The organism is Bacillus sp. FSL L8-0528, from assembly GCF_038593085.1.
GTDB classification, from domain to species: Bacteria; Bacillota; Bacilli; order Bacillales; family Bacillaceae; genus Bacillus; species Bacillus paralicheniformis.
Genome location: NZ_CP151961.1, coordinates 3,232,501 through 3,347,093, shown reverse-complemented (window position 1 = coordinate 3,347,093; position 114,593 = coordinate 3,232,501). Strand labels below are relative to the sequence as shown.

The 114,593-nt window shown below is 45.5% G+C and carries 116 protein-coding genes, 1 tRNA gene, 2 rRNA genes, 2 pseudogenes and 1 riboswitch (2 of these 122 only partly in view); of the genes and pseudogenes, 73 read left to right on the top strand and 48 right to left on the bottom strand.

Going from position 1 to position 114,593, the window contains the following annotated elements; translation table 11 throughout:
- Window positions 1–141, bottom strand: the start of a protein-coding gene (locus MHI30_RS17120) for a biotin transporter BioY (protein ID WP_075751299.1). It extends 456 nt beyond the left edge of the window; 141 of the gene's 597 nt are visible here — the first part of the coding sequence; its start codon is at window positions 139–141; its stop codon lies off the left edge, out of view.
- 103 nt (window positions 142–244) lie between these two features.
- On the opposite strand from MHI30_RS17120, the gene MHI30_RS17115 reads away from it, so the two are divergent.
- Together MHI30_RS17115 and MHI30_RS17110 are read left to right on the top strand one after the other, a co-directional pair.
- On the top strand, window positions 245–838 hold the full coding sequence (locus tag MHI30_RS17115; RefSeq protein WP_048350245.1) for a sulfite oxidase-like oxidoreductase: 594 nt from the start codon (window positions 245–247) through the stop codon (window positions 836–838).
- 14 nt (window positions 839–852) lie between these two features.
- A complete protein-coding gene (locus tag MHI30_RS17110) occupies window positions 853–1,095 on the top strand; it encodes a hypothetical protein (RefSeq protein ID WP_075751298.1) in 243 nt (80 codons plus the stop codon).
- A 52-nt stretch (window positions 1,096–1,147) separates the two neighbouring features.
- On the opposite strand, the gene ald is transcribed toward MHI30_RS17110, so the two are convergent.
- Together ald and MHI30_RS17100 are read right to left on the bottom strand one after the other, a co-directional pair.
- A complete protein-coding gene (gene ald, locus MHI30_RS17105) occupies window positions 1,148–2,287 on the bottom strand; it encodes an alanine dehydrogenase (RefSeq protein ID WP_050820796.1) in 1,140 nt (379 codons plus the stop codon).
- 110 nt (window positions 2,288–2,397) lie between these two features.
- Window positions 2,398–3,636 carry a PucR family transcriptional regulator gene (locus MHI30_RS17100; protein WP_048350244.1) on the bottom strand — a complete coding sequence of 413 codons (1,239 nt, stop codon included), beginning with the start codon at window positions 3,634–3,636 and terminating at the stop codon, window positions 2,398–2,400.
- A gap of 182 nt (window positions 3,637–3,818) precedes the next feature.
- Here MHI30_RS17100 and MHI30_RS17095 point away from each other — a divergent pair, with 182 nt between their 5' ends.
- The 10 genes from MHI30_RS17095 (at window position 3,819) to MHI30_RS17050 (ending at window position 17,450) form a co-directional block, all read left to right on the top strand.
- Window positions 3,819–5,228: a sodium:alanine symporter family protein gene (locus MHI30_RS17095; RefSeq protein ID WP_075751296.1), complete on the top strand. Its 1,410-nt coding sequence runs from the start codon at window positions 3,819–3,821 to the stop codon at window positions 5,226–5,228.
- 332 nt (window positions 5,229–5,560) lie between these two features.
- Entirely contained in the window at window positions 5,561–5,857 is a 297-nt protein-coding gene (locus MHI30_RS17090; protein ID WP_003184900.1) for a WXG100 family type VII secretion target, read from the top strand.
- An 80-nt stretch (window positions 5,858–5,937) separates the two neighbouring features.
- Complete coding sequence (locus MHI30_RS17085) at window positions 5,938–6,177, top strand: EsaB/YukD family protein (RefSeq protein WP_020452810.1); 240 nt, start codon at window positions 5,938–5,940, stop codon at window positions 6,175–6,177.
- A gap of 14 nt (window positions 6,178–6,191) precedes the next feature.
- The gene (essB, locus tag MHI30_RS17080) at window positions 6,192–7,508 is read left to right on the top strand and encodes a type VII secretion protein EssB (protein ID WP_075751295.1); all 1,317 of its coding nucleotides are present in this window, start codon (window positions 6,192–6,194) and stop codon (window positions 7,506–7,508) included.
- Window positions 7,509–7,544: 36 nt separating this feature from the next.
- Window positions 7,545–12,029: a type VII secretion protein EssC gene (gene essC / locus MHI30_RS17075; RefSeq protein ID WP_075751294.1), complete on the top strand. Its 4,485-nt coding sequence runs from the start codon at window positions 7,545–7,547 to the stop codon at window positions 12,027–12,029.
- Window positions 12,026–15,064 (top strand): type VII secretion protein EsaA, encoded by a 3,039-nt coding sequence (gene esaA / locus MHI30_RS17070; protein WP_075751293.1) that lies wholly within the window; start codon window positions 12,026–12,028, stop codon window positions 15,062–15,064. Before essC ends, esaA begins: the two co-directional genes overlap by 4 nt.
- A complete protein-coding gene (gene essA, locus MHI30_RS17065) occupies window positions 15,054–15,542 on the top strand; it encodes a type VII secretion protein EssA (protein WP_075751292.1) in 489 nt (162 codons plus the stop codon). Before esaA ends, essA begins: the two co-directional genes overlap by 11 nt.
- Window positions 15,543–15,554: 12 nt before the next feature.
- Entirely contained in the window at window positions 15,555–16,010 is a 456-nt protein-coding gene (locus tag MHI30_RS17060; RefSeq protein ID WP_154495514.1) for a hypothetical protein, read from the top strand.
- Between the two features lie 20 nt (window positions 16,011–16,030).
- Entirely contained in the window at window positions 16,031–16,762 is a 732-nt protein-coding gene (locus tag MHI30_RS17055) for a (S)-benzoin forming benzil reductase (RefSeq protein WP_075751290.1), read from the top strand.
- A gap of 157 nt (window positions 16,763–16,919) precedes the next feature.
- Window positions 16,920–17,450, top strand: a complete 531-nt coding sequence (locus tag MHI30_RS17050; protein WP_020452803.1) for an HD domain-containing protein — start codon at window positions 16,920–16,922, stop codon at window positions 17,448–17,450.
- Here MHI30_RS17050 and MHI30_RS17045 read toward each other — a convergent pair.
- Window positions 17,447–18,910: a hypothetical protein gene (locus MHI30_RS17045; RefSeq protein ID WP_075751289.1), complete on the bottom strand. Its 1,464-nt coding sequence runs from the start codon at window positions 18,908–18,910 to the stop codon at window positions 17,447–17,449. The genes MHI30_RS17050 and MHI30_RS17045 overlap by 4 nt on opposite strands.
- A 301-nt stretch (window positions 18,911–19,211) precedes the next feature.
- Here MHI30_RS17045 and MHI30_RS17040 point away from each other — a divergent pair, with 301 nt between their 5' ends.
- The 7 genes from MHI30_RS17040 to MHI30_RS17010 all read left to right on the top strand — a co-directional run bounded on the left by MHI30_RS17040 (window position 19,212) and on the right by MHI30_RS17010 (window position 25,031).
- Window positions 19,212–20,321 carry an AI-2E family transporter gene (locus tag MHI30_RS17040; RefSeq protein WP_075751288.1) on the top strand — a complete coding sequence of 370 codons (1,110 nt, stop codon included), beginning with the start codon at window positions 19,212–19,214 and terminating at the stop codon, window positions 20,319–20,321.
- A 55-nt stretch (window positions 20,322–20,376) separates the two neighbouring features.
- Window positions 20,377–20,598 (top strand): spore germination protein, encoded by a 222-nt coding sequence (locus MHI30_RS17035; protein WP_075751287.1) that lies wholly within the window; start codon window positions 20,377–20,379, stop codon window positions 20,596–20,598.
- Between the two features lie 73 nt (window positions 20,599–20,671).
- Complete coding sequence (locus tag MHI30_RS17030) at window positions 20,672–20,920, top strand: YueH family protein (RefSeq protein WP_075751286.1); 249 nt, start codon at window positions 20,672–20,674, stop codon at window positions 20,918–20,920.
- Between the two features lie 93 nt (window positions 20,921–21,013).
- Complete coding sequence (locus tag MHI30_RS17025) at window positions 21,014–21,415, top strand: YueI family protein (protein WP_075751285.1); 402 nt, start codon at window positions 21,014–21,016, stop codon at window positions 21,413–21,415.
- 182 nt (window positions 21,416–21,597) lie between these two features.
- The gene (locus tag MHI30_RS17020) at window positions 21,598–22,149 is read left to right on the top strand and encodes an isochorismatase family cysteine hydrolase (protein WP_026580053.1); all 552 of its coding nucleotides are present in this window, start codon (window positions 21,598–21,600) and stop codon (window positions 22,147–22,149) included.
- Between the two features lie 17 nt (window positions 22,150–22,166).
- Window positions 22,167–23,636 (top strand): nicotinate phosphoribosyltransferase, encoded by a 1,470-nt coding sequence (locus tag MHI30_RS17015; RefSeq protein WP_023856157.1) that lies wholly within the window; start codon window positions 22,167–22,169, stop codon window positions 23,634–23,636.
- A 174-nt stretch (window positions 23,637–23,810) separates the two neighbouring features.
- A complete protein-coding gene (locus tag MHI30_RS17010) occupies window positions 23,811–25,031 on the top strand; it encodes an HDOD domain-containing protein (RefSeq protein WP_075751284.1) in 1,221 nt (406 codons plus the stop codon).
- 41 nt (window positions 25,032–25,072) lie between these two features.
- Here the strand turns inward: MHI30_RS17010 and MHI30_RS17005 are convergent, their stop codons facing one another.
- Window positions 25,073–25,420, bottom strand: coding sequence for a hypothetical protein (locus tag MHI30_RS17005; RefSeq protein ID WP_256700590.1), 348 nt, complete (start codon window positions 25,418–25,420; stop codon window positions 25,073–25,075).
- A gap of 485 nt (window positions 25,421–25,905) precedes the next feature.
- Between MHI30_RS17005 and degQ the strand changes: the two genes are divergently transcribed.
- The 6 genes from degQ to MHI30_RS16975 all read left to right on the top strand — a co-directional run bounded on the left by degQ (window position 25,906) and on the right by MHI30_RS16975 (window position 30,755).
- On the top strand, window positions 25,906–26,046 hold the full coding sequence (degQ, locus tag MHI30_RS17000; RefSeq protein ID WP_003184860.1) for a degradation enzyme regulation protein DegQ: 141 nt from the start codon (window positions 25,906–25,908) through the stop codon (window positions 26,044–26,046).
- Window positions 26,047–26,234: 188 nt separating this feature from the next.
- Window positions 26,235–27,134, top strand: a complete 900-nt coding sequence (locus MHI30_RS16995; RefSeq protein ID WP_075751282.1) for a polyprenyl synthetase family protein — start codon at window positions 26,235–26,237, stop codon at window positions 27,132–27,134.
- Window positions 27,118–27,288, top strand: a complete 171-nt coding sequence (gene comX, locus MHI30_RS16990) for a competence pheromone ComX (RefSeq protein ID WP_075751281.1) — start codon at window positions 27,118–27,120, stop codon at window positions 27,286–27,288. The genes MHI30_RS16995 and comX overlap by 17 nt, the downstream gene beginning before the upstream one ends.
- A 20-nt stretch (window positions 27,289–27,308) precedes the next feature.
- A complete protein-coding gene (locus MHI30_RS16985; protein WP_075751280.1) occupies window positions 27,309–29,624 on the top strand; it encodes a sensor histidine kinase in 2,316 nt (771 codons plus the stop codon).
- Window positions 29,625–29,710: 86 nt separating this feature from the next.
- Complete coding sequence (locus tag MHI30_RS16980) at window positions 29,711–30,349, top strand: response regulator transcription factor (protein ID WP_075751279.1); 639 nt, start codon at window positions 29,711–29,713, stop codon at window positions 30,347–30,349.
- Window positions 30,350–30,365: 16 nt separating this feature from the next.
- Entirely contained in the window at window positions 30,366–30,755 is a 390-nt protein-coding gene (locus tag MHI30_RS16975) for a hotdog fold thioesterase (protein WP_075751278.1), read from the top strand.
- A gap of 39 nt (window positions 30,756–30,794) precedes the next feature.
- Here the strand turns inward: MHI30_RS16975 and mnhG are convergent, their stop codons facing one another.
- The 7 genes from mnhG to MHI30_RS16940 are packed head-to-tail and all read right to left on the bottom strand — an operon-like array spanning window position 30,795 to window position 36,561.
- The gene (mnhG, locus tag MHI30_RS16970) at window positions 30,795–31,169 is read right to left on the bottom strand and encodes a monovalent cation/H(+) antiporter subunit G (RefSeq protein WP_075751277.1); all 375 of its coding nucleotides are present in this window, start codon (window positions 31,167–31,169) and stop codon (window positions 30,795–30,797) included.
- On the bottom strand, window positions 31,153–31,437 hold the full coding sequence (locus MHI30_RS16965) for a Na(+)/H(+) antiporter subunit F1 (protein WP_075751276.1): 285 nt from the start codon (window positions 31,435–31,437) through the stop codon (window positions 31,153–31,155). The genes mnhG and MHI30_RS16965 overlap by 17 nt, the downstream gene beginning before the upstream one ends.
- The gene (locus MHI30_RS16960; protein WP_075751275.1) at window positions 31,437–31,913 is read right to left on the bottom strand and encodes a Na+/H+ antiporter subunit E; all 477 of its coding nucleotides are present in this window, start codon (window positions 31,911–31,913) and stop codon (window positions 31,437–31,439) included. Before MHI30_RS16960 ends, MHI30_RS16965 begins: the two co-directional genes overlap by 1 nt.
- Before the next feature lie 5 nt (window positions 31,914–31,918).
- Window positions 31,919–33,397, bottom strand: a complete 1,479-nt coding sequence (locus tag MHI30_RS16955) for a Na+/H+ antiporter subunit D (protein WP_075751274.1) — start codon at window positions 33,395–33,397, stop codon at window positions 31,919–31,921.
- Entirely contained in the window at window positions 33,390–33,731 is a 342-nt protein-coding gene (locus MHI30_RS16950; protein WP_043929148.1) for a Na(+)/H(+) antiporter subunit C, read from the bottom strand. The genes MHI30_RS16955 and MHI30_RS16950 overlap by 8 nt, the downstream gene beginning before the upstream one ends.
- A complete protein-coding gene (locus MHI30_RS16945) occupies window positions 33,731–34,162 on the bottom strand; it encodes a Na(+)/H(+) antiporter subunit B (protein ID WP_003184834.1) in 432 nt (143 codons plus the stop codon). Before MHI30_RS16945 ends, MHI30_RS16950 begins: the two co-directional genes overlap by 1 nt.
- Complete coding sequence (locus MHI30_RS16940) at window positions 34,159–36,561, bottom strand: Na+/H+ antiporter subunit A (protein WP_075751273.1); 2,403 nt, start codon at window positions 36,559–36,561, stop codon at window positions 34,159–34,161. Before MHI30_RS16940 ends, MHI30_RS16945 begins: the two co-directional genes overlap by 4 nt.
- 244 nt (window positions 36,562–36,805) lie before the next feature.
- Between MHI30_RS16940 and MHI30_RS16935 the strand changes: the two genes are divergently transcribed.
- Window positions 36,806–37,039: a hypothetical protein gene (locus MHI30_RS16935; RefSeq protein ID WP_041817304.1), complete on the top strand. Its 234-nt coding sequence runs from the start codon at window positions 36,806–36,808 to the stop codon at window positions 37,037–37,039.
- A 59-nt stretch (window positions 37,040–37,098) separates the two neighbouring features.
- Here MHI30_RS16935 and MHI30_RS16930 read toward each other — a convergent pair whose 3' ends face one another.
- The 7 genes and pseudogenes from MHI30_RS16930 to malK all read right to left on the bottom strand — a co-directional run bounded on the left by MHI30_RS16930 (window position 37,099) and on the right by malK (window position 43,408).
- The gene (locus MHI30_RS16930) at window positions 37,099–38,439 is read right to left on the bottom strand and encodes a 2-hydroxycarboxylate transporter family protein (protein WP_075751272.1); all 1,341 of its coding nucleotides are present in this window, start codon (window positions 38,437–38,439) and stop codon (window positions 37,099–37,101) included.
- A 273-nt stretch (window positions 38,440–38,712) separates the two neighbouring features.
- Window positions 38,713–39,504 carry a phosphatidylserine decarboxylase gene (locus MHI30_RS16925; RefSeq protein ID WP_075751270.1) on the bottom strand — a complete coding sequence of 264 codons (792 nt, stop codon included), beginning with the start codon at window positions 39,502–39,504 and terminating at the stop codon, window positions 38,713–38,715.
- A 42-nt stretch (window positions 39,505–39,546) separates the two neighbouring features.
- Window positions 39,547–40,029, bottom strand: coding sequence for a DedA family protein (locus MHI30_RS16920; RefSeq protein ID WP_075751269.1), 483 nt, complete (start codon window positions 40,027–40,029; stop codon window positions 39,547–39,549).
- A gap of 6 nt (window positions 40,030–40,035) precedes the next feature.
- On the bottom strand, window positions 40,036–40,572 hold the full coding sequence (gene pssA, locus MHI30_RS16915; protein WP_020452780.1) for a CDP-diacylglycerol--serine O-phosphatidyltransferase: 537 nt from the start codon (window positions 40,570–40,572) through the stop codon (window positions 40,036–40,038).
- A 283-nt stretch (window positions 40,573–40,855) separates the two neighbouring features.
- Window positions 40,856–41,054, bottom strand: a pseudogene (locus MHI30_RS16910) (ABC transporter permease); the annotation flags it as partial.
- A 52-nt stretch (window positions 41,055–41,106) separates the two neighbouring features.
- The gene (locus MHI30_RS16905; RefSeq protein ID WP_075751267.1) at window positions 41,107–41,814 is read right to left on the bottom strand and encodes a response regulator; all 708 of its coding nucleotides are present in this window, start codon (window positions 41,812–41,814) and stop codon (window positions 41,107–41,109) included.
- The gene (gene malK, locus MHI30_RS16900; RefSeq protein ID WP_075751266.1) at window positions 41,807–43,408 is read right to left on the bottom strand and encodes a malate sensor histidine kinase MalK; all 1,602 of its coding nucleotides are present in this window, start codon (window positions 43,406–43,408) and stop codon (window positions 41,807–41,809) included. Before malK ends, MHI30_RS16905 begins: the two co-directional genes overlap by 8 nt.
- Before the next feature lie 185 nt (window positions 43,409–43,593).
- On the opposite strand from malK, the gene MHI30_RS16895 reads away from it, so the two are divergent.
- Window positions 43,594–44,151 carry a YufK family protein gene (locus MHI30_RS16895; protein ID WP_075751265.1) on the top strand — a complete coding sequence of 186 codons (558 nt, stop codon included), beginning with the start codon at window positions 43,594–43,596 and terminating at the stop codon, window positions 44,149–44,151.
- Window positions 44,152–44,202: 51 nt separating this feature from the next.
- Here MHI30_RS16895 and MHI30_RS16890 read toward each other — a convergent pair whose 3' ends face one another.
- From MHI30_RS16890 to MHI30_RS16880, 3 genes are all read right to left on the bottom strand, one after another.
- Window positions 44,203–44,601: a thiol-disulfide oxidoreductase DCC family protein gene (locus MHI30_RS16890; protein WP_075751822.1), complete on the bottom strand. Its 399-nt coding sequence runs from the start codon at window positions 44,599–44,601 to the stop codon at window positions 44,203–44,205.
- 31 nt (window positions 44,602–44,632) lie between these two features.
- Window positions 44,633–46,468 carry a transglycosylase domain-containing protein gene (locus tag MHI30_RS16885; RefSeq protein WP_075751821.1) on the bottom strand — a complete coding sequence of 612 codons (1,836 nt, stop codon included), beginning with the start codon at window positions 46,466–46,468 and terminating at the stop codon, window positions 44,633–44,635.
- Between the two features lie 132 nt (window positions 46,469–46,600).
- On the bottom strand, window positions 46,601–47,779 hold the full coding sequence (locus MHI30_RS16880) for an MFS transporter (protein ID WP_041817464.1): 1,179 nt from the start codon (window positions 47,777–47,779) through the stop codon (window positions 46,601–46,603).
- 310 nt (window positions 47,780–48,089) lie between these two features.
- Between MHI30_RS16880 and kapD the strand changes: the two genes are divergently transcribed.
- Window positions 48,090–48,707, top strand: coding sequence for a 3'-5' exonuclease KapD (kapD, locus tag MHI30_RS16875; RefSeq protein WP_003184808.1), 618 nt, complete (start codon window positions 48,090–48,092; stop codon window positions 48,705–48,707).
- Window positions 48,708–48,734: 27 nt separating this feature from the next.
- On the opposite strand, the gene MHI30_RS16870 is transcribed toward kapD, so the two are convergent.
- Entirely contained in the window at window positions 48,735–49,124 is a 390-nt protein-coding gene (locus MHI30_RS16870) for a kinase-associated lipoprotein B (RefSeq protein ID WP_020452773.1), read from the bottom strand.
- Window positions 49,125–49,191: 67 nt separating this feature from the next.
- Between MHI30_RS16870 and MHI30_RS16865 the strand changes: the two genes are divergently transcribed.
- Entirely contained in the window at window positions 49,192–49,392 is a 201-nt protein-coding gene (locus MHI30_RS16865) for a hypothetical protein (RefSeq protein ID WP_020452772.1), read from the top strand.
- Window positions 49,393–49,408: 16 nt separating this feature from the next.
- Here MHI30_RS16865 and MHI30_RS16860 read toward each other — a convergent pair whose 3' ends face one another.
- Entirely contained in the window at window positions 49,409–50,572 is a 1,164-nt protein-coding gene (locus MHI30_RS16860; protein ID WP_075751264.1) for a MalY/PatB family protein, read from the bottom strand.
- A gap of 158 nt (window positions 50,573–50,730) precedes the next feature.
- On the opposite strand from MHI30_RS16860, the gene MHI30_RS16855 reads away from it, so the two are divergent.
- Both MHI30_RS16855 and MHI30_RS16850 read left to right on the top strand, forming a co-directional pair.
- Window positions 50,731–51,177, top strand: coding sequence for a hypothetical protein (locus tag MHI30_RS16855; RefSeq protein WP_142238570.1), 447 nt, complete (start codon window positions 50,731–50,733; stop codon window positions 51,175–51,177).
- Window positions 51,178–51,256: 79 nt separating this feature from the next.
- On the top strand, window positions 51,257–51,511 hold the full coding sequence (locus tag MHI30_RS16850; RefSeq protein ID WP_020452769.1) for a DUF1871 family protein: 255 nt from the start codon (window positions 51,257–51,259) through the stop codon (window positions 51,509–51,511).
- A gap of 40 nt (window positions 51,512–51,551) precedes the next feature.
- On the opposite strand, the gene MHI30_RS16845 is transcribed toward MHI30_RS16850, so the two are convergent.
- Window positions 51,552–52,373 (bottom strand): alpha/beta hydrolase, encoded by an 822-nt coding sequence (locus MHI30_RS16845; protein ID WP_075751820.1) that lies wholly within the window; start codon window positions 52,371–52,373, stop codon window positions 51,552–51,554.
- A gap of 204 nt (window positions 52,374–52,577) precedes the next feature.
- Here MHI30_RS16845 and MHI30_RS16840 point away from each other — a divergent pair, with 204 nt between their 5' ends.
- The 3 genes from MHI30_RS16840 (at window position 52,578) to yugI (ending at window position 54,844) form a co-directional block, all read left to right on the top strand.
- Window positions 52,578–53,078, top strand: coding sequence for an Lrp/AsnC family transcriptional regulator (locus tag MHI30_RS16840; protein WP_003184796.1), 501 nt, complete (start codon window positions 52,578–52,580; stop codon window positions 53,076–53,078).
- Complete coding sequence (locus MHI30_RS16835; RefSeq protein ID WP_075751262.1) at window positions 53,079–54,251, top strand: aminotransferase; 1,173 nt, start codon at window positions 53,079–53,081, stop codon at window positions 54,249–54,251.
- Window positions 54,252–54,454: 203 nt separating this feature from the next.
- Window positions 54,455–54,844 (top strand): S1 domain-containing post-transcriptional regulator GSP13, encoded by a 390-nt coding sequence (gene yugI, locus MHI30_RS16830; protein WP_020452765.1) that lies wholly within the window; start codon window positions 54,455–54,457, stop codon window positions 54,842–54,844.
- Between the two features lie 33 nt (window positions 54,845–54,877).
- On the opposite strand, the gene MHI30_RS16825 is transcribed toward yugI, so the two are convergent.
- Complete coding sequence (locus MHI30_RS16825) at window positions 54,878–55,114, bottom strand: DUF378 domain-containing protein (RefSeq protein WP_003184789.1); 237 nt, start codon at window positions 55,112–55,114, stop codon at window positions 54,878–54,880.
- Between the two features lie 140 nt (window positions 55,115–55,254).
- On the opposite strand from MHI30_RS16825, the gene MHI30_RS16820 reads away from it, so the two are divergent.
- The gene (locus MHI30_RS16820) at window positions 55,255–56,418 is read left to right on the top strand and encodes an iron-containing alcohol dehydrogenase (protein ID WP_075751261.1); all 1,164 of its coding nucleotides are present in this window, start codon (window positions 55,255–55,257) and stop codon (window positions 56,416–56,418) included.
- Window positions 56,419–56,707: 289 nt separating this feature from the next.
- The gene (locus tag MHI30_RS16815) at window positions 56,708–58,060 is read left to right on the top strand and encodes a glucose-6-phosphate isomerase (protein ID WP_020452762.1); all 1,353 of its coding nucleotides are present in this window, start codon (window positions 56,708–56,710) and stop codon (window positions 58,058–58,060) included.
- Here the strand turns inward: MHI30_RS16815 and MHI30_RS16810 are convergent.
- Both MHI30_RS16810 and MHI30_RS16805 read right to left on the bottom strand, forming a co-directional pair.
- Entirely contained in the window at window positions 57,984–58,610 is a 627-nt protein-coding gene (locus tag MHI30_RS16810; protein ID WP_237562638.1) for a GNAT family N-acetyltransferase, read from the bottom strand. The two genes, MHI30_RS16815 and MHI30_RS16810, sit on opposite strands and share 77 nt — an antisense overlap.
- 72 nt (window positions 58,611–58,682) lie before the next feature.
- A complete protein-coding gene (locus MHI30_RS16805; protein WP_075751260.1) occupies window positions 58,683–59,159 on the bottom strand; it encodes a tryptophan-rich sensory protein in 477 nt (158 codons plus the stop codon).
- Between the two features lie 118 nt (window positions 59,160–59,277).
- Here MHI30_RS16805 and MHI30_RS16800 point away from each other — a divergent pair.
- Window positions 59,278–59,843, top strand: a pseudogene (locus tag MHI30_RS16800) (DUF421 domain-containing protein).
- Window positions 59,844–59,881: 38 nt separating this feature from the next.
- Window positions 59,882–60,286, top strand: a complete 405-nt coding sequence (locus MHI30_RS16795) for a YugN-like family protein (RefSeq protein WP_075751259.1) — start codon at window positions 59,882–59,884, stop codon at window positions 60,284–60,286.
- On the opposite strand, the gene MHI30_RS16790 is transcribed toward MHI30_RS16795, so the two are convergent.
- Both MHI30_RS16790 and MHI30_RS16785 read right to left on the bottom strand, forming a co-directional pair.
- Window positions 60,283–61,266 (bottom strand): potassium channel family protein, encoded by a 984-nt coding sequence (locus tag MHI30_RS16790; protein WP_075751258.1) that lies wholly within the window; start codon window positions 61,264–61,266, stop codon window positions 60,283–60,285. The two genes, MHI30_RS16795 and MHI30_RS16790, sit on opposite strands and share 4 nt — an antisense overlap.
- Window positions 61,263–61,517: a membrane-integrating protein MstX gene (locus tag MHI30_RS16785; protein ID WP_020452756.1), complete on the bottom strand. Its 255-nt coding sequence runs from the start codon at window positions 61,515–61,517 to the stop codon at window positions 61,263–61,265. Before MHI30_RS16785 ends, MHI30_RS16790 begins: the two co-directional genes overlap by 4 nt.
- A gap of 182 nt (window positions 61,518–61,699) precedes the next feature.
- Here MHI30_RS16785 and MHI30_RS16780 point away from each other — a divergent pair, with 182 nt between their 5' ends.
- From MHI30_RS16780 to MHI30_RS16765, 4 genes are all read left to right on the top strand, one after another.
- On the top strand, window positions 61,700–61,924 hold the full coding sequence (locus MHI30_RS16780; protein WP_075751257.1) for a hypothetical protein: 225 nt from the start codon (window positions 61,700–61,702) through the stop codon (window positions 61,922–61,924).
- A gap of 99 nt (window positions 61,925–62,023) precedes the next feature.
- Window positions 62,024–62,698 carry a zinc metallopeptidase gene (locus MHI30_RS16775; RefSeq protein WP_025805900.1) on the top strand — a complete coding sequence of 225 codons (675 nt, stop codon included), beginning with the start codon at window positions 62,024–62,026 and terminating at the stop codon, window positions 62,696–62,698.
- A gap of 50 nt (window positions 62,699–62,748) precedes the next feature.
- Window positions 62,749–64,038: a hemolysin family protein gene (locus MHI30_RS16770; RefSeq protein WP_075751256.1), complete on the top strand. Its 1,290-nt coding sequence runs from the start codon at window positions 62,749–62,751 to the stop codon at window positions 64,036–64,038.
- Between the two features lie 182 nt (window positions 64,039–64,220).
- On the top strand, window positions 64,221–65,006 hold the full coding sequence (locus tag MHI30_RS16765; RefSeq protein WP_075751255.1) for a glycoside hydrolase: 786 nt from the start codon (window positions 64,221–64,223) through the stop codon (window positions 65,004–65,006).
- 82 nt (window positions 65,007–65,088) lie between these two features.
- Here MHI30_RS16765 and MHI30_RS16760 read toward each other — a convergent pair whose 3' ends face one another.
- Both MHI30_RS16760 and MHI30_RS16755 read right to left on the bottom strand, forming a co-directional pair.
- Complete coding sequence (locus MHI30_RS16760; RefSeq protein WP_075751254.1) at window positions 65,089–65,763, bottom strand: 50S ribosomal protein L29; 675 nt, start codon at window positions 65,761–65,763, stop codon at window positions 65,089–65,091.
- Window positions 65,760–66,350 (bottom strand): TetR/AcrR family transcriptional regulator, encoded by a 591-nt coding sequence (locus MHI30_RS16755; protein WP_075751253.1) that lies wholly within the window; start codon window positions 66,348–66,350, stop codon window positions 65,760–65,762. The genes MHI30_RS16760 and MHI30_RS16755 overlap by 4 nt, the downstream gene beginning before the upstream one ends.
- Window positions 66,351–66,652: 302 nt before the next feature.
- Here MHI30_RS16755 and MHI30_RS16750 point away from each other — a divergent pair, with 302 nt between their 5' ends.
- Genes MHI30_RS16750 through MHI30_RS16740 form a run of 3 tightly spaced genes read left to right on the top strand, consistent with a single transcriptional unit; the run spans window position 66,653 to window position 69,846 of the window.
- Window positions 66,653–68,335, top strand: coding sequence for an alpha-glucosidase (locus tag MHI30_RS16750; RefSeq protein WP_075751252.1), 1,683 nt, complete (start codon window positions 66,653–66,655; stop codon window positions 68,333–68,335).
- Between the two features lie 38 nt (window positions 68,336–68,373).
- Window positions 68,374–68,775 carry a secondary thiamine-phosphate synthase enzyme YjbQ gene (locus MHI30_RS16745; protein WP_075751251.1) on the top strand — a complete coding sequence of 134 codons (402 nt, stop codon included), beginning with the start codon at window positions 68,374–68,376 and terminating at the stop codon, window positions 68,773–68,775.
- A 15-nt stretch (window positions 68,776–68,790) separates the two neighbouring features.
- On the top strand, window positions 68,791–69,846 hold the full coding sequence (locus MHI30_RS16740) for a nitronate monooxygenase (RefSeq protein ID WP_075751250.1): 1,056 nt from the start codon (window positions 68,791–68,793) through the stop codon (window positions 69,844–69,846).
- Here the strand turns inward: MHI30_RS16740 and MHI30_RS16735 are convergent.
- Window positions 69,826–70,563, bottom strand: a complete 738-nt coding sequence (locus MHI30_RS16735; protein ID WP_075751249.1) for a protein-glutamine gamma-glutamyltransferase — start codon at window positions 70,561–70,563, stop codon at window positions 69,826–69,828. The genes MHI30_RS16740 and MHI30_RS16735 overlap by 21 nt on opposite strands.
- A 130-nt stretch (window positions 70,564–70,693) precedes the next feature.
- Between MHI30_RS16735 and MHI30_RS16730 the strand changes: the two genes are divergently transcribed.
- The 4 genes from MHI30_RS16730 to MHI30_RS16715 all read left to right on the top strand — a co-directional run bounded on the left by MHI30_RS16730 (window position 70,694) and on the right by MHI30_RS16715 (window position 77,580).
- Window positions 70,694–72,676, top strand: coding sequence for a methyl-accepting chemotaxis protein (locus MHI30_RS16730; RefSeq protein ID WP_075751248.1), 1,983 nt, complete (start codon window positions 70,694–70,696; stop codon window positions 72,674–72,676).
- Window positions 72,677–72,821: 145 nt separating this feature from the next.
- A complete protein-coding gene (locus MHI30_RS16725; protein ID WP_075751247.1) occupies window positions 72,822–74,807 on the top strand; it encodes a methyl-accepting chemotaxis protein in 1,986 nt (661 codons plus the stop codon).
- 133 nt (window positions 74,808–74,940) lie between these two features.
- Window positions 74,941–76,923: a methyl-accepting chemotaxis protein gene (locus MHI30_RS16720; RefSeq protein ID WP_145699655.1), complete on the top strand. Its 1,983-nt coding sequence runs from the start codon at window positions 74,941–74,943 to the stop codon at window positions 76,921–76,923.
- A gap of 132 nt (window positions 76,924–77,055) precedes the next feature.
- Window positions 77,056–77,580, top strand: a complete 525-nt coding sequence (locus tag MHI30_RS16715; protein WP_065643711.1) for a type 1 glutamine amidotransferase domain-containing protein — start codon at window positions 77,056–77,058, stop codon at window positions 77,578–77,580.
- Window positions 77,581–77,624: 44 nt separating this feature from the next.
- Here MHI30_RS16715 and MHI30_RS16710 read toward each other — a convergent pair whose 3' ends face one another.
- Entirely contained in the window at window positions 77,625–78,611 is a 987-nt protein-coding gene (locus tag MHI30_RS16710; RefSeq protein WP_075751246.1) for a Gfo/Idh/MocA family oxidoreductase, read from the bottom strand.
- Window positions 78,612–78,823: 212 nt separating this feature from the next.
- On the opposite strand from MHI30_RS16710, the gene MHI30_RS16705 reads away from it, so the two are divergent.
- The 3 genes from MHI30_RS16705 to MHI30_RS16695 all read left to right on the top strand — a co-directional run bounded on the left by MHI30_RS16705 (window position 78,824) and on the right by MHI30_RS16695 (window position 81,824).
- Window positions 78,824–79,969, top strand: a complete 1,146-nt coding sequence (locus MHI30_RS16705) for an AI-2E family transporter (protein ID WP_075751245.1) — start codon at window positions 78,824–78,826, stop codon at window positions 79,967–79,969.
- 82 nt (window positions 79,970–80,051) lie between these two features.
- Window positions 80,052–80,882, top strand: coding sequence for an undecaprenyl-diphosphate phosphatase (locus MHI30_RS16700; protein ID WP_075751244.1), 831 nt, complete (start codon window positions 80,052–80,054; stop codon window positions 80,880–80,882).
- Between the two features lie 126 nt (window positions 80,883–81,008).
- Entirely contained in the window at window positions 81,009–81,824 is an 816-nt protein-coding gene (locus tag MHI30_RS16695) for a metallophosphoesterase (protein ID WP_154495516.1), read from the top strand.
- Window positions 81,825–81,869: 45 nt separating this feature from the next.
- On the opposite strand, the gene MHI30_RS16690 is transcribed toward MHI30_RS16695, so the two are convergent.
- Window positions 81,870–82,418: a hypothetical protein gene (locus tag MHI30_RS16690; RefSeq protein WP_075751243.1), complete on the bottom strand. Its 549-nt coding sequence runs from the start codon at window positions 82,416–82,418 to the stop codon at window positions 81,870–81,872.
- Between the two features lie 99 nt (window positions 82,419–82,517).
- Here MHI30_RS16690 and MHI30_RS16685 point away from each other — a divergent pair, with 99 nt between their 5' ends.
- Complete coding sequence (locus MHI30_RS16685; protein WP_075751242.1) at window positions 82,518–83,651, top strand: glycosyltransferase; 1,134 nt, start codon at window positions 82,518–82,520, stop codon at window positions 83,649–83,651.
- Between the two features lie 16 nt (window positions 83,652–83,667).
- Window positions 83,668–85,149 carry an alkaline phosphatase family protein gene (locus MHI30_RS16680; protein WP_075751241.1) on the top strand — a complete coding sequence of 494 codons (1,482 nt, stop codon included), beginning with the start codon at window positions 83,668–83,670 and terminating at the stop codon, window positions 85,147–85,149.
- A gap of 19 nt (window positions 85,150–85,168) precedes the next feature.
- On the opposite strand, the gene MHI30_RS16675 is transcribed toward MHI30_RS16680, so the two are convergent.
- Window positions 85,169–85,342 (bottom strand): hypothetical protein, encoded by a 174-nt coding sequence (locus tag MHI30_RS16675; protein WP_020452736.1) that lies wholly within the window; start codon window positions 85,340–85,342, stop codon window positions 85,169–85,171.
- Window positions 85,343–85,364: 22 nt separating this feature from the next.
- Window positions 85,365–85,574 (bottom strand): zinc ribbon domain-containing protein, encoded by a 210-nt coding sequence (locus MHI30_RS16670; RefSeq protein WP_075751240.1) that lies wholly within the window; start codon window positions 85,572–85,574, stop codon window positions 85,365–85,367.
- Window positions 85,575–85,868: 294 nt separating this feature from the next.
- Here MHI30_RS16670 and MHI30_RS16665 point away from each other — a divergent pair, with 294 nt between their 5' ends.
- The 8 genes from MHI30_RS16665 (at window position 85,869) to MHI30_RS16630 (ending at window position 91,387) form a co-directional block, all read left to right on the top strand.
- On the top strand, window positions 85,869–86,228 hold the full coding sequence (locus MHI30_RS16665) for a hypothetical protein (RefSeq protein WP_075751819.1): 360 nt from the start codon (window positions 85,869–85,871) through the stop codon (window positions 86,226–86,228).
- A gap of 18 nt (window positions 86,229–86,246) precedes the next feature.
- Window positions 86,247–86,597: a WXG100 family type VII secretion target gene (locus MHI30_RS16660; RefSeq protein WP_075751239.1), complete on the top strand. Its 351-nt coding sequence runs from the start codon at window positions 86,247–86,249 to the stop codon at window positions 86,595–86,597.
- A 17-nt stretch (window positions 86,598–86,614) separates the two neighbouring features.
- Window positions 86,615–87,322, top strand: coding sequence for a DUF5081 family protein (locus MHI30_RS16655; protein ID WP_003184719.1), 708 nt, complete (start codon window positions 86,615–86,617; stop codon window positions 87,320–87,322).
- A complete protein-coding gene (locus tag MHI30_RS16650) occupies window positions 87,319–87,642 on the top strand; it encodes a hypothetical protein (RefSeq protein WP_003184717.1) in 324 nt (107 codons plus the stop codon). The genes MHI30_RS16655 and MHI30_RS16650 overlap by 4 nt, the downstream gene beginning before the upstream one ends.
- Before the next feature lie 19 nt (window positions 87,643–87,661).
- Window positions 87,662–89,335, top strand: coding sequence for a glycohydrolase toxin TNT-related protein (locus tag MHI30_RS16645; protein ID WP_017474932.1), 1,674 nt, complete (start codon window positions 87,662–87,664; stop codon window positions 89,333–89,335).
- 16 nt (window positions 89,336–89,351) lie between these two features.
- Window positions 89,352–89,987, top strand: a complete 636-nt coding sequence (locus MHI30_RS16640; protein WP_025807450.1) for a hypothetical protein — start codon at window positions 89,352–89,354, stop codon at window positions 89,985–89,987.
- A gap of 226 nt (window positions 89,988–90,213) precedes the next feature.
- A complete protein-coding gene (locus tag MHI30_RS16635; protein ID WP_003184713.1) occupies window positions 90,214–91,200 on the top strand; it encodes an ADP-ribosylglycohydrolase family protein in 987 nt (328 codons plus the stop codon).
- Between the two features lie 114 nt (window positions 91,201–91,314).
- A tRNA-Ala gene (locus MHI30_RS16630) sits at window positions 91,315–91,387 on the top strand.
- A 73-nt stretch (window positions 91,388–91,460) separates the two neighbouring features.
- Here MHI30_RS16630 and MHI30_RS16625 read toward each other — a convergent pair.
- The gene (locus tag MHI30_RS16625) at window positions 91,461–92,642 is read right to left on the bottom strand and encodes an oxalate decarboxylase family bicupin (protein WP_075751238.1); all 1,182 of its coding nucleotides are present in this window, start codon (window positions 92,640–92,642) and stop codon (window positions 91,461–91,463) included.
- 344 nt (window positions 92,643–92,986) lie between these two features.
- On the opposite strand from MHI30_RS16625, the gene alr reads away from it, so the two are divergent.
- Entirely contained in the window at window positions 92,987–94,168 is a 1,182-nt protein-coding gene (alr, locus tag MHI30_RS16620) for an alanine racemase (protein WP_075751237.1), read from the top strand.
- Window positions 94,169–94,345: 177 nt separating this feature from the next.
- Window positions 94,346–95,263: a class I SAM-dependent methyltransferase gene (locus MHI30_RS16615; protein ID WP_075751236.1), complete on the top strand. Its 918-nt coding sequence runs from the start codon at window positions 94,346–94,348 to the stop codon at window positions 95,261–95,263.
- A 45-nt stretch (window positions 95,264–95,308) separates the two neighbouring features.
- On the opposite strand, the gene MHI30_RS16610 is transcribed toward MHI30_RS16615, so the two are convergent.
- Together MHI30_RS16610 and MHI30_RS16605 are read right to left on the bottom strand one after the other, a co-directional pair.
- Window positions 95,309–96,937 (bottom strand): sodium:solute symporter family protein, encoded by a 1,629-nt coding sequence (locus MHI30_RS16610; protein WP_075751235.1) that lies wholly within the window; start codon window positions 96,935–96,937, stop codon window positions 95,309–95,311.
- A gap of 120 nt (window positions 96,938–97,057) precedes the next feature.
- Complete coding sequence (locus MHI30_RS16605; RefSeq protein ID WP_075751234.1) at window positions 97,058–97,612, bottom strand: GbsR/MarR family transcriptional regulator; 555 nt, start codon at window positions 97,610–97,612, stop codon at window positions 97,058–97,060.
- A 322-nt stretch (window positions 97,613–97,934) separates the two neighbouring features.
- Between MHI30_RS16605 and betB the strand changes: the two genes are divergently transcribed.
- From betB to MHI30_RS16590, 3 genes are all read left to right on the top strand, one after another.
- Entirely contained in the window at window positions 97,935–99,407 is a 1,473-nt protein-coding gene (betB, locus tag MHI30_RS16600; protein WP_075751233.1) for a betaine-aldehyde dehydrogenase, read from the top strand.
- Window positions 99,408–99,424: 17 nt separating this feature from the next.
- Window positions 99,425–100,633, top strand: coding sequence for an iron-containing alcohol dehydrogenase (locus MHI30_RS16595; protein ID WP_020452714.1), 1,209 nt, complete (start codon window positions 99,425–99,427; stop codon window positions 100,631–100,633).
- Window positions 100,634–100,742: 109 nt separating this feature from the next.
- Window positions 100,743–101,324, top strand: coding sequence for an MOSC domain-containing protein (locus tag MHI30_RS16590; RefSeq protein WP_075751232.1), 582 nt, complete (start codon window positions 100,743–100,745; stop codon window positions 101,322–101,324).
- 41 nt (window positions 101,325–101,365) lie between these two features.
- Here the strand turns inward: MHI30_RS16590 and MHI30_RS16585 are convergent, their stop codons facing one another.
- Window positions 101,366–101,854, bottom strand: a complete 489-nt coding sequence (locus MHI30_RS16585) for a DinB family protein (protein ID WP_075751231.1) — start codon at window positions 101,852–101,854, stop codon at window positions 101,366–101,368.
- 116 nt (window positions 101,855–101,970) lie between these two features.
- On the opposite strand from MHI30_RS16585, the gene MHI30_RS16580 reads away from it, so the two are divergent.
- Window positions 101,971–102,885 (top strand): DMT family transporter, encoded by a 915-nt coding sequence (locus tag MHI30_RS16580; protein WP_075751230.1) that lies wholly within the window; start codon window positions 101,971–101,973, stop codon window positions 102,883–102,885.
- 10 nt (window positions 102,886–102,895) lie between these two features.
- On the opposite strand, the gene MHI30_RS16575 is transcribed toward MHI30_RS16580, so the two are convergent.
- The 6 genes from MHI30_RS16575 to MHI30_RS16550 all read right to left on the bottom strand — a co-directional run bounded on the left by MHI30_RS16575 (window position 102,896) and on the right by MHI30_RS16550 (window position 107,281).
- Window positions 102,896–104,215 (bottom strand): TrkH family potassium uptake protein, encoded by a 1,320-nt coding sequence (locus MHI30_RS16575; RefSeq protein ID WP_075751229.1) that lies wholly within the window; start codon window positions 104,213–104,215, stop codon window positions 102,896–102,898.
- Between the two features lie 2 nt (window positions 104,216–104,217).
- Complete coding sequence (locus MHI30_RS16570) at window positions 104,218–104,874, bottom strand: TrkA family potassium uptake protein (RefSeq protein WP_075751228.1); 657 nt, start codon at window positions 104,872–104,874, stop codon at window positions 104,218–104,220.
- A gap of 123 nt (window positions 104,875–104,997) precedes the next feature.
- The gene (pcp, locus tag MHI30_RS16565; protein WP_075751227.1) at window positions 104,998–105,645 is read right to left on the bottom strand and encodes a pyroglutamyl-peptidase I; all 648 of its coding nucleotides are present in this window, start codon (window positions 105,643–105,645) and stop codon (window positions 104,998–105,000) included.
- Window positions 105,646–105,724: 79 nt separating this feature from the next.
- Entirely contained in the window at window positions 105,725–105,853 is a 129-nt protein-coding gene (locus tag MHI30_RS16560; RefSeq protein WP_003184681.1) for a hypothetical protein, read from the bottom strand.
- A gap of 1 nt (window position 105,854) precedes the next feature.
- A complete protein-coding gene (locus tag MHI30_RS16555) occupies window positions 105,855–106,967 on the bottom strand; it encodes a tetratricopeptide repeat protein (protein ID WP_003184679.1) in 1,113 nt (370 codons plus the stop codon).
- Window positions 106,968–107,092: 125 nt separating this feature from the next.
- Window positions 107,093–107,281: a hypothetical protein gene (locus tag MHI30_RS16550; protein ID WP_003184678.1), complete on the bottom strand. Its 189-nt coding sequence runs from the start codon at window positions 107,279–107,281 to the stop codon at window positions 107,093–107,095.
- 179 nt (window positions 107,282–107,460) lie between these two features.
- On the opposite strand from MHI30_RS16550, the gene MHI30_RS16545 reads away from it, so the two are divergent.
- Together MHI30_RS16545 and MHI30_RS16540 are read left to right on the top strand one after the other, a co-directional pair.
- Window positions 107,461–108,459, top strand: coding sequence for a processed acidic surface protein (locus MHI30_RS16545; RefSeq protein WP_075751226.1), 999 nt, complete (start codon window positions 107,461–107,463; stop codon window positions 108,457–108,459).
- Window positions 108,460–108,565: 106 nt separating this feature from the next.
- Window positions 108,566–109,123: a class D sortase gene (locus MHI30_RS16540; protein ID WP_075751225.1), complete on the top strand. Its 558-nt coding sequence runs from the start codon at window positions 108,566–108,568 to the stop codon at window positions 109,121–109,123.
- Window positions 109,124–109,163: 40 nt separating this feature from the next.
- On the opposite strand, the gene thiT is transcribed toward MHI30_RS16540, so the two are convergent.
- Window positions 109,164–109,748: an energy-coupled thiamine transporter ThiT gene (thiT, locus tag MHI30_RS16535; RefSeq protein ID WP_075751224.1), complete on the bottom strand. Its 585-nt coding sequence runs from the start codon at window positions 109,746–109,748 to the stop codon at window positions 109,164–109,166.
- Between the two features lie 111 nt (window positions 109,749–109,859).
- Window positions 109,860–109,959, bottom strand: a riboswitch (TPP riboswitch).
- A 161-nt stretch (window positions 109,960–110,120) separates the two neighbouring features.
- On the opposite strand from thiT, the gene MHI30_RS16530 reads away from it, so the two are divergent.
- From MHI30_RS16530 to MHI30_RS16520, 3 genes are all read left to right on the top strand, one after another.
- Window positions 110,121–111,221, top strand: a complete 1,101-nt coding sequence (locus tag MHI30_RS16530) for a GntR family transcriptional regulator (RefSeq protein WP_075751223.1) — start codon at window positions 110,121–110,123, stop codon at window positions 111,219–111,221.
- Between the two features lie 528 nt (window positions 111,222–111,749).
- Window positions 111,750–113,299: ribosomal RNA gene (locus MHI30_RS16525) — 16S ribosomal RNA — on the top strand.
- Window positions 113,300–113,470: 171 nt separating this feature from the next.
- Window positions 113,471–114,593: ribosomal RNA gene (locus tag MHI30_RS16520) — 23S ribosomal RNA — on the top strand; it runs 1,807 nt beyond the window's last position.
- Together the 16S and 23S rRNA genes form the textbook arrangement of a ribosomal RNA operon.

The window sequence follows — 114,593 nt, the reverse complement described above, 5'->3', positions numbered from 1 at the left end:
AAAGAAAGGCTGCATCGTAAGCGGAATACCGCCGATTTGCAGAAACGGGGCAAACGAAGTGATATTAGCGCCGATCCCCATCAGGGCGGCAAACATTCCGACAAGCGCCATATCAGCGGCGCGAAGTTTCTTTTTATTCATGAGCTTTGTTCCTCCTCAGTGATTCACCACAACCTTATCGTAAGAGATCGTAAAATAGTTTGTCAACCACTTTTTAACCAAAGTTAACAAAGGAGGTTCTTTCGTGTTTTTTGGAAAAACAAAAGCGCACAAGTCCGACAGGGTGCCTCCAAACCAAAATGTCACGACATCTTTTCCTGTTCTTCATGCAGGCGATGTTCCGGAATACGAAGACCTGTCAAAATGGAATTTGCAAGTTTACGGACTTGTCGAACAGCCGCTCCTGCTGACTTTGAATGATCTGCATGACATGCCGCAAAGCGAAGTGTCCAATGACATTCATTGTGTAACAGGCTGGTCCAGGCTCGATAATGTCTGGGAAGGGATCAAAACAAGGGAGATCGCTGAAAGAGTAAAGCCGCTTCCGGAAGCCAAATTTGTCATTTTGCATGCAGAGGAAGGCTGGACGACGAATGTTCCGCTCGAAGACTTCTTAAAGGACTCGTCTCTTTTGGCCCATTCCCACAACGGCGCCCCGCTCACGCCGGAGCACGGTTTTCCGCTCAGAGCGGTCATGCCGCATCTGTATTTTTGGAAAAGCGCCAAATGGCTGAGGGGCATTCAGTTTACAAAGGAAAACCATCCGGGCTTTTGGGAGAAAAACGGCTACCATATGAGGGGAAATCCTTGGAAAGAAGAAAGGTACAGCTTTGATTAGCGGGGGAGAATGAAATGTTTTTCGTACAGCTGCTCATATTTTTCATGCTGACCGTCTGTTTTTGGCTTTTTATCGCATCATTCAAGAAAAAGGCTTTTGCTGTTTTATTAGCGCTGACAGCTGCGGCGGTTTTGCTGCTGTTTGCCGCAGCCTGCGATTCCTCAAACAGGACGCTGTGGGGAATCGTTCTGTTTGCGGCGATCCCTGTTTCTGCAATCGCGGCAAAGTTGTTTCAGGATTGGCGGAAAACGGAATAATAGGAAAAGACAGAGTCTCGGAGATATTTCCTGAGGCTCTGTCTTTTTGATGCTAGGCGCCGGCAGCTGACGACGAATTTTCGATCGCAAGCTCTGCCGGAACGTAATCATAGTTTAAGTCCCTGGCTACGGCTTCATAAGTGATATGGCCGTTTGCTGTGTTTACGCCGGCTTTTAGCGCTCGGTTTTCAAGTATCGCTTTTTCCGCGCCCTTATTTGCGATTTCAAGCGCGTACGGAACCGTTACATTCGTCAGTGCGACTGTGGATGTCCGCGGAACGGCGCCCGGCATGTTGGCAACGGCGTAATGGACGATTCCGTGTTTGACATAGGTCGGATTGTCGTGGGTTGTGATGTGATCCACCGTCTCGACGATGCCGCCTTGATCGATTGCGACGTCAACGATCACAGAGCCCGGTTTCATCTGTTTGACCATCTCTTCCGTCACTAAAGTCGGCGCTTTGGCACCCGGGATCAGAACCGCGCAGATGAGGAGGTCGGCTTCCGCTACGGCATCGGCGATGTTGACCGGATTGGACATCAATGTTTTGATTTGGTTGCCGAATTGATCATCAAGCTGGCGCAGACGTTCCGCGCTTAAATCGATCATCGTCACATCGGCTCCGAGGCCCGCCGCGATTTTTGCCGCATTTGTGCCGACAACGCCTCCGCCGATGATCGTCACTTTCCCGCGCGCGACTCCGGGTACACCGGCCAGTAGTATGCCTTTTCCGCCTTTCGGCTTTTCAAGGAACTGCGCGCCGATTTGAGCGGCCATCCGCCCGGCTACCTCTGACATCGGCGTCAGCAAAGGAAGGGAGCGGCCGTCGCTGACCGTTTCATAGGCAATGGCTGTCACGCCTTTTTGCTTTAATGCTTCAGCCAGGGAAGGCTCTGCGGCCAGATGCAGATAGGTGAACAAGATGAGACCTTCTCTAAAATACGGGTATTCTTCAGGGAGCGGCTCTTTGACTTTCATCACCATATCAGCCGCTTCCCAGACGGCTTTCGCCTGTTCGGAGATCTCCGCTCCGACTGAGACGTAATCCTCATTTTCAAACCCGCTTCCAGTCCCCGCGTCTTTTTCCATGATGACGCGGTGTCCTGCCGCGATCAATTGAGAAGCCGCACCGGGAGTCAAGGCAACACGGTTTTCATTGTTTTTGATTTCTTTCGGTACGCCGATAATCATCCGATCATTCCTCCTTTTTCTGTAAAAATGCTGTTGCTTTAGTTTATACTGACTTTTTAGAATTTTCTTTGTTTGAATCGAAAAATAAAAAAACATGCATTTGTGGAATTTCACAAATGCATGTTGCGAAGCTTGATTTCAAGATAAATCGTAAATTTTTCATTGATGTTCTTTAAATCGATTTCGGCGATTTTGCTGATGCGTTTCAGCCTGTAATTCAGCGTGTTGACGTGAATGTTCAGCTTTTTTGCGGCGGTGTTGACGTTGCTGTCGCATTCGATGAACTGTTCAAGCGTCTCGACAAGATTGGAGTGGTGCTCTTTATCATATGCTTCAAGCTGCATTAAAGAATAGTTTGGATAGCTTGCATGTTTCCGTTTTTCGCTTAGCACGTCGAGATACTGATAGATGCCGAGCTCTGAAAAGCTGACGAGCTGCCTTGTCTCATCGGGAAAACGCTCCTTGACCTTCAGCGCCGAGAGCGCTTCCTGATAAGACTGGTGCACAAGGGTGATCAAGCTGTACATTCCGCCGATCGCGATCGTGCAGTTATTCAGTTTATAGCGCTCTTCAAGCTGCTTTTGTATATTTGCGGCAAATTGCTTTAAATCATTGAACGGCTGCCCTTTTTGCCCCGTTTTTGGCGAAGCGAGGACAATCAGCTCATTATAGTCGATAGTAGCCAGAAGGATTTGCACCTGCTGCGTCGTTTCCAGCAAGTAATGGAGCTGCTTTTCGGTTTTTTCTTCGATTTCGTCTTTCAGCCGGATGATGATGACCGAATAAGTTGAAGGAACTCCGATACCAAGCTGGTGAAAGCCGTCGGAGATTTCCTGATCTTCCGAAATGTGCCCGGTCAAAAGCTTCCAGAAAAATTCCTGACTGCGCTGTTCATTTTTTCTTTTTCGGACTTGATAAGGCAGCAGCTTGTTCTTTACGGAATCCGCGGCCAGCTTCAAAAGGTGAAGCTCGTCTTCCGACAGCGTTTTTTGGCTTTCCAGCGCCCAGATAAAACCGATAACCTCGCTGTTTTTCCAGATTGATATCGCCACGCGGCTCGACAAGCCGACTTCATCGATTTGCTCGACCCTGATCGGTTCGTCGGTTTTCATCAAGGCGGGAATCGTTCCATCCTTCCAAAGCTTGTTGATGACTTTTTCCGGCACGCGCCTTCCGATGATTGTTGACGTTCTCGCCGGGTCCGTGTAGTCGCTGTGGGTGCTGTAAGCAAGGAGGCGGTGATTGATGTCTTCTATCGTAATCGGACAATCCAGCACCTCGCTGATATGATCTGCCACATCTTCTAAACGGTCATATTGATATTTAAAAGGATTGTTTCGATTGTTCATAAAAAACCCCTACTTTTTATGTTTGCATGAAAAAATTTTGACATATACCCATCTTACTTTTATTATGAATATAGTTGTTTGTTAAAATCAACAAAAAAGTCGCTGATGATTTATTATTTTTCATAAACACGGCGATGTATTAAACCAAATTTAATTATTCTGAAATAAGAGGAGTAGGAACATTGGCGATTCTAGAGAAAATCAACGGCTTTTTATGGGGAGTCCCGGGCATCATACTGCTTGTGGGAACCGGTTTATTTCTGACGTTCATCCTGCGGGGACTTCAATTTAAAAGATTGATATATGCATTCAAACTTGCATTCGGGAAAGAGAAAGAATCAGCCGGAGCAGACGGTGATGTCAGCAATTTCAAGGCGCTGATGACGACGCTTGCCGGAACGATCGGAAACGGGAATATTGCCGGTGTAGCCACGGCGATTACGGTTGGAGGTCCGGGGGCTTTGTTTTGGATGTGGCTCGTCGGTCTTTTAGGGATGGCTACGAAATACAGCGAAGCATTGCTCGCCACGAAATACCGCGTCAAAAATGAGCGGGGCGAATATTCGGGCGGGCCGATGTACTATGTCGAAAAAGGGCTCGGGAAGAAGTGGAAGCCGCTTGCCGTTTTATTTGCATTGTCAGGTGTGCTTGCCTCTTTTGGAATCGGGGATTCCGTCCAGTCCAACACGATTTCGGAAGTCGTTACACACAGCTTCGGGATTCCCGGCTGGATCATCGGCCTTGTGCTCGCAGTATTGACGGCTGCGATCATCTTCGGCGGTTTTCAGCGTGTCAGCACGGTTGCGAGCATTTTTGTGCCGGTCATGGCGATACTTTATATCGGCGGCTCACTGATCATTATTTTCCTTCATTATGATCAAATCATTCCGGCGTTCCAGCTGATTTTTTATCACGCCTTCAACCCGGTGTCAGCCGCGGGGGGCTTTACTGGTGTGGTCGTGTCTGAGGCGATCAGAAACGGAATGTCGAAAGGAATCTTTTCAAATGAAGCGGGTCTTGGTACCGCTGCTTTAATCGCAGGAAACGCGAAATCCGATCACCCCGTCAAGGCCGCTTTGGTTGCGATGACGGGAACTTTCATCGTTACATTGATCGTATGTACAATGACCGGACTCGTCCTCATTATCACGGGATTCTGGGATCCTTCAGGCGGTCTGCTTTCTGGTGTTGCCCATGATACATCGCTTGATGCCGGCGCGCTGACAAACGCCGCGTTTGCTTCTTCGCTGGGAGCCGCGGGCAAATACATCGTTACGTTTTCGGTGATTTTCTTTGGCTACTCAACCATTGTCGGTTGGTATGTATATGGAGAAAAATGTCTGGAATATTTAGTTGGTTTAAAATGGGTGCCGGTTTACCGTGTCGTTTATGTCATTGCTGCATATTACGGTGCAGTCGCAAGCCTGAATACTGTATGGGCTTTTGCCGACGCGGCAAACGCATTAATGATGATCCCGAACTTGATCGCCCTTGTGCTCTTATGGAAAGTCATTCGGGCGGAAACTGACGATTTCTTTTTGCACCATTATAATAAGGAAAAACAAAAGTCAGCCGGCTTGAAAGCGGGCTGATCGAGACAAGCCTGCCTCTCTTAGAGGCGGGCTTTTTTGCGCTTATGCAATCCTTCCTTTATCCTATGGAAACACTTCAGACTCAAGTGGGTATACAGAACCATGCCATTTGATTCAAATGTTCCGAAAGAAGAAAATTGAGATATTTTTACTAGATTTCTATAATTTTTGCTGGGTGGAAATAGAGGAATGATAAACCTTTAGACTCATTTTGTAAAATAACAACAGATTTGTTTGACTGTGCCTCAATCTTGTTTTTATAATAAAAGCGTTCAAAAAAATAAGTTATTTAGCCCATATCTAGGGCGAATAGCGCAGGAGGTATAAGGAATATGTCAGGAATCATTCGTGTTACGCCGGCTGAATTGCGGCAAATGGCTGACAGATATCAAAAAGAAAGCGGAGATGTGACTGAACAGGTCAATCAGCGTCTTGATCAAATGATCAACCAGCTTCAAGATATGTGGGAAGGTGAATCAAGCCGTGCGTTCTCAGAGCAATATCAAGAGCTAAGACCTTCTTTTATTAAAATGGCTGAACTTCTAAGCGACGTTTCTAAACAGCTTCATCAGACTGCTAACACTCTTGAAAGCACTGACCAAGACATCGCTAGCCAAATCCGCGGCTAATTTACAGATTAGAAGAATGAGAGAAGCGCCTAATTCAAAAGAAGATGACGGCGCTTTTTCTATTGAGAGGTGATGAACTGGTGTATGTTGACATTACCATCGATTTAAAACATTACGACGGCAGCGCCTTTGACCTCAGACTGTCGGATTACCATTCTGTTAAAAAGGTAATCGACATCGCGTGGCAAGCCAAAAGCATACCGGTACCTCCCCGGGAAGGCTACTGGGTAAGGGTGACAAATAAAGATGCCGTTTTTTCAGGCGAATATACATTATCGCAATGCGGAATTACGACAGGTGATCGCCTGGAAATTTTATGAAAGGATCTGGATGAATGGCAGAGAAAAAGAAAACGTATCTCGAAGACCAATTAGAGGCCGTCATGACGAAAGAAGACGGTGCATATATCTTTCGTTTTCAAAGAGAAAAGATCAATCTTGTGAACGGCTTGGAAGCAAACGTCATTAAAGAAGTCGATCCTTCCTTTAATAAAGAAACCGTCATGACCGATGATGAAGTCCAAATTTTGATTCAGCCTCCTTCCGAATATAAAGAATTTCGTTATATAAAAGGAAAAAATAAAAAAAGCAAATGGCTTTTTGCGTACCAGCTCGTGAAAGCCGTTGAAGAACATTCAATTAAAAGGCTGCACCTGATCGCTGCGCCTGAAAACATTGTTTTTGATAAAGGGTTAACACCTAAATTTTTACATTATGGAGTGAAAGAAAGCATTCCGCCATATGAACACGACGAAGAAAGACTTTTCAATGAAGTGAAAGCGGCCGCTGCGCTTGCTGTCGACGGGCAGTTTACTTTTGAAGAGTATTTAAAATACAGCGAAACCATCAAGTTTTCAGATCAGGTAAAAGACATCATCACAAGCGGGACGTACGGCGATTTGAAAGCCGTCATTCAAAAGAGGATCGATGAACTGGATGCCGAAGAAAAAACGCTTGTCCATCTTCCGAAGAAGAAATGGAAGATTCAAAGGTACATAGGGTTAGGACTTATTTTATGCTTAATACCGGCTGTTTTATTTTCCTTCTACTCATTATTCTTTGCACAACCGAAACAGCAGGCGTTTATCGAAAGCAACCGCTACTTCTTAAATAAACAGTACAGCAAAGTCATCAGTACGCTTGATAAATATGATGCCGGCGAGATGCCTGATTCTGTTCAATATCAGCTTGCTTATTCGTATATCATCGTTGACAATGTACTGAAGGAAGCGGATTTACAGGAAGATGCTATGAAGAGCCTGACGCTTCAAGTCGATCCGAATAACTTCCTTTACTGGATTCAGATCGGACGCGGCGCCAATAAAGAAGCGCTTGAGACGGCCCGTAAGCTGGAAAACAATGCACAGATTATGTTGGCACTTATGAAATATACAGATGACATTAAAGCTGATGATAAATTGTCCAGTGATGAGAGGCAGAAACAGCTGGAACCGCTCGAAAAAGAACTTGAAGAATTGAAGCGGACAGCAGATGAACAGAAAGCTAAAACTGATGAAAACCAGCAGGCAAACACCGAGCAAAGCCAGGCGGACGTAGAGGCCGCAAAGGCTGAAAAGGAGAAGGCCGAGCAAGAGCAGGCGAAAAAAGAAAATAAAGAAAAGGAAGACAAAAAGAAAAAAGATGATAAATAAAAGCGAAAACACCTGTTGTTGGCAGGAGGCGGAGAAATGAGTCTGTTATGGATTTTTTATCATAAAAACTATCAAAAAATAAAACTGGATGATCAGAACAGCCGCACGCTCACAATCGGGCCGGATTTGAAACATTCTGTCACGATCAAGCATTTTTCGTTTGAAAAAGGCCCGGTGGTACTGGAAAAGCAGAAGGACTCAGACGCTTTCAACGTGCAGCTGGGAGGGGAGACTGTTTCTTCTTTAAAGCTTGGCGGAAAGGCGTCCGTCCAAAGCGGCGCTGAACAGCTGACGCTTTTTTTAGCCGAAGAATCCGACAGCGTTCCCGCCCACTATTTGGGAGAGAGGCAGGAAGTCGTCATTTCTTCCCTCGATCAAGAAGCGGATGTTTATTTCCATGAAACGGATTCATTCTTTGGAGAAAAAGGTACATTCTCCTTCATCCGCCTCGACGGGCGATGGAATGTCCTGCCGAATGGCGCCAAAATTTATTTGAACGGAGAAGAAGTGTCCGCTTCGGTCTCCGTGCAAAATGGAGACGAAATCGCATTTGGACTGAATATTCTTCGCATCGTTGAAGATGATCTCTTGGAAATCGAGGGGTTCGGGCAGTATGATACGTCTTTGGAGAACATTCTCAAGCCGAGCTCCGAGACAAAAAATAAATATCCGCAATACCGCAGGCCGCCGAGAATGATTTACGACCTGCCGGATGAAAAGATATCCTTCAGCTTCCCGGCACAGGAAAGCGACGGAGACAACAGAGGCTTATGGCTGATGATTCTGCCTCCGATCGTCATGCTGCTCGTCATGGGGATCGTGGCGCTCATTCAGCCGCGGGGAATCTTTATCATCGTCTCCCTTGCGATGTTTATGATGACGCTGATTACGTCAACCGTGCAGTACTTCCGCGATAAAAATCAGCGTAAAAAAAGAGAAGAAAAAAGAGAGCGGGTCTACACCCTTTACCTTGAAAACAAAAAGAAAGAGCTGCATGAACTTGCAGAAAGGCAAAAGTTCGTCCTTGATTTCCATTTTCCTACATTTGAGAGAATGAAATATTTAACAAAGGAGATCAGCGGACGGATTTGGGAAAAATCGATTGAAAGCGCCGATTTTCTGCAAATCCGCCTTGGAACGGGAAATGTTGCATCTTCATACCAAATCAATTTGAACGGCGGAGATTTGGCCAATCGCGATACAGACCATCTCCTCGAACAAACGCAAAAAATGGAAGAGGTCTACAGAGAGCTGAAAAATGCGCCGATCACCGTGAATCTCGCCGAAGGCCCGATGGGCGTCGTCGGAAAATTGTCCGTCGTCAAAAATGAAATTCATCAGCTTGTCGGCCAGCTCGCATTTTTCCACAGCTATCATGATTTGCGCTTTGTCTTTATTTTTGACGAAGCCGAGTATCAAGAATGGGAATGGATGAAGTGGCTCCCGCATTTTCAGATGCCTCATATTTATGCGAAAGGGTTTATTTACAACGAACAGACGAGAGATCAGCTCCTTTCAAGCATATATGAGATATTGAGAGAACGGGATTTAGATGAAAATAAAAAGAAAACATTGTACAAGCCGCACTTTGTGTTTATCATCACAAATCAGCAGCTCATCGCAGAACACGTCATTTTAGAATATTTGGAAGGCAAGCAGAAAAACCTCGGAGTGTCGACAATCGTGGCGGCAGAGACGAAAGAAAGCCTGTCCGAAAACATTCATACCCTTGTTCGTTATATTACTGAACAGGAAGGCGACATTTTGATCAAGCAAAAGAAAGCCGTCCAGATCCCGTTTCAGCTGGATCACCACAACAGGGAAGACAATGAACTGTTTTCCCGGACGCTGAGAACGCTTGACCACCAGACGGGCATGACGAATTCGATTCCTGATACCGTATCATTTCTCGAACTGTTCCAAGTGAAGGAAGTCGATGACATCGGAATCGGCCAAAAATGGCTGACAAGCGAATCGGCCAAATCTTTGGCCGTACCGATCGGCTATAAAGGAAAAGACGACATTGTCTATTTGAACCTTCACGAAAAAGCACACGGCCCCCACGGGCTGCTTGCCGGAACGACCGGTTCGGGTAAAAGTGAATTTTTGCAGACTTATATTTTGTCTTTGGCCGTTCACTTTCACCCGCATGAAGTCGCATTTTTGTTAATCGACTACAAAGGGGGCGGAATGGCGCAGCCGTTCCGGAACATTCCGCATCTGCTCGGAACGATTACTAACATTGAAGGCAGCAAGAACTTCAGCAACCGGGCGCTGGCGTCCATTAAGAGCGAGCTGAAGAAAAGGCAGCGGCTCTTTGACCAGTACAAAGTCAACCATATCAATGACTATACAAAGCTTTACAAACAGAAAAAAGCGAAAACGGCGATGCCGCACCTTTTCTTAATTTCAGACGAATTTGCCGAGCTGAAAAGCGAAGAACCGGAATTTATCCGCGAGCTTGTCAGCGCGGCAAGGATCGGCCGAAGCCTTGGGGTGCACTTAATCTTGGCGACGCAAAAGCCGGGCGGCATCATCGACGACCAGATTTGGAGCAACTCCAGATTCAAGGTCGCCTTGAAGGTTCAGGATGCGAATGACAGTAAAGAAATCCTTAAAAACGGGGATGCGTCTACCATCACGGTAACGGGCCGCGGTTATTTGCAAGTCGGCAACAATGAGGTGTATGAACTGTTCCAGTCTGCATGGAGCGGCGCCCCTTACATGGAGGACGGCTACGGCACAGAGGATGAAGTGGCGATCGTCACAGACACCGGGTTAATTCCTTTGTCAGATGTTGATGCCGATCATACGGCGAAAAAAGAGGCCGTGACGGAAATTTCCGCCGTCGTCGAACAAATTGAACGGATTCAAGCGGAAATGGGAATCGAGAAGCTTCCGAGCCCTTGGCTGCCGCCGCTTGAAGAGCGCATACCTAAAACGCGCTACCCGTCTGAGGAAGCGGATGCCTTTAACTTTGCTTATATCGATGAACCTGAAAAGCAAAGCCAGGAGCCGATCAGCTATCGCATGATGGATGACGGCAATATCGGCATCGTCGGTTCGTCAGGCTACGGAAAATCCCTGACCGCCACGACGTTCATGATGAGCTTTGCCGAACAATATACACCGGAAGAATTGCATTACTACATTTTCGACTTTGGCAACGGAACACTGCTTCCGCTTGCAAGGCTTCCGCATACCGCGGATTATTTCCTGATGGACCAAACGAGAAAAATCGAGAAATTCATGGTCCGGATCAAGGCGGAAATCGAGCACCGGAAAAATCTCTTCCGTGCAAAAGAAATCAGCCATATCAAGATGTACAATGCGCTGAATGAGGAAAAGCTGCCGTTTATTTTCATAACGGTCGACAACTTTGACATCATTAAAGACGAAATGCATGAACTTGAAAGCGAATTTATCCAGTTTTCACGCGACGGCCAGTCGCTTGGAATTTATTTAATCCTGACCGCGACAAGGGTCAATGCGATCAGACAGTCGCTCTTGAACAACCTGAAAACGAGGGTTGTTCACTACCTGATGGATCAGTCTGAAGCATATTCGATCATCGGAAGGCCGGAATTCAGCCTTGAACCGATCCCTGGACGCGTCATTATCAATAAAGAAAACCAATACTTCGCACAAATGTTTATGCCTGTGAAAGCGGACAACGATATCGAGCTGTTTGAAGGGATCAAAGCCGACATTCAGGCGATCGCAGAACGCTCGGAAGGCATGAGAAAGCCGGCGCCTGTGCCGATGCTGCCGCTCGAGCTTTCCGTCACGCAGTTTGTGAGAGATTATCCGCTGCAGCCTGAAAGAGGCCTTATTCCAATGGGGCTCGATGAAGAATCTGTCGAACCCGTATACTTTAACCTTGAGAAAAATAAGCACTGCCTCATCATGGGTCAGACGCAGCGCGGAAAAACAAACGTCATCAAGATCATGCTCGAGCACCTGCTTGACCATGACACGAAAAAAATTGCCGTGTTTGATTCGATAGACAGAGGGCTTTCTCAATATGCGACAGAGGATCAAATCAGCTATCTTGAAACAAAAGACGACATTATGCTCTGGCTGGCTGAGACGGAAGAAATTTGCCGGACAAGAGAAGCGATGTATTTGGAAGCCGTTAAACAAGGCGAAATCGCCAACCTTGATTTTTCACCGATGGTCTTTATCGTCGACGGACTTTCACGGTTCCAGCAGACGATCGACGCATCGATTCAGGACAAAATGGCGATGTTTATGAAGTCATACGCCCATTTAGGCTTCCACTTTATACCTGCAGGAAACCACAGCGAGTTCACAAAAGGCTATGATTCGCTGACAAGCGAAGTCAAGCAGGTCAGACACGCCATGCTATTGATGAAAAAATCCGAGCAGAACTTGATTCAGCTCCCATATGAACGCCAGGAGCCGGAAATTCTCCCGGGCTTTGGCTATATCGTTGAAAACGGCAAAGAGAGGAAAATTCAAATTCCTTTATGTGCCGTAGAAAGGAAGAAAACGAAATGACGGAACAACAAAAAAGCACGCTGAAAATTATCAGCGCCATCGTCACGGTCATCTTGCTGCCCGTCTTGTTCTTTCATTTCATCGGTGAGAACCCGACGAAAAAGGTATCGAACGCGACAAGGGAAATCGCTGTCGTCAATGAAGATACCGGCATTTTGAAAGATGACGGAACCGTTGATGAAGATGCGCTGCTGGGGAACGAAATCTCGGCTTCCCTGGTTGACCGTCCGGACTATAAATGGACGGTCGTCAACCGGAGCGCAGCAGAAAGCGGACTTTCGGAGAAGCAATACGATGCGATTGTCTACATTCCGTCGGACTTTTCGCAAAACATTTTAAGCTACAACCATGAGCGTCCGCAAAAAGCGGAGCTAGAATTTAAAATCCAGGACCAGCTTGACGCCGTCAACAAGGAAAAAGTCCAGCGCGAACTTCAAGACGCGCAAAAAACGGTGAGCAAAAAAATGTCTTCCCTGTACTGGCGCTTTGTCAAACAGGGAGTCAAAAAGGTCAGAAAAGAGTTTGACAGCATCGTAAACAAAGAATCAGAGTTCCAAAACGCGATGTACAATTTTTATAAGCCGAGCTCCAACAATTTAGCGGGCGAAGTAGAGAGACAAAAAGAGATGATCGACAGACTGAAAGAGTCGATCAATGAAACAGAAGGCACATCAAAAGAGCGCAACGCAAGCGTCGAAGAATCCAAAAAACAATTGGACAGCTTCGTCGACAACGTCAATCAGTACAAACAATATCAAGAAAAGCAGTCGGAACTGCTGATGGCTGCACAAGCGGACAGTGAAGGCCAGATCCAAGACGGCCTTACGGTCATTAAGGAAAAGCAGTCCAGCGCCACGAGCCGTTTCAATGAACAAATGAGCGGCATGGCCGCTTCATTCAACGGTTTGCAAAATCAATTCGGCCTGACCGCGAACTCTTTTAAGTACCTGCAAACGACGCGGGAAGAACAGGTACCGATCCAAATAGACGGTATTAAGACTATCGAGAGTGAGTTGATCGATGAGTATCAGGCCCAAACGAGAAGCTATAATCTGAGCGTGCTGCAACCTAAATTAATAGAGAGGCGCTCAGTGTTAACCGTTCCACAGGAAGATCCAGGAACCACAAATCCTGGTGATGATCAAGATAACGATGATGAAGATCAAAATGACGACGAAGAACAGCCGAAAGATTTAAAAATTGATCTTCAAGAACAGCAAGATGAATTGAAGAGCATTGCGGCTGATCTAAAAGAATTATCGGACGGGCTAAAGGATTCCTCAGGGAATGATGGCGACAATTCAGGAGATAAAGACCCATCTGCCGGAGAGCCGAATCAAGGTCAAGAACCTTCTCCTGAAACCGGGGAAAACGGTCAGCAGGACGGAACAACTTCTGCTGCTGATGATGGCGATAAGGGAACGGGCGAAGACGGCCAAACGGAGAACCCGGGAGACGAGCCTGATGACGAAATTGCCAAGTTAAAAGCACAGCTCAATGAAGCCGCCGCTAGAATTGAAAAGGTGGAAACAGATCTTCGCGAAAAACAGGAAACGCATAATGAAGAGTTGAAAAAACAGCTAGAAAAATTTGATGATAAAGTCGCTGAATTAACGAATACGATTAAAGACTTAAATCAAAATATCGAAAAGCTGAACGGGCGAATTACAAAGCTTGAAGAGAGCCAGAATGAAGACTTTAAGACGATTTACAGCCAAATCGAAACGCTTGAAAACGAGATATTAAGCTACCCGATGGGTGCTGAGAGAAAAGAAGCATTAAAAGAGGCTTTTGCTTCTAAAATCAATACAAGAGATGTCCGCGACCTTCTTAGATATCATAATACGTTGTCTGTATATAGAACAACGCTATACGGATCAGTAGATTATTCAATTAAGAACAATGTCATCTCCGCGAAAAAAGACAGTGTGGATACCGTCCTTAAAATCGGTGAAACCGAAGCGGAAAAATGGAGCAATTTAAAAAATAACATGCTGTCTACAAATGAAGACATTGAAAATTACACAACAGACATGACCGATTTCGTCAAAAGCTACGGCGATTTCATTAATGAGAAGCAGACCGACGTGCTGAATGAGCTCAGCAACATTTCAGAACGAGCAAATGCCGTATCTGAACAGCTGCGCAATCCGGAAGGCGCCGGAACGGCGGTCATGCAGGGAGACGCGACAGATGGAACGATGGTCATCAGCATGCAGGATACGCTTGGAAATGACATTTTGCAGCTGTCTAACATGCTCGGTTCCTTGTCGGAAACGCAATCAGGCGTCATCGAGTACACGGGCAATATTCAGGAAAGTGTAAACGATGTTCAGAAAAAAGCGGATACCCTGAATTCAAACTGGGGTCAAAATGTCGCGACGACAAAACTGATCCGCGGAGACGTGTACGGCATTCTCGGCAATGCGTTCGGAGGAAACGACGGATATGTATACGATCATCTGGCAAGTCCGGTGAAAATCAGCGGGGATGTTCCAGAGTCGAAAGCGCAAAACGTACCGCCGGTCGTCATTCTCGTGATTGTGATGCTTTCCAGCTTGCTGATCGGATATTTCAGCCACCATTATCAAAATGCTCCGCTCTTAGTCAGAGGCGCGCTGTTTGGCATTTTGAATATTATTGTCGGACTGATGATCAGCCTGTTCGGTTTGAACATTTACTCACTCGCAGACGATCAGGCCGTCATGTGGTCGGTCTTTACGATCTTGCTGCTGGTCGCAAGTTCAGCCATCATCCGGACGGCGTTTATGCTGGGATCGATTGCAGGCGGAATCGCAACAGCCGCTATGGTGCTGTTCTATGTAGCGCCGCTGCTTGACTTGGCGATGCCGAATTTCAGCTTTAACAATCCGGTATCAGCCGTATATATGTCGATTCAGTACGGAACTGGAAGCCAGTTTGCACTCGGAATCGGAGCATTAATTTTAATCACGATCATCGCGATTGCTGTTCCTTTTATTATCGATTTTGCAAAATCAAGAACAGAAGAAAGCGAGACTGACCATGATGCTTAATGCGAAATGGGGAAAGAAGGGGATCATGGCAGTCATGCTCTCCTTCTTTCTTTTCACTCCGATCGTGAAGGCGGAGGAAACCGATAAAGTCGATGTAAAGCCAAACGAGTATGAAAAGCAGGATATTAAAATCGAGACGGACTATCTTCAGGAAGAAGAGACGGAATACAAAGAAAAAATATCAATTCCAGAAGAACTGAAGGAATTCTCATTTACAGATTCGAAAAAAGAAGATGCCATCGAAAAGCTGAAAAGCCTGTCCGGAAGCTTCACGAATGAGAGCAATTCCGTGGCGTCAAAGCTGAAGCAGCTTGACCTGTCATTCTCGGCAAATCCGTCCTTATCAGGACGGGAAGATGACGCTGCTGAAAGCCGGCAATCCATCTTCCTGCCCATCTTGTACGGTCTGCTGATCCTCTTATGCATCGCCGGTCTGTTCTTTTTGATTCCGAAAGTCAGCGGTCAGCAGAAAAAATAGGAGCGCTCAACAATGAAAAATCCGAGGTTCTATAAGGTGCTGTCTGCATGGTTAGCTTTTGCATTGGCGGCGATTTGGTTATTAATGCTTGTGGCAGTACACGGGCTGCTAATATTAGAATCCATTTTCTATTACATTGTGGTCATCGGCACATTAGGCATCATTTTACTGATATACCCATCGCTGAGGGAGGAACACGATCAGGCAATGGTGGACTTTTTCCACTACGGTTATGGCTTGCTAGGCTCGAGTGTGGCACTTGCCATCATGATCTTTGCTTTGATTCGCGTTTTAAAAGGGAAATGCGGTTCATGGACGCAAGGTTTGCTTGTTTTTGGGGCCGCTCTTCAGCTGGTTGTGTTCGAATGGTTCAGTTTACTGACGGCGGTTTTTTACGTGCTCGCCGCATTTCTTCCGGAACAGAAAACCGCTGCACTTGAGAAGCAGGCTGATGAATCAGTACAATAATGGATAAGGAGGGACGCCGTATGCATTTATCCATTGTTACCGGAGCGTCAAAAGGGCTTGGCGCCGCGATTGCCGAAGGACTTTTGCAAAAAGGCCATATTGTTCACGCTGTCTCAAGGACCAAGTCTGAAGTCAGTCATGACAGGCTGATCCAGCATGAGGCCGATCTGACACAGCTCGCTGAAACAGAAAAATGGTTTCGGCAATTGACAGAATCTGTCCAAGCCCGCGATTTTGCTTCGATCACTTTAATCAACAATGCGGGCATGGTGACGCCGATCAAGCGCGCCGTTGAAGCTGAACCGGAAGAGCTGAGGCTGCATTATGACTTGAATTTGTTAGCGCCGGTGATTCTCAGCCAGCTGTTTACCAAATGGCTCAAGCCATACAAAGGCAAGAAATCGATTGTCAATATATCATCAGGCGCAGCCAAAAACCCTTATAAAGGATGGAGCGCCTACTGCAGTTCAAAAGCGGGGCTCGATATGTTCACAAAAACATTCGGCTTTGAACAGGAAGATGAGTCTGATCCGGTGAAGATGATTTCTTTCTCACCGGGGATCATGGATACCGGTATGCAAGAGGTTATCCGTTCATCATCGAAAAAGGACTTTCATGAAATTGAACGATTCAAAACCTATCAAACAGAAGGAAAGCTGAGAAGCACGCCTTATGTCGCCGGCGTTCTGCTCGACCTGCTTGAGACCGACTTTGAAAACGGCAGAGTGTATGACATTAAAGAGTTTTTGTGAAAAATAAAAAAACAAGCACATCAAATCGATTGTGCTTGTTTTTATTTTATTATTGCGCCAGCTCATATAGCGGAATTTTGAATATGATGTGTCAGATCAATTGAGATTTGCATGAAAATATGTTAGGATTCTAAAAATATATAAAGGAGGGGTTTACATGAGAAACGTAACATTAGTGGATGTATTCACCCATCCAATCGCACAAAAATATTTAACACGCTCCGGTGTAGCTCATGCCGTAGCCTGCGCTTACCACGCATACCGCCTGGCGGTGCGGGCGGGAGTAGACCCTGATATTGCGACAAAAGCGGCTTTGCTGCACGATATCGGCCATTATGAATGGTATACCGACGGGGAATGGGATTATGAAAAATACAAGCAAAACGACATTCACGCGATAAAGGGAGCCGAGCGCGCCCACAAGCTTCTGATCCGCCTCGGCGAAGATCGGAAAGCGGCAAAAGAGATTGCTTTGGCAATTTTGCTTCATACGGATTCCTATTTGCCAGAAGGGGACCTCGATAAAAACAAGCTGCAGGAAATCGTCAAAAAAGCGGATGAGCTGGACGAAGAGCCGGGCGGAAACCACCATTACCGCAAAATCGATCATAAGCTGGCGCTTGAAAAGATCAGAAAGCTTGACCGCATGGTCGATGAATCTTTATCTCCCATGAAAAGAACGGTTTAATCGGACAAAGGGCTGTTTTCAAACTTCTCCCCTTTGTCATTTACATAAATAGAGCGGATGATCGTCCTGTTAAACGGCGAGTTGTCTGCCGTTTTTCCTGAAAGGTCGATCGTCACCGAATACATGCCCGCTTTTTTGAATGACAGGCTGTTTTGCAGCGCATTGATGGAAGCTGTTTTCAGCGACTTTTTCTCGGCCTGTTTTCCGTTTTCGTAGCGGATAGAACGAACGGACGCCTTAACATTCGCAAGCTTTGACGATTCTCTGGTGACTGCGTTTTTAATTTGCTCGTTCAAAGGAGAATCGTACGTCACAATGAACAAAAACGCCTCTTTTTGTTTGACGGATGATGCGATCTTCCATGTGCCTGCAGCCGGATTTTTAATGGCAGCGGAATGGACGAATCCCCCTTCAAAAACATCCGCCGTCTTTGCTATTGAAAAGTCTTTGAGCGGCTTGCCGTGCGGATCTGTCAATTTGATATTTCCCGAGGAATGATTGCTCAGCCAGTGAACGGTTATTTCCTTGACACCTTTTTCAACGGCGAACTCCTCTTCTCTCAACCCATGATTTTCCCCTCCTCTGATAAAAGGGTACGATAGGTTTTCCTTGATGTTAGCTGTTTCATTTGCATATGCCTGAACCGTCAATAAAGGCATAAATACAGGAAATGTGAGGTTTCCTTTAATAATCGAGAAGTGATCCCACTTCCCTGTATTCAGATTTGTGGCGTAAGGGAGTCTCGCGTTTTTTTCGGTGACGGCTCCGTCATTTTCGCCAAACATGTTTAAATAGACGCCCCCAAAAAATAAAACGCTGCCGAACCCGCCGATTTTATTGCCTGCCAAGGTGAAATATTTGGTTTTCGATCGATTGGGATGATTGTCGGTCTGATCGCGGAACGATTTCATAAACCCTGTTTGGAGCGAGTAAACGGCGTCATTTTTTTGGCCTAAAATATCGGCGAGCCATCCTGCCCAGCTGCTGTAGGCAAGGTCTGCCAGTTGTGAGCCGTGATGGGGGGTTCCGAGCGTAATCACGCGCTCGACATAATGGTATGCGTTGTGATGAATCAGCGCCGACTGACTGTCAATTCCGCCTTTGCTGTAGGAAACGAGAATGACCTTGCGGCCGAAATGCTGGTAGATTTCGCGCAGTTTGGCGGCCAGCATCGCTCCGTTATCCTGCATGTCTTTATCGGGGTGGAGATCGATAAAAGCCGCATCATATCCGTTTTTCCACGCCTGCTCCGCCATGTCATTTCCGTCAAACCAAGCGCTTGAAGAGCCGTTTAATCCATGGACAAATACAATCGGCGGTTTTGCTGGATCAGGATGTTCAACAGGGTCTCCCGCGAACCAGTGGCCCGGATCGCCGCCGCCTCCTTTAAATCCTCCCGCTTTCGATACATGCGGATACACGAGCAGCAAAACAAGCATGAGCAGCACCAGTTTTTTCATCGTTGTTCACCTCATGGTTTTTGTTGTAAGCGTTTTCATCATATTTTCTTGAGGTGAACTTTATACCATCGGACTGAAAAAATTTAGAAAATCTTCATAAACGGGAGGAATATTTACAGTGAAGACCGAAACCGGTATTCAATATGAGGATATATTCCAACCTTCGGCATAACCGCGCGTTTTTTCATGGAAATGAAACTCTTTTCCCCGCCGTCCGTATTGATGATGTAAAAACAGTTGACAGACGATGGTGTCAATAGTAGTTTTTAGAGTAATGAAAACAACCGGGAGGAAACAAAGCTTGTTAAAATCAAAAACCCATTTTTGGACGCTGCAAATTTTATTGGTTCTTCTTATTATTTATGTATCGACAAAAGTGTCTTTTCTTTTCGAACCGATCATTGTATTTGCATCGACTTTATTTACTCCGATTTTAATTGCGGGAATCTTGTATTTTATATTCAATCCGATCGTGCGGTTTCTTGAGAAAAAGCTGCCGAGAACGCTGTCCATTCTGCTGATCTATTTGGCGTTTGTGGCATTGATCGTGTTTGTGTTGTCATCTGTCGGTCCCGTGTTTACAAAGCAGGTGACCGATCTGTTTAACAGCATCCCGTCCTACGTGAAACAGATCCAGATTTTCATTAAGCAAATGTCGAATTCGCAGTGGTTCACTTGGATAATGAATCAGGACTTCGTATCGGTTGCCAAAATCGAAAGCTCAATCGGTGAATACCTGACGAGCCTGCCTGAGAATATTACAGGGAGCCTGTCTTCTGTATTCGGCGTTGTGACCAACATTGCGCTCACGGCTGTTACCGTGCCGTTCATCCTGTTTTATATGCTGAAGGACGGCCACCGTTTCCCGAATTTGGCTGTCAAGATTCTGCCTGACAAGTACAAAAATGAAGGGCTGAAAATTTTTAAGGATTTGTATGAAACGCTGGCGGCTTACATTCAAGGACAGCTTATTGTTTGTATGTTTGTCGGAACGGCGTGCTTCATCGGTTTTTGGATCGCCGGTGTGAAATACGCGCTGATTCTCGGCTTGATCATTGCCGTGACGAATATTATTCCATATGTCGGACCGTTTCTTGGAGCGACACCGGCTGTCATTATCGCTTTTCTCGACTCGCCGACGAAAGCATTGATCGCGCTGATCATCGTCGTTGCCGTTCAGCAGACAGACGGAAATCTGCTGTCGCCGCTGATTATCGGCCGCCGTTTGAATACGCATCCGCTGACGATCATCCTTTTATTAATCGGCGCCGGAAGCTTCGGGGGCATTCTCGGCATGATCCTGGCCGTTCCGGCTTATGCCCTGCTCAAGGCTTTTACATTGAATATCGTCCGCCTTGTCCGTTTAAGGCAGAGGTATAAAAAAGAAACGGCAGAAAATGCTGAAGTCTGAACGTTTTGCCCATTTTCACATATGATGCTATAAATTGAATGGCGGAGGTGTGAAGATGCCGGCGATCGTCGGACCGATTTTTATCAGGCAAGTCGTTGATGACAGCGCAGCCTTCTTTGGAGATGTGTTTGCCATTTCCCCGAAGTGCACGGATGTTTCCGGAGGAGGAGCGGGTGCATTTTTAACAGGGGACTACGGTTTGATTCAAAACAATAGCAGTAAAACATCCTTCACAGATGCGGATGTGATGGACGGTTCCCAGTCATTGAACCTGTAACAGCCTCTTTTAAAGAGGCTGTTTCTTTTTTATAGTATAATGGGAAAAAAGATAGATAAGGCAGGTGACAAAGATGAAAATCAGGAAGGCAAACATCTTGAACAAAGATCAGATGATCACAGACGTTTACCTCCATGAAAATAAAAAGGAATTTCATACGCTTGTGGCTGTGCCGCAACTGGAGTGGAGTAAGCTGATTTCCTATGAGGAAGAAAAAGCAGAGCTCGCCGAAAAGCTTGACCGGTCATTGTCGAAAGTGGCTGAAGCGGATGCGGCCGGGGAGCTGTCCAAAAAGATTGTACAATGGGTGACTGAAATGTAACCCGGGCTCATGCCCGCTGTTTTCATGGGCATACTGATAAAAAAACGCAGCTTAAAACAAGCTGCCAGCAAGATAAACTGGAGGGTCTAAGACGTGAGCGACCAATCAATGGATCAATATTTACAGCAGGGAATGTATGGACCACGCGAAACGAAGACGGATGAACGCAGACTGTTTTTAGGCTCGCTGAGGGAACGGGTCATCATCGCATTGACTAAAGGACAAGTGCTGCGTCCGCAGGCATACCGCGAAGTCATCGATGCGCTTGGCTCAAAAGCGGATGCGACATTATTGCTGAACGGTGAAATCGACTACTCTCATTTATCTCCTTACATCAAGGAGTCCAATAAACAAGGCGTTCCTTTTTCCATCGTGTCCGACCAGCAATCGGATACTCCCCTTGGACTTGTCCTCGCGGCGCGCGAGGCCGTAGAGAAAGAATCGATTTATGTTCAGGACGACATCTTTGAGCAGTCGGTTTTAAACAAGAGATGAGGCACGGGTTTTCGCACGCGTCTTCCACAGGGCGTGTGAACCCGCGGTTTTTGTTTTTTTCTGAAAAAGAAAAAACCGCTGCTGGCGCGGCTTGGCAGCCATATCCGCTTGATTCGCCATTCACTTGTCCGTTTAGATAAGTTATAATGTTACCTATCATACAAAAGGCGGGGAGGGCGGCAATGAAAAAAGCTCTTATATGTATAGATTATACAAATGACTTTGTCGCAGCTGACGGAAAGCTGACGTGCGGAGAACCAGGCCGGAAAATCGAAGACGCCGTGACGCGTCTCGCGGAAACGTTTATTCAAAACGGCGATTACGTCGTATTTGCAGTCGATTCACACGAGGCCGGCGATTCGCATCATCCGGAAACCCGTTTGTTTCCTCCACATAATATAAAAGGTACATCAGGACAGGATTTATACGGAAAGCTTGAAGCGCTTTATCGAAAACACGAACATGATCAGAATGTCTATTACATGGAAAAAACAAGGTACTCTGCTTTTGCCGGGACAAACCTCGAGCTGAAGCTTCGTGAAAGGGATATTAAAGAACTGCACCTCGTTGGCGTATGCACAGATATATGCGTGCTCCATACCGCAGTAGACGCTTATAATAAAGGGTTTAATCTTGTCATTCATCAAAACGCAGTGGCTAGCTTTAACCCGGACGGGCACGACTGGGCTCTTTCTCATTTTGCAAACACCCTGGGAGCCTCAGTGTCAGATTGAGGAAGGAGAAATGAAGGTTGGAACACCGTTTTACAGACGACAGTCTAGCACTACACACAGACCTATATCAAATTAATATGGCGGAAACGTATTGGCGCGACGGCATTGATCAAAAGAAAGCCGTATTTGAACTGTTTTTCAGAAAGCTCCCTTTTGACAGCGGTTTTGCCGTTTTTGCCGGTCTTGAAAAAGCGATTGAATTTTTGCGGGATTTCAGATTCACTGAAAGCGATTTAGTTTATTTAAAAGAAGAGCTGGGCTTCAAAGATGACTTTCTCAGCTTTTTAAAAGATATGAGATTCACCGGTTCGCTTTATTCCATGCAGGAAGGCGAAATCGTGTTTGGAAACGAACCGATCATGAGGATCGAAGCGCCATTGGCCGAAGCGCAGCTGATTGAGACGGCTCTGCTCAACATTGTGAATTACCAAACATTGATCGCGACTAAAGCCGCGAGAATCAAAAGTGTGATCGGAGATGAGACGGCGCTCGAATTTGGAACAAGGCGCGCGCATGAAATGGACGCGGCGATGTGGGGAGCAAGGGCCGCGATTATCGGCGGATTCGACGCGACAAGCAATGTCCGCGCCGGCAAGCGGTTTGACATTCCGGTATCGGGCACGCACGCCCATGCGCTTGTTCAAGCCTACCGCGACGAATACACGGCATTTAAAAAATATGCGGAAACCCATAAAAAATGTGTCTTTTTGGTCGATACATATGATACGGTGCGTTCCGGCATTCCAAATGCAATCAAAGTGGCGAAGGAATTCGGTGATCAAATTGAATTTTCGGGAATCCGCCTGGACAGCGGAGACCTCGCCTATTTGTCGAAGAAAGCGAGAGCCATGCTGGATGAAGCCGGATTTACAGATACAAAAGTCGTCGCATCAAGCGATCTTGATGAGTATACGATTATGAACCTGAAAGCCCAGGGCGCAAAAATCGACGTCTGGGGCGTCGGCACAAAGCTGATTACCGCTTATGATCAGCCGGCTCTCGGCGCGGTTTACAAACTCGTTTCCATCGAAGAAGACGGAAAGATGGCAGACACGATTAAAATTTCTTCGAATCCGGAAAAAGTGACGACTCCAGGCTTGAAAAAGGTGTACAGAATCATCAATCAGCTGAACCACCATTCAGAAGGCGATTATATCGCTTTGGACTATGAAAAGGTCAATGAACAGGAGCGGCTGAAGATGTTTCACCCCGTTCATACGTTTATCAGCAAGTTTGTGACGAATTTTGATGCGAAAGACCTTCACCAGCCGATCTTTGAAAAAGGCGAGCTTGTTTATGAGAATCCGAGCATTCAGGATATTAAGCGGTATGTTCAAGAAAATCTCAGTTTGCTTTGGGAAGAGTATAAGCGGATCAGCAAGCCCGAAGAATATCCTGTCGATTTAAGCGAAGCTTGCTGGAACAACAAGATGCAGCAAATTCACGAAGCGAAAATCAAGGCGAAAAAAGGTCTGGATCAAGGTTGACTCTGTAAACGATAGTTTTTAATATAACTGGGGATTGAAACAGATAATTTCTTCGGGGATTATCTGTTTTTATTTAAGTTCAATATTTGGGCGGATTTTTTAAGCAGACGGGATTTGCTCATTTATTTGATATACTTAAAAGCGAAGGCACCTCAGTCGCTAGGGGGAAGAAGAATGAGGGTATTCGTTGCCAGACAGCCAATATTCAACAGAAAAGAACAAGTTGTCGCATACGAGCTTTTATACAGGGAAAGCGAGAAAAACTTTTTTTCCGGTATTGACGGTGATCAAGCGACAACAGAATTGATGATTAACAGCTTTTTAAACATTGGAATCGATAAATTGACAGAAGGCAAAAGGTATTACGTGAATTTTACCGAAGGTCTTTTGGCATCAGGGCTGCCGACTTATTTTGATCCGGACCAGCTCGTTGTAGAAATCCTTGAAGATGTGCCGATCACCCCTGAGCTTATCGAAAGGTGCAGGCATTTGAAAAGCCTCGGCTACACGATTGCCCTTGATGATTTTTGTTTAAAGCATCGAGTGGAGAGGGACTTGCTCCATCAGCTTTTGGCATCCATTGATATTTTGAAGATCGATTTTTTCAAAACGACGCGGCAGGAAAGACAGAGCATCCTTCGATCATGCCGGAACCACCGTCTGACGTTCCTCGCTGAAAAAGTGGAGACGCGAAAGGATTATGAGCAGGCTGCAAAAGACGGATTTCAACTGTTTCAAGGCTATTTCTTCAGCGAGCCCGCTGTGATTGACGGTCAGGACATTACATATCATTTCCATGCTTATTATGAGCTGCTGCATGAATTAAGCGAAGATCAGCCTGATATTGAAAACGTCACAAATATTATAGAACGCGATTTGTCGCTTTCCTACCAGCTGCTGAAGCTGTTGAACTCTCCGGCCAACCGGCCGATTCAAAAGATTAAAAGCATCCGCCAGGCTATCGTGCTTCTCGGATTTAAAGAAATCAAAAGGTGGATCTTCATCCTCTCATTTAAGGATTTAACGAAAAAGCAAAACTCCAGCAAGAACGAAGTCGTCAAGATTTCGCTGATCCGCGCGAAGCTTTGCGAATTGCTGGCGAAAAAAACGAATCGCCCTCAGCCGGCTTCTTATATGCTGACAGGCATGTTTTCATTTATCGATACACTGCTGCACAAAGAACTGGCGGAAGTCATCAGCGAACTGCCGCTGACGGACGAAGTAGGACAAGCACTGCTCGGCAAAGAAAACGATTATCGAAAAATCTTGCGGCTTGCAAAATCGATCGAACGAAACGAATGGGAAGACAACACGCCAGAAGCAGAAGGCTTAACAAAAGATGGAGCGTATCAATGCTATCTTGAAGCCGTTGATTGGTGTCAAAAACTTTTATAAAAAATTCCGGCTCCTTTTTTAGGGGCCGGAATTTTTTTGCGCTAAGACCAACGCAATAGCAGGAATATTCTGCTGCGGGGGCTGATGAGTATGATGCGGATGCCGTCGGGATCGAAAGAGGCATCAAGCTGGCTGCGGACGCCGGTTTGCCTGAGCAGGGCAAGGACGGTATTTTTTTGGTTGCTTTGGGCAGCCGTCATGATTTGGTGAGCTAAAGCACGCGAGGCTGAAAGCCGGCTTAAAATTCTCTGTCCGTCAGCCATCAAGCCCTCCGCTTCCTTTGCCGAACGTGAAAAGGCGCTGGCTTCAACTTCGGGATAGACCTGCCGGCGGTGGACATGTTGATATGGATACATCCAAAAGCAATAAGGCGGAAGCAATATGAACACCTCTTTTCAATTATTACGGGTCAAATTGCGGTTTTTGCGGTGTAAGGCGAAGGGATGGTTTTTTTAAAGGGCCGAAATGCGTGTCGGTCTATTGCGTGTTTTTCGGTGGTGCATACCCGATCTGCGTTCCGTGAACAATCAAGTTTTTCTATTCCCGGCTAGTTATTACTTTAGACTCAAGGTCAAAAAACGAACAAAAAACAGCTGAACTTGTGATGTTAAAGGGGTTTATAAGTGATCTTTATTTGACTCCTTGAAAAACAAACTAAAATTTTATGTTTCATTAGGAATTGTGAACTAATCGCAAATCGTGTAAAATGGGTGTTATGGTCTATTTGAAGTTTGCGGTGTAACGCATGAATTTATATGCAACTTTTCGGTGAAAAATAGACCAATTCCCTTTAAACTTGTATTAACAGATCAAATACCTATGACTCGTTCACTATACACAAATTGATTGATCTTCCAAAAGGAGTGTGGAACCGGTGGAAAAGCAACAAATTGAAGAATTAAAACAACTGCTTTGGCGGCTTGAAAATGAAATCAGAGAAACAAAGGACTCCTTGCGCAAGATTAACAAAAGCATTGATCAATACGATAAGTACACATATCTAAAAACCTCGTAAAAAGACTTGTTTCAGACAAGTCTTTTTTTTTTGTGCAAACGAATCCAAAAAAAGGATAAATTATTATATAATTGTTAAATAAAAAAATTGCTCTGTCAATCGGGAATTTGATTTAGTAAAATATTAAGAAAGGAGGGAGCACCATCTCTAAGCTTTTTTGTCTAGATCACAGTAAAATCAAGCAAAGAATGAATCATTTTATAGACATTGAGATTCCCAACGCGGACTTAAATCGGACGCTGCACGCTTTTCTAGATGCAAAGGACCAGTTGCATTTCAGCGAGCTTGCTTTTTATCATTACCAAAGTTTCGGCGGCACGGACACTGATGCGGCGGAAACGCTTGGAGCGGGCATAGAACTCTTGATTCTTGCGTTTGATATATTCGATGATTTAGAGGATGAAGACAGCCCCGATGAACCTTGGATGAAAATCAACCGTTCAGTCGCAATGAATGCGGCGACTGCGCTTTATACAATAAGCATTAAAGTGATCAGTTCGGTGTCGAAAGAACCGGTGTTTTTTGAAAAATTGATGGAATATATACTTCAATCGATGCAGGGACAGCATGACGATCTCAGCAACCGCCCTGCCACTGAAGATGAGTGTCTTGACATGATCAAGCGTAAATCCGGGTCGCTGACAGCCTTGCCATGCGTGCTGGGAGCGATGCTTGCTACGGGTAAATTTGACCCGGCGGTTGAAAAGTACGCCTACCAGCTGGGCATTGCTTCACAAATTGAAAATGATTATAAAGCACTTTTTTATGATTCAAAAAGCGATATTGCCAAGAAAAAGCGGACGCTTGCGTACTTATATTTGTCAAGAAAATTTAACCAGCCGTCGATTGATTTGTTAAAAACATTTGAAACTGAGGATAAAATTGCCGATAAAGAAATAAAATGCTATAAAGAGAAATTGAAAGCAGCAGGCGTCACTCAGTATATGTATGTTATGAATCAGCTCGCTATTCAGAAATTTAAGAAGGGAATCGAGGAGCTGAAGTTGGGAAATATGGAGAAAGAACGTTTGATGGCTTCGCTTTTAAACGAGTCTATACGAGGAGAGTCTTATGCAGGAGATCGTTAGTTTTTTGGTTGAACACCCAGAAGTGTTGGAACAGGTTATTGCTGGTAAAGCCAGTCTTATAGGTGTTGATAAAGACCAAATTTTCGGTTTAATTGAAGGTTTTAAAAGAATTGAAGCAGGTTGGGGTCCTTACCCTAATTTATGGTTCAAATAATGAATAGTAGGGATTTCTAAATGAAGTCATATTATAACAAGGTTTTACTAGTTCTCATATTGTTAAGTTTTATTTATGTTCTCTATGTTTGCTATCTTAGTTTTAATAATAATCTAGTTGGGTTAAAGGTGAAAAACCTTGATGAACACAGCCTAGAAGTTGTGGAAGTGAAAAAACACACTTTAGCCGCTGATTATGTAGAATTAAAAGAAGGAGATATCATTCATAGAATAAATGGGCAGCAGGTTCCATTTAAAAAAGATAAAGAATATACATTGTCAAACGTTTTAACGTTAACAATTGAAAGAAATGGGAAAGTATTTGAGAATGATTCTCTAATGTATTTGGATTTAGTCAGTTATGACAGTTTTTTTATATTTATCATACCGTTGATTTTTTACTTTTTATGTTTAATTTGTGTGTATTTTATTTTTAAAGTAAACAAATCTAAAAATCTCTTTTCAGCATTTTTATTAGTCCTATTTCTACTTATTACTTCTATAGCTTATGTCAGTGCAGGTGCTGTTGCAAGAGGTGACACTTTTAGTAGATTTGTAAATATACTTACTTTTTTAGCTGTTCCAACTAGCTACTTACATTTTATATATCAATACTTTAAAGAGATAGGGAAAACATTTTTCAGTAATAAAGTTTTTTTACTTTATTTAATACCATTTATAAACCTCATACTTGAAGCTGGTTTATACATATTTGAATTTGAGGGAAGTATTCTGAAAAGCATAAACTTATTGTCGTTCTTTATTTCGATGGTTATTGTTTTTATTCTGATTACATATGCCTTAATTAAATTCAAGTATTCTCAACAGTCCTACTTATTGAAAATATTAATGTTGATGAACTTCATTGCATTGGTACCGTTTTTGTTTTTCTATGTACTTCCTATGCTGGTCTTTGGTGATTATATTTTTTCGGCCATTGTTGTATCCCCGTTTCTGTTGCTGATTCCTTTATCTTTGGTATATCAATTTATGTCTAATAAAATATATGATATTGAATTTTTAATTGGTCGATTGAAATATTATAGTTTTTTAGCTATAATTCCAACTTCTTTAATTATTACTATTTTAGCCATTGTTAAGCATCAAGAAGGAGAATTTTTTACAGTACAGGTTACAATCTTTACATATCTTATCATGGTAGGCGTTTTCTATTTAAAAGAAATTATTGATTTCCGCTTTCGGCTAAAGCGCTTTTCAGAAAAATTTAACTACCAGGATAGTATTTTTAAATTTACTCAAACCATTCGAACATTTACGTCTTTAAATCAAGTTTTAATGGAGTTAAAACAAATCGTTTTGGACGTGCTTCTTGTTAATAATATTTATATGCTCAAAGTAAAAAACGATGGATCGGTATCGATGCTAGAGAATGATGCAGAAGAAAAACCTTGGATCCCGTACGAACAAGAAGTAACCAAGGTCATCACCGACATCGGCAAAATCGTCGAAGTCGACCGCGGATTTTTGATTAAGATCGGTGAACGGGGCGGGACGTCTTATGTCATGCTGTGTTTGTCGGTTTTAAATACGCCTAGGCTGACGCGCGATGAGATTTCGTGGCTTGAGACGCTGGCGTTTTATACGAGTGTTTCCCTGGAGAACGTCTTGAAAATCGGCGAGCTGATGGAGCATCTGGAACATGTGAAAAAAGAAGGGCCGAATCCGGCGTGGCTGAATAAATTGATGTTTGCGATTGAAGAGAAGCAGAGATCTGATTTAGCCCGTGATCTTCATGATTCTGTGCTGCAGGACATGATTTCCTTGAAGCATCAAAGCGAGATGTTTCTGGCTGATTTTGAAAAAGATAAAGTCTGTACGAATCAAATCAGGCAAAGGCTCATCAATATGAATGAGCAAATGTCCACCGTCATCCAGACGACAAGGGAAACGTGCCAGGAGCTGAGGCCGCAGCTGTTGTACGATCTCGGACTGGTCAAAGCCCTTTCGAAACTGGCGGCGCAGCATCAGGAGTCCTCATCGATCGATAAGATCCGCCTTAATACGGAAAGGTTCTCAAAGGTGCTCGATCTGGACACGCAGCTGAATTTGTACAGAATTGTGCAGGAGCTTTTAAGCAATGCGGTTAAACACTCGAAAGCTCATGAGGTTTTGATTATGCTTGTCTGCATAAAAGAAAAAGTGGTTCTTCATTATGAAGATGACGGCATCGGTTTTGATCCGGACAAGCTTTATCAAAACAGCGCAAGCATGGGGCTGTCGGGCATTCGCGAGCGCGTCCGCGCGCTGAACGGCAGTCTGGATATACAGACAGCAGAAGGGAAAGGCTTCAGGGTCGCCATTGAAATGGAATTGTAATGTTTAGTTAACATTTTTGCTTGGCATCCGCCAAGTTTTTTCTATAAAATGGTGATAGGGCAAGGTTACGCAAAAGGGAGGAAATTATGAGAAGATTACTTGTGATCGATGATCATCCGGCTGTCATGGAGGGGACGAAGGCAATTCTTGAAACGAACCAGGACTTTGTTGTCGATTGCCTCAGCCCTGAAGCCAGCGAACAATTTCTCAAGAAGCATGATTTTTCTGCGTATGACCTGATCTTAATGGATTTAAATTTGGGTGAAATCAACGGCATGGACCTATCTAAGAAAATCCTTGAGACGTGTTCATCATGCAAAATTATCGTTTACACAGGCTATGAAGTCGAAGATTATTTTGAAGAGGCGATTCGTTCCGGCATGCACGGCGCCATCAGCAAAACGGAATCGAAGGAAAAGATTATAGAGTACATATATCAGGTGCTGGATAATAAAATTGTCGTCGATTTTGATTATTTCAAGCAGCTGATTACACAGCAAAAATCGAAGTCAAACAGCCAGCAGACCCAGCACGATCTTTTGACTGAAAGGGAATGCCTGATCTTAAAAGAAGTCGAAAAAGGCTATACAAATCAGGAAATTGCTGATGCGCTTCATTTAAGCAAGCGGTCGATCGAATACAGTCTGACTTCCGTATTCAGCAAACTGAATGTAGGATCACGAACAGAAGCTGTTTTAATCGCGAAATCTGAAGGCGTACTTTGATGAAGGGACGATTGTGATGGAAACGAAACATACACTTCTTGAAGCGTTGGGAATCGAGTTGAAGGAATGCAGTAAAGAGCGGTGTGTTGCGGTCATGCCTGTCGATGAAAGAACGCGTCAGCCATTCGGCTATCTGCATGGAGGTGCGTCCGTTGCGCTTGCTGAAACGGTGGCAAGCATCGGGGCATATCAGCATATCGATCCAAAAGAGGAGGCATGCTTCGGGCTTGAGATCAACGCCAACCATATTAAATCGGTGAAAGATGGAACGGTTAAAGCGGTCGCAACGCCTCTGCATGTAGGCAAATCAACAATGGTGTTTCAAATTGAAATACGCGATGAGCAAGACAGCCTGATTTGCACGTCCAGGTGCACGATGGCGGTCATCAGCCGTCCTTCATCGTAAACATAAAGAAAACTCGCCTTTTACGGGCGAGTTTTCTTTTTATAAATAGGAATCTTCCTTCTTTTTAATCAGAAAATTTCTGTAGCCTTCATAATCGTCCTGTACGCTTTTCTTTTCCATTTTAACGCCTGTATTATAGGCGGCCCTTGCGATCAGGTGGGCGCCTACAGGAGACGTCAGAAATACAAAGACGATACCGAGCAGCACTTTGGCCGTAATGAAGCCGTGCAGAAACCAGAAGTAAAAGAATACGCCGAGCAGCACGCTGATGATCCCCAATGTCGCTCCTTTAGAAGCGGCGTGGATTCTTGAGTATACGTCAGGCAGCCGCAGCGTTCCAAAGGAAGCGGCTAACGATATCAGTGCGCCAAGAAGGACCAAAACGGCGATAAGCAATTTAGCGGCTTCGATCATTTTCGATAATCTCTCCTTTCTCAAGGAATTTAGAAAATGCGACGGTGCCGATAAAGGCCAGAATACCGATCAAGAGGATGACTTCCAAATATGCTGTCGTATTTAACAGGATGGACACGAGAGCCGTAATTCCGATCAGGTTGATGCCGATCGCATCAAGCGCCACCACTCTGTCCGGGATGCTCGGCCCTTTAATGACCCTCAGGACATACAGAAAAGTGGAGACCGCCAAAATGCCGAGTGACAATTGCAAAATTAATTCAAACATCAGCGGCTTACCTCCTTAATCGCCTCTTCAAACGAAATGCGGATATCATTGATGGCTTTCTCGGCATCATCGATATCGACCGCATGAATATAAAGAATCGAACGGTCATCGGAGATATCGACGACCAATGTGCCCGGTGTCAGCGTAATCAGGTTCGCCAATGTCGTGATTTCCCAGTCTGCTTTAAGGTCTGTCTTGAAGGCGAATATGCCGGGCTTATTTTTTAACCTTGGGGATAAGATCGTCTTTAATACGCTGACGTTTGCGAGAACGAGCTCTTTAATAAAAATAAACAGCAGTTTGATGATCGCCCAAATGTTAATCAAGTAAAAGCGGCGGCGGAAAAAACGCCTCATCAGAAAGAGCGAGAATAATCCGATCACATAACCGACGACAAACCCGGCAGCGGTGTAGTCATTGTTCAGAAACATCCAGCACAACGCAAGAATAAAATTCAACAATATTTGTAATGCCATGCGATCTACTCCTTCAAAACGGCTTCAATATATTTTTCGGGGTTGACGAGTGTATCAGCCGCCTGATGGAAATACGGCGCGATAAGCTCGGTTCCGAGTCCGATGGCAAGCGACAGAAAGAGCAGTACCGCTGCCGGATACATATAGCCTTTTAGCGGTCTTTTGGCCGGAGCATCTTCCTGTTCATCCCCCCAGAAGCCGTTGATAAATATTTTCATGACGGAATACAAGACGAGCAGACTGGATAAAAGCATCAGCAGCGTAATCACGAATTCACCGCTTAGAAAGCCGCCCTCTGCAATTTTCAGCTTGCCGATGAATCCGCTGAAAGGAGGAACCCCTGCCAATGAAACGGCTGAAATCATAAACATCCAGCCGAGCACCGGATGGTTTTTGATCAGGCCGCTCATTTTTTTCAGGTTGTTTGTTCCTGTCAGGGCAAAAAGCGCTCCGCCAAGCATAAACAGCGCTCCTTTAATGATCATGTCATGAATCAGATAGTAGACAGATCCTTCGATCGAAGCCGGCGTATTGGCGGCGATACCGAACAAGATCACACCGACCGCCGTCACAATATTGTAGATAATGATTTTTTGAACATCCCAGTAGGCGATCGAGCCGATGACACCGAAGATGATCGTAAGGGCCGCAAGCCAGACCATTAATTGATGAGTAAAAGCCGCGTCTTGGGTGAAAATTAATGTAAACACCCTTGTGATCGCGTACAGGCCGACTTTGGTCAGAAGTGCGCCAAACAGTGCGGACACAGCGGCAGGCGGCGCATAATAAGAACCAGGCATCCAGAAATACAGCGGGAAAATGCCGCCTTTTAAACCGAAGACGATCAAAAATAAAACAGCGATGACCGTGATCAGTCCGGTTTGGCCCGATTCACTGATCCGAACGCTCAAGTCCGCCATGTTTAATGTGCCCGTCACCGCATATAAATAAGCGACTCCGATGACAAATAGGGCGGAAGAGATAATGTTAAAGACGATGTACTTCAGAGATTCCCGCAGCTGAATCTTCGTGCCGCCAATGACGATCAGCACATACGAAGCCATCAGGAGAACCTCAAAAAATACGAACAGGTTAAACAAGTCCCCGGTCAAGAAAGCGCCGCTAACTCCGGCAAGCAGGAACTGGACCGCGGGATAATAAAAGAAACGCTCGCGTTTTTCACCGATGGAGCGAAACGAATAAAGAATCGTCAGAAATCCGATAATGGCTGTCGTTAACGCCAGAAGGCTGGCGAATTGATCAGCGACAAGGCTGATTCCGAACGGCGGCTTCCACCCGCCGAGATACAAGGTCTGGATTCCGTCCGTATAGACGGTCTGCACAAGAACAGCGGCCGCAGCGATCGCCGCAATGGAAGATATGGCGCTGAATGCACGCATCAGCACGATCGACTTGTTCATAAAGATGAGCAGAACTGCGGCCATTAAAGGAATCAGTATTGGCAGAATTACAAGATTATTCATGTTGATCATTTCCCCTCATTTGATCCATATCATCCATTTTCAGCTCTTGGTAGGCGCGGAAAGCCATGACCAGGAGAAACGAGGTGACCCCGAAAGCAATGACGATCGCCGTTAAAATCAACGCCTGAGGGAGAGGGTCGACATAGGATGACGACTCTTCATTTAAAATGGGGGGCGCTCCTTTTTTTAACCCTCCCATTGTCAGCAAAAGCAGGTGGACGCCATGGCTGAGAACGGCAGTTCCGATAATCACCCTCAGAAGGCTTTTTGAAAGCAAGAGATATGTCGCCGCCATAAACAAAATTCCTACAATAAAAGACATTAAAATCTCCATTATTCTCTCTCCCCAATCGTCTGAATAATGGTCATGGTCACGCCGACCACTACGAGATAAACCCCGATATCAAACAATACCGCGGTGGCAAGCTCCGTTTTCCCCAAGAGCGGAAGGTTAAAGTAATCAAACGCGTGGGAAAGAAACTGAGCGCCGAATAAAAATGAGCCGATTCCGGTGGAAACGGAAATGAATAAGCCGACGGCCGCCACATAGATAAAGTTGACGGGCAAAATGTTCTGCACCGTTTTTAAATCATAGGCAAGCAGCAGAAGGACGAGCGAAGACGCCGTCATCAATCCGCCGATAAAACCGCCGCCCGGGTTATTATGGCCGGCAAAAAACAGATGGAAAGAAAAGAGCAGAATGATAAAGGATGCAATCTTTGTAACGGTTTGCAGGATCACATCATTCGTCTGAACCTTTTTCAATGCTCTTCCCCTCCTTTCCCCATTCTGAGCCTGATCATGCCGTATATTCCTAAAGCGGCTATGACAAGTACGGTAATTTCAAACAATGTATCAAATCCCCTGAAGTCGACCAATATCACGTTGACGATATTGTGGCCGCCTGCGAGTTTATAGCTGTTTTCAATAAAATACGATGCGATGCTTTCAAGGGAGCGCTGGCTGTTTGCAGAAAGTGCGAGCAGCGTCACAACAGTTCCGACCCCGACCGAGACAAGCGCATTTGTGACCCTGAACTTAGCCGACTTCGGCTTGAATCTGAGCTTCGGCAAATGATAGAAGCAAAGCAGGAACAATGCGACTGAAATCGTTTCAATGATCAGCTGTGTCAGCGCGAGATCCGGCGCTCTGAAAATGACGAAGAACAGCGCGAGCGTGTAGCCGATGACGCCGAGCCCGATAATCGCCGTCAGTCTTGATCTTGCGAAAACGGTGGTAAATGTTGCGGCAATCATGACGGCTGAAAGCACAAGCTCATAGATGCCGATTGAAGCATTGCCTTTCACATCGTAAGAAAAACCTCCGGTAACAGCGAGCGATCCGCCGATGATCACGATAAAGAAGACAAAAACATAGACGAGATAATCGCGAAGAAACCCGGTCATATATGTTCTTGTAATCTTGTTGGAGCCTTTTTCAAGCCCAGACAGCGAGCTGTCGTACAGTTTGTTGAGCGTCAGTTTTTCCGGGAAGAGGCCGTAGACCTTCCGCCATTTTGACAAGGTCAAATAGGCGAGAACTCCGAGAGCAACGACGCCGATTGTCATGTAGAGTTCAGGTGAAAAGCCGTGCCACATGTAAATATGAACCTTGAATTTTTCGTCTCCGTCCAAAAGAGTCGGCATAATCGACGATGCAGCAGGTTCAATGATGCTGTATGACAGAATGTTCGGGAAAAAGAAAAAAATCACCACGAGAGAGACGAGGACAATCGGCGAAATCAGCATACCGAGTGGAGCCTCATGCGCTTGTTTTTCAAGTTTTTCGGGCTGATATTTCCCCCCGAACGTTTTAAACAGCAGAACCATGCAGTAAATGAACGTAAACACGCTTCCGATCCAAGCCAGAACAGGAAGCAGAAAACTCCATGTGTCGGCGTTATACAAGTTAAAGTTCGTAATCCTGAGCATGCTTGTGAAAAACATTTCCTTGCTCAAAAAGCCGTTGAACGGCGGCAGACCAGCCATTGAAAATGCGCCGATCAGCGTAATCGTAAACGTAATCGGCATGATCGTCATCAGTCCGCCGAGCTTGCGGATATCCCTCGTTCCCGTTTCATGATCGATGATTCCGACCGCCATGAACAGGCTGCCTTTGAATGTCGCATGGTTGATCAGGTGAAAAACGGCGGCGATTACTGCAACCATATAGTATTCAAAATTTTGATAGTGCAGAGCCGCGGCTCCGACGCCGAGCATCGACATGATCATTCCGAGCTGGCTGACCGTAGAAAAGGCAAGTATCGATTTCAGATCAGTCTGCTTGACGGCGTTGAATGAACCCCAGAAAAGTGTGACAATCCCCGTGAGGGACACGATCCAAAACCATTCCCCGGAAAAAGCGAACACAGGGGTGAATCTTGCAACGATATAAATTCCCGCTTTTACCATCGTGGCGGAGTGCAGGTAAGCACTTACAGGCGTTGGTGCTTCCATCGCGTCCGGAAGCCAGATGTAAAAAGGGAACTGCGCAGATTTAGTGAAGGCTCCGATTAACACCAGCACGAGAGCCGGAATGAAAAAGCCGTGACCCGAAATTAAATCAACTTGGTTGATCATTTCTCTGATCGAGAATGAACCCGTAATCGTGTAAAGAAGAATGAAGCCTCCAAGCATGGAAAGACCGCCGAAAATGGTGATAAGCATCGATTTCGTCGCGCCGTATCTTGATTTTTCCCGCTTGTACCAATAGCCGATGAGCAAAAAAGACGATATGCTGGTCAATTCCCAAAATAAATAAAGTACAATGACGTTATCAACGAGAACAACGCCGAGCATTGCCCCCATGAACATGAGCAGATAAACATAAAACGGTCCGAGCTGCTCTCTTTCTTTAGATAGATAATAGATGCTGTAAAGGACAACCAAAGACCCTATCCCTGTAATCAGAAGGGCGAATAGCAATCCGAGTCCGTCAACGTATGCGGTAAAGTTAATGCCAAAAGACGGAATCCATTCCAGTACAGCCTTTAATGTTCCGCCATCCGCCGTCATGTTGATCATGCGGAAAAAATAAATAAATAATAGAACAGGAAGAACCAGGACAAACCAGCCTGTATGAATCTTTCTGACGTTTTTCGCCAATAGCGGAATCAAAAAGGCGAGTGCAAAAGGCGATAAAATTGCAATATGTAAAGCCGTCATATTAACCTCCCTTAAAGTAGCATGTATAAATACATTCTGTTCCATACTAAAATTTTCAAACGTTATGTACTTTTTTAGAACTGGTGACCTAGACAAATTATAACTCAAATTTTAATCGGCTGCATGATCTCATGGTAACCGCGGTTTATGCGGTCTTATGAACCTGAAAACAATTTTAACAAAAAATGCGGCATTTGTATAATGGAAAGTTTTTTTGAACAAGATGAATTTGAGGTGATGAAAGATGAGAAGGAAAGCTTTTGTCAGCTTAAGTTTATTTTGTTCGCTTTTTGCGGGAGCGTTTATGATCAACAGGGAAATGACGCGTGAACAGACTCCGGGGATAGGAACGGACGAAGGCCCTCAATTCCGCGGGGATTACACGCCGCTCCAGACGGGAGCGGAAGATCAGTCCTTAACGGGAAAAGAAAGAGCTCCCTTTAAACCGAGAGAATATATCAGAGTTGAGAAACGCTGAAAACAAAAAAGGAATCCGATCGTATAGATCAGACTCCTTTTTGTTTTTTTATGCGGCCCTTACGTGAAGAACCTTAGTAAAACGGTCGCCATAATGACGGTTGCTGCCCCGCCGAGACGCGTTGAGATTTGCGCAAACGGCATCAGCCCCATCCGGCCTGAAGCCGAAAGAATGGCCACGTCCCCCGTACCGCCGAGACCGCTGTGACAGCCAGTGACAATCGCTGATTCAACAGGGTACATGTTCATTAATTTTCCGACAAAGTAGCCTGATGTCACCATGGCAATGACGACTGAAGCGCAGACGGCGATGAAGCGCAGGGAAATAACGGACGCCACATCATCAAGCGGGATGTAAAGAATGCCGAGCCCGACCATCAGCGGCCAAGTGAAGCTTGATGACATGAATTTGTAAAGCTGGTGTGCGCCTTTTTCCATGCTTGCAGGCAGAAGCTTTGCATATTTTACGGCAGCCGCCGCGATGATCATCAGGATCGCTCCCGGAATTGCGATGAACTTGGAGACCAAACCGCCGAAAATGAAGAAGGAACATGCGATTAAAACGCCGGCACCCATTAATTTTAAATCGATTTTCGGCTCCTCTTCTTTTTGGTTGAAAATTTCATCGTCTTTTTTCGATTTGACGAGCCTGCCGTTACCGTTCAGTTCAGGACGCTTTTCGCCAAGCTTTTTCATCAGTCCGGCTGAGATGATGGCAACGACGTTTCCGATAATAGCGGCCGGAATGAGCTGTGAAACAAATACATCGGTGGATTGTCCCAAAATTTGCGAGTAAGCGAGTGACAGCGGCAGGATTCCTTCGCCGATGCCTCCGGCAATAATCGGTACAATAATAAAGAAGAAAGCTTCATAAGGGCTGTAGCCAAACAACAGACCGACGAGAATACCGGCGGCAACCGCTGCGACCGTCCCGGCCAACAACGGAACGAACATTCTCATAAAACCTTGAATCAGAACCGTGCGATGCATCCCTAAAATACTTCCCGCGACTAAACATGCGATGTAGAAATACAGAAAATTCGACGTTTTCATCAAAGTCGTAACCGCTTCCATAGATGCGGGGTTAAGCACTTTGAAAAAGACTAAAAACGACGGAACAAACAGCGAGAGAATGGCAGGTCCGCCGATATCTTTTAAAATCGGAATACGCTGTCCGACATCCCCGAGAAAAATACCGAGAATCATAATGACCGCGAAACCGCCAAGCATGTCATTCGGCAATTCGTTAAAGTAAGCTGCCAGAAAAATAATCAGCGCAAGCGCAATGTATAGCGGAAACGGAATCACGCCGATTTTCCAATTGATCAACTTCTGGAAAAAATTTTTATTTTCTTTATGACCGTGATTTGTAATCGGTTTCAAATCTTTTGCTGCTTCCATCAAAAACACCCCCATGTTTGTATGTGTTCAATTGTAGAAGAAAAGTGTCAATTCTGTGCGTTTTTTAAATTAAAATAATCGATTGATAATTAAATTAAAGCGAAAGAGAGCGGAAAAAGAGGAGGAATCTGCTTGGTTTCGATCAATTTATAGGTTTTTTGGTTTATTAGGAAGCTGTATCCAGGTGAAAAAAGGGAATTCTCTGTCCGGGGAGAAAGCTTTTTTAAAGCAGCAATTAAAAAAACCCCGAAGCTGTTTTCGGGGGTTTTTGCATTATGATTTTCTTTTGGCAAGAGATCCTAACACCTCTCCCATTTTCACTTGAAGAGAGGGGTGAAGGCGCTCATCAGGAATAAAGGTATCCTTTTCAAACAGCAGAATTACGGTCGAGCCGAAAGAGAAATATGCGATTTCGTCGCCTTGGCGCCATTCTTTTGACTCCTGGAGCATCACGATCGAGTTAATATACATAGCCCCCACCTTCACAAGCAGTGCGGACCCATATTGGTGCTTAAATTCGGAAATCATCCGGTAGTTTTTTGTCAGCGGCGATTTCCCGTATGTCAAACCGATTTGATTCACGGGGTAAGACGTGCTTCCCAGCGAATATTGCGTTTCAAGTGTACCGTCAGCCGGGCTGTGAATTCTGTGGTAGTCCCTCGGGCTTAAATAGATAATGATATAGGTTCCGCCGATATAGCGGTTCACGATCTCGGATCGTCCGATCATTTCTTCTACGGAATAGAGCTTTTGTTTGACGGTAAATTGCTTGTCACGGGTGATGGCGCCCATTTCTTCGATGACTCCGTCCACAGGGCTGACCAGGCTGTTTGGATCAGCGGGAAGGGGGCGTGCACCGCTCTTTAATTTTCTGATGAACAGCTCATGCAGGCTGTTAAAAGAGCGGACATCTTCAAGCATCTCTTCTGTATTGATATGAAAGGTTTTGATATAGGAGGGGATGAGAGGTTTGCTGAGCTTTGACTGAGCAAACTTTTTCAGCATCCGTGACATGCCCTTTTTATTTGTCAACTCGATCAAAAACCGGTAAAGCCGCTTTTTCAAGCTGTTCACTCCTTTACTGATCACGCGGGATGGAAGCGGTATTTAAATCACGCCGATGGTGTATCCGATCGTAATAAAAACGAGACACCAAATAAAAGCCCCTGATCCGGCATAAATCAGGAACCTTTTCATGTCCATCTCGTTCATGCCGGACAGATAGCATGTCACATGGCGGATTCCGGGAACAAAGTAGCCGAAAAGAATCGTCCACGGGCCGTATTTTTCAAACCAGCGGTGCACGGTGTCCAGTCTTTTCGGCGTCAGACCGATCCATTTCCCGAACTTATCGAGCAGCGGTTTCCCGATTTTCTTCCCTAGAAAGTAACTGATGAGCATCCCTGATACCGCACCTGAAAAACTGATCAAAAGAGACATCTCATAGTTTAATAGATGAATAGAAGACAGATAACCGACAAATGTCATCATGACTTCATCGGGTATCGGCAGGCCTACAATTCCGAGAACAAGCATCCCGAATATCGCAAAATACCCGTATTGGGAAATCAATTCTTTTGCCAACTCCATGAAAAACTAGCTCACTTTCTTCAATAGTTTTTTCCCCTTCAGGCTGATGACTTTGATTTTGCTGACCATGAGAAAGGACAGGAACAGCATAATCAAAATGTACGGCTTTTTGCCAAGGATCTCTGATAAAAGGTTTAAGCAAACCAGAATTGTTCCGGCTGCGGTGATCGGAAGGCCTGTAAAATAATCCTGGTTCTCTGATTGAATATTAAATCGCGCCAGCCGAAGCGCTCCGCAAACAGGGAATAACAATGTCGAAGGAAGGCCTAAGATCGGAGCATCATAAAAAACGATTGAATAGGTGATGATGGCCGGGGCGACTCCGAAAGTGATAATATCAGACAAAGAATCTAATTCTTTTCCAAACGGGCTGACGGCATTTAATCTGCGCGCGGCCATGCCGTCAAGGCTGTCCAAGATAGCGCCGATCAGAACAAATATAATGGCTAAGAATAAATACCCTCTGAATGCAAGCAATATTGAAGAGATGCCCGAAACAAAGTTTCCAATCGTAATTAAAGAAGGTATGACTGATTTATTCAATGTTTTCGCATCCTTTAAATAAAAACGTTTTATATAGAAATTAAACAATATTAAATTGTATACGATTTGCTTCCTGTCTGCAATAAAATTCCTGAAATGATTGATAACCAGACTTTTTCATCATACCATAAAAGTGGTAAAGACACTGGCGACATCAAAAAAATTTATATTTTGTTAAGGTAACAAAAAATGAATAAGAGAGCAGACGCTCTCTTATTCTATCGTTCGGTTGTCGTTTTCCTTTAATATAAGCCGATAAATCCGGCCAGCGCGGGAATGATCAAACGCAAGGCGCAATCAGCATGCAGACGCTTGGTATTTCTTTGAAGAAGGGAAGCGTGGACCCGATGCTGTTTATAGCTTTGAGCGAAGCCGAAGAACAGGGCGGATTCGATCGGGTTCCATTTTCCGAACCTAAGCGCAGCGAGCGCGATAAATCTTTGTCCGGCAATGGCGGCATGCGAGAAGTCAAGCGTGACCGTCACAAAAAACCGCCCGCTGTCTTTAGGAAGCAGCGGGCGGGGAGGGGACATGTTATAGATATTGGTTAATCACGTTCAAGTCATTTGTATTTAATTTATATTGGAAAACCGGTCTGCCGATCGTCCCGTAGGCCATTTCTACGTTGAGAACTTCGATTTCCTCCAGAAACTTCAAGTATTTGCGGATTGAAACTTGAGAGATTTCTGTGTGATTGGCCAGATCTTCCGTTGTGAACGTCAAGCTGTCAAATGATCTGATGCTTGACCAAATGAGCTTCAGCGTGCTTTTAGTCAGCCCTTTTGGCAAATGCACCTTTTCGGGCGCGCGTTTTTTTTGAAAAAGTTCGAAATCCAGCTCTTTTTGGCTGATATTCCGGTTGCTTGCATAAAGCTGCTGCTTCCGTTTGTAATCGGTGAGGGCGCTTTGAAACCGCTCAAATTCGAACGGTTTGATTAAGTAATCGACAGCCCCGAACCGCAGCGTTTTTTGAACAACATCCATTTCACTGGCCGCTGAGATGACGATCACGTCGACAGCTTGATTCTGGCGTCTGATCTCAGTGAGCAGCTCGACGCCGTTCCTGCCCGGCATATAAATATCGAGCAGGATCAGATCGATGTGCTCTTCCCGGAGGAAGGTGAGAGCCTCTTGAAAAGAAGCGGCAATTCCCTTCAGCTGAAATCCGTCTACCTGGCTGAGGTAACGTTTATTCAGCTCTCTTACCATCGGGTCATCTTCAACAATTAATACATCAATCATGGTCATCCTCCTTTGGTTCATACGGAATGCGGAGACTGAATGTCGTTCCTTCATTCTTTTCGCTTGTCACGATGATATGTCCATTTAAATTTTCAAGGCTTTGTTCGACGAAATAAAGCCCGAACCCCCGGTTGGAGCCCTTTGTTGAAAAGCCTTGATCAAACATTTTCTGCTGTTCCTCCTTGGATATGCCGACTCCCGTATCCGTGACTTCAATATCAAGCTGTCCGTCATGGTGGCGGAATGAAATCGAAATATTTTTCTTCTCAGTTGCGGAAACGGCATCAAGGGCATTGTTGAGAAGGTTCCCGATAACGGTGATCAAATCGTGTATCACCGCTGTGTTGGCTGTATCCGGAATCCTCGTGCTGCAATGAACCTCCAGCGAGGCCCCCTGTTCCCGGATATAGCTCTGCTTGCCGAGCAAAAAGCCGGCGAGTACCGAGTTTTTTATATGGTTGATAATTTCGCTCGCTTCAGACTGCTGATAGATCGCAATGTCTTTTATATAGTTTCCAAGCTCGTCGTAGTTCTTTAATTGAACGAGACCGAGAATCACGTGGAGCTTGTTCATAAACTCGTGCGACTGCGCCCTGAGCGCGTTTGCGTACATTTTAACACCGGACAGCTGCTCAGCTAAGTGCTTCACTTCGGTTTTGTCGCGGAATGTGGCAATCGCTCCGACGATGTTTCCCTTTTTTAAGTGGATCGGAACTTCATTAAAGACAAGTTCAAGCCCGTTGATTCTGACATCGCGGTCCAGAACGGGCTTCTGTGTTTCGATCACTTGTTTCAAGCGGCTGTTTGGCAAGATGTCGATGACATCCCGGTCTATCGGATTTTCTTCGATCCCCATTTTTTGAAACAGGCGCTTCGCTTCAGCGTTGGCGAGCTTGATTTTTCCTGTTCGGTCAACGGCGAGAATCCCTTCTTTTGTCGACTCAAGCATTGCGCTGCGTTCATTTAAAAGCGTTGCAATTTCATACGGTTCCATACCGAACATAATCGTTTTTACTTTCCTCGCCACGATGACAGCTCCGATGATTCCGGCGAAGATGCTGAGGACGATGACCGTATATAAAGGGCGGAGATTTTGCTGGGTGATCTGCTCAATCTCGTTAAGGGTGATCCCGACCGCTACCGCTCCGACCTGGCTGCCCGTTTTATTATAGATGGGAACAAAAGCCCTCAGTGATTCACCGAGCGTGCCTTTTGCCGTACTAATGTGGCGGCGGCCCTTCAACACTTCTTTTTCGTCCCCGCCGGCGAATTTCTTTCCGATTTTATTCGGATCGGGGTGGGTTTTGCGGATGCTGTTCATATCCATGACCACGACGAATTCAGTCTCGGTGATTTTTTGAACGCGGGCGGTGTATGTTCGGAGCTCATCGTATTCGCCGCTTTCCAGCGATTGCGCTGTAATCGGAGCCTCGGCGACCATCTCCGCCGTCTGCAGGGCAATCTGCTGCTCCTGCTCCCGAATGTTCCTTGCGGTCTCAGAGCCGACCATAAAAAACGCGATCAATAAAGAAATCAAAACGACGACGCAGACAAATATCGTTAATCGTGTCTGCAGTTTTAATGTTTTTTTCAACGGCGATTCCTCGCGATCTATTGATTAGTCAACACATAATACTTTACAAGTAAATGGCGAATTTGTGAAGAATCCTGCACCTTTCTGCCGCAACAGCAGAAATTAAAAATATGGAAAATATTCTTGTCAACAGGTCATAAGTCGTACATAATGAATGAGGAACATATCAGAAAGGGACTTTTTTTATGAAAAATACGTATGTAACAGGCTTTTTTCCTTTTATCGCAATTCTTCTTTTCAGTTCATCTCTTGCGATTTCTTCCGTTATCTATGCCATGGGGATGCTGTCTTCTCTCGGCATTTACAAAGGGATGCTCGAATTTTTCTCTGAGAGCGGCATCCGGATGGCTTTGTTTGCTGTGTTTACGCTGATTTTTTTCATGGTATTTTCCGCTTTGAAGCTGATTGCCAATACAGTGACAGAGCTTGCCCTTTTATTTTTCGCCAAAGATCCTGAAGGCTCGAACCTGAGGAAAATCAGGATCGGTTCTGCCGTGTATCTGGGAGCAAGCCTTTTATCCTTTATTTTTGTCCAATATGCCGCTGGAATTGCAGCGCTTTTTTTACTCGCAACACTCGTATATTTAATTTTTATCGTTTATGCGATCCACAGCACGCTTTCATTTATGTCATTAATCGGCTTTATTATGTTTGAGCTGCTGTTTTGGTTTACGTTTTTAATCGGCACGGTGTACATCGTCATCAAGCTGTATAACAGCATCATGGCGAGCCTGCCCGTTTGAGCCATGCAAAAAACCGGAGCGCGGATGTTTGTCCGGCGGCTCCGGTTTTTTTTATGACAAAAATCGTTTTCTGATCTCAGGACCGGGAATGGTGCACTCGCTTTTTTGCCCAAACCATTTGTAACGGTTTTTCGCAATCACGCTGTAGACGGCGTCCCGTAGCGGTCTGGGAATGATCAAGAGGGCGGAAGCGGCCCGCCAAAGACCAGGAAGACTTTTCACCACGTGCAAGGCCGCGGTTGATTTCTGATATACCCGTCCGTTTTCGATCAAAATAAAGCTGTCAAAATGATCGGAGGGGAGCTGATATTGCTTGAGCAGCTTCCCTCCAGTGTCAGATTGCAGGGAAGCGAATGAAAATAAGCCTTCTGGATCATGCTTGATGATGAATTGAACGGCTCCGTCGCAAAAGTTGCATACGCCGTCAAACAGAACGATTCGCTCAGGCATATCAGTCACTTTCAGCCACCCCTTTTTTGATTTAAGATGCGTATGCAAGCGTTCCTCTCCAGATTAAAAGTTGAGGTCCCGCGTGATGCAGGTACTCGACATTGCCTTTTGCCTCTTTTCCGACCCATACACTCATTGTGTACGTATCCGTCAATCCGACAAACCAAAGGTCTCTGTACCCATTGGATGTTCCGGTTTTGCCTCCTACATATCCGCCGCTGAAATTCGCTTTTTTCCCGGTTCCTTCTTTGACAACCGCTGATAAGAGCTCGCGCATTTGACTGTTTGTCCGCATGCTGAATACTTGCTGCGGTTTGTCTTTCCATTTGTAAAGCGTCTTGCCTTTTAAGTCCGTCACCTTTGTGATGGCATGGCTGGATGTGTAGCTGCCGTTATTGCCGAAGGTCGTATAGGCATCGGCCATCTCCAGCGGTGAGAAGCCCCATGTAAATCCGCCCAGTGCAGCAGGAAGACGGTAGTCGTTTTGAACGATTTTATCAAATCCGAACGGTTTTAAATAGCTGAATCCTTTTTGCACGCCGACCCGGTTCAGCATTCGTACGGCCGGTGTATTATACGAATATTTAAAGGCTGTCTTGATCGACACGGTTCCGTATGTTCTTTCGTTGAAGTTGTTCGGACAGTATTCTTTGCTGCAAAATTTGCTTGCGTCAATCATGCTGCCTGCCGTCGCACCCGTTTCTTCAATGTACGGGCCGTAGTCAAGGAGCGGTTTAATCGATGATCCCGGCTGCCTGTATGCTTGGAATGCCAGGTTATAATCATACTTTTTATAATTTTTCCCGCCGGACATGGCGACGATTTGATGGGTTTGGTGGTTGATCACTACCGCTCCGCCTTGTACGCCTTCATAAGGGAGGCGATTATTCACTTGCTGGACGACCCGGTTTTGCATCCCGGTATCGAGTGCCGTATAAATTTTGATTCCGCTGGTCGTGAGGGAGCTGATGCGGTTAGACAGCTCTTTTTCGATTTTTTTCTTTTCTTCTTTTGTTTTTGCCTTTTTCAGCCGTTCGTTAAACCCTTCCGAAGCAGACACCAATTTGGTGAATTCCTCATTGACATAAGTCGTATAGTCGGGATAAGCGTCTTTCTTTTCTTTTACATTAAGCGTAATTTTCTGCTTTACGGCTTTGCTGTATTCTTTTTCAGTGATTACGCCCGCTTTTTTCAGCCCTTCAAGCAGCCGCTTTTGGCGGGTTTTTGTGTAGTCAAAATGTTTCAAAGGATCATATAATGTAGGGTTATTAGGGATCGCGCAAATAAATGCCGTTTCGGCAAGGTTGAGAGATTTCAAAGGCTTGCTGAAATAGAAAGAAGACGCGGATCCAATTCCGTAGACCCCATGATTAAAATAGATCGTGTTTAAATATTTCTCAAAAATTTCTTCTTTTGAAAGCTTTTTTTCCAGCTGATAGGAATACAAGAGCTCTGTGAACTTGCGGTCGAAGGTTCGTTCATGGTTCAAATACAAGTTTCTCGAAAGCTGCTGTGTAATCGTGCTGGCCCCCTGATCAATGCCGCCTTTTTTGACATTGGCTGCGGCGGCCCGGGCCATCCCGATAAAATCAAAGCCTTTATGCTGAAAGAAATGACGATCCTCTGAAGTCAGAAACAGCTGCTTCACATGATCAGGGATATTTTTATAGGGGACAAATACCCGGTTTTGGTGATCTGAAACGATTTCGGAAATCAGGGCGCCGTCCCTGTCATACATGTAGCTGTTTTGTACAAGGCCGATATCTTTTATATTGATCTTCTCATCGAGCACCTGATCGAGAGGCTTCATATCCTGAGCTTCACGGCCGGAGGCCATTAAGGTAAAGACAAATATAGGAATTAACATCAACAGAAAAATCCATCCAAAAAATGAACGCAACTTTGTCACTCTCTTTTCGCTAAATTCTAGCCATATCGTACCATTCTTTTTCGATATCGAGAAGGATAATTTGATAGATTGGCAGTTTTTTATCCGATTTCAGCTTGCTTTTGCTTCTGATTTCTTTTGCTGGGACCTTTGGAACATCAGAAGGCATGCTCCGCCGAAAAAGAGAACGGCAGTTGCGTAAAAAGCGGAAGAAATACCGAAAAAGCTAGAAAGAACGCCGCCGAGCACCGGACCGATGACATTGCCCAAAAATCTGAAACTTACATTATAGCCAAGCACTTCCCCTTGAATAGGCCCCGGAGATTCAACTCGGATTAAGGCGGTGATGCAGGGAATCATCCCGCCAAGCGCGATTCCGAACAGAAAGCGGAAGAACACAAGCATTTCATACTGAGATGTAAGTCCTTGCGGAATAACGCAAACCGCGGCAGCCAGCGCGAGAATCATCAATATTTTTCCGTGGCCGAACCGGTCGCCTAAGGCGCCCCATTTTCTCGCGGCGAGAAGGCTTCCAAGGCCGGTTGCAGAAAAAGCCAGCCCTGAGAAAAATGCGAGATTGTCAGTTCCGTGCAGTTCGCTGACATATAAGGCGAGCAGCGGCTGAACACTGAAGTTTCCCACTTGAATCACAGCGGTGAGGATCATCGCCGTAATCAGCGGGCGCTGGTGCAGAATCGTCTGCAGCACCTGCTTTCTCGTGTACCCGGCGGAGGCATCGCGCTTCGGCTTCAGGGGCCGTTCACGCACTCCGGCAAACACGAGGAAAACGGCGCTGTAAATGGCAAATGCCGTAATGAAAAACGTATATGTAAAACCGACGCGATCGGCGAGAAGACCGCCGAGCAAGGGGCCGAATAATCCTCCTGAGACCGTGCCCATCTGCAGCGTGCCGAGCACTTTGCCAGCCGTTTTTTTCGGCGTCTGAGCCGATATCATGGCAAGGGAAGTGGGAATGAACCCGGTGACGAGCCCCATCGCCATTCTCAAAAAAAACAGTTCGTATACGGAAGAAACAAGGGACATGAGAAGAATGCAAGTGCCGATGCCGGTACCCGTGATCAAGAGGATTTTTTTATAGCCGTGTTTATCTCCGAACCTTCCCCAAAAAGGAGAAACCAAAAAGGCCATCAAAAATGTGACGCCGAAAACGTATCCGCTCCATTTTGCCGTAAATCCGTCCGAATAGCTGCCGAGCGTTTCAATATAAAGGGAAAGAAACGGCAGAACCATTGTAGAGCTTGCGGCCACGAAAAAATTCGCGAACCACATGATCACAAGGTTTTTCTTATAAACAGAGATGCGAATCACCTTCTTAAAAAATTTGAATTTCCTTCATTATAAATGAAATGTGTAAGCTGTATGGAATCGCTGCTCATTGGAATAACGGAAATTAGGTATTTGAAGGAATTTTCAACATTTTCAGAAATTAAAACCTTAAATATAGAAATATAATGATATAATAAGAGAAATATGAGCGTACTTTGGAAAACATTCAGAAGACTTTAGGCTTGGACGATTTCAATCCGCTGCGTTACCACCATAAGTTTTTTATATTGAGATAGAAAGGCAGGTGTGAAAGTTGGAAGCGAGCACCTTACTGATTATTGATTTTGAATTTACAATGCCTGAGGGAAAGTATCACCCGCAAAATTTTTTCCCGGAAATCATAGAAGCAGGGATTGTAAAGGCGGTTCATGATGAGGTGGTTGAGACATTTTCAAGCTATATTAAGCCGAAGAAGTTCCCTAAATTAACGAGGCGCTGCAAAAATTTTCTCAGCATCACGCAGGAACAGGTTGACCAAGGCATCACGTTTAACGCGCTGATTGAAAAGCTGCGGGAGCTTGATCCTGACCGAAACAGCGTCATCATTACATGGGGAAACATGGATATGAAAGTGCTGAAGCAAAATTGCATGTTCAACCATGTTCCGTTTCCGTTTAAAGGGGAGATGAGGGATCTTTCCATGGAGTACAAGGAATTTTTCGGCGACAAAACATTGACGAATTTGTGGAAGGCAGCGGAAGAGTACGGCGATTCAGGTACGGGAAAACAGCATAAAGCGCTTGACGACGCGATGACAACGTATAAGTTGTTTCGGCTCGTAGAACGGGATAAGAAGTATTTGGAAAATCCGAAACCGACGACGATCGGCGAACGGGTTGACCTCTCAAAAGTCTTTCCGCATGCCACATAAATAACCCAATCTGACAAACAGATTGGGTTATTTGTGCGGGAAATATTCTTTTTCAAGCCCATGAATAAGCTCAAGCGATTTTGCCGCGTATTCGGACGAATCGTTTTGCAGATCCGTTTTTAAGCGGCTCAAAGCTGAGCGGAGCGAATCCGCATAATCCGGTACAGCTTCATCGAACGGCTTCACCATGCGGTGCGGGATATTTGTCTGTTCACCGAAAGCGAGCGCTTTTCGTTCATGAAAAAAAGGGACGTCTGCCTTATTGGGATGATGAAGATCGCCTTGCTTCGGGTGGGTCAGCACGGCGAGGATTTTGACCAGGTAGTGCATCGGTTTAACATCCGTAATTTCGCCGATGTAGACGCCTGTCTTATAAAACCCTTTTACGTGATCTCCGACTTGAAATTGGTTGTTCACTGCATCTGCCTCCTAATGGTATCATAATAAATAAATGGTAAAAAAATCATTTCAGGGAGGAAGAAAAATGGCGCCGTTTCTGATTCAGTTTATGCTCTATTTTCCTGAAGACAAAAGAGAATATATCCCTTCTTTTATTACGCTGGCCGTTTTCTTTATCATCGCGATTGTTGTATTTCGGCTGATCATCAAGCATTCCAAAAAAGAAGCTGAAAAAGCGGAAAAGCTGGAAAGAGAATTGAATGAAACCATCCACAAGCGCTCTTAGAAGCGCTCGGGAACGATTATGAAAAAGCGGTCTTCAGACGTCTGAGCCCGTCTTTTACAACAGAGAGCGAACATCCGACATTCATTCTGACGAATCCTTCTCCGCCCGGTCCGTACTTCGGTCCCGGCTCTAGAATCAGCTTTCCTTTATGAAGGAGAAGACGTTTGATGTCTTGATCCGTCAATCCGAGCTTGCGGCAGTCAAGCCATGCCAAGTAAGAGGCGTCAGGCTCCATCATGCGGACCTCAGGCAGCTCCTCTGCCAAAAAGCGGCGGACTTCTTCCATATTTCGTTCGATGTAAGGGATAAGCTGATCGAGCCACGGTTCGCCTTTTGAATAGGCCGCTTCGATTGCTGCAACTGCAAATGTATTTAAAGAATGCAGTCCCTGACGCTGCATGACCTTTGCAAAGGCGGTTCTCTTCACCTTGTCGGGTATGATGATGGCTGAGGCCTGCAACCCGGCCAAGTTAAACGTTTTGCTCGGTGCAATGCATGTGATCGAAATATCCGCGAATTCCGGAGATAAAGAGGCGAACGGCGTATGGTTCAGTCCGTTCAGCATCAGGTCTGAATGGATTTCGTCGGAAACAACTGTGACACCGTGTTTAAGGCAGAGTTCGCCCAGCGTTGTCAGCTCTTCTTTCGACCATGAACGTCCGGAAGGATTGTGCGGATTGCAAAGAATGAACATCTTCACATCCGGTTCCCTAAGCTTTTTTTCAAGGTCGGAAAAATCCATTTCATAGCGACCGTCTTTTTCGATTAATGGATTGTGTAACACAACCCGTCCGTTTTTTTCAACTATATCAAAGAACGGCGTATATACAGGCGGCTGTACGACCACCCGCTCGCCGGGCTCTGTGTACGCCTGCACCGCTTGGGCTAGCGCTGTTACAATGCCCGGGCTGAAAGTGATAAACGCCGGTTCAGTATTCCATCCGTGCCGGCGGCTGAGCCAATCGGTGACAGCTTCCTTCGTGCCCGCGCTTGCAGATGTATAGCCGAAAACCCCGTGCTCCAAACGCTGCTGAAGAGCGTCAATAACGGGCTGAGGGGCGCGGAAATCCATATCAGCCACCCACATTGGAAGCGCGTCATCTACACCGAATAATTCCTGTGTTAAGTCCCACTTCACAGACTGGGTCCCGCGTCTGTTATGTTCTGTATTAAAATCCATGATCTCACCTCATGTCTTTTTCATATGTTATACATTAACTGTGATAAGGATAGATTGCAATGTTTTAACCATGAAAGCTTTTATAAAATAAAGGGAGTGGCATCCGATGGAATGGAGCGGTGTGCCCTGAGTGGGCCTTTCAGCGTCATCTCAACCCTATGAGCTGGTATATTCGCCCGGTTTTTCTCTTGGCGCTTGCGTATTTTTGCTATAGGCGGACTTGGAAAGGCGTCATCGTTACTTTTTTGCTGATGACGAGCAGCATGGTTTGGTTTCCCGTCCCCGAGCGGATCAATCCGGAGATGCAGGCTGTTTTGGATTACGAGCTGAAGCTTTTGTCCAACCCGCTTTCTGCCGTGGTCACGCTCGCTTTTATGATGGGGTTTCTCGTGTTGATTGGCGCGGCATTTTGGAAACGCTCCTTAGGGTGGGGACTTGCGGTATTGAATGTGACGCTGATCGGCAAGGTCGTGCTGTCAGTGATGCTGACGGGGGAAAACGGCTGGGCGCCCCTCGGAAATACCGTCTTCGGATTGATTCTCGTCAACGGCATCGGGCTGCTGCTGATCGCCTGGCGGAGGAAGCGGAGAAAAGCCGGCCGATAGCCTGGTGCTTTCCTTATCGACAAGCCGGCGCGTTATGATACAATAGCTTTTGAAATATTACAATGAAGCGGTGATCATGATGAAAGAAAGTCAGGCAGCAGCACAAATCATCCACATCATAAAGGAATGGGATCCGTTTCAAGCCGGATTCGATTTTTATGAAACGGAAGCGGCCGAGATCGTTCAGGCCGTATACACGGAAAACGATGCAGAGCGGCTGGGCGAAGCGATCCAGTCCGTTTTTGAAGTATCATTTGATCAGACGCTGCCGCTGGCAAAATGCAAACAGCTGGCTGAACGGCTCCTTGTGATCAAAGACAGCAGTTCGTGCTGATCAAAATCTAAAAACCGCCAATCGGCGGTTTTATTTATATTCATGTCAAAATGAAATCGGCAATTTTGTCTGATACATAATCCGGATTTTCTTCAGGGACGAGGTGTCCGGTATCCCGCAGGGAATAGAAAATGGAATTGGGCAGATCTTGATGAAGCCTTTTTCCGATCTGTACAGGGACGATGCGGTCCTCTTCGCCCCAGATTAAGAGGGAAGGCGTCTCGATTTTCTTCAAATCGTCCGGTAATAAATCGCCTTCCCGGTGTCTGATGAGACGCGCCAGCGCCCTGAAAATTTGATCGTCGAGAAACGGTTTCAGGTAGCCGTTGATCATTTCCTGATCGATCAGAGAGCTGTCGTAGACAACATTCATGAGATTTTTCAGCACGCCCTGTTTTGACAGCCAGCGCTTGATGTACAAATAAAAATAAGGAATATGGCTCCCGAAAATGAGCGGGCGGGGGGAACGTTTTAAATAGCCTGAGCTGCACAACAGGACGACTTTTTTGAACAGTTCAGGCCTTTCCTTTATCGCATAAAGTGAAATCTGGCCGCCCATCGAATGCCCGACAAGCACGGCGTCTCTAATTCTCAGCCTTTCGATCAGTTCGATGACCACCCTGGCCATGTTTTGATAAGTATACACAAAGGTGCTGGATTTTTCTGATTGGCCGAAGGGAGGCAGGTCAACGGCGACTAAATTAAACTCATCCTTCAGAAGAGGAATGATTTTTCTGTAGCAAAACGAGGAAGAAAGAAAGCCGTGTATTAAAACGAGCGATGTCCTGCCCGGATTCTCGTAATGCTCATAATATATATTGACCCCTTGAATGGTCTCAATAGAAGGTTTTGTTAACAGCATGATCAAAATCACTCCGAATGTTTTTCTTTCATGTTCAAACAATCTGGCCGCATGTTGTCGCCTAAGTCCTGAGTACGTTATTTATCGTACCCGAAAAAATTTTTTTCACGCTTTGATTTCGCTTTTTTTACCGCCTTACATTCGTTCAAAAACGTGCTATAATATTCAGAAGATTTCTTGACATATAAAAGGTGTGATAACGAGATGAAGCTAACAGAAAAAGAAACAGAAATATTGGAAATATTAGAGGAAAACAGCCGACTCGAACCTGAAACGATTGCTAAAATGGCGAACATTTCACAGGAAGAAACAAAAGCGATTATCGAAAAGCTTGAAAAAGAAAAGGTCATCATCGATTATTCGGCAATGATCGACTGGCGAAAAGTCGACGGCCATGAAGGCGTGACAGCGATGATCGATGTGAAAGTAACGCCGAAGCGCGGCGTCGGATTTGACGAAGTGGCCGAGCGGATTTATCGTTTTCAGGAAGTTGAATCAGTTTACTTGATGTCAGGCGTATATGATCTGTCTGTTGTCATCCGCGGCAGAACGATGTCGGATATTTCGCATTTCGTGTCCGAAAAATTATCGACGCTCGAATCAGTCGTGTCGACAACCACCCACTTTATTTTAAAGAAATACAAGCATGACGGTAAAGTTTTTGACTCCGGTGATGATGACAAAAGAATCGTGGTGTCTCCTTAAATGAGGACAACTTATATTTCTAAAGCAGCCCAGCAAATCAAACCGTCGGGCATCCGCAAATTTTTTGATCTTGCGTCCACAATGGAAGGCGTGATTTCATTGGGCGTCGGAGAGCCCGATTTTGTAACGGCGTGGAATGTCAGGGAAGCGAGCATCCTTTCCCTTGAACAGGGCTACACGTCATATACGGCAAACGCGGGTCTTCTTTCTTTGCGGAAAGAGATCAGCGCTTATCTGAATAAACGCTTTCACCTGGATTATGCTCCTGATGACGAGCTGATTGTCACAGTCGGAGCAAGCCAGGCGCTTGATATTGCGGTCAGGGCGATCCTTGATCCCGGAGAAGAAGTGCTGATTCCAGAGCCTTGTTTTGTCGCTTATGAAGCGCTTGTTTCTTTGGCGGGGGGAAAAGCGGTTCACATTCACACGAACGCAGCGCGCGGATTTAAAGCGAGCGCTTCGGATTTTGAAGCCGTTCTGACTGAGCGTACGAAGGCCATCATCCTTTGCACGCCGTCTAACCCGACAGGCTCTGTTTATTCAAAAAAAGAACTGGAAGAGATCGCGGCTTTTGCTGAAAAGCATGACCTGATTGTAATAGCGGATGAAATATACGCCGAGCTGACATACGATGAAGCTTATACAAGCTTTGCGGAAATCGCCGGAATGAAAAAACGGACGATATTGATATCGGGTTTTTCGAAAGGGTTTGCCATGACAGGCTGGCGCCTTGGATATGTCGCAGCTCCTGCATATTTAAGAGACCCTATGCTGAAAATTCACCAGTACTCGATGATGTGCGCGCCAAGCATGGCTCAATTTGCGGCGGAGGAAGCCCTTAAAAACGGCCTCGAAGACGTCGAAAAGATGAAAAAAAGCTACCGCCGCCGAAGAAATGTGTTTGTGGATTCACTGAACGAAATCGGGCTTGACTGCCATCAGCCTGGGGGCGCTTTTTACGCGTTTCCGTCCGTTAAAAAAACGGGCATGAGCTCCGAAGAGTTTGCTGAGGAGCTTCTCATGGCAGAAAAAGTCGCCGTCGTCCCGGGCAATGTTTTCGGGCCGAGCGGCGAAGGCTATATCAGATGTTCCTACGCTTCCTCGCTTGAGCAGCTTCAGGAAGCGCTCGTCAGAATGAAACGCTTTGTGCAGAAGACCGGTGCAGTTCAATAAAAAAATGCGCACCTAAAAGGTCCGCATCAACATAAGGGGGGAATACTAGAAAGCCTTAGTTGTTCTTTAGTATTCCCCTTTCATCTCGGTTTTAAACATACAATGATAAAAAAAGTTTTTTTGCTTAATAAAGACTTATATGATATAATTTTTTATTGCGTATAAAAAGAGATTAAATTCATATGATTTAGGAGTTGTTAGTTATGACAGCAAAATTTGAAGTAGGCAGTGTTTACACTGGAAAAGTGACTGGATTACAGGCGTACGGAGCGTTTGTTGCATTAGATGAAGAAACACAGGGACTCGTGCATATTTCTGAAGTAACACACGGTTTCGTTAAAGATATTAATGAGCACTTGGCGATCGGTGATGAGGTGCAAGTGAAGGTTCTTTCTGTAGATGAGGAAAAAGGCAAAATCAGCCTTTCTATCCGCGCTACACAGGCAGCTCCTGAACGAAAAGAAAGCAAGCCTAGAAGACAAAAGGCTGTTCAAGCCGAAGATACAGCTGCTCCACAAGGATTCAACACGTTAAAAGACAAACTTGAAGAGTGGATCGAGCAGTCCAACAGAAAAGATCTTATTAAGAAGTAATTGAAAAAACTCCGGCCAAAGCCGGAGTTTTTTTTATCGCATTTCCGGCTGCTTGGCGTCTTCGCCAGCAGTCTCTTCAGCCGGTTTAAATAAAAGTCCGAGGTTGATCAGGCCTGCGATTCCGACAAGCGCGTAAACGGTCCGGGCTAAAGCGGACCCTTGTCCGCCAAAAATGGCTGCAACCAAGTCAAATTGAAAAAATCCTATCAGTCCCCAATTGATTGCTCCGATGATTGTTAATACCAATGCGATACGTTGAAGTGCATTCATTTGTTTTTCCTCCTTTTTGAAGTCCTATATTTCACATTTATAGATTGCGACGGATTTGGAAACATTATACGCCTAGGAGCAGATCGCTTTACAGAGCGTTCTGCGGTTTCTCATAATAGTAAATAAAGGAGGAGATGCAGATGGATAATTTTACATATTGGAATCCCACGAAGCTGATATTTGGCCGGGGAGAAGTTGAAAAGCTGGCAGAAGAGGTGAAACACTACGGCCGCAATGTCCTGCTCGTATACGGCGGAGGCAGCATTAAACGAAACGGTTTATACGATCAAGTCATTTCAATCCTTGAAAAGGCGGGCACGGCCGTCCATGAACTGCCCGGCGTCGAACCGAATCCGCGTGTTGCCACTGTGAATAAAGGAGTCGCGATCTGCAAAGAGAACGATATTGACTTTTTATTGGCAGTCGGCGGCGGAAGTGTGATCGATTGTACGAAAGCGATCGCCGCCGGAGCGAAATACGACGGAGATGCGTGGGATATTGTGACAAAAAAACATATTCCGGCTGATGCGCTGCCGTTTGGAACGGTTTTAACGTTGGCAGCGACAGGATCGGAAATGAACTCGGGATCTGTCATCACAAATTGGGAAACCAATGAAAAATACGGCTGGGGAAGCCCGCTCGTATTCCCTAAATTTTCAATTCTTGATCCTGTCAACACATTTACCGTACCGAAAGACCACACGATTTACGGCATTGTCGACATGATGTCCCACGTGTTTGAGCAATATTTTCACCATACCGAAAATACCCCTTATCAGGACCGGATGTGCGAATCCCTGCTCAAAACGGTGATTGAAACAGCTCCTAAGCTCATTGAAGACCTTGAAAACTATGATCTGCGCGAAACGATTCTGTATACAGGCACCATTGCGCTGAACGGCATGCTATCAATGGGCGCACGCGGAGACTGGGCGACGCACAATATCGAGCACGCTGTTTCAGCAGTCTACGATATTCCGCATGCGGGAGGGCTTGCGATCCTGTTCCCGAATTGGATGAAGCACACGCTTTCCGAGAATGTCGGCCGCTTTAAACAGCTTGCCGTCCGTGTTTTTGACGTAGATGAAACAGGAAAAACCGATCGTGAAGTGGCGCTTGTTGGAATCGAGAAACTGTCTGAATTCTGGACCAGCCTTGGCGCGCCAAATCGTCTTGCCGATTATGACATCACAGATGAGAAGCTGGATCTCATTGCCGACAAAGCGATGGCAAACGGCGAATTCGGCCGCTTTAAAACGCTGAATAAAGACGATGTTCTGTCTATTTTGAAGGCTTCTTTATAAGACTTCTTGACGGCTCAAGGAGAACCGCCATTCCTTGAGCCGTTGTTTATTGTTATGTTTTTGACAAAACTGCGGGTGGCGGCTGAAAAACATGCGTTTTTGGCGCGCCAGCCCCCATCCTCCTTTTTTTCGTCACTTGATTTAACGAAGGAGTTCATATAAAGTGAAAAGGGAAGAGGCTGTCGCCGAAAATCGACATGTTTTAAAACCCTTTGGCCCGCACTCTCATGAAAATGAAAGCGCTGGCGGGTATTTGAAAGAAAACAGCTAGTACTGGAGGTTTAATAATATGACGCATGTCCGTTTTGACTACTCAAGAGCATTGCCTTTCTTTAAAGAACATGAACTTACATATCTGCGTGACTTCGTGAAAGTCGCCCACCATACCATTCACGAAAAAACAGGTGCGGGCAGCGACTTTTTAGGCTGGGTGGATCTTCCGACTGACTATGACAAAGAAGAATTCGCCCGCATTAAAAAGTGCGCTGAAAAAATTCAAAATGATTCCGATGTTTTGCTTGTTGTCGGAATCGGCGGTTCGTACCTCGGCGCAAGAGCAGCGATCGAAATGCTGAATCATTCATTTTATAATGTGCTGCCGAAAGAAAAGCGGAAAACGCCGCAAGTGATTTTCATCGGCAACAACATCAGCTCTTCTTACATGAGAGACGTGATGGATCTTCTTGAAGACGCTGATTTTTCAATCAACGTGATTTCTAAATCAGGCACAACGACAGAACCGGCGATTGCTTTCCGGATCTTCCGCAAGCTTCTTGAAGAAAAGTATGGAAAAGAAGAAGCGAAACGCCGCATTTATGCAACAACTGATAAAGAGCGGGGCGCATTAAAAACGCTTGCGAATGAGGAAGGCTTTGAATCATTTATCATTCCTGACGATGTCGGGGGCCGCTTTTCTGTGCTCACAGCGGTCGGCTTGCTTCCAATCGCAGTCAGCGGAGCCGATATCGATGAAATGATGAAGGGCGCCCGCGATGCGAGCAAAGACTTTTCCACATCAGAGCTTGAAGACAATCCGGCTTACCAATACGCGGTCGTCAGAAACGTCCTTTATAACAAAGGCAAAACGATTGAAATGCTGATCAACTACGAGCCGGGCCTTCAGTACTTCGCAGAATGGTGGAAGCAGCTCTTTGGCGAAAGTGAAGGAAAAGACGAAAAAGGCATTTATCCATCTTCAGCCAACTTCTCGACTGATCTTCACTCTCTTGGACAATACGTACAAGAAGGAAGAAGAGATATGTTCGAAACGGTGCTGAACGTTGAAAAGCCAAGACACGAGCTGACAATCGAAGAAGCGGACAATGATCTTGACGGCTTGAACTATCTTGCCGGCAAAACGGTCGACTTCGTCAATAAAAAAGCGTTCCAAGGCACAATGCTCGCGCACACGGACGGTAATGTGCCGAACTTGATCGTGAACGTACCTGAAATGAACGCTTACACGTTCGGCTACCTTGTGTACTTCTTTGAAAAAGCCTGCGCAATGAGCGGATACCTGCTCGGCGTCAACCCGTTTGACCAGCCTGGAGTGGAAGCGTACAAAGTCAATATGTTCGCCCTCCTCGGCAAGCCTGGCTTCGAAGAGAAAAAAGCAGAGCTTGAGAAACGTTTGGATCAATAAACGAAAAAACAGCCTCCGGACTTAATGTCCCGGGGGGCTGTTTTAATTCGTATGACGGATGCTGAAGTCCAGTAGACGGATAAAATTCGTCATGTGTGTAGACGAATCTCAATTTTTCCAATCGTTTTCGTGAAGCTGTATTTTCAGGGTGATGTCCCGCAAACAGCTTTTTTGCCCGGATTTTGTTAAATGCGTATTCAATCATGCCCTCAGCCGCTTCAGATGCATAACCTTTACCCCAAGCCGAACGGACGAGATGAAAACCAAGCTCGTACACATCATTTTCCGGGTCATAGGGGCGAAGTCCGCAGCATCCGATAAATTCGTTGTTTCCTGTTTTAAATATCGGGAAGTATTGAACCCCGTGTGTATTGTATTGTTCGATCTCCAGCAGCAAACGGTTTCTTATTTCGCTATCGGTCATGATTCCGTCTGCTGTCAGATATTTGGCCACATCTCGATTTCCCCACAATGTCTTTGCCAAATTCAAATTCTCTTCAGCCCATAAAGAAAAGCCGATGCGTGTTGTTTGCAGAAAGTAGTGCTTCATTCCATTCCGATCCCCCTGTGACAGCTGTTTACCTTATTTTATCACGACAATAGCCGGCGGGGGCTCTTTAAACTAATGATTCATCCCGTAAATCGTAAATGCGAGATAAGTCGCGAAAAAACTCCACAACACATAAGGGACTAAGAGAATCGCTGCCGTTTTATGAATGCGCCGTGTGATCAAGGCGAGCGCAAGAGCGGTCATGGCTACGAAAAAAGAGTCGGCCGCGGCAGCAAGTACGTTTTTTTCCGTGAATTGAAAATAGCTGAATGCCTGGTTAAACAAATAGTTAATGATCAGCATGATCCAAAATGACGCCGCTGCTTTTCTCAGATCGTATGCGGCATACACGAGCGCCGCCGCTAATGAAATGAAGGCGAACAGCACGCTCCAGATGGTTCCGATCAAACGGCCTGACGGTGTCCAATCCGGTTTGTTCAATGACTCATACCATTCCCGGTCTACAGGAAATAAAACGCCCGCCAGTGAAAACAGTGCATATGTAGCAATAAACACGATCACAGCCGTTGCTAATTTTTTTCTTCTCATTCGAAGTTCCTCCCCGTCATAAGCTCATACCTTTGTCTTTCCCAATTCGATCAAATATACTCATACCGCACAAGCTTCTGATCCATACTAAAAAAATAAAACGGTTTGGAGTGACGTCATGTTATTCGTGTTAGAAACATTGTTTCTCATCTTAACGGGTATTGTTCTGCTGAGAATTTCGGGAAGGAAATCAATTTCGCAGATGACAATAGCCACCACCGTCGTCATGATTTCCATCGGAACGATCATCGTTCAGCCGATCATTGAAGACAGCATTTTTAAAACGGTGGCAGCTGCATCGATTTTTATCATCGTCCTTCTGTTGATCGAGTTTTTTAAAATGAAGTTTGATTTTTTTGAAAGCCTGATTGCGGGGAAAGCCGTTGTATTGATCGAAAACGGCGAGCTTCAGGAGCAGAACCTAAAAAAGCACCGCCTGACTGTCGACCAGCTGAAATGAGGCTCCGGACACAGGGGATTTCAAAGTTAACGGACGTGAAAAACGTAACGCTCGAATCAAACGGCCAGATCGGCTACGAGTTATCGGATGACGCCAAGCCTTTTACTATGGGAGAGTATAAAAAATTCCTCCGCATGCAAAACAACCTGCAGCAGCCGGAGGACAATCTGTTTAAGGAAATCACTGAAGGCCACCTGCACGAACCTGATAAACAATTGCGCTAGGGCCCTGAAGTATAAAAACGAAAAAAGGAGTTTTTGTCATGATAAGCTTACCTTCTGAACTGGAAAACCGGTCGTTTTCTCTTTATCATCTCGAACAGACGCTCAAGCCTCTCGGCTATGTGATCAGCGGCGGCTGGGAATATGACCGCGGCTTTTTTGACTATAAAATTGATGATGAGGAAGGATACTTGTTTTTGCGGATTCCGTTTGAAGCGGAGGACGGACAGCTTGATTCGCAAAATGCGACGGTCAAGCTCGGCACGCCATTTTTGCTTCGCCACATCTATCAGGAAGCGCTGGACGACTACGTCGTTCAGGGGAATTTTCGGGCATCTTTTGACCAGTTTGCCGAACCGAAAGAAAAAGACGCCGATATTCCCGGCGTCTATGAAAAGCTTGGCCAATCGTATGTAAAAGAACTCGAAAAGGCGCTTCTTTCTTAAAGTGACAGCAGCTGGTCTGTCGGCTGAAGCTTGTACGAAAATGAAGGAGACAGCACAGGCCCGTCTTTTTGCTGGACACCGATGACGAAAATGTCTTCCTTCATGAAATGATGAATCACTTCTTGAAAAGACGCGCCTTCCATCGTCTTCGGAAGCGGAACCCGATGGACTTTGAAATGAATATCGGCTTCCTTAAATAGCGGATCAGGAAGCTGATTTTTAATGAGAAAATGCTGCAGCATCGCTGTTTTTAAAAGGTCCGCCGTACTGATGATTTGGTTCGCTCCGGCGCGCTCGGCATTTTTTTTCTGCTTTTCCGTCAAGATTTCTACAACGCAATAGACCGACGGGTTCAAGCCTTTAACTGCCAGCAATGTTAAGACCGACTGCATGTCTGCAGATATTTCGCTTTTATGCTGATCGGCGGTAATAAAGACGATTTCAGCCTCTTCAATATTCGCTTTTTGCAGTGTGGCATCATCCGCAGCGTGTCCTCTGATGAAATGAATGTTTTCCATCAGGGGGCCTTCCTTTAGTGTTTCATCAATGAGCACGATCGTTTTGTTTGAATCGGCGGCCTGGAGCGTCCTCATCAGCTTGTTGGATTTCTCGTTCCAGCCGATCAGGATCATATGTCCCTTGCCTCTGTAGTTCACCTTGCCTTCGGCGTAGCGCTGCTGCTTGCTGAAAGCGGCCGTCGCCATCGTTGCAAAATAGGCCGTGACAAACGCTGCCCCCATTAAAATAAGGAGCATGCCGACGGTTTTGCCGAGCGCGGTTTCAGGGACAAAATCGCCGTAACCGACTGTGGAGACGGTGATCAGCGCCCACCATACGCCTTCAAAAACGTTTGAAAACTGCTGCGGCTCGACGAAGGTGATCAGCTGACCGAAAAGGATGATCAATAAAAGGATAATGATTGCGATGCGGACATATATCGGCCACCTTAGCCATGCGATAAATACACGGTTTGATTTCATGTTTCTTCACCGTCTTTCCGCAGGGAAAATGATAAAATCTCTTTGATGATTGCATTTAACTTTTGATTGGTGCTTACTTTCCCGTGCTGTTCAATGGCTTGTCTGATCATTTCTGCCGTTTCTTCTTCAAATTCGATCAGCTGCTCGTCTTTTTCCGATTCGTTATAGAGAAGAATGAACGCATCAAGTCCTTCATTCATTTTATCAATCGCCGTGCTTAACTGTTCTTTTTCCTGATCCGTTACTTTCACCGTGTCACCACCCGAGTTTTCCTTTTTAATCAGTATATCCCTCTTTTGCAAAAATTTTTCAGATAATAATAAACCTTCGTTAACCGACAATAACCGGTAGAGCTGAAGATTTTCGCTGCGGCGTCATATCGGTTCCCGTCCTTCCATACACTTTTTATAAACGAATGAGGGATGTGAGCGGAATGTCCTGTTTAATGAGGCTCTTTTTCATACTGGTCGGAGTCCAGCTGATGGCGGCGGCATCCATTCAATTCATTTTTGATTTAAACGCCGTGTATCATTCCTCTGATGAGGTGTTCTGGAGGGAGTTTTTCAAGGAGCTGTCCACAAGGCCGCCTTTATACTTCATGATTTCAGGAATGGTGCTGATCTTTATCGGGGTTTGTTTGCCGCGAAGAAACAAATAGTGCACTTTTCTGTACAAAAGGAAATCCCTCGGGCTAAAATATATTTACAATTACAATTTTTAAACAACTTATCACAAGAGGGAAGATGATTGCATGAGCATGATTTTTTACTTGTTAACATTTGCTGCATTAGGTTTATCGATTTGGGCACAATTTAAAGTGAAGAGCAACTTTGAAAAATATTCAAAAGTAGAGGCGTCAAGCGGGAGAACTGGAGCCGAAGTGGCCAGACAGATTCTCGACCGAAACGGCCTTTACGATGTCCCGGTTGAACCGGTAAGAGGAACCTTGACAGACCATTATGACCCGACAGCACGCGTTGTGCGCCTGTCCGAACCCGTATACTACGGCCGTTCAATCGCAGCGGTTTCCGTTGCTTCCCATGAATGCGGACATGCCCTGCAGCACCAGGAGTCATACGGCGCACTTGTTTTGAGGCATAAGATGTTTCCGGTCGTGAACTTTTCTTCGGGAGTGGCGCCGTTTTTGTTTATCGGCGGAATGCTGCTCGGAAGCCTGAATCTGATCGGACTCGGCATCATATTGTTTTCGGCAGCCGTATTCTTTCAGCTTGTGACATTGCCTGTTGAATTTAACGCAAGCTCCCGGGCAAAAAGGATCATCGTTTCAGAAGGAATGATCCGCAACACGGAGGAAAGAGGCGTCAGCAAGGTGCTGGATGCCGCGGCTCTGACATATGTCGCAGCAGCGCTTGTTTCGCTGTTTGAGCTGCTGCGCTTCGTCGCAATTTTCCTGTCTGGTCGTAATGACTAACCATTCGTTTTAAGGAGGTGGCCCCTTACCATATTTGGTAAGGGCTTTTTTTGAATATCCTGAATCTCATACTCGTCATACTTTTAATTGCAGCTACGGCTTTTTTCGTTGTCGCCGAATTTGCGATCGTCAAAATCCGCGGCACAAAAATCGATCAGCTCGTTGAAAGCGGGGATAAGCGGGCGATTGCGGCCAAAAGAGTGGTGACAAATCTTGATGAATATTTGTCTGCCTGCCAGCTCGGCATTACCATCACAGCATTAGGGCTCGGCTGGCTCGGGGAATCGACATTCGAACGGATCATTCACCCGCTTTTTGAATTATTTGGCCTGCCTGAATCCGTTTTAAGAGTGGCTTCGATTGTTACCGCCTTTGTCATCATTACATTTTTGCACGTTGTGGTCGGCGAGCTTGCGCCAAAAACGATTGCGATTCAAAAAGCTGAAGCCGTCAGCTTATGGACGGCGAAGCCGCTCATTTTGTTTTATAAAATCATGTTTCCGTTTATCAAACTGCTGAATGGCTCGGCCCGGCTGTTAACGAAGCTGTTCGGGTTCCATTCGGTTAAAGAGCATGAAGTGGCAATCAGTGAGGAAGAGCTGCGGCTTATGCTGTCTGAAAGCTATAAAAAAGGAGAAATCAATCAGTCTGAGTATAAATACGTCAACAAAATTTTTGAATTTGACAACAGGCTGGCCCGGGAAATCATGGTGCCGAGAACGGAGATGGCTACCCTGTTGGCCGATCAATCGATAAAAGAAGCGATTGAAACCGTCATTAATGAACGCTACACGAGATATCCGGTTATTAAGGACGATAAAGACCATATTATCGGAATTGTCAACAGCAAGGACTTGTTTAAATCGTATTTTCTCGACGAGACGATTCCTTTAACTGACTTAATGAGGCCTGTCATCAGGGTGATTGAGAACATACCGATCCAGGAGCTCTTGATTCGCATGCAGAAGGAACGGATCCATATGGCCATTCTAGTGGATGAGTACGGCGGAACGGCAGGACTGGTTACGGTTGAAGACATATTGGAGGAAATCGTCGGGGAAATCAGGGATGAGTTTGATCAGGACGAAATGCCGCACATTATAAAAAAAGGCGAACACCATTATATTATGGACGGAAAGGCTTTAATCGACGAAGTGAATGACCTCCTTCATATCGCGATTGAAAACGAAGAAGTCGATACGATTGCCGGCTGGCTTCTGACGCAAAAGATGGAGCTGAAAAACGGTGACATCCTCAAAACTGAGGGATGCGAATTTAAAATTCTTGATGCTGAAGATCATCATATCCGTTTCATCGAAGTGAAAAAAACGGATTTTTAAAAAGACAGCTGCGGACGACCGCGGCTGTTTTTTAGTTCGATGGCCGTTCTTTATTTCAATAAAATGGATATCTATTCAAAGATAAGAGGATATATCTATGGAAATTCATGACTTTTTACGAATGTACTCCGTTTCGTTCTTTTTTATAATATGGTGTATAAATATGAGGAGGTTTTCAATACGTGAAAAACAACCATTTGCTAAAAGCCATCCTGCTATGGGGAGCCGTATGCATCATGCTGCTGGCGGGGCCGCTCTCGGCGCTTGCTGCTTCGTCATCAAACCCGTCGGATAAATTGTATTTTAAAAACAAAAAATACTACATATTCAACAATGTATGGGGAGCCGACCAGGTCAGCGGCTGGTGGCAGACCATTTATCATAACAATGATTCAGATATGGGCTGGGTATGGAATTGGCCGAGCAATACAAGCACGGTAAAAGCTTATCCATCGATCGTCAGCGGCTGGCATTGGACTGAAGGCTATACTGCGGGCAGCGGATTCCCGACCCGATTGTCAGATCAAAAAAACATCAACACGAAAGTCAGCTATTCGATCAGCGCGAACGGCACCTACAATGCCGCATATGACATTTGGCTCCACAATACAAACAAGGCGAGCTGGGATTCGGCTCCAACCGATGAGATTATGATCTGGCTCAATAACACAAATGCCGGACCTGCCGGTTCTTATGTCGAAACTGTTTCGATTGGCGGGCACAATTGGAAAGTATATAAAGGCTATATTGATGCTGGAAGCGGCAAAGGGTGGAACGTGTTTTCATTTGTCAGAACGGCAAACACCCAACGTGCGAACCTGAATATTCGGGATTTCACGAATTATCTTGCCGACTCCAAACATTGGTTTTCCAAAACGAAGTATGTCAGCAGTGTGGAATTCGGTACGGAAGTTTTCGGAGGCACAGGACAAATAAATATTTCCAATTGGGACGTAACAGTCCGCTGATGGATTTACACCGCTCTTTCTCAAAAAGGGCGGTGTTTAATTTATTCCAAATGTTCTTTTTTAGGCGTTCGCAACTGAAATATTACGATACCATCCTTACGTATTGCCGTTTATCTTCATCCTGAATAACCACTCCAAGCTTTGCCAGGTCTTTGCGCAGAATTTTTGCCTCTTCATGTTTATTATCCAGTAAAGCTCGTTCTCTGGCTAAAAGTAGCGTATTGATATGCGAGGGAAAATCGGGGTGATCCGCAACCCAGCGTTGATACTCATTCTTAAAGGGATCTTCGTCTGCCCATTTATAGCCGTGATGTTTAAATGCACTTTCTGCAAGCGCTCTCTTTGATTCAAGTTGTTCACGGTACAATTCAGTGCCCTTATGACCAAGAACAACAAGATCCTTATTCTCAAGATAAACTGCAGAAATGTCTTTTTTCTCAATCACTTCTTCTTTCTCTTTAAACAACAGCTTCACGTTTTGATCAGAAATGAACACCTGAAGAATTTCAGTGAAAATATATTGTGAAAAAAATAGGCCGGCAACGATTCCGATAACTGCAGCGATAATTGAAACCCAGAAGCTGTTTAGTGACGTGATAAATTCCAAAGGCCCTTTAAAAGGAACGATCGGAATGGTCAGTACCCAATTGGCGATAACAGGCAAAAACCATCCAAGAACAGCTCCTAAAACCGGTGGAATGATCCAATATAAGGTTTTCTCTATTTTAGACAATCCAATAATCGTTTCCTGATTCAAAATCTTTCACTGCCTTTCATTACATGACTGACTGCTGTTTCCCATATTTTTTTATAATCCATCTCGATTCCTAAAATCATAAAGTTACCCAAATTATCAATGATCAGGGCAAGGGAGTGTGCATTCACTTTGGTGTTTTTAGAAGAGATGACACCGAGTTCGACACCGTAAGAAAGCAATGCTTCAAAACCTTCTAAAAATTGTTCCATGATAGATTTAAGTTTTTTCTCATATCTTGGTTTTTGTGCTGCACTTAAAACAAACTCGTGTACCACTTTTAAAGCAGGAGAGTTATGTTTATACTCTTCAAAATAGCGTACGCCGTCTGTTATTAATCGTTTTTTAAAGTTCTCCTTCGTGTACTCATTGATTGAAAAATATTCAGAGAAATTGTGATCATCAAATACAATGTGAAATAGATAATCGACCAGCTCTTCTTTAGAAGGGAAATAATAGTAAATAGCCGGTTTAGAAATGCCGACTTCCGATGCAATCATTGAAAGGCTCGTGCCTTTTAGGCCGTGTTGGGCAATAAGAGTAAATGCTGCTTCAACAATCGCATCTTGGGTGTTCATTTTCTTTTTCATTGAAATCATCCTTAGCATAATCTGTATATTTATTTTACTTACCGATAGGTAAAAAAGCAACTGTAATTTATGCTTTACATATTCTGTATTAACAGATGCTCCGTTTCAAAAGGATTAAAGCTTCTTTCACCTACTCTTGCCGTTACCCTTGCTGCCTTCAAAGGATTTATAAGCCGCAAAGCATATTTAGTATTGAGAAACGTATAATCGTTGGTATATCAAAGTTTATAGGATGTTTATGTTCGGAGTCTAAAAATATTTTATTCATATATCATAATGTCTTCACAACAAGGGGTGTTTGAATGGCAAGGGCATGGTGGAAAGAGGCAGTCGTCTATCAAGTATATCCGCGCAGTTTTATGGATTCGAACGGGGATGGCGTCGGAGATATCAACGGGATCAGAGAGAAACTTCCGTATATCAGGGAGCTCGGGGCAGATGCCATATGGATTTGTCCGGTCTTTGATTCTCCCAATGCCGATAACGGCTATGACATCAGGGATTATCAAAGCATCATGCCGGAATTTGGCACGATGGACGACTTTGACGCTCTGCTGACTGAAGCGCATCAGCTCGGAATGAAACTGATCATCGATCTCGTCATCAATCATACGAGCGATGAACATCCATGGTTTATCGAATCAAGGGCAGAGCGGAATTCCGGGAAGCGGGACTGGTATATTTGGCAAGACGGAAAGGACGGGAGCGAACCGAACAACTGGGAAAGCATATTCGGCGGCTCAGTCTGGACTTATGACGAAAAAACAGAGCAATATTATCTGCATCTGTTTCACGAAAAGCAGCCTGATCTGAATTGGGAAAACAGTGACATGCGAAGCGCTCTTTATGACATGATCAACTGGTGGCTTCAAAAAGGAATCGACGGGTTCAGAGTTGACGCGATTTCACACATTAAGAAAAAAGAAGGGCTGCCGGATCTGCCGAATCCGGAAGGGCTCTCTTTTGTGCCTTCATTTGCTTATCATATGAATGTCGACGGGATTATGGCGTTATTGCAGGATGTAAAAGAGAATACGTTCGCCGGGTATCCACATATCATGACAGTCGGCGAAGCAAACGGTGTCAGCGCTGAAGAAGCGGAGGACTGGGGTGGAGAACCAAACGGTATATTCAGCATGATTTTTCAATTTGAACACCTCGGGCTTTGGGATATTGAAGGCGGAGAACCCGATATCCCCGAACTCAAGCTGATTTTGTCAAACTGGCAATCTGCTCTTGAAGGAAAAGGCTGGAACGCGCTTTTTATCGAAAATCATGATCAGCCCCGGGCCGTTTCAGTTTGGGGAGATGACGGGAAATACAGAATAGACAGCGCAAAGGCCTTAGCTGCAATGTATTTTTTGATGAAAGGCACCCCGTTTATTTATCAAGGGCAGGAAATCGGAATGACAAACGCGATTTTCTTCGATATAGACGATTATGATGACGTCTCGATTAAAAATTATTACCGGATTCAAAAAGAAAAGGGCTGCTCACACGAAGACATCATGAAGGCGGTATGGAAAAAGAGCAGGGATCACGCGCGCACGCCGATGCAATGGACGGATCGGCCAAATGCCGGCTTTACTAAAGGGGCGCCGTGGCTGCTGATGAACGAAAATTACAAGCTGATCAATGTCGTTCATCAGCAGCATGACCCACGGTCGGTCTATCACTTTTATAAACGGTTAATCGCAATCAGAAAGCGGTATGACGTCTTCATCGACGGATCATATAAACTGCTTCTGCCTGAGGATCGGCAGATTTTTGCATACTTGCGAAAGCTTCGGGAAGAAACGGCCATCATGATCGTCAACCTTAGCGCGCGCCAGGCGTTTTACCATCATCCCGCATACCCGCTATGTACGGACGGACTGCTGCTGTCAAATGCGGATATCAACGCGCACAAGCACCTTACATCTTTCATGATGAGACCTTATGAGGCGCGTGTTTATTTGATCAGACAGGAAATCGGCGATTTGTAACGAATTGAGAAAGGGTGCCAAGAAAGGAGCGGATTCGTATGTTGAAAAAAATACAGATTCAAACAAACCGGCGCGATGAAATGCTTGATATTACAAATGACGTCCAAAGATTCATCTCAGAAAACGATGTTTCCAGCGGCGCTGTTATCGTCTACTGTCCGCATACAACGGCAGGCATTACGATCAATGAAAATGCCGACCCCGATGTCAAACGCGATATGCTGAGAAGATTCGATGAAGTGTATCCGTGGGAACATGAGCTTGACCGCCATATGGAAGGGAATACAGCGGCGCATTTGAAAGCGAGCACGGTCGGCGCATCGCAGCATATTTTGATTGAAGGAGGCAGGCTTGTCCTCGGGACTTGGCAGGGCATATATTTCTGCGAGTTCGACGGCCCGAGGCACCGGACGTGCTATTTTAAAATTTTAGCCGATTAAAAGGAGGAAATAAAAATGAATCAGTTCATGGAACGCCTCTCTTTGTCAAAGCCTGTGATCCAGGCGCCGATGGCGGGCGGACCGACAACGCCAAGGCTCGCCGCAGCCGTATCTGACAGCGGCGGCTTAGGCAGCCTTGCCTCCGGCTATTTGACGCCGGAAGTTCTTCGACAACAGATTCTGGAAACCAAAAAGCTGACATCAGCCCGGTTTCAAGTCAACCTCTTCATTCCTGAAAAACGGGAAAATGTCAGCCGGGAAAAATATGAAGGGTGGCAAAAGAAGATACCTTTGGCACGGTCGGCTTCACCCGTGCCAGAAGAGAAACACGACTGGGACGATTTTTACGAGAAAATCGAAATCATACTAAAGGAAGGGATCAGCGCCGTTTCATTTACGTTTGGCCCGCCGCCGGCCGATGCCGTCAAAGAACTGAAAGACCGAAACTGCTGTTTAATGGGCACCGCCGTTTCGGTTGAAGAAGCCTTGATGCTTGAAGAATTGGGGATGGATGTCATCGTTGTTCAAGGAAGTGAAGCTGGCGGCCACAGGGGGGCCTTCTTGAAAACGAAGGGAGAGCCCGCTGTCGGCTCGATGGCTTTAATTCCCCAAGCGGCAGATCATGTGTCGGTTCCGGTTATCGCAGCGGGCGGCATTTTTGACAAAAGAGGTGTTGCTGCAGCTTTTGCCCTCGGCGCACAGGGCGTTCAAATCGGTACCGCTTTTTTGACGTGCGAAGAAAGCGGAACACACCCTGCCTACAAACAAAAATTGTTCGAAGCGGTTGAAACCGACACAAGTCTGACCCGTTTGTTCTCAGGGAAGCCGGCAAGAGGCATCGTCAATCAGTGGATGGAAGACAGACGCCATGAAGAAGCTGAAGCGCTGCCTTATCCTCTGCAAAACACGCTGACACAGCCGATGAGAAAACAGGCGAAGCTTGACGGGAATACGGATAACATGTCACTGTGGGCCGGACAGAGCGTGCGGGCCTCCGTCCGGCTAACGACGGTCAAGGAGCTGATGGATCAGCTTGTGCCGGCTGATGTGCTATCTGATCATTTGAATTAATGCCGGAATATCAACCCGCGTCACTTGGGAAAGCAGATAGGCGGACGTCTGTGCATGAGGCTTTCTCAGCCCGTTCAGTTTTTCAATGATCGTTTCGCCGCTTAAGATCCCCAGACCGTGTGCCGCATAGAGATTATTTTCAAGTAAAATAGCATTTTCTCCGCGCCACTGCGGTCTTGAGGGATCGAATTCAGGGTTCTTGAAATACAGGCAGTCTCCCGGAAGGTAGTCGTTTCCTTTATCCGTATAAATCGGCAGCCGCTCATAATGCCAATCGTATAAAATGATCCTTTGATAATTCCGGTCAAATGTCTGGTCGCCGATCGTTTTGAGAAGCGCCATATAAAAAATGATGACAATCGCAGTCGCGCACTCAAAAGCATAAGAAGGGCCGCTTTCAAAAATATTTCGAATCGCCTTTGAAGCCGGTGCCCTGTACTTCAACTCCAAAGCCCCCTCAGGCGTCACCCTCCAAAACTCTTCATTCCCGTATGTCTTTGAAAAGGTGGCAAACTTCGCTCCGCTGTTGATCAGCTCTCTGGCCGATTTGACGGTATGCTCTCTGAATCTCAGCTCAAATAACAGCTCTAAGATTGAACCGTATCTATATCCGGACGGCATGGCCAGCATCCGGTTGGCGATGCCTCTCTGCGTCTGACTGACATTCAGTTTTTCGATATCCTCAGGACGGAGCCAGTAGCCCGAAACACTTATCATAGGATACACCCTTTTCCTTTTTTATTAGCGTATGCCTGATGCTTGGGCAGGAAAACGGTCTAATTTTCCGCTTTTTTTATTTAAAAAATAGACCCCGTCTCCGATAAAAGTAGAGAAAGGGGAATCACACATGAAAAAGCTTTTAAATTGGACGAAACGTCCTTCTATTTCTAAAAAATTAATTTTCTCATTTATATTCATTTTAACAATTCCGATTTTGGTTCTTTCGGTTACTTCATATTTTACGGCCAGCAGCACGCTCGAGGATGAGATTTTGAGAAGTGCGAAAGACAATATCGATGAACTGAACGACATCATTCAACAAGATATCGGCAGCAAGGAGACTTCTATTGCGTATTTCAGCGAATGGATTGATCAAAAAGCGTACAAAGAGAAAGGGCAGACTGCCATTAAACAACGGTTTGAGCAGTTTGCAAAACAGAATCCCGATGTTGAACTCGTCTTCACCGGATCGGAAGATAGTGTTTACGCACAATATCCGAATGCTCCACTGCCTGACGGGTATGACCCGGTAGAACGTGACTGGTATAAACAGGCTGTCCAGGAAAAAGGAAAAACGATTGTAACTGAACCTTATAAGTCTGCATCAACAGGCCATATGGTCGTCACGATAGCCAAGCAGAATAAAGACGGTTCTGGGGTCGTCGCCCTTGACTTGAACATTGACAAGCTGATCAAATCGGCAAACAGCATCAGCATCGGAAAAACTGGCTATGCATTCATCATCGGTGAAGGGAAAACGTATGTCGCCCATCCGAAAATAAAAGCCGGCACAGATGCAGAAGCTGATCTGACAGAGCAAATGTTCAGCAAAGAGAGCGGCTTGTTCACCTTCAATGAAAAAGGCAAAGAAAAGAAAACGGTCTTCACGACAAACAAACTAACCGGCTGGAAAATCGGCGGAAAGATGAACACAGCGGAGATTAAAGACGCTGCCCAGCCAGTGCTTCACATGGCAGTCATGACATTGGCAGGCGCGATTATTCTCGGCGGCATCCTTGTTTACTTTATCGTCCGCGCGATCAGCAAGCCTTTAAATCAACTCGTCTCTTCTGCAAAAAGCATCAGCGAAGGAGATCTGACACAAAAAATCGATGTCCGCTCAAGAGACGAATTCGGCCAGCTGGGCACAAGCTTCAATGAAATGGCTGACTCATTGCGCTCTCTGATCAGCACGATTCAAGAATCGGTCGACAATGTGGCGTCTTCTTCAGAGCAGCTGACGGCAAGCGCGGACCAGACAAGCAAAGCGACCGAGCACATTACATTAGCCATCGAGCGGTTCTCAAGCGGCGCTGAAAGTCAAAATGAAAAAGTCGAAGCGAGCTCCCAGCGGCTCAGCCAAATGAATGAGAAGCTGAATGAAATTGCAGGCGTGTCAGAATCGATTACAGAATCCTCGGGTAAATCGACGGAAATTGCCGAAACAGGCGGAGAGCTCGTCCAACAAACCGTCGGGCAGATGAATTCGATCAACAGGTCCGTCAGACAGGCCGAACAGGTTGTCAAAGGGCTTGAAGCGAAATCGAAAGATATCACCGCGATCCTGCGCGTCATAAACGGAATCGCCGATCAAACGAATTTGCTGGCGCTGAACGCCGCCATCGAGGCAGCGCGGGCCGGCGAATCAGGCAGAGGATTCTCGGTTGTCGCTGAAGAAGTCAGAAAGCTTGCGGCCCAATCAGCAGGATCGGCAAAAGAAATCGAAGCGCTGATTCAGGATATCGTCAAGGAAATCGAACATTCGCTCAACATGTTCAAATCGGTCAACCAAGAAGTACAGTCAGGACTCGAAATTACGGAAGAAACGGAAACGAGTTTTAAACATATTTACGACATGACAAACGAAATCGCGGGCAAGCTGCAGACGATGAACGCCGCCGTAGAGCATTTATCAACAGGTTCTCACGAAATATCCGACGCGGTCGAAGAGATCGCCGACGTATCGCGTGAAAGCTCTGCCGGCATTCAAGACATCGCTGCTTCAGCGGAAGAACAGCTGGCTTCCATGGAAGAAATCAGCTCATCCGCTGCGACGCTCGAACAAATGGCTGAAGAACTGCGCGACTTAACGAAAAAGTTTACAATTTGATGAAAAGAGGCTGCTTGTCAGCCTCTTTTTTCAGCCCTTTTTTTAAGAATCTTCAGAAATACTTTTTAAAGTTTTTTAATATGCAAAAGTAAATGAAAGCTCCGATATTAGTTTCATAATCTAGAAGCTAAAGGAGTTATATCAAATGAAAAAGGTATTGGACTGGCTTAAACGTCCGTCTATCTCAAAAAGGCTGTTTTTCAGCTTTATATTGGTTTTAACTTTGCCGATTTTGGCCTTATCCTATAGTGCGTACCAAACGGCGGGAAGCTCTCTTGAAACGGAAATCATGAGAAGCGCGCGCGATAATGTCGAACAGCTGAATGAGATCATAGACCAGAATATCGGAAAGAAAGAGCAGGCCGTCTCCTTTTTCAGCGGCTGGGTGAATGAAAAGCTTTATCAAGGAAAAGGGAACGCATCACTTGTCGAAAGATTCGAGCAGTACGCCAAGCTGAACCAGGATGTAGAAGCGATCTACACAGGTTCAAAAGACGGCAGGTTCATCCGCTATCCCGCTGAAAAAATGGCGAAAGATTATAACCCGGCGGATAGGGACTGGTATAAGCAAGCCGTTGAAAATAAAGGAAAAGCGATCATCACAAACCCTTATAAAACGGCGTCAACCGGAACGATGGTCATCACGATTGCAAAGCAGACGGAGGACGGCTCAGGGGTTGTTGCCGTTAACATGAAAATCGATGAACTTATCAAAGCGACCGAACGCGTCAACATCGGAAAAAGCGGCTTTGCGTTTATCTCAAGCAATGATAAAAAATATGTCGCCCATCCGAAGATCGAAGCCGGAACCGAAGGCAAAGGCGACTGGGTTGCACAAATGTACGGCAGTGAAAAAGGTGATTTTCAATATACATTTGAAGGAAAAGAAAAGAGAATGGCCTTCACGACGAACAAGCTGACCGGCTGGAAAATCGGCGGAACGATGTTCACTGATGAGATATCAGAGGCCGCTCAGCCTGTCTTCCACATGGCGATCATCATTTTGGCAGCCGCGATCGTGCTCGGCGGGATTCTCATCTACTTCATTATCCGCGGAATCAGCAAGCCGTTAAGCGAGCTCGTGTCATCCGCAAAGAGCATCAGCGGCGGCGACTTGACGCAAAAAATCGCAGTCCGTTCAAAAGACGAATTCGGTCAGCTCGGTACAAGCTTTAATGAAATGGCCGAATCGCTGCGCTCTTTAATCAGCGTCATTCAATCATCAGTTGACAATGTAGCTTCTTCATCTGAAGAGCTTCATGCAAGCGCAGAGCAGACAAGCAAAGCGACTGAGCATATTACAATGGCCATTGAACAGTTTTCTGACGGTAATGAAAGCCAGAAAGAAAAAGTCGAAGCAAGCTCGCATCAGCTGAATGAAATGAACGACGGGTTATATGACATGTCGAAAACATCAGCCGCGATTACCGATGCGTCGCTGAAATCGACTGAGATTGCAGGCAAAGGGGAAGAGCTTGTTCAAAAGACGGTCGGTCAAATGAACTCGATCGATCGGTCTGTCAAGCAAGCGGAAGCGGTTGTCAAAGGGCTCGAAGCCAAATCAAAAGACATCACAAGCATTTTGCGCGTGATTAACGGAATCGCCGATCAAACGAATCTGCTCGCGCTCAATGCCGCGATCGAAGCGGCAAGGGCCGGGGAATCGGGCCGCGGCTTCTCGGTAGTGGCTGAAGAAGTCAGGAAGCTCGCCGCACAATCCGCCGGTTCGGCGAAGGAAATTGAACATTTAATTCAGGAAATCGTCAAGGAAATCGACAACTCCCTGAACATGTTCAAATCGGTCAATCATGAAGTACAGTCAGGACTTCGAATCACAGATGAAACAGAGACAAGCTTCAAAACGATTTACGATATGACCAATGATATCGCAGGCAAGCTGCAGACGATGAATGCCGCTGTCGAACAATTGACGCAAGGTTCCCGCCAAGTCGCGGGCGCGGTCGAAGAAATCGCTAATGTATCGAAAGAAAGTTCGGCAAGCATTCAGGACATCGCTGCTTCAGCCGAGGAACAGCTCGCTTCTATGGAAGAGATCAGCGCTTCCTCCACCACATTGGCGGAGCTGGCTGAAGAACTGCGTGATTTGACACGGAAATTTAAGATTGAATAGCTTTAAAACATCCGGTTTTCCTCCGGATGTTTTTTTAGTTATTTTAGACTATAAAAAGTTATAAAATGCGTATAAAAACTTTTAAAAGAATCCGATATTAGAAATATAACAGAAAAGAGGAGTCAACAATTCTATGTCAAATATTATAAATTGGGTGAAACGTCCCTCTATTGCAAAGAAATTAATTCTTTCATTCTTGCTTATTTTAACCGTTCCAATCATCGTCCTCTCCTATAGCGCGTATCAAACGGCAAGCAGTACGCTTGACGGAGAAATCATGGACAATGCGCGCGAAAACGTTAATCAGCTGAACGAAATCATCAATCAGAATATCAGCCAGAAAACAAACGCCATGTCCTATTTCAGCGGGTTCATTAAAGAAAACTCTTTTAAAGGAAAAGAAAGCGACGCTTTAAAAGTGAAATTCGAACAGTTCGCTAAGCTCCATCCCGATGTTGAAGGGATCTTTACCGGATCAAAGGACGGAAAGTTCATCCGCTACCCGGATCAGGAAATGCCGAGCGGATATAATCCGGTAGAGCGGGACTGGTATAAAAAAGCCGCCGAACACAAGGGCGAAGTCATTATTACAGACCCTTACAAAACAGCGTCAACCGGAACGATGGTTATCACCATCGCCAAGATGCATGAAGACGGATCCGGCGTGGTCGCCGTCAATATGAAAATCGAAGAGCTCATTAAAGCGACAGAACGCGTGACCATCGGGAAAAAAGGCTTTGCCTTTATCACCAGCGCTGATAAAAAGTTTGTCGCCCACCCGAAACATGATGCGGGCTCAGATATCGAAGGCAGCTGGGTTGAAAAAGTATACGCCAATGACAAAGGAACAATCAAATATACGCTTGACGGCGAAAAGCAGATGGCATTTGCGACCAATAAACTGACCGGCTGGAAAATCGGCGGAACCATGTATATCACTGAATTAAAAGAAGCATCACAGCCTGTGTTGAATGCAGCTTTGATTACGTTGGGCGTCAGCATCATCATCGGTGTGCTTCTTATGATTTTCATCATCAGATCGATCACAGGTCCTCTCCGCGAACTCGTTTCCTCTGCGAAAAGCATCAGCGGAGGCGACTTGACGCAAAAAATCACTGTCCGTTCAAAAGATGAAATCGGACAGCTCGGATCAAGCTTCAACGAAATGGCCGAATCGCTGAGCTCTTTAATCAGCGTCATTCAGACATCGGTTGAAAACGTCGCTTCTTCGTCAGAGCAGCTGACCGCGAGCGCGGATCAGACAAGCAAGGCGACAGAACATATTACATCTGCGATCGAACAATTTTCAAACGGAAACGAAAGCCAAAATGAGAAAGTGGAAATCAGTGCGCAGCAACTGGCTGACATGAACAGCCGATTGCATGAAATGTCCAAAGTCTCAGCATCGATTACAGAATCATCTATTCAATCGACGGACATTGCCGGTACAGGCGGAGAGCTTGTTCAAAAAACGGTCGGACAAATGAATTCCATCGATCATTCCGTTAAACAAGCAGAATCCGTCGTGAAAGGACTTGAAAGCAAATCAAAAGACATAACGGCAATCCTGCGGGTGATCAACGGTATCGCAGACCAGACGAATCTGCTCGCGTTGAACGCTGCAATTGAAGCCGCAAGAGCCGGTGAAGCCGGGAGAGGGTTTTCAGTAGTTGCCGAAGAGGTGCGCAAACTGGCTGAGCAATCCGCGTCATCGGCAAAAGAAATCGAGGCGCTCATTCAGGAAATCGTCAATGAGATCGGAAAGTCGCTGGACATGTTCCAGGACGTCAACCGTGAAGTACAGTCGGGACTTACCATCACAGATGAAACAGATACAAGCTTTAAACAGATTTATGACATGACAAACGAAATCGCGGGCAAGCTGCAGACGATGAATGCGGCAGTTGAAGAGCTGTCAGAAGGATCACAGCAAGTCGCGGGAGCGGTTGAAGAAATTGCAGACGTATCGCGTGAAAGCTCAGGAAGCATTCAAGACATCGCCGCTTCTGCTGAAGAACAGCTCGCTTCAATGGAGGAAATCAGCTCTTCTGCGGCTACGCTTGAACAAATGGCTGAAGAACTGCGCGATTTGACGAAAAAATTTAAGATTGACTAAACATCAGGCTGCCGGCAATCCGGCAGCCTTTTGCGCGGGAAAAGCATTTTTAAAAATGAACGGGGAAGGGTATAAATAGGTTTAAACAGACTGTCATCTATCGTACACTAGTTGTACAGGAGGGGATAAATCATGCGACTGGAAGGCAAGAAAGTGATCGCGCTTGTCAGCGATGAATTCGAAGATTTAGAACTGTGGTATCCAGTTTTAAGGTTGAGGGAAGAAGGAGCGATCGTACATTTCATTGGTGAAAAAGCGGATCATGAATATAAGGGCAAATACGGCGTGCCTGCTGTCTCCGATTATGAGCTGAAAAGCGTGAACATTGAGGAATACGACGCAGTTCTGGTTCCGGGAGGCTGGGCGCCTGACAAGCTCAGAAGATATCCCGAGGTACTGGAGATGATTCGGTGGTTCAACGAAAGGAAGAAGCCCATCGGACAAATCTGCCATGCCGGCTGGGTGCTGATTTCTGCAGGAATATTGGAAGGCAGGAAGGTTACAAGCACACCGGGGATTAAAGACGATATGGAAAATGCCGGAGCGGTATGGGTGAATGAAGCAGCGGTCATCGACGGTCATATCGTGTCAAGCCGCCGCCCGCCGGACTTGCCGATCTATGTCAAAGCCTTTGCCGATCTTTTGGCGCAATCCTAAAACAGACGGGCCGCCCGTTCATTCGAGTCGAGGCGGCTCATTTGTTACTTTTGATCAGCGGGGAAAACGAGACCGATCTGTTTGCGCGCTTCATCCATGACCGCCAAGGTGTCTATAGAGCGTTCAAACGTGTTAAGCGAAGACTCGATCCGCCCTTGTTTCATTAAATTGATGAATTCCTCTGTTTCATAAAACATGGCCGGTTTATCATCAGGCAGGGTAAGATGTTCAACCCGTCCGTCCCGATAGCGGATGTCGACTTTTTCAGGGCGGTGGATTTTATCGATGACGATAGAGCCTTCCTCCCCTTGTATTTCAGCAGGAGTGAAGGAATTGGAGATTTTCGAGTGCATCAAAACGGCTTCGTGCTCCTCGTATTTTAACAGCACCGTTCCTTCACCGTCCGCCCCCGACTCAAGGATCAGCCCGTTCGCTTTGATTTCGAGAGGCTTGCCGAACAGGACGATTGCGGGATGGACGCAATAGACGCCGATATCCATTAGGGAACCGTTCGATAAAGTCGGATTAAATGCGTTTAAGACGGTTCCGTTTCTATAGGCGTCATAGCGGGAAGAGTATTGACAGTAGCTGGCTGTAAAACGGCGGACTTTGCCGATTTTGTGCAGGTTGCGTCCGATGTTTTTAAAATTCGGAAGAAACGTCGTTTTCATCGCTTCCATAAATGTCACGCGGTGTTCCTGCGCTGTTTTTACCATTTCTTCCGCTTCTTTGGCATGGGACGCAAGCGGTTTTTCGCACAGGACGTGCTTTCCGCTTTTCATGAATGTGACGGCCTGTTCTTTATGTAAAGAGTTGGGACTTGCGATATATACCGCATCAATAACATCGCTCTCAGCCATTTCGCCGATATCGGTAAAAACCGCCTCGGCCCCGTATTTTTGCGCGAATTCACGTCCGCGCTCCCCGCTCCTTGAATATACCGCGGTTAATTGAAAGTCGCCGATCAAACGGGCCGCTTCAAGAAACCGGTCGGTGATCCAATTTGTTCCGACTACCCCGAACCGTATCATACTATTTCCCCTTTCAGATGTAGGATATGTTTATTATACAGTGTTTGCTTTTGCCGGTGAAAGACAAAAACCCGGAAACACCGGCGTATATGTATATCATCAACAAACGTTTGCAAGCGGAAAAAAAGACCAATAGCAATGATTTTATTTTTAGTATGAGGAGTAATAGTGTACAATTTAATGTATAAAACCAACGTTAATGGAGGATCGCCATGGACTCTTTGAATATGTGGGGCGGCAGATTTAAGAAGTTTTTTTTAGACAATAAATTCGTCCTGTTTCTGCTCGTTCTGCTCTTGATCGGATTGAACATCCTTGTATTTACAAAAGCATCGTTTATTTTCACGCCTTTCATCGTTCTTATAGAAACCATCGCCCTGCCAGTCGTGCTGACAGGTGTCGTTTATTATTTGTTAAATCCGATCGTTGATTTTCTAGAGCGGAAAAATGTGAAAAGGATTTATTCGATTCTTCTTCTCTATATTGTGATCATCGGTCTGATCACGATTTTGATCGTCTCCGTTATCCCGCTATTAAGGGAACAGATCACAAGCCTTGTCGATAATTTCCCAAGGTATGTCCACATTGTGGAAGACCAAATTAAACAGCTGATCGGAAGCCAGTTTTTTAATCAGGTCCAGCAGACGCTGAACATCAATCTGACCGATTTGGCAAGCAAATTATCCGATCAGGCCACCACAATTTTAAACAGCACATTTACCGGAGTGGGAACGTTCATAGGCGCTGTTACAGAAGTCGTGATTTCAATTGTGACCGTGCCGTTTATCCTGTTTTACTTATTGAAAGATGGTAAAAAACTGCCGCTCTTTATATTGAAGCTCGTACCGGTCCGCTTGCGGGAACAGACGTATGTGATGATGTCCGAGATGAATCACCGGCTCAGTTCGTATATCAGGGGGCAGATCATCGTCAGCTTCTGTATCGGCTGCCTATTGTTTATCGGATATATGATCATCGGTCTTGATTACGCTTCTCTATTGGCCCTTGTGGCGGCGTGTACGAGCATCGTTCCGTATCTCGGACCGACGATTGCGATCACGCCGGCAATCATTATTGCCCTGGTTACTTCCCCGTTTATGCTTGTGAAGCTGATCATCGTATGGACTGTGGTGCAGCTGTTTGAAGGAAAATTTATTTCGCCGCAAATTATGGGAAAAAACCTGCACATCCATCCGGTAACGATCATCTTTGTGCTGCTGACGGCAGCCAAGCTGTTCGGCGTGATCGGCGTCATTCTCGCCATCCCCGGATACGCGGTCATCAAAGTGGTGGTCACGCATTTGTTTGAATGGTTTAAACAGCGTTCACACCTTTATGAAAAAAACGAAGAAGTCTAAATCCCGCTTGCATAATCGGCTTTTAAAGGCGATATAAATAGTTTATTAGAGGACAAGTTTTATGAAGCGAAAGGAATGACATATGAATATTTGGGATATTTTTGTCGCCATCATACTCGGAATTGTTGAAGGATTAACAGAATATGCCCCTGTTTCGTCAACAGGGCATATGATCATTGTTGACGACGTCTGGCTGAAATCGAAAGAACTGCTCACGCCTGAGGCGGCGAATACCTTTAAAGTCGTGATTCAGCTCGGCTCCATCCTCGCTGTCGCCATCGTATTTAAAGACCGGATTCTCAACCTCTTAGGTGTGAAGAAAAACATGACGGAAGAGCAAAAATCGGGAAACCGCCTTTCCATTGCCCAAATCGCTGTAGGACTTGTTCCCGCCGCTGTGCTCGGCTTTTTATTCGAAGACTATATTGATCAGTACCTGTTTTCCGTACACACCGTTGCGGTCGGTCTCATCGCCGGCGCGGTGCTGATGCTCGGGGCCGACTGGATTAACCGGCGCACGGAGACGACAGATTCGGTTGACCGGATGACGTATAAGCAGGCGCTCGGTATGGGGCTGTTTCAATGTCTGGCGCTCTGGCCGGGCTTCTCGCGCTCGGGTTCGACGATTTCGGGCGGTGTTATTCTCGGCTTGAACCACAGAGCGGCCGCCGATTTCACCTTCATCATGGCGATTCCGATCATGATGGGAGCCAGCCTGCTCTCTTTAATTAAAAACTGGGCATATTTAAGTGCAGACCTGCTTCCTTTCTTTATTACAGGGTTTATCAGCGCTTTTATTGTCGCTCTTTTTGTCGTCCGCTTTTTCCTCAGGCTGATCAATAAGATCAAGCTTGTCCCGTTTGCCATCTATCGCATCATTTTAGGGCTTCTTCTGTTCATTTTGTTTCTGTAAAATTACGAACCGATTTCCAGCTGGAAATCGGTTTTTATTATAGGTGAAAAGAATGATATCCTATTATTTCCCACTATAAAATTGCCTGCCAACTTACTATACTAGTAAGAGGGAGGAGATATTGAAATGTTTATTATCGCATGTCTATTGATTATCTTAGGTTTAATGCCTATTTTTTATAAAGCGAACCACAATACAAAAGATGTGAAAGCCAACACGATTTCGGTCGAGCGCGTCCAGGCTCCCGCTTTAAAGAAAAAGCTGAACATTCTTCATCTGTCTGATCTTCATTTAGAAAACATTTCGATTTCACCTGAACAGATTCTTGAACTTGCCAATAAAAAACGAGTGGATCTCATTGCTTTAACAGGAGATTTTCTTGATAGGAAACGAAATATACCAAAGCTTGCAAACTACTTAAAAGCTTTGCAAAAACTAAAGCCGGCATACGGGATGTACGCTGTATTCGGCAACCATGACTACGTATTGAAAGGTGAACACTTTCGGAAGCTGAAACGTGTGCTGGAAGATAACGGATGCATCACCCTTCGAAATCAGCATGTCTCGATTGAAGTGGAAGGTGAGGCACTCAACATTATCGGGATTGATGATTACAGCACGAAGCGAAGCGATATTGCCGCTTCATATAAAGAGCTGAAGGAAGGGTACAACCTTGTATTGACGCATGATCCGAACGTTGTGCTTGATATGCAGGAATTTCACTTTGACTATCTTCTGTCAGGACACTTTCACGGCGGTCAGATTCATTGGCCGAAGCCTTATCATCTTCTGAAGATGGGAAAGCTTGTGCGAATGAATATGATTAAAGGTCTTCACTATCATCATGACAAACCGTTTTATATCAGCGAGGGATTGGGCCAGACGGGAGCGAATATCCGCATTGGAAGCCGTCCGGAAATGACGTTCCATCACATTTCATAAAAAGAAGAGGCTGTTCCTGTTTTGAGGGATCAGTCTCTTTTTTTGTTATTTCTGCAGATAGGACTTGAACAATTTTTCTTTCGAGATAAACAAATATTGGGAAGGAGGGATTTTACGAAGAGAAAATTGCTTTGTTGTTAAATATAAAATCGGAATCTGCGTCAGTTTTTTAAAGACTCTGTAAAACTGGTTTGCGGGCTCAACGGCTTCAAAACCGAGCCTTTCAACGCCTTTATGCAGTGTGGTAATGCCGATGATGCCTTTGATTTGGTCTGTCCGGTGATGGTTTTTAACATATTCGGCCAGGATCGGCATTGAAAAGTACGCCTTTTGATAAATGAGGATGCCTCTTCTGACAGCGCTCTCAATATTTTGTAGCTCTTTAATCAGCTTAATATTATGCAGATGAATTTTGATCAGAACATCGTTATTCTTAATAACCGTCCCATCGCTTAACACCACATCGATCCCTTTGTACCTTGTGAGACGGACGCGAAAAATGCTCGATTTCGTTTGGTCAATGAGTGTCAGTCTTGAAAAAAAATAATAAAACGGGTCAATTACACTCCAAATTGACAAAAAACAGTTTCTCAAGTCGCCACTTTCCTTTCCTGAAAAAATACACTTATATTTTGGCTGGATATTTGAAAAATATAAATGGAAAACATTTTTCTTCTGAAATGGAGGATGGAGATGACAAAGATTCTGATTTTCCCTTTTTTAAGCATTTCCACCGGTCATCATCACGTTGCTGATTCGCTGCAGGCAGAACTGCTTCTCAAATCCCATCAATGTGAAAAAATCGACATTTTTTCACATGCTTATCGGCGGCTTGAAAAAGCCTCCTCTGCGGCGTATTTGTCATGGATTCAGTATTTTCCGAAAGTCTACAGCTCGGTCTATCATCTCCTGGCGTGCGGGCGCCATCAAACGGCGAAGCGCCACCTCTTGTATGAGGTGATCTTTTTGAAAGACATGCAGCAGATCATTGCAGAAAAAAAGCCTGACATCGTGTTCTGTACGCATGCATTGCCCTCCTATTTGCTGAACCGCTTAAAAGGCCAATTTCCCGACATGAAAGTGGTCAATGTCTATACCGATTTTTTCGTCAACCGAATTTGGGGAAGAGAAAAGATTGATTATCATTTTGCGCCGATCAAAGATATCAAAGAACAGCTGATCGCAGAAGGCGTTGATGAAGAGAAGATTTTTCTGACCGGAATACCCGTGCACCGTTCCTATAAAACGGAGAGAAATCCTGAGCAGGACGGGGACAAAAAAGCGGTTTGCAACATCCTCATAACCGGCGGAAGCATGGGGGTGGGCGGTATTTTTAAGCTCGTGCAGGAGCTGTCGCCGAATGGGGATGTCGCATACCAAATACTATGCGGAAAAAACCGAAAGCTCTACCGGTATGTTCATGATTTAAACAATCCATACATTACAGCGCTGCCTTATATCGAAAGCAAAGCAGAAATGAACCGCTTATACGGGGAGGCGTCGGGCATTATTACGAAGCCCGGCGGCGTCACGATCAGCGAGTGCATTGAAAAACAGCTCCCTGTTTTCATCTATCATGCGCTGCCCGGACAGGAAGAGATGAATCTCGATATTCTGAAAAAGAAAAACCTTGTCATCGAACTGAATCAGCAAAAACAGCAGCCGATTGAACAGCAGCTGCTTTCCTTTTTCCGTTCGGATGAAGACATCAGGCGCTATCAAATGAGCGTCGATCAATATTTGCGCGAAAAATCGGACCGTGATTTCAGCGATATTTTAGACGGGATCATTCATAACCGGAGCGGTTTAGGGAATGCTCACGTATAAGGGAGGAGGAAGAACGATGTCTGAGAGCAGCAAGAAATCAGTCGTCATGTTGCTGATCGATTCATTAATGGATGAACCGCTCAAAGAAGCCGTGAAAAACGGACAGGCTCCTGGACTGCAATATTTACTGGAAAACGGGCGTTATGTGCCTGATATGATCAGCCCTTTTCCGACGATGTCTGTCAATGTCGACAGCACATTGCTTACAGGGGTGTACAGCGACCAGCACAAAGTGCCTGGCCTTGTGTGGTACAACGCGAAGGAAAAACGGATTATCAATTATGGCAGCCACATTCGAGAGCTTCTGAAATTAGGCATCAAACAATCCTCCAGAGACGTCTTTTACAATCTGAATCAGGTTCATTTAAGCCAACAGGTGAAGACGCTTCACGAAGAGCTTGACGAAAAAGGAATCGAAACGTGCTCGATCAATGCGCTCTTGCACAGGGGGAGCCGGGACGGCTATTTGCAGATTCCCTTTCTTTTTTCAATGATTTCCGGATTAAACCGGTCAGTCAAAATCAACGCATCCCAGCTGTTTTCGTACGGCGGTTTTTCCAAAGTGAATCCGGCCAACCGCTCGCTTTTCAAAAAATTCGGTTTTAACGACCGATTTTCAACCAATGAATTGGTCTATCTGATTCAAACAAACAAAGTACCGCCTCTTGCGCTCGTCTATTTTCCCGATCTCGACCAGCACGTGCATAAACACGGGAGGAACGACGCAGCGGGGGTGGCGAAAGCCGACCGGCATGTTCAAAGGATTTTAGACAGTTTTTCGTCATGGGAAGCCGCTTTAAAGGATCACATTTGGATCGTGATGGGGGACAACGGACAGGCCTGGATCAGCGGCAATAAAAAAGAAGCATTGATTGATTTGAGAAGCCTTTTGGACGCCTTTCGCATTGTGAAATTAAAGAAAGGTGTGACGGCCGATGACGACATCGTTCTTGCAGTTAACGAAAGAATGGCGTTCATCTATTCGCTCGATAAAGCGAAGCTTCCGCTCAAGAGGATAGCGGACATTCTGCAAAAGGACGAACGGATCGACATCATCTGCTGGAAAAATGAAGCGGATTCAATTGAGGCCGTTTCGGGGGAGCAGCACGGGAAGCTCACATTTCGGCCGGGAGGCAAATGCACGGACGAATTTGGACAAACGTGGACGCTGGAAGGGGATGTAAACATTCTCGATTTGACAGTCGAACGGAACTGCATTTCATACGGGAAATTTCCTGATGCGCTGGCGAGACTGTACACTTCATTTTTTTCTCATGAAGGCGACTATTTGATCGCCAATGCAAAGCCTGGATACGAATTTATCGGCGAAGGGTCGCCGACGCATGTCGGAGGAGCCAGCCACGGTGCATTGCACAAGCAGGACTCCCTCGTATCCATGATCATCACCGGAACCGATACAAAGCCGGCATACAATCGTCTTGTCGACGTGAAAGAATGGATTCTCGATTTAGTCAAATCACTGGGAACGGGGCAATAACTAACCCCCTCTCCAGTGATTATGACGGCTGTCTGATGCCTTTGACAAATGCTGCAAGCGCCGAAGCGATCATCACAAATAGTGAGACTGTTTTTATGATCGCCTGTAAGAGTGCATGTTCTACGACGATATTGGAGTGCACACATAAAGCCAAAATAAATATGGCAATCAATAATCCGTATTTTTCTCTCATAACCGTTTCTCCTTTCGGGCCGTCATCCTCCAAAGAACAGGTCGAGAATGTTTCCGGCGGTTGAAGATTGTTTATTGTACAGCTCCGAATACCCGCAGTTTTTGCAATAAACGACGAGAAAACGGTTATGCTGCACATCGAAAAATTTTGACAGGCCGGTGCCGGTCGTCGCGATTTCTTTTTGCCCCGCATCTGTGCTTCCGCACTTGATACATCCTCTATGTTCACGCATAGCGCTTCTCCTTTCACGATGTAAAATCCAACCAACTTCATTATAATGGAATGTTCTTCAAAAGAAAATATTTCTCAGGAAATGACCGGCCGGAAAAGAGGGGGAAAACAGACTGATTCTTTTTGCTTATAAAAATCTCTCGAAGATCGGTAATTTTATGTTTCTGTCGAAAAAAACAATCCTTTTAACCTATTCAATCGTCTAGGACCATCCTGTAAGATAAACCTATTACAATATCATCCACTACAGGAAAATAGTTTTTATTGACTAGGATAAATGAAAGGGGAAGCTGCTTTGAGCGAAGGTTTTTGGGATTCAGTAGGCAACTTTTTGCACATATCCTACACGGAAAATGAACGAAAACGCGACGAGTATAAAAATTTATACGACTTTTTATCTGATAAAGAAAGCGATGTCAAGACGAAATTAGCAGAAATTGATGCAAGTTTAAAGGCATACCACAGCAATCTCCCGGACTTGAAAATCCCTTCCCACGAATTTGAGGATACACGCCATGAAAAAGATGCCAAGCTGAAGGAATTGGTCAAGCATTTTAAAGATATGGTCGATGACATTCAAAGCGCCAAGACGAAGGCGCAAAGCAAGTGGGAGTATTATAAAGCAAAAGCTGAAGCTGAAGAGAAAAAGGCGTAGAGGAGGAACAGCCGAGTCATGGACGGATATGGATACTATAACTATCAAGCCGCGAATCCGAAAGTAAGCGGAGAGACTGTGAAAATTTCACACAATGGAACAATAAAAGCGCATTCCCATGCGAAAGCGATCGAAAAACATGTCGGCGACTCGCTGAAAATAGCAAAGGAATTGAAAGCGTATGTCGAAAGCGGAAAATGGAGCGGAAAAACCCGCGACGCATTTTTAAGCTACCTTGAGCTGATTATCGAATTGAATGCCGACATGAAAGACGCCTTGAAAGATCATACGGCTGCATTAGATGCGCTGCAAATGCACATCGACGATTTTTCAAAGCTCAGTGAAGTGCAGGAGATCAAAAACTTATAACAGGGAAGGAGAATGACATGCAGGTGAAAGCAGATACGCTGTCGGCGGCAGAACTGTATGTTTTAGCAGGAGCAGCCGGAGTTTCCTACATATTCGGTCTTCCGGAACGCGAACAGCTGGCCTTGGTCGAGCCGGATTGTGCAATAAAAGCAAAGGACAGCCTGATTGAAAAAGGCATTCTTTTAAAGGAAGGCAAGCTGACCAAGACCGCTTTTTTTCTGATTAAGCTGCTGCAACATTACCAAGAAAGCGGAGAATACGTGCGCTTTAATAACGTGATGTGCGCATTTCTGCCGGACGACGAGGAGCGCGTTATCGCCCTGACTGAAATAAGCCCGGGCAAAGGGTACACATTAGATTATGTGGAAAAGCGCGAAGTTTATTTATCGCTCATTTCAAAGGTGTCATTTTTAGTAAGGGAGCCGCGTGATCAAGACCGCGCCTTTTTGACAAAACCGATGAGCGCCGCTGAAAAAGCGGAAGTCAGGGCAATGAATCTTGATGAAAAAGAAGTTCTTGCTGTGGAAACGTTCAAGCTAGCCTCACAGCAAAAACCGGCAGACCCCGGCTTCCAGACGACAACACTTTACTTTACAAAAGGCGAAGACTTCATCTCGGTTGATCCTTTAAATGATCGATATGAATGGATCAGCCTTTATATCATGAACAACCGGATCTATGATGCACTGCAGATCAATTTCAGAGCAGGGAGGGCGATGATATGAATGCAGAAGGCGGAGCAGGAGGCGGCGGTACAAACATCCATCTCGAGTTTGAAGAAATGATCACCATTTCCAATAAGCTGAAAAGCATCTGCGATATTTATACAGAAGGGGTTCAGAAGGAAATCAAAAACCTCTCAGAATCCGATTTTTATAAAGCCGGACAAGCATCAAAAGCGATTGAAAGCTACGCGGATATTCTCGGAAAGACGATGGAGCTGTTTGATAATTACTGTATAGCTTCCCACATTGTCAGTTATGCGATGGAGAAAATGTATGAAACAGATAAAGAGCTCCAAAAACTCTACAAGATTCAGAAATAGAAATGAGGCGATCATCTAAATGGATGTGAAATACGTACCGGAAGAATGGCAGGGCATGAAAGACGGTCTTGATGCGCTGACGGGCGGCCAATACGGCGGCGGTATGAAATCCGGCCTTATAAAACTCAATGATCTCTTGGAAGATATCGAATCCAAAATCAAAGACAAGGACAGCGACAGGTCGATCAGCTTTACCCACACCAGCAAAAAAAGCAAGATCGAGGAACTGTTTAAGGATTATCAAAAGCTGGCCGACTTTTGCCTGAAAGCCGGCAGTTTGGTGGCAGACCACATTGACAGCCCTTTTTATAAAAAAATAGACGCGTTCGCCGAAAAAATGCGCGGACTGACCATACATAATTACACCACCGTAAACCGGATCGGCTCCAAGGAAACCACTTACGTCGGATACGGCATGTCCAAGCAAGCGGTTGAAACCGACAAAGCGAAAGTGAGCGTAAATGATATCTTCAAAGACTCGGAATCGTTTGATCACGTACTGAGCAAAGAATTTGAAGAATTCCAGATCAACCACCCCGACATTGAGTTATCGTATGAAGAATACACGAAAGCGATTGCCTCTTCCCGCGGATTTGAATACGAATCAATCGGCGATGTCCAAAAGAATCAGGAATTATGGCGGGATCTTCTGGCCGGAGCAGGCATTATCGTGCTCACCATCTTTTGCGCACCGGCAGGTCTCACGGTGGCCGTCGCCTACGGAGGAGCCAATATCGCGAGCGCGGCAACAGGAAAAGACTGGATGACGCAGCGGGAGTTAAACACAGGCGAAAGGTTTGAAAGAGGCGTGTTCGGCGCCCTTGACATCATCCCAGGCGCTGCCGCGGCGAAAGGCTCATTTAAAAGCGCAGCCACAATCGGCCAAATTTCAAGCAAAACAGAACATATGGTACAATCTCTTAAAGACAGCAAAAACATCTGGGCGAACCGCATGAAGGTGAATGGGCTGAAAGCTCAAGACCGGCTCAACGACGCAGGCTTCGCCATTAAAAAACAATTCGCCAAAAGCGCCGACGCTTTGAGCGATATTGCCCGCGGTGCGGAAGCAGGAGCAGGCGGCACCCTCGTCCGAAAAGGGTCCAATTACTCCGCCCACGTCAACGACGCCCATAAGGCTTCGAAAACGAAGATTCAGGATTCGATTCAGCGGGTTGAGAAGGAGATTGAGGCTGGATCCAGCAAAGCTGTTAAAGAAATAAGTAAAGCAGATAAGGCAAAACTGGAAGGCTGGTCTTATCCTCCAAGTGAAGAAAAATATTTAAAATACAAAGAGGTTTATGATAATCCCAAATACTATAATCAAGAGACTGGAGACATCAATTGGCCGCCAAATAACGGATTTGATGGTGAGCCTGTGAAAATGAAACTAGAACAAGGAACCATTATTGATAGATATGGAGGCCCGAATGGAACCTTTGTTTCTCCAGCGGGGATTCCATACGAACAAAGGGCTTTAGCTTTACATAGTGATGATGCACCTTATCATAAATACAAAATATTAATAGAATTTGAAGTCGAAGGTGGGAAAATTGCTCCTTGGTTTGATAGGCCTGGAGGAGGCATTCAATACTTCACAGGAAATACAAAAATTAAGCATTTAGAAACGGGTGAATTGTTCGAAGCTACCGTCGAAAATTTATTGAAATTAGGTTATATAAGGGAAATTAAATAAAAGGGGTGGACTTTTAGTGAATATTAATCAAACACATAAAATTTTGAATAAGTTGGGGAAATCAACTACTCTTGAAGATAGTTGCATTAAAGAGAATGTTGCTCCGTATGAAAATTTTTATATATTGAAGAAAGACAAAGATAAATGGGTTTATGGTTTGTTTATGGTTGAAAGACAAAATAATCCTTATTTGCAAATAACAAAAGAATTTGACAATGAAGTTGAAGGGGCAAAACACTTTTTATTGGATAGGTTATCTTCTTTTTATTTTTTAGAAAAGTTTCAGCTTTTTGTGATGGAACATGAAGAGTTGGATATAGGTGGACCTACATTCGATCAAAGTAAACTTTTTGAAGGCATGTATATATTAGGGATCCCTGCTTCTTTATTTGTTTTGGGACAATCACAAGTAAAAAATAGAGCGATTATGCTAGAGAAGAAAGACGAAACAAGTTCAATTGTCTCTTTTGTCAACGATAAAGGTAATGTGATTCAATCTACAGTAGCAATCCAAAATCAAAGAGCACTGTTTATTGCGTTCAAAAAAGTTTATTTGCTTTATCAATTTGAAAATGAAGTGAAAAACTTGTTGGAAACTGAAGGAATAGCAAATAATTTCTCTGAAGGAGACATAAATACTTTTCTTTCGTAGAATTTTTCATCGGTCACTATAACAGAGGGTTTTGTTTTAATTTAATATCTTTCTGAAAATGAAAAAGGAAACGACAAGTTAGATAGAATAGTTAGTGAATTTTTTAATAATTAATTAAATGGATTTTCTAAACCGAAATTTGAAAAATGAAGAGCAAAAAAACTAAAACGCATGGAAATCGATCTCCATGCGTTTTAAAGATTATCTAACAAAGCAGGTGTGCCAAATGAAAAGACGAACAATACCGTTTCAGTGGAACGAAGATAACCATTTATCTAACTTTAGAAAAAGACTGTACTCCACTATCATTGGCGGAATTATCGGTGATGCACTGGGCGTCCCTGTGGAATTTAAAGCCAGAAACTTAAATATAACTGGAATGACAGGGTACGGGACATATAATCAGCCGCCTGGAACATGGTCAGATGATACATCACTCACTTTGTGTTTAATGGAGAATCTGATCGAAGAAAAAGATGAGACCGAATTGATGAAAAAGTTTGCTGCGTATCGGGAAGGGTATTGGACTCCATACGGCAGCATGTTTGATATTGGCAGAGCCACTGATGATGCAATCGAGCGTTTCAAAAGGGGTGTTCCGATTGAACAATGCGGCGGAGCAACTGAGTTCGATAATGGAAACGGAGCGTTGATGAGAATATCTCCGTTGGCTTTTACACTATGGAACGAATCCGATTTTTCAAAAAGGCAAGCTGAGATCGAACGGTGGGCCTTTATTACACATCGTCATCCCCGATCAACGCTGGGATGCTTCATTTATATAGAATTTTTAATAAACTTATTTGATCATTCTCCTGAAGAGGCATATAAACAAGCTGTTCATTCTTGTCTGGAGAATTTGAGAGGAACCGAGTATGAAAATGAGTTTTCTGCGTATAAGAGGATACTTAATGATGACATTGCGAGAGTTAAAAGAGAAGACATTATGTCAGACGGCTATGTTGTGCACTCTTTAGAAGCGGCATTGTGGTGTTTCCTCAATTCAGACCGTTATTCTGATGCCGTATTGGAAGCAGTGAACCTAGGGGAAGACACAGATACAATTGCCTTTATTACAGGTACGATGGCTGGAATGTATGATCAAATGAAAAGCATCCCGGAAGAATGGATCGCTGCCTTGGCAAGGAAAGAAGACATTCTGGATTTGTCTGAAAGGTTCATTCAGTTCTGCTTTGAAAAATCGGAGCGATAGATTGTCTATGTGAAAAAGAAAATGGCCGGCTGACAGAGCATTTTCTTTTTCACATCAAAAACCACTTGCTTTTCTCCAAAATTCCATCTATAATAAATCATGTCTCAAATATACGGGGCATTAGCTCAGCTGGGAGAGCGCTACACTGGCAGTGTAGAGGTCAGCGGTTCGAGCCCGCTATGCTCCATCTTTAAAACCCTTGATCATTCAAGGGTTTTTTTGTTGCCTTTTTTCGCGAGCCATTTTCCTAGGTTTATGGCCTAGCTGTCCGTACGGTATTTGACGACTGGCCATTTTTCTTTTCGCAGAGCGTTCATCAGCTCAGGGCCTGCATGCAAATGCTCTTCAACCAGTTCTCTCGGAGTCAGCGCCATCCACTGATTTAATGAAATGTCTGCGAAGCGGCTGCTTTTGAATATTTCTAAAAACCACAGGCTTTCGCTGCCTGTATTTTGAATGTAATGTCCCATGGCAAACGGGACATATCCGACATCCCCCGCCCGGTAATTAAAGGTCCGGGCAGTCCCGTTTGCGGCGAATACTGTCATTCGCCCGGTCCCTGAGATATAGTACTGCCATTCATCGTTGTTCGGGTGCCAATGCATTTCCCTCATTCCGCCGGGCTTGACTTCGACAAGCGCGGCGGCGATCGCTGTCGAAATCGGAAAGTTTGAAGAATCAACAATTCGCACCGTTCCGCCGGGTGTTACAATAGGCTTTTGTGCAAACAGCCTGTATGCGAAGCTTTTTGGTACGGTTCCATACGGGTCCGGCACTTTTTGGTTTTCGAGCGGTCCCGGCGCTTTTGCTTGGAAGATGTACCGCTGTTTGTCGGGGATGCGGGCGAAGGCGCTTTCGTGTACACCGAAATTCGCGGCCAGAACATCTTTCGGTGTGTGTGCGAACCAATCGGTAATCGTGAAGGTATCGAACTCGGAGAAGTTCCCGTCATCAAAAACGAGGAGAAATTCGCAGCCATCCTCAAGCCCTTGAATCGAGTGCGGTATTCCGGCGGGAAAGAACCACAAATCCCCGGGGCCGACATCGGCGATAAAGTTTCTGCCGTCCTGATCGACGGCGGTAATGCGCGCATGGCCCAAAATCATGTAAGCCCATTCCGATTGTTTATGCCAATGCAGCTCGCGCACCCCGCCTGGCGTCAGCCGCATATTGACGCCGGCAATCGTCGTTGATACGGGCAGCTCCCGGGCAGTTATTTCACGCGACCAGCCGCCATGATTTAACTGCATATGTGTGTCTGAAAAAGAAAACTTTAAATTGGGGATGGCTCCGGCATCTGTTTTTGGAGGAACGAACATGTCGGGATTCTCTACATCCCGCATCACGTCGCGGGGACCAAAATCTGTCGCGCCCGCACCATCGTGTCTTATTGGATGAGGCACGCGATTGTACCAAGCTGGAGTCCCGGCTGTTCTTTTCATGTGAAAAGCTCCCTTCACAGATCGTGTATACCGAAATTTATGACACGGACGCTGAAAATATATCGACTCGATAAAAAAACCGAAGCCTTAATAAGGCAGTTTAAAGGGGATAGACAGATTTTCGCTTCCTTTAAAATAACGCTGCGCCGTTTTTCGTAGGGCAGCAGTATAGTCTGCACGGCGCAGCATCCAGTTTATTTCTTTTCTGACGTTCTTCGACCGATCATCCAATGATTACTGACTGAATGATTTCGCCCGAAGCTGAATAAGATAGAAAGCATCCGGGCCATTTTCGAACGGCTACATGAAATGAATACTATGTGACAAGAAAGAAGGGAGCGTTGATGAAAAAGCTTTGCCGGGAAGTTTGGGTAGAGGTAAACCTTGATGCGATTAAAAAAAATTTGCGCGCATTTCGGCGGCATATTCCGAAGAGGAGCAAGATTATGGCTGTCGTAAAAGCGAACGCTTATGGGCACGGCTCGGTGGAAGTGGCACGCCATGCACTTGAACATGGCGCGAGTGAGCTCGCCGTTGCCTCGGTGGAGGAAGCGGTCGTTATACGAAAAGCGGGGATTGACGCACCGATCCTTGTGCTCGGTTTCACCCCGCTTAGCTGTGTGAAAGAAGCGGCAGCTTGGAATATATCGTTATCAGCATTTCAAGTTGACTGGATTAAAGAAGCGAACGAGATATTGGAAACAGAAGCAACCCCTGACCGGCTGTCTGTTCATATCAATGTGGATACCGGCATGGGGCGTTTAGGTGTCCGCTCAAAAGGAAGGCTTTTAGCCATCGTGGAAGCGCTGACGGCAAGTGAAAACCTCAGATGGGAAGGAATTTTTACGCATTTTTCCACAGCTGACGAACCGGATACTGAGCTAACCATGATTCAACACGAAAAGTTTATCAGCTTTCTCCGCTTTCTGAAAGAACAAGGCTTTAAGTTGCCTGCGGTGCATATGAACAACACGGCCGCGGCGATCGCTTTTCCGGAATTCAGTGCTGATATGATTCGCTTAGGTATCGGAATGTATGGATTATATCCTTCCGATTATATCAGGCAGCTCAATCTCGTTAAGCTTGTGCCTGCACTAAGCTTGAAGGCGCGCATCGCTTATGTGAAAACCATGTTGACAGAACCGCGGACCGTTAGTTACGGCGCTACATATGTTGCGGAGCGCGGGGAAGTGATTGCCACGATTCCGGTCGGCTATGCTGACGGTTATTCCCGTGAACTTTCCAATCGCGGATTTATTCTTCATCGCGGAAGACGGGTGCCGGTGGCGGGAAGAGTAACAATGGACATGATCATGGTCAGTCTGGGAGAGAGCGAAGGTAAACAAGGAGAGGAAGTCGTGATTTACGGCAGGCAAAAGGGAGCTGAAATTTCCGTTGATGAAGTTGCGGAAATGCTTGATACGATCAACTATGAAGTGGTATCTACAATAAGCTGGCGCGTCCCTCGTTTTTATATTAGAGACGGCGAGATTTTTAAAAAGTCGACTCCGCTGTTATACGTGTAGTTTTCCCATACTCACAGGCCGTTTTCTCGATCATTGATCAAAATAGGAAAAAGTTAAAATCCTTGACAAAAAAATTTATTTATGCTATAATTTAATAATTGGATATTGGTGTGTATAATAGGATTCTCCTGACCGGGAGAATCCTATTTTTTTGCGTTTGATGAAGGAGTGTACGACATGAAAAAAGATGAATCGAGTGTAACGTCTCTTATTTCGGCTTTTGGCAGAGCTTATCACAGCCAATATGATGAACCGAAAATTTTTGATGATAATCTAGCCAAAACGCTCATTTCCCAACAAGAATTTGCTGATATCAAAAACAGCTTCATTCAAGGTATACAGTTCTTCAACAAAGATATAGCGGAAAAATACGAGGGAGACGATGAAGAAATATTAAAATGGATCACACAAATTCAGCTCTCTCCGACACCGCTCGCGCGTGCCGCATATTGCGAAAGCGTGCTGCACCATGAGATTCGTCTTGGAGCAGAACAATACGTGATTCTTGGGGCAGGGCTTGATACTTTTTGTTTTCGGAACCTGGAGTTAAAAGACAAAATTGATATCTTTGAAATTGACCATCCGGCGACACAAAAATGGAAAAAGGAAAGGCTCGACAAAGCCGGTTTTCACATCCCGGCCCACCTTCATTTTATTCCTTTGGACTTTGCCAAGGCGTTTTCTTATCAAGAATTGGCTGATAAGGGTTTTCATTTTAACAAAAAAACGTTCTTTAGCTTTTTGGGCGTTTCCTACTACTTAACAAAGGAGGAAACCGAAAAATTGCTGAGACAATTAATGGCTGATCTTCCTTCAGGGAGTTCGATCGTTTTTGATTATGCGGATGAAAACCTGTTCAAAGAGAAAGGTTTCTCCAACAGGGTGGAAAATATGGTGAAAATGGCAGCGGCAGGCGGAGAACCGATGAAGTCATGCTATTCGTATCAGGAAATCCAGCATATGCTGGAGCAATCCGGACTGCTCATTTATGAACATTTGTCACCGTCAAATATTCAAGAGCGTTATTTTAACAATCGAAAAGATGATCTGTCAGCTTTTGAAACGATTCACTACATTCATGCCGTGAAAAAATAAACACGAATCAAGAAAAACGCCCGGGAGCCGGGCGTTTTTCCTATTTTAAGCCGCGCGATCGTCTTTCTGTTTTTCTTGGGGGAGTACAAGCTGTTTAGGAGGGCATTTGCGCTGCGTCAATTCGGATACAGCGAAGATCGTCATAAATGATATAACCGCAGCCAGCGTCCGGAAAGGAAAGAGGACTGTGCCGTCTTCAATCATCGGATACGGCAGAAGCGGCGGGATGCCGAATGCGGGTTCACCGCCGCCCAGCCTCAGAATGACCGCAACTGCAAATCCGGCAATTGACCCGTACAGGTTTGCTCTTTTATAAAAGAGGGCCATTGTTAACTGGGGAAAAAGAATGCAATAAACTAAATCTGAAGCCAAATACCATAAAGTATAAACGCTTTTGACATTCAGCGCGATGATCGCTGCTCCCGCGCCGAACAAAACGATTGAGCGTTTGACGACTTTTTGCAGCTGTTTTTGGGTGGCCTTCGGCTTGATCAGCGGACGGTAAATATTCCATGCGGCCATTGATGATGCCGATAGAATCGATGAGTCCATGCTTGACATGACGGCAGCTGCGATTGCACCCAAGCCGAGTCCTGCTACGATTCCCGGCGTTAAATACGCAAGCGTTTGCGGCAAAATCATCGCCGGGTTATCCGGAGCGCTCGCTCCGAACAGGCTCCAATCGGCACTGTTTCCGGCAGCTCCGATGATCACGCACGGAATGGCGGCAATGATGCAGATCACTCCGGCAATAATCGACTGCCACATGGCGGCGTTTTCCGATTTTGCAGAAAGCACGCGCTGAAAGTACACCTGCCATGCGATACCCCCGAAAATTAAGAGGAGCGCATTATCCCACCAGTTCCAAAACAGGTTTCCCCATTCAGGATTTTTCCAGCCGTCCAACGGCGGAAACAGGTTGGCGCTGCTGCCGAAATCATGCCTGTAATTGGCCCATACGCTATCAAGTGGACCGACATTTGACAATACAAATGGGACGACTAAAAACAGCCCGAGTAAAATGATGATCATTTGGAAGACATCTGTGAAAGCGACTGCCCACATGCCTCCGGCAACTGTATAAGCGATAGCGATCATCGCCGAAAGAATAATCGACGTTTGGAAATCGATATTCAGAATCATTCCGAAAGTCGTGCCCAATGCCGTTAAGATCGCGGCGCTCCAAAACAATTCTCCTAACAGCGCCGGTATATACAAAACGCCGGCCATCCGCTTACCGAAGCGCTGTTCGAGAGGATCGATAATGGTCATAAATCGATGACGGCGCATTTTTCTGGCGAAAAAAATACCGCCGATAATCAGGCTCAATGCATAGCCCCAAGGTGCCTGGGCCCAGATGAGGCCGTCGCTGTAAGCCGATTCAGCCGTTCCGTTAATATATCCGCCGCCGACCCATGTTGCGGCCATTGTCACCATTCCGACGAAAAACGGCATGCTCCTTTTTGCCACGATCATATCAGAAAAAGAATTTGATTTCTTTGCTGCGTAAAAAGCGCCTAAATAATAGGTGAAAGCAAAGAATATCATCATGGAGATAAAGCCGCCCCAATGAATGTCTGCATTCGATATGCCGATATACGCGAGTATGCCTCCCGCAAACAGCGCAAAAATACCTAATTTGATCCAGTTTTTTTTCTTCTCAGCATAATTCATGTATGCACATCGCCTCCGATAATAATTTTTCGAATTTTCTTGAAATTAAAATGTGAAAAAAGGTTTTGCGCCACTCTGGGAAGTATGCAAATTGCTGACTTCAGAGCGGATAAAACCTTTTTATTTCTTGTTATCAATCGGTATAAACTCAAAGATCTCTCCGGATTGGACAGATTTCGCGAGTCTCAGCAGCCAGTCATAATACGGTTTTGACTGTTCCAGCTGGTCATAAAGAGCTCTCGCTTCTGCTTTTATACTTTCGTCAAGCCCATCGCTTTCGACGATGTCCTCCAATGCTTTTTGAGCGTCTTGAATAGCCATGAGATTCACTTTGACTTCCCTTTCCCATTTTTGCGGGAAAAAGCTTGTGAAAAATTTGAAGAAATCCTTTTCAGCAACAAAGCTGTGTTTTCTTCTTCCTCTATGGAATGTCTTTTTGACGACGTTTAAATCTTGGAGCTTTTTTACGCCTGTGCTCATGCTGGGCTTGCTCATTTGCAGTTCTTCCCGCATTTCGTCCAGTGTCATTTCATCCGAAAGGTACATCGTTCCGTACAAAATACCCGCACTCCGGGTAATGCCGTACAGATCCATCGTTTCTGCGATTGAATCAATGACAAGATCTTTTGCCTGTGCGATCGCTTCTTTTGCTGAAAGATCACGGGGATTGTCCATTACTTTCCTCCTTTCACAGGAGCGGAACATCAGCATTGCAGATTCAATGCCCCCCGAAAAATCGGGGATTGTCTGAAATCCGCGTTAAGTTTGTTAAGTTATTTCTGTATGTTCTTTATCTTAACGAAAGAAATTCAAATGTCAAAATCAAAATTTTTTTTCAAATGGCCTCAGCCCGTATGAGCACTGCGTTCACATAAAATTCAAAAAAAATAATCAGCCTTATTTCCTTTGACACAAAAAATGGCACATGATAAATTCAAAGTGTTCAAAACGTTAAATTTTTATTTAACAAACTTTGCGTAATGAGGAGGCTGCTTTTATGAGTCAAACACTTTTCATTGACGGAAAGTGGGTGGGCGCCAAAAAAGGCGAGACCCGCCACATTATCAATCCTTACAATCAAGAGCATATTGAAACCGTCAGTGAAGGAGACAGAGAAGACGCTGTTCGGGCGATTGCCGCAGCGCGCCGCGCCTTTGACGACGGCGAGTGGGCGAATACGCCGGGTCTTGAACGAGGCAACATCGTATTAAAGATCGCCGAACTGATCAGACGCGACCACGAAGAGCTGGCAGAGCTTGAATCGCTTGACACCGGCAAGACGCTTGAAGAAAGCAGAGCCGATATGGATGATATTGCAAACGTATTTCAATATTATGCAGGGCTTGCGGATAAAGATGGAGGAGAAGTCATTTCTTCACCGATTCCCGATTCTAAAAGCGAAATTGTCAGGGAGCCGGTCGGTGTCTGCGGGCAGATCACCCCATGGAACTATCCGCTCCTGCAGGCCAGCTGGAAAATCGCTCCGGCTTTGGCGGCGGGCAACACAATCGTTGTCAAACCAAGTGAAATCACACCGCTGACAACCATTAAGATCTTCAAGCTGATGGAAGAAGCCGGTGTGCCTAAAGGGGTTGCCAACCTTGTTCTCGGTCCCGGAGCTACTGTCGGCGATGAACTTGCCAGAAATACAGACGTCGACTTAATTTCTTTCACCGGCGGAATTGAAACCGGAAAGAAAATCATGCAGGCTGCAAGTGCGAATGTGAAAAAAATTGCGCTTGAGCTTGGCGGGAAAAATCCGAATATTGTGTTTAAAGACGCAGATTTTGACGTAGCGGTTGACCAGGCGCTGAATGCGGTATTCTTCCACGCAGGACAGGTTTGCTCCGCGGGCGCTCGTCTTCTCGTTGAAGAATCCATTCATGACGAGTTTGTCGCAGAGCTTGTCAAACGTGCGAAAAAAATCAAGCTCGGCAACGGATTCCACGAGGAGACGCAGAGCGGTCCGCTCATTTCAGCTGAACACCGCAGCAAAGTAGAAAAATATGTGGAAATCGGCCTGCAAGAAGGCGCCAAGCTGGAAACAGGAGGAAAGCGTCCGGAGGATCCGGAACTTGCAAATGGATTTTTCTATCTGCCGACGATTTTCTCGGGCTGTACATCAGATATGAGAATCGTTCAGGAAGAAGTATTCGGTCCTGTATTAACAGTTGAATCATTCAAAACAGAAGAAGAAGTTGTCTCACTTGCAAACGATACGATTTACGGCTTAGCCGGCGCCGTTTGGTCAAAAGACATCGAAAAAGCGGGACGCGTTGCTTCCAAACTGCGCATGGGAACCGTCTGGATCAATGATTTCCACCCGTATTTCGCACAAGCGCCTTGGGGAGGTTACAAGCAGTCAGGCATCGGCCGCGAGCTTGGCCGCATGGGCCTTGAAGAATACACAGAAGTGAAGCACGTCTACCGCAATACGAAACCGGCGGCTGTCAATTGGTTTAAAGCATAAGAAGGAGGAAATGATTCATGACTTTAAATATGAAAGTAGAAGCGATGAACAAATTCCACACGTTTGAAATCCCGACCGTCATTAAGCATGGAATCGGAGCCGTTAAACATGTGGGTGAAGAAGTAAAAAAACTTGGCGTTTCAAAAGCGCTGCTTGTCACAGACCCCGGCATCTACAAGGCAGGTGTCACAAACCCGGTCGTTGAATCCCTTCAGGAAGCAGGCGTTGAAGTTGTCGTCTTTAATAAAGTCGAGCCGAATCCGCCTGTTCGTCTTGTCGCTGAAGGTTCCAAGCTGTATGCTGAAGAAAACTGCGACGGCCTTGTAGCAGTCGGGGGCGGAAGTTCAATGGATACGGCGAAAGCGATCGGAGTCGAAGCCACTCATGAAGGCTCGGTTCTTGACTATGAAGCGGCGGAAGGAAAGAAGCCGCTTGAAAACCGGATTCCTCCGCTTACAACGATCCCGACGACTGCCGGAACAGGCTCAGAAGTGACACAATGGGCGGTTATCACAGATGAAGAACGCGAATTTAAATTCAATACGGGCGGTCCGCTGATTGCTGCTCACTTGACCGTTATCGATCCTGAATTGCATGTATCAATGCCTCCGCATGTCACAGCGATGACAGGCGTTGACGCTTTAGCTCACGCCATCGAGTGCTATACGATGAAATTTGCCCAGCCGATAACCGACGCGGTGGCCCTTCTTGCGATCGAATACGGCGCACATTACATCCGCAGAGCGTTTGCCGATGGGGAAGATCTTGAAGCGAGATACGGCATGGCGCAGGCGGCTATGCTTGCAGGTCTTTCTTACGGAAGCGAATCTGCAGGCGCTGCTCACGCGATGAGCCAGACGCTAGGAGGAATCATTCCTGTCGCGCACGGTCAATGTGTGGCGGCGATGATGGGGCCTGTAATGGAATACAACTGGAAAGGCTACCCTGAAAAATTCGCCCGCATTGCAAAAGCGTTCGGCATTGACACAAGCGGCATGTCTACAGTGGAAGCGGCTAAAGCTGCAGTGAACTGGATGTATCAGCTTGTGGAAGACTTGGAGATTCCCAGTCTTGAAGAGCAAGGCGTATCACCTGACATGATCGACCGCCTTTCAAAAGAAGCGATGAAAGATCCGCAAACGGTCGGAAACCCGAGAGACCTGAACGAAAAAGCGTACAATTGGATTTACAAACGCTGCTTTAATCTAACCCCGAAAACTGTATAAAGAAATGCATGAAGCCCGCTGTGTGAGCGCACAGCGGGCTTTCTCCATTTGAGAAAAAAAGGGGAGCGTTGTAAAATAAATCACATCTTAATTAAAGGGGATGGGTTGCATGTGGAAAAAGCACACGGCTGTTGCAGAGAACGTATACATAGCGGACACACCGTCATTTGTGACAGAGAAGCAGGAAAAGATTGTGATCGATTACGGGGGAATACCGGGTGATCTGCATTTTGGACTGACGAAAAAAGCGGGAGCAAGGGAGCCGATGTATAAAAGAGGAACGGAGATTTTCAACAGGAGGCAGATTTCAATTGTCTCAGTCGAAGAGTGTCTTGAAATTGCCGGACGGCTGAACATTCCTGCGGTCCTTCCGGAATGGCTCGGGGCCAATATCGCATTAAGCGGTCTGCCTGATTTAACCTCATTAAGAGAAGGAAGCAGAATCGTTTTTCCAAGCGGCGCCTCTCTGTTGAGCGAGGGTGAAAATGAGCCGTGCATTCAGCCCGGAGAAGTCATTCAGGAGCAGTTTCCCGACAAACCGAAGCTTGCTTCGCGCTTTGTGCGCCATGCGATGGGAAGAAGGGGAATCGTCTGCGTCGTCGAACGCCCCGGCTTGATCCATCAAGGCGACCAGGCAGAAGTGTGGGCGTATTCGCCTGCTGCCATGAAAGACGCCAGGTCGTTTGCCTGAGCGGATGAAAAGCCCCGGTCTCTAAAACCGGGGCTTTCCGCTTATTGCAATAGTTTTTGTTTAATTTCGTTGATCTGTTTAATATGCCTTCTTTCATGGTGGCCGATGAAGTCGAGCCACTGCCTGACCGTAAGCTCTTCGAAAACAGGATGCGGCAGCACCCTTTGAAAATCTTCATCGTGAAAGGCGGCGATGACTGAAGTTAATTGTGTTCTGACATTGTCGAGCTCAGCTTTGAGGGTTAAAGCATCCGCCGTTTTTCTTTCAGGCTCTGCATATGGAGGCGCCTTTCGTTTGGAGCTTCTGTCTTCCGACTGATGCACCGGTTTATCTTCGATTGTTTTGACCGGTGCATGCTTGATTTGTTCCTTCAGGATTTGAAGTGCCATCAGGTCGATTCTTTTCAGGTGGTCGATCACTTCTTGAATGCTCCATTCGTCCTCCGCCGGCCTTTTATTCAGCGTTTCGTCTGACAGGCCTTGGATCTCGCTCCAAAGTTCTTTTCTCGCTTCATTAAAAATGCTCATCATATCCCCTCCTGTTTTTACTGTACCATATCGCAGGCTGGTAAAATAACCAAAAAACACTCGATTTTCGCATCGCCATCGGATATGCTTAAGAAAAATGAATAGAAGGAAGGATTTATTTGAGAACAACATTGTACCCGTATATCGCATTAGTGGTCGGGGTGCTGGCTGTGTCTTCCTCCGCCATCTTTGTCAGACTGTCAACGGCCGACGCTGGAATCATCGCTTTTTATCGTCTCTTTTTTTCCGCTTTGCTGATCTTTCCTTTTTTCTGGGGGAAAAGAAAAGAAGTCTTGAGTTTTTCGAAAAAAGACTGGCTGTTTTCAGCGGCAGCGGGGTTCTTTTTGGCATTTCATTTTATTTTATGGTTCCGTTCGCTTGAATACACCTCAGTGGCGAGCTCGGTTGTTCTTGTTACGCTGCAGCCGATTTTTTCTTTTATCGGTACATACTTTTTATTTAAAGAAAGAGTCTCGTTCGCCGGAATCATCAGTGCGCTTCTCGCGATCGGCGGAAGCGCGTACATCAGCTGGGGGGATTTCAAAGTAAGCGGCCAGGCGCTCTACGGCGACATTCTTGCACTGTTGGCGTGTGCGCTTGTGACCGCATATCTGCTGTTTGGCCAGCATGTCAGAAAACGCCACAGTTTGACCGTTTACACTTTTATTGTGTATGGAATCAGCGCCATCACTTTATGTCTGTACTGTCTGTTTTCGGGCGCCGCCTTTTTTTCTTATCCTGCGTCAGATTGGGGATATTTCTTCCTGCTTGCCGTCATTCCGACTTTGCTCGGTCACTCGCTGTTTAACTGGGTGCTGAAATGGCTGAGCACAAATATGATTTCTGTGGCGATTTTATTTGAACCAGTCGGAGCGGTTGCGCTGGCGTATTGGATTTTAGACGAATCCGTCATGATGACGCAGGTGATCGGCGGAGCGGTGATTTTTTCAGGCATCATCCTGTTCATGGCCTCGCAAAGCATGAGGAAAAACACCGTCCCGGCCGTGCAAGGGAAAACGCATAAAGCCCTTTAAAGTTTGCACCTTATCCGGTCAAAATATCTTCGCTTGAATAGCGGATGTTTTCCTGTTCAGGTTTGGCCAGGGAAAACGCCAATGTGAGCGGCCCGAGTTTTCCGAGAAACATAATGAAAATAATCATGATCTTTCCGATAGGGGTCAGGTCTGCCGTAATCCCCATTGACAGGCCGACCGTGCCGAAGGCTGATACGACTTCAAACAAAATCGCCAAAAACGGCTTAGGTTCTGTCATATTTAAAATAAAGACAGCCGCTAAAATCAACAGCACACTGATAGTCGAAATAGCGAGCGAACGAATGATCAATTGGTCTTTCAGCGTTTTTTTTGCTATCGAAATATGTTTTTTGCCTTTTAAAAAAGTGATCACCGACAGGAGAATGACAAGAAACGTCGTCAGCTTGATTCCTCCGCCGGTCGATGCGCTCCCCGCTCCGACAAACATAAGAAGGAGCAAAAGTGTGATCGTGCTTTCGTGCAGGCTCCCGATGTCTGTCGTGTTAAACCCGGCTGTTCGCGGGGTCACTGCCTGAAAATAGGCGCCCCAAAGTTTTTCAGCTGGCGGAAGCATGCCGAGCGTTTTTTGATTTTGATACTCAAGCAGAAAGATAAAGATCATGGCTGACAAATTGATGATAAACGTACCGTATATCATCAATTTCGAATGAAGGCTTAACTTTTTAAAGCTCCGCTTATGCCATAGATCAGACAATACGGTAAACCCTATCCCGCCGATGATGAACAAAAAACTGATCACCAGGTTGACGAGCGGATCGCCTTCATACCACATTAAACTGTCCGGCCAAATGGAAAATCCGGCATTGTTAAAGGCGGAAACCGCGTGGAACAGGCTGTAGTAGACGCCGCGTGCGAAACCGTATTCAGGAACCCATTTGACAGCCAGTATCAGCATGGCCAGCATTTCAATCGCAAAGGAGTAAATAAACAAACTTTTGATGAGCTTTATGATCCCACCTAAAGAAGTTTGATTGAGCGACTGTTGAATCAACAGCCGTTCTTTCAGGCCGATTTTTTTTCCGAGCATGATAAAAATGAGGACCGCAAATGACATGATGCCGAGTCCCCCGAGCTGGATGAGAACGAGGATCATGAGCTGACCGAACAACGTATAATCCGTGCCTGTATCAACGACGGCTAAACCGGTAACAGTCATCGCCGAGGTCGAAGTAAAAAGCGTATCAATCCAGCCTATGGGTTTAGACGTCGCTGCCGGCGTCTTCAATAAAAGGGTTCCTAATATGATGAAAAATAAAAACACCAGCACGAGCAGTTGGGACGGGCTTAATTGAATCTGTTTAAACTTCACGGTTAATCGCCCTTTTTTTCAAAGGTCTCAATATCTTTGTTTTGCCCGATCACAATCAAAATATCGTTTTCATATATCATGTCATCAGCGCTCGGTGCGATGATGAAATGCCCGTCTCTTTTTATGCCGACGATGTTGCAGCCGAAGTTGGCGCGTACATCGATATCCCCCAGGCTTCTTTTGTCCAGCTTTTTTGTTGCCACAATTTCGACGATGCTGTAGTTTGGCGACAGCTCAACAAAATCGATCATCTTTTCCGAGGTGATATGGCTGGCTATCCGCTTGGCCATATCTTTTTCGGGATGAATGATACGATGGACGCCGATTTTATGCAGAACCTTTTGGTGATAGTCATTTTGCGCCTTCGTCCATACTTTGGGAACGCCCATTTCAATCAGCAAAAGCGAGGTCAGAATGCTTGCTTCAATGTCATCGCCGAATGATACAAAGGCGTGATCGATGTTGCGTATCCCGATTTGTTTCAATGTATTTTCATCAACGGCATTGGCGCAAATGGTGTAGGTTGCAAAAGCAGAATATTCGTTTACTTTTTCTTCGGATTTGTCGATGCCTAAGACTTCCGCCCCTTTTGCGTGGAAGGCTTTCACAAGGCTGCCGCCGAACTGGCCGAGCCCGAAAACGGCATAAGATTTCTGCATCCGTGTTCACCCTTTTACCTGTTTTTCTTATAGTGTTTACTTTTTTAAAAGAAAAACACACAGGGATGTACAAGAATCCGGAAGAGTGCAAAGCCGGAGAGCCGCCTTGAGGCGGCTTCGGTGTCAGCTGAGTGAGCCTCCGGTTTCGCGAATGTCTTGTTCGTGAAGGGCGGAGACGACGGCGGCTATTCTAAGTCCTTCGACGATCGTTTCAAGGCTGAGACTCGGCTCGGGTTTATCGATTGTTTGTTCGGGGAGAAACGGAATGTGGATGAACCCTCCGCGGATGTTTGCCGAGGTGCGGTCTATACGGTGCATTAACTGGTAAAAGAGATGGTTGCATACGAAAGTTCCCGCTGAATTGGAGACGGAGGCCGGTATTCCGTTTTTTCTCAACTCTTTCACAATGAGCTTGATCGGAAGCGCGGACCAGTAAGCAGCAGGCCCGTCTGCCGCGATGGGTTCATCGATCGGTTCCCGGTCTTCATTATCCGGAATGCGAGCATCATCGATGTTGATTGCGATGCGTTCCGGCGTAATATGAGCCCTGCCGCCTGCTTGCCCTGCGCAAATGACGACATCGGGTTTGTGCTTTTCGATCGCTTTTTTCAAAACGGCCGCTGAATGATGAAAAACGGTCGGAATCTGCTCCGCTGCGATAGAGACGCCTTCTGCTTCCTCTCCGTTCAGCCGTTTTACAGCTTCCCAGGACGGATTGACTGTTTCTCCCCCAAAGGGGTCAGATCCTGTCAGCAGTACTTTCTTTCCCATATCGATCACTCCTGAATATGAATGTAAAGTGCAAAATACCCATTCAGCAGATGTCTGAATGGGTATTTTGAGGATGTAGTCACCCGCCTGCTCCACGAGAAGCCAAAAGTATCTCATTGCTTTGGGAAGCCGCTTCAGGAGCGTGATTTGCAAACGAAAAGCTGAAAACAGTGCCTAATACAAATACAGCTAACAACACTTTTTTCATCCTATTCTCCTCCTCTTCCGGCAAGTTTACTTGCCTTGTCTGTTTTAATGTAGAAATATATGGCTTCTTCGTATAACTTATTTTCCCTATAGTAATTCGCTACGTCCATCAGCAATTCCTCCAGATCAACCCATGCTTTTTTATCTTCTAATTGGTGAATAAAGTCCTTGATTACTTCCAGTTTATTCTGACAATCGGAATGTAATGTATATAAAGTTTTGAATTTTAATTCGAAAATTTCGCTATTCACTTCTTGAGCTTTTTTAAAGCCTGTGTCGATCCATTTAAAAGCTTGGTCGGGATCGTTGGTTTTGAAAAGAGACCTTGTGTTTTCATATACACATAGAAGGTAAGCATACTTGGCTTTCGTTTCAAAGTCTTTGATTGCAAAAGCTTTATTATAATACTTCAGCGCTTCTTCGTGTTTATCTTCCTTACTCTTCAAAAAGCCCATATTATAGTAGGTATAAGGCAAAAGATATTGGTCGCCGATTTTTTCGGTTTTTTCAATTGCTTCCTTTAACAATACTTCACTTTCGGCAAACTTAAATTGGTCAATATAATTGAGCCCGATCAGCATTTTGCAGTTGATGACCCGCTTGGCATACCCGTCATACCCTTGGAAGATGCCTGAGGCAATGTTGATGTGGTGAATCGACAGCCATGTCGCTTTTAAGTTGTAATACAAAACACCGATTTTATAATGAAATTCGGCTTTTTCAATTTCATTTTGAATGACGCTCAGCCTTTTTTCCGCTATTCTGAAAAAATTAAGCGCTTCTGTATGGTTTTGCTTGTAGTCTTCATAAATCCCTTTGAACAGATAAAAATAATAATTCAGCTTATCGTCCGTACTTTTTGGATCTTTGTCCTTAAAACTGATGGCTTCCAATTTTTCTGTGGAAGATTGGGAGATATCTTCAAGAAGAAGCCTTAAGCGAAAATCCAGCATTTGATAATAGAGAAGAACGTCATGATCTTCTTCCATCTTTTCAATTGCTTTATCTATGTCATCTTTCATTTCGATTGAACCTGAAATGTCTCGTTTTTTCATCAGTATGTACCAGTCGTTCAGCATATTGGCGACTTCTTGAGAAGCCACGGCTTTGGCCATTCTTTTCCCTCCAATCTTTGTGAATTTTTTGTAAATTGAAGTTCTATTAATCATAGCATAAACTGCCGCCGTCTGTGAATAACACGGAAATGCATGTTTGTTGGCGAAAAAATTCATTCCCGAAATTAAATCGTCATTTTCCAAAAAAAGTGCGCGAAAAAAGCGAAAACCGCGCCAAGCGGAATACAGGAGATCATTGCGGTTCCGTTGACCAGCCCGTCAGCTCCGCTTATTTTCAGGGCTTCCCGGTAGCCTATTAAAAAGTGGATGATCGATAGGACGTAACATAAGAGCATCATATAGTAAGGATTCATTTGCATACCTCCTCTATTCGCTTTACTATATTACATTCAATAGAGGGGAAGATTATGCCTGTTTAAACAAGAAAAAGAAGAAAATATTATAGACGAAAAGATTTTCAATTACAATACATGTTTTTTAAAATATTTCCACTATAATCAAGATGATAGATAAATTTAGGGGGTCATACGAAATGAAAAAAAGGCTGATGTCACTATTGGTCTGCATCCTGGTTTTAGTGCCGGCAGCAGGGGCTTTTGCCGCTCCGAAACAGGCCGAGCTTCAAGAGTATCTTGGAGAAATAGGAATGACAGAAAAAGAATTGGAATCTTATTTACAGGATACATATGATGAAAGTTTAAAAGATTTTGAGTCGGTGGAAGAGTTGAAAGATTTTTTAGGGCAAAGACTGACTAAACAACTTTTGGCATCCTATTTAAAAGAATACGGATTGAGCGAAAAAGAAGCGGCTGACCTTTTTGTTGAAAATGGCTATATGGAAAGCGGCCAAAACATTCTCGACGTGTTTATGTTTGAATACGAATTGGACGATGCGCTTTTCACTGTGACATATGAAGGAGAAGACGATTTTCAGATCGGGAACATGTTTCAAGAATTAGGTGTGGATGATCAGGAGTGGGAAAGACTCGTGAATCATCTCCGAAAAGTGCGCGATAACAATCCGAACCTTGAAAATGATTTGATGGCTCTTGGAGAACGTCTTGAAGCGGTAGCCGATTTCGAGTCTGTATCAGAGCTGTCAGCTCAGGATATCGCTGAAATGCTGTCCATTTTAAACGATCTTCAGAAGACGCTTGAAGTGAAAACGAAATACTATCTTGTTAAAGACGGAAAGAAAAAAGAAGTGTCTTTGACAACGCTTGTCAGCGCGGAAGATGTGAAGGGAGCAAGCCTTCTGGTGGAAGTATACGATCTGCAAGGCAATTTCATTTTGGATGTATTGCTGACGCCTGACATGATCGGATCTGATTTAATTCATGACACAGGGTCAAAAGTGAAGCAAACCCACACGGCTGTCAAACATGATGCAAAGCCATCTCATGTGAAAAAGACGGTTAAAGGTGCAAAGCTTCCGAAAACGGCCGGGCATTACGCGGAATGGTCGATCTTAGGCGCCGTTCTGATGTTTGGCGGCTTCTTCATGATCAGAAGGCTTCGCAAAGCGGCTTAACATGTCACTTCCCATTCTAATTATGTAGAGAATGGGAAGTTTTTATAAGGAGTGAAAGGAAATTAAGGCACATCGAAAAAAGATCATCTGGCTCGCAGCTATTGCGATGGTTGTGTGCGGCGCTTATTTTACAACAACGAATGTGTTCAAGTTAATGCACGGCTACGCTCTTTTTTCATTTCAGCAGATGAAAGAAGAAGAAAAGCCTGAAAAACCTCCGATGCAGACGGCGAAAAAAGAAAAGACGGTGATTGATCAAACATTTAAAACCGGGGAGAAAATCGGTGATCTTGTCATTCCGAAAATCAATGCAAGGATTCCTATATATCACGGGACAGATGAAGACGAGCTGCAAAAAGGCGTGGGCCATTTCGCGGGTTCCGTTCTGCCTGGAGAAGATGACAACTCGGTTTTATCTGGGCACCGGGATACGGTTTTCCGAAAACTCGGCCGAGTGGGGAAAGGCGATCAGTTAATTGTTGAAGCTTCCTACGGAACTTTTACATACAAAGTGAAAAAGGTCCGAATCGTGGATGCGGATGACAGGACGGTGATTGTACCAAAGCCGAGAGCGACATTGACGGTTTCCACCTGCTATCCTTTTGACTTTATCGGTTCAGCACCGGAGCGGTATATATTGGTCGCAGATTTGATTAAAACATAAAAAAACAGCGGAATCTCGGGCGAGTCCGCTGTTTTTTGTGTTACCTCATGTTTGATCTGTTTTCCAGGAGTTTTGGCGCGGTTAGCAGCAGTAAACAAAGGACGATTGTGCAGACAACGAAAGACGGTAGCATATATGTTCCGTTATATACTAATGAATAAATCCATACCGGAGTGCCTTCAGGCGCATAGTTTCCAAAAAAGACAGCGCCGCTGATGACATGTGCGAGAAATTTCAGTCCGCTTCCGAGAAAGACGGCCAGCGTAACATAGAAAATGATCTTTCCTTTTTGTTTCTCGATTGAAGCATTTCTGATCGATCCGGCAAAAAAGCCGCCGATTCCCGCGGCTGTCGGCGCGATAAAGTAATCAAGAAAAAGCTGCAGAGGATGAACAACGTAATATCCTCCAGTGACAAACTGAAGCAATCCGGCTAAAAACCCGGTTGCCAGCCCTGCCTTCAGCCCCCATCTAAAGGAGATCAGGAAGATCGGAATCATCATGACGGCGATTGAACCGCCTTGAGGCATTTTTAAAAACATTCCGGACACCATATCAAGTATAAGTGCTATTGCTGTCATAATCGCAATTTCAATCAGCTGTACAAGTTGTTTAGATTGATTCATCATAACCCTCACTTTTGATGAACAAAGGGATACTGGACTTCTTTCCCATTAAAAAAAGCAATGCGGGGAAGGAGTAGGAAAGTTTTCCACGCACTGCTTTGGATGCAATTAGAAATGACTTTGCCACATCCCTACGCCAGCGTTAACTAACAGGTTCAAAGGGTCAGAACGGTCGTTCACTCTCAGCCTCGAGGCTCCCCTTGTGGTCATCAAGTTATTTAGTTATATTCTACTATACTAAAAAAAGAAACGGACGACAAGCTGATTTTTCGAAAAATTTTGCTTAATTTCTCCAATATGTAGCAAGGCAAACATCTTTTCCTTTATAATAGAACTTATTCGTACGTACAAGATCAGTAAAGGGTTGATCTGATGGGTGAACTTACAAAATACAGCATGGTGAAAAATAAAATTAAATCGTGGATATATGAAGGCAAAGTGAAGCCGGGCGAAAAAATTCATTCGGAAAACGAATTGATGAAAATATTTGGTGTAAGCAGGCATACGATCCGGCAAGCGATTGGCGACCTTGTTCATGAAGGGCTTTTATACAGAGAGCAGGGCTCAGGGACGTATTGCTCCCACCGTCTTCAGCTTTCTGAAAAAGGAAGGGAAAGAAATAAGATGATCGGGGTCATGACGACTTACCTTTCGGATTACATTTTTCCTTCTATTATAAGAGGAATCGAATCGTCCCTGTCCAGTGAAGGATACACCCTTGTCGTCGCGAGCACCAATAATGACAATGAAAAAGAAAAACAATGCCTTGTGAATATGCTTGACAAAAAAATTGCCGGGTTGATCGTGGAGCCGACGAAAACAGGAAGCTTTAACCCGAATTTAAGTTACTATTTGACGCTTGAACAACATCATATTCCGTATTTGATGATCAACCAATTTTATCAGGAGTTAAATCCGCCCCATTTCATTTTGGATGATGAACACGGCGGTTTTATCGCCACGGAGCATTTGATTAAGCTCGGCCATGAAAAAGTGTTCGGTTTCTTTAAACAGGACGATATGCAGGGCGCCAACCGGATGAAAGGATTTATCCGTGCTTTCAGAGAAAACGGCTTGTCGTTTTACCCTGAAATGGTCGTGACGTACACAACAGAGAACAAAAAACAAAAAACGATAGCTGAAACCAGGAAGCGGCTTTCTTCATCAGACCGTCCGACTGCTATATTCTGCTATAACGACGAGATCGCGCTTATGGTGTTGGATGTCGTGAGGGAATTCGGTTTGAAGGTGCCGGAAGACATATCGATTGTGGGATATGACGACTCACACTTGAGCGAGGCATCTGAAGTGAAGCTGACGTCAGTCACCCATCCGAAAATGCAGATGGGGATTGAGGCGGCAAGATGGATGATTGCCAAAGTTGAGGGACGCAACACGGATCAGCTTGAGCATTCCACCGTCTACAAACCTGAACTGGTTGTCAGACATTCGACCGCCAAGCTGAAAAGGTAGGCTGTATAAGCTTTATCCGCCAACCAGCGTGAATGAAAATATATCCTGTTAAAAAGCTCCGGAATGAGGAGCTTTTTATTCAAGTGAAAGCTGATAGCGGAGAGTTTAATGTCATCCTCGAAGCTTCGGCCCATGTGCAGCTTTAGCAAATCGATTTTTAAAGACCGCTGTATACCTTTATATAGAAGAAAGCGGTAAGGAGAAATAAATGGCGTCAATTGCCGGCTGGTCGAGATAATCAGGAATCATCGGAGTCAAAATCATTTGATTATTATTTTTTTAAAAAAGCTATTGTGTAAAACGAAAATAGATGTTATATTTGTATCCGCCCCTAAAAAGGAGGCTTTATAAAAACAACTTCGAAAATCTTTTAAAAAAAGTTGTTGACATTCACAGTGATAGAATGTTATATTAGTAAAGTCGCTTCTTCGAGAGGCGGAAATGATCTTTGAAAACTAAACAAGACAAAACGTACCTGTTAATTCATTAAATAAATCGCACACATGTTGTGCGTAGTCATTATCAAACTTCATGGAGAGTTTGATCCTGGCTCAGGACGAACGCTGGCGGCGTGCCTAATACATGCAAGTCGAGCGGACCGACGGGAGCTTGCTCCCTTAGGTCAGCGGCGGACGGGTGAGTAACACGTGGGTAACCTGCCTGTAAGACTGGGATAACTCCGGGAAACCGGGGCTAATACCGGATGCTTGATTGAACCGCATGGTTCAATTATAAAAGGTGGCTTTTAGCTACCACTTACAGATGGACCCGCGGCGCATTAGCTAGTTGGTGAGGTAACGGCTCACCAAGGCAACGATGCGTAGCCGACCTGAGAGGGTGATCGGCCACACTGGGACTGAGACACGGCCCAGACTCCTACGGGAGGCAGCAGTAGGGAATCTTCCGCAATGGACGAAAGTCTGACGGAGCAACGCCGCGTGAGTGATGAAGGTTTTCGGATCGTAAAACTCTGTTGTTAGGGAAGAACAAGTACCGTTCGAATAGGGCGGTACCTTGACGGTACCTAACCAGAAAGCCACGGCTAACTACGTGCCAGCAGCCGCGGTAATACGTAGGTGGCAAGCGTTGTCCGGAATTATTGGGCGTAAAGCGCGCGCAGGCGGTTTCTTAAGTCTGATGTGAAAGCCCCCGGCTCAACCGGGGAGGGTCATTGGAAACTGGGGAACTTGAGTGCAGAAGAGGAGAGTGGAATTCCACGTGTAGCGGTGAAATGCGTAGAGATGTGGAGGAACACCAGTGGCGAAGGCGACTCTCTGGTCTGTAACTGACGCTGAGGCGCGAAAGCGTGGGGAGCGAACAGGATTAGATACCCTGGTAGTCCACGCCGTAAACGATGAGTGCTAAGTGTTAGAGGGTTTCCGCCCTTTAGTGCTGCAGCAAACGCATTAAGCACTCCGCCTGGGGAGTACGGTCGCAAGACTGAAACTCAAAGGAATTGACGGGGGCCCGCACAAGCGGTGGAGCATGTGGTTTAATTCGAAGCAACGCGAAGAACCTTACCAGGTCTTGACATCCTCTGACAACCCTAGAGATAGGGCTTCCCCTTCGGGGGCAGAGTGACAGGTGGTGCATGGTTGTCGTCAGCTCGTGTCGTGAGATGTTGGGTTAAGTCCCGCAACGAGCGCAACCCTTGATCTTAGTTGCCAGCATTCAGTTGGGCACTCTAAGGTGACTGCCGGTGACAAACCGGAGGAAGGTGGGGATGACGTCAAATCATCATGCCCCTTATGACCTGGGCTACACACGTGCTACAATGGGCAGAACAAAGGGCAGCGAAGCCGCGAGGCTAAGCCAATCCCACAAATCTGTTCTCAGTTCGGATCGCAGTCTGCAACTCGACTGCGTGAAGCTGGAATCGCTAGTAATCGCGGATCAGCATGCCGCGGTGAATACGTTCCCGGGCCTTGTACACACCGCCCGTCACACCACGAGAGTTTGTAACACCCGAAGTCGGTGAGGTAACCTTTTGGAGCCAGCCGCCGAAGGTGGGACAGATGATTGGGGTGAAGTCGTAACAAGGTAGCCGTATCGGAAGGTGCGGCTGGATCACCTCCTTTCTAAGGATATTATACGGAATATAAGACCTTGCGGTCTTATAGACAGGTGCGTTTAGATCTTGTTTAGTTTTGAAGGATCATTCCTTCAAAACGTGTTCTTTGAAAACTAGATAACAGTAGACATCACATTCAATTAGTAATGCAAGATATCACGTAGTGATTCTTTTTAACGGTTAAGTTAGAAAGGGCGCACGGTGGATGCCTTGGCACTAGGAGCCGATGAAGGACGGGACGAACACCGATATGCTTCGGGGAGCTGTAAGCAAGCTTTGATCCGGAGATTTCCGAATGGGGAAACCCACTGCTCGTAATGGAGCAGTATCCATATCTGAATTCATAGGATATGAGAAGGCAGACCCGGGGAACTGAAACATCTAAGTACCCGGAGGAAGAGAAAGCAAATGCGATTCCCTGAGTAGCGGCGAGCGAAACGGGATTAGCCCAAACCAAGAGGCTTGCCTCTTGGGGTTGTAGGACACTCTGTACGGAGTTACAAAGGAACGAGGTAGATGAAGAGGTCTGGAAAGGCCCGCCATAGGAGGTAACAGCCCTGTAGTCAAAACTTCGTTCTCTCCTGAGTGGATCCTGAGTACGGCGGAACACGTGAAATTCCGTCGGAATCCGGGAGGACCATCTCCCAAGGCTAAATACTCCCTAGTGACCGATAGTGAACCAGTACCGTGAGGGAAAGGTGAAAAGCACCCCGGAAGGGGAGTGAAAGAGATCCTGAAACCGTGTGCCTACAAGTAGTCAGAGCCCGTTAACGGGTGATGGCGTGCCTTTTGTAGAATGAACCGGCGAGTTACGATCCCGTGCAAGGTTAAGTTTGAAAAGACGGAGCCGCAGCGAAAGCGAGTCTGAATAGGGCGCATGAGTACGTGGTCGTAGACCCGAAACCAGGTGATCTACCCATGTCCAGGGTGAAGTTCAGGTAACACTGAATGGAGGCCCGAACCCACGCACGTTGAAAAGTGCGGGGATGAGGTGTGGGTAGGGGTGAAATGCCAATCGAACCTGGAGATAGCTGGTTCTCTCCGAAATAGCTTTAGGGCTAGCCTCAAGGTAAGAGTCTTGGAGGTAGAGCACTGATTGGACTAGGGGCCCCTACCGGGTTACCGAATTCAGTCAAACTCCGAATGCCAAAGACTTATCCTTGGGAGTCAGACTGCGAGTGATAAGATCCGTAGTCGAAAGGGAAACAGCCCAGACCGCCAGCTAAGGTCCCAAAGTATACGTTAAGTGGAAAAGGATGTGGAGTTGCTTAGACAACCAGGATGTTGGCTTAGAAGCAGCC

Bases quoted from the DNA above. Each gene is read 5' to 3' on its own strand.
- MHI30_RS17110 (WP_075751298.1), top strand. From the start codon at position 853: ATGTTTTTCGTACAGCTGCTCATATTTTTCATGCTGACCGTCTGTTTT.
- ald (WP_050820796.1), bottom strand. From the start codon at position 2,287: ATGATTATCGGCGTACCGAAAGAAATCAAAAACAATGAAAACCGTGTT.
- MHI30_RS17100 (WP_048350244.1), bottom strand. From the start codon at position 3,636: ATGAACAATCGAAACAATCCTTTTAAATATCAATATGACCGTTTAGAA.
- MHI30_RS17090 (WP_003184900.1), top strand. From the start codon at position 5,561: ATGTCAGGAATCATTCGTGTTACGCCGGCTGAATTGCGGCAAATGGCT.
- essB (WP_075751295.1), top strand. From the start codon at position 6,192: ATGGCAGAGAAAAAGAAAACGTATCTCGAAGACCAATTAGAGGCCGTC.
- essC (WP_075751294.1), top strand. From the start codon at position 7,545: ATGAGTCTGTTATGGATTTTTTATCATAAAAACTATCAAAAAATAAAA.
- esaA (WP_075751293.1), top strand. From the start codon at position 12,026: ATGACGGAACAACAAAAAAGCACGCTGAAAATTATCAGCGCCATCGTC.
- essA (WP_075751292.1), top strand. From the start codon at position 15,054: ATGATGCTTAATGCGAAATGGGGAAAGAAGGGGATCATGGCAGTCATG.
- MHI30_RS17060 (WP_154495514.1), top strand. From the start codon at position 15,555: ATGAAAAATCCGAGGTTCTATAAGGTGCTGTCTGCATGGTTAGCTTTT.
- MHI30_RS17055 (WP_075751290.1), top strand. From the start codon at position 16,031: ATGCATTTATCCATTGTTACCGGAGCGTCAAAAGGGCTTGGCGCCGCG.
- MHI30_RS17050 (WP_020452803.1), top strand. From the start codon at position 16,920: ATGAGAAACGTAACATTAGTGGATGTATTCACCCATCCAATCGCACAA.
- MHI30_RS17045 (WP_075751289.1), bottom strand. From the start codon at position 18,910: ATGAAAAAACTGGTGCTGCTCATGCTTGTTTTGCTGCTCGTGTATCCG.
- MHI30_RS17035 (WP_075751287.1), top strand. From the start codon at position 20,377: ATGCCGGCGATCGTCGGACCGATTTTTATCAGGCAAGTCGTTGATGAC.
- MHI30_RS17030 (WP_075751286.1), top strand. From the start codon at position 20,672: ATGAAAATCAGGAAGGCAAACATCTTGAACAAAGATCAGATGATCACA.
- MHI30_RS17020 (WP_026580053.1), top strand. From the start codon at position 21,598: ATGAAAAAAGCTCTTATATGTATAGATTATACAAATGACTTTGTCGCA.
- MHI30_RS17010 (WP_075751284.1), top strand. From the start codon at position 23,811: ATGAGGGTATTCGTTGCCAGACAGCCAATATTCAACAGAAAAGAACAA.
- MHI30_RS16995 (WP_075751282.1), top strand. From the start codon at position 26,235: ATGAATCATTTTATAGACATTGAGATTCCCAACGCGGACTTAAATCGG.
- comX (WP_075751281.1), top strand. From the start codon at position 27,118: ATGCAGGAGATCGTTAGTTTTTTGGTTGAACACCCAGAAGTGTTGGAA.
- MHI30_RS16985 (WP_075751280.1), top strand. From the start codon at position 27,309: ATGAAGTCATATTATAACAAGGTTTTACTAGTTCTCATATTGTTAAGT.
- MHI30_RS16980 (WP_075751279.1), top strand. From the start codon at position 29,711: ATGAGAAGATTACTTGTGATCGATGATCATCCGGCTGTCATGGAGGGG.
- MHI30_RS16975 (WP_075751278.1), top strand. From the start codon at position 30,366: ATGGAAACGAAACATACACTTCTTGAAGCGTTGGGAATCGAGTTGAAG.
- mnhG (WP_075751277.1), bottom strand. From the start codon at position 31,169: ATGATCGAAGCCGCTAAATTGCTTATCGCCGTTTTGGTCCTTCTTGGC.
- MHI30_RS16965 (WP_075751276.1), bottom strand. From the start codon at position 31,437: ATGTTTGAATTAATTTTGCAATTGTCACTCGGCATTTTGGCGGTCTCC.
- MHI30_RS16960 (WP_075751275.1), bottom strand. From the start codon at position 31,913: ATGGCATTACAAATATTGTTGAATTTTATTCTTGCGTTGTGCTGGATG.
- MHI30_RS16955 (WP_075751274.1), bottom strand. From the start codon at position 33,397: ATGAATAATCTTGTAATTCTGCCAATACTGATTCCTTTAATGGCCGCA.
- MHI30_RS16950 (WP_043929148.1), bottom strand. From the start codon at position 33,731: ATGGAGATTTTAATGTCTTTTATTGTAGGAATTTTGTTTATGGCGGCG.
- MHI30_RS16940 (WP_075751273.1), bottom strand. From the start codon at position 36,561: ATGACGGCTTTACATATTGCAATTTTATCGCCTTTTGCACTCGCCTTT.
- MHI30_RS16935 (WP_041817304.1), top strand. From the start codon at position 36,806: ATGAGAAGGAAAGCTTTTGTCAGCTTAAGTTTATTTTGTTCGCTTTTT.
- MHI30_RS16930 (WP_075751272.1), bottom strand. From the start codon at position 38,439: ATGGAAGCAGCAAAAGATTTGAAACCGATTACAAATCACGGTCATAAA.
- MHI30_RS16920 (WP_075751269.1), bottom strand. From the start codon at position 40,029: ATGGAGTTGGCAAAAGAATTGATTTCCCAATACGGGTATTTTGCGATA.
- MHI30_RS16905 (WP_075751267.1), bottom strand. From the start codon at position 41,814: ATGATTGATGTATTAATTGTTGAAGATGACCCGATGGTAAGAGAGCTG.
- MHI30_RS16895 (WP_075751265.1), top strand. From the start codon at position 43,594: ATGAAAAATACGTATGTAACAGGCTTTTTTCCTTTTATCGCAATTCTT.
- MHI30_RS16890 (WP_075751822.1), bottom strand. From the start codon at position 44,601: ATGCCTGAGCGAATCGTTCTGTTTGACGGCGTATGCAACTTTTGCGAC.
- MHI30_RS16885 (WP_075751821.1), bottom strand. From the start codon at position 46,468: ATGTTAATTCCTATATTTGTCTTTACCTTAATGGCCTCCGGCCGTGAA.
- MHI30_RS16880 (WP_041817464.1), bottom strand. From the start codon at position 47,779: ATGTGGTTCGCGAATTTTTTCGTGGCCGCAAGCTCTACAATGGTTCTG.
- MHI30_RS16865 (WP_020452772.1), top strand. From the start codon at position 49,192: ATGGCGCCGTTTCTGATTCAGTTTATGCTCTATTTTCCTGAAGACAAA.
- MHI30_RS16860 (WP_075751264.1), bottom strand. From the start codon at position 50,572: ATGGATTTTAATACAGAACATAACAGACGCGGGACCCAGTCTGTGAAG.
- MHI30_RS16855 (WP_142238570.1), top strand. From the start codon at position 50,731: ATGAGCTGGTATATTCGCCCGGTTTTTCTCTTGGCGCTTGCGTATTTT.
- MHI30_RS16850 (WP_020452769.1), top strand. From the start codon at position 51,257: ATGAAAGAAAGTCAGGCAGCAGCACAAATCATCCACATCATAAAGGAA.
- MHI30_RS16845 (WP_075751820.1), bottom strand. From the start codon at position 52,373: ATGCTGTTAACAAAACCTTCTATTGAGACCATTCAAGGGGTCAATATA.
- MHI30_RS16840 (WP_003184796.1), top strand. From the start codon at position 52,578: ATGAAGCTAACAGAAAAAGAAACAGAAATATTGGAAATATTAGAGGAA.
- MHI30_RS16835 (WP_075751262.1), top strand. From the start codon at position 53,079: ATGAGGACAACTTATATTTCTAAAGCAGCCCAGCAAATCAAACCGTCG.
- yugI (WP_020452765.1), top strand. From the start codon at position 54,455: ATGACAGCAAAATTTGAAGTAGGCAGTGTTTACACTGGAAAAGTGACT.
- MHI30_RS16825 (WP_003184789.1), bottom strand. From the start codon at position 55,114: ATGAATGCACTTCAACGTATCGCATTGGTATTAACAATCATCGGAGCA.
- MHI30_RS16820 (WP_075751261.1), top strand. From the start codon at position 55,255: ATGGATAATTTTACATATTGGAATCCCACGAAGCTGATATTTGGCCGG.
- MHI30_RS16815 (WP_020452762.1), top strand. From the start codon at position 56,708: ATGACGCATGTCCGTTTTGACTACTCAAGAGCATTGCCTTTCTTTAAA.
- MHI30_RS16810 (WP_237562638.1), bottom strand. From the start codon at position 58,610: ATGAAGCACTACTTTCTGCAAACAACACGCATCGGCTTTTCTTTATGG.
- MHI30_RS16805 (WP_075751260.1), bottom strand. From the start codon at position 59,159: ATGAGAAGAAAAAAATTAGCAACGGCTGTGATCGTGTTTATTGCTACA.
- MHI30_RS16795 (WP_075751259.1), top strand. From the start codon at position 59,882: ATGATAAGCTTACCTTCTGAACTGGAAAACCGGTCGTTTTCTCTTTAT.
- MHI30_RS16790 (WP_075751258.1), bottom strand. From the start codon at position 61,266: ATGAAATCAAACCGTGTATTTATCGCATGGCTAAGGTGGCCGATATAT.
- MHI30_RS16780 (WP_075751257.1), top strand. From the start codon at position 61,700: ATGTCCTGTTTAATGAGGCTCTTTTTCATACTGGTCGGAGTCCAGCTG.
- MHI30_RS16775 (WP_025805900.1), top strand. From the start codon at position 62,024: ATGATTTTTTACTTGTTAACATTTGCTGCATTAGGTTTATCGATTTGG.
- MHI30_RS16755 (WP_075751253.1), bottom strand. From the start codon at position 66,350: ATGAAAAAGAAAATGAACACCCAAGATGCGATTGTTGAAGCAGCATTT.
- MHI30_RS16750 (WP_075751252.1), top strand. From the start codon at position 66,653: ATGGCAAGGGCATGGTGGAAAGAGGCAGTCGTCTATCAAGTATATCCG.
- MHI30_RS16745 (WP_075751251.1), top strand. From the start codon at position 68,374: ATGTTGAAAAAAATACAGATTCAAACAAACCGGCGCGATGAAATGCTT.
- MHI30_RS16740 (WP_075751250.1), top strand. From the start codon at position 68,791: ATGAATCAGTTCATGGAACGCCTCTCTTTGTCAAAGCCTGTGATCCAG.
- MHI30_RS16735 (WP_075751249.1), bottom strand. From the start codon at position 70,563: ATGATAAGTGTTTCGGGCTACTGGCTCCGTCCTGAGGATATCGAAAAA.
- MHI30_RS16730 (WP_075751248.1), top strand. From the start codon at position 70,694: ATGAAAAAGCTTTTAAATTGGACGAAACGTCCTTCTATTTCTAAAAAA.
- MHI30_RS16725 (WP_075751247.1), top strand. From the start codon at position 72,822: ATGAAAAAGGTATTGGACTGGCTTAAACGTCCGTCTATCTCAAAAAGG.
- MHI30_RS16720 (WP_145699655.1), top strand. From the start codon at position 74,941: ATGTCAAATATTATAAATTGGGTGAAACGTCCCTCTATTGCAAAGAAA.
- MHI30_RS16715 (WP_065643711.1), top strand. From the start codon at position 77,056: ATGCGACTGGAAGGCAAGAAAGTGATCGCGCTTGTCAGCGATGAATTC.
- MHI30_RS16710 (WP_075751246.1), bottom strand. From the start codon at position 78,611: ATGATACGGTTCGGGGTAGTCGGAACAAATTGGATCACCGACCGGTTT.
- MHI30_RS16705 (WP_075751245.1), top strand. From the start codon at position 78,824: ATGGACTCTTTGAATATGTGGGGCGGCAGATTTAAGAAGTTTTTTTTA.
- MHI30_RS16700 (WP_075751244.1), top strand. From the start codon at position 80,052: ATGAATATTTGGGATATTTTTGTCGCCATCATACTCGGAATTGTTGAA.
- MHI30_RS16695 (WP_154495516.1), top strand. From the start codon at position 81,009: ATGTTTATTATCGCATGTCTATTGATTATCTTAGGTTTAATGCCTATT.
- MHI30_RS16685 (WP_075751242.1), top strand. From the start codon at position 82,518: ATGACAAAGATTCTGATTTTCCCTTTTTTAAGCATTTCCACCGGTCAT.
- MHI30_RS16680 (WP_075751241.1), top strand. From the start codon at position 83,668: ATGTCTGAGAGCAGCAAGAAATCAGTCGTCATGTTGCTGATCGATTCA.
- MHI30_RS16675 (WP_020452736.1), bottom strand. From the start codon at position 85,342: ATGAGAGAAAAATACGGATTATTGATTGCCATATTTATTTTGGCTTTA.
- MHI30_RS16670 (WP_075751240.1), bottom strand. From the start codon at position 85,574: ATGCGTGAACATAGAGGATGTATCAAGTGCGGAAGCACAGATGCGGGG.
- MHI30_RS16660 (WP_075751239.1), top strand. From the start codon at position 86,247: ATGGACGGATATGGATACTATAACTATCAAGCCGCGAATCCGAAAGTA.
- MHI30_RS16655 (WP_003184719.1), top strand. From the start codon at position 86,615: ATGCAGGTGAAAGCAGATACGCTGTCGGCGGCAGAACTGTATGTTTTA.
- MHI30_RS16650 (WP_003184717.1), top strand. From the start codon at position 87,319: ATGAATGCAGAAGGCGGAGCAGGAGGCGGCGGTACAAACATCCATCTC.
- MHI30_RS16645 (WP_017474932.1), top strand. From the start codon at position 87,662: ATGGATGTGAAATACGTACCGGAAGAATGGCAGGGCATGAAAGACGGT.
- MHI30_RS16635 (WP_003184713.1), top strand. From the start codon at position 90,214: ATGAAAAGACGAACAATACCGTTTCAGTGGAACGAAGATAACCATTTA.
- MHI30_RS16625 (WP_075751238.1), bottom strand. From the start codon at position 92,642: ATGAAAAGAACAGCCGGGACTCCAGCTTGGTACAATCGCGTGCCTCAT.
- alr (WP_075751237.1), top strand. From the start codon at position 92,987: ATGAAAAAGCTTTGCCGGGAAGTTTGGGTAGAGGTAAACCTTGATGCG.
- MHI30_RS16615 (WP_075751236.1), top strand. From the start codon at position 94,346: ATGAAAAAAGATGAATCGAGTGTAACGTCTCTTATTTCGGCTTTTGGC.
- MHI30_RS16610 (WP_075751235.1), bottom strand. From the start codon at position 96,937: ATGAATTATGCTGAGAAGAAAAAAAACTGGATCAAATTAGGTATTTTT.
- MHI30_RS16605 (WP_075751234.1), bottom strand. From the start codon at position 97,612: ATGGACAATCCCCGTGATCTTTCAGCAAAAGAAGCGATCGCACAGGCA.
- betB (WP_075751233.1), top strand. From the start codon at position 97,935: ATGAGTCAAACACTTTTCATTGACGGAAAGTGGGTGGGCGCCAAAAAA.
- MHI30_RS16595 (WP_020452714.1), top strand. From the start codon at position 99,425: ATGACTTTAAATATGAAAGTAGAAGCGATGAACAAATTCCACACGTTT.
- MHI30_RS16590 (WP_075751232.1), top strand. From the start codon at position 100,743: ATGTGGAAAAAGCACACGGCTGTTGCAGAGAACGTATACATAGCGGAC.
- MHI30_RS16585 (WP_075751231.1), bottom strand. From the start codon at position 101,854: ATGATGAGCATTTTTAATGAAGCGAGAAAAGAACTTTGGAGCGAGATC.
- MHI30_RS16570 (WP_075751228.1), bottom strand. From the start codon at position 104,874: ATGCAGAAATCTTATGCCGTTTTCGGGCTCGGCCAGTTCGGCGGCAGC.
- pcp (WP_075751227.1), bottom strand. From the start codon at position 105,645: ATGGGAAAGAAAGTACTGCTGACAGGATCTGACCCCTTTGGGGGAGAA.
- MHI30_RS16560 (WP_003184681.1), bottom strand. From the start codon at position 105,853: ATGAAAAAAGTGTTGTTAGCTGTATTTGTATTAGGCACTGTTTTCAGC.
- MHI30_RS16555 (WP_003184679.1), bottom strand. From the start codon at position 106,967: ATGGCCAAAGCCGTGGCTTCTCAAGAAGTCGCCAATATGCTGAACGAC.
- MHI30_RS16550 (WP_003184678.1), bottom strand. From the start codon at position 107,281: ATGAATCCTTACTATATGATGCTCTTATGTTACGTCCTATCGATCATC.
- MHI30_RS16545 (WP_075751226.1), top strand. From the start codon at position 107,461: ATGAAAAAAAGGCTGATGTCACTATTGGTCTGCATCCTGGTTTTAGTG.
- MHI30_RS16540 (WP_075751225.1), top strand. From the start codon at position 108,566: ATGGTTGTGTGCGGCGCTTATTTTACAACAACGAATGTGTTCAAGTTA.
- thiT (WP_075751224.1), bottom strand. From the start codon at position 109,748: ATGAATCAATCTAAACAACTTGTACAGCTGATTGAAATTGCGATTATG.
- MHI30_RS16530 (WP_075751223.1), top strand. From the start codon at position 110,121: ATGGGTGAACTTACAAAATACAGCATGGTGAAAAATAAAATTAAATCG.